Source organism: Priestia sp. D51, assembly GCF_053345675.1.
On record NZ_JBLTIR010000004.1, the window covers coordinates 1 to 115,343 of the forward strand.

114 protein-coding genes, 1 pseudogene, 1 riboswitch and 2 other annotated features (1 of these 118 running past the window's edge) are annotated in these 115,343 nt (G+C 38.1%); of the genes and pseudogenes, 23 read left to right on the plus strand and 92 right to left on the minus strand.

Going from position 1 to position 115,343, the window contains the following annotated elements:
- Positions 1-262: 262 nt before the first annotated feature.
- The 3 genes from ACNHOZ_RS16735 to ACNHOZ_RS16745 all read right to left on the minus strand — a co-directional run bounded on the left by ACNHOZ_RS16735 (position 263) and on the right by ACNHOZ_RS16745 (position 3,788).
- On the minus strand, positions 263-427 hold the full coding sequence (locus tag ACNHOZ_RS16735) for a hypothetical protein (protein WP_165573448.1): 165 nt from the start codon (positions 425-427) through the stop codon (positions 263-265).
- Positions 428-663: 236 nt separating this feature from the next.
- Complete coding sequence (locus tag ACNHOZ_RS16740; protein ID WP_255900930.1) at positions 664-3,330, minus strand: MMPL family transporter; 2,667 nt, start codon at positions 3,328-3,330, stop codon at positions 664-666.
- On the minus strand, positions 3,327-3,788 hold the full coding sequence (locus tag ACNHOZ_RS16745) for a MarR family winged helix-turn-helix transcriptional regulator (protein WP_033579007.1): 462 nt from the start codon (positions 3,786-3,788) through the stop codon (positions 3,327-3,329). Before ACNHOZ_RS16745 ends, ACNHOZ_RS16740 begins: the two co-directional genes overlap by 4 nt.
- A 255-nt stretch (positions 3,789-4,043) precedes the next feature.
- Here ACNHOZ_RS16745 and ACNHOZ_RS16750 point away from each other — a divergent pair, with 255 nt between their 5' ends.
- The gene (locus ACNHOZ_RS16750) at positions 4,044-5,252 is read left to right on the plus strand and encodes an MFS transporter (RefSeq protein WP_255900927.1); all 1,209 of its coding nucleotides are present in this window, start codon (positions 4,044-4,046) and stop codon (positions 5,250-5,252) included.
- A 63-nt stretch (positions 5,253-5,315) separates the two neighbouring features.
- On the opposite strand, the gene ACNHOZ_RS16755 is transcribed toward ACNHOZ_RS16750, so the two are convergent.
- Complete coding sequence (locus ACNHOZ_RS16755; RefSeq protein ID WP_255900925.1) at positions 5,316-6,716, minus strand: amino acid permease; 1,401 nt, start codon at positions 6,714-6,716, stop codon at positions 5,316-5,318.
- 389 nt (positions 6,717-7,105) lie between these two features.
- On the opposite strand from ACNHOZ_RS16755, the gene ACNHOZ_RS16760 reads away from it, so the two are divergent.
- On the plus strand, positions 7,106-7,309 hold the full coding sequence (locus tag ACNHOZ_RS16760) for a hypothetical protein (RefSeq protein ID WP_240962068.1): 204 nt from the start codon (positions 7,106-7,108) through the stop codon (positions 7,307-7,309).
- Between the two features lie 171 nt (positions 7,310-7,480).
- Here ACNHOZ_RS16760 and thrS read toward each other — a convergent pair whose 3' ends face one another.
- The 3 genes from thrS to ACNHOZ_RS16775 all read right to left on the minus strand — a co-directional run bounded on the left by thrS (position 7,481) and on the right by ACNHOZ_RS16775 (position 12,074).
- Entirely contained in the window at positions 7,481-8,698 is a 1,218-nt protein-coding gene (thrS, locus tag ACNHOZ_RS16765; protein WP_255900921.1) for a threonine--tRNA ligase, read from the minus strand.
- 53 nt (positions 8,699-8,751) lie between these two features.
- Positions 8,752-8,980 (minus strand) — a binding site (T-box leader).
- 39 nt (positions 8,981-9,019) lie between these two features.
- Positions 9,020-9,246, minus strand: a binding site (T-box leader).
- 399 nt (positions 9,247-9,645) lie between these two features.
- Positions 9,646-11,388: a sulfatase-like hydrolase/transferase gene (locus tag ACNHOZ_RS16770; RefSeq protein ID WP_255900919.1), complete on the minus strand. Its 1,743-nt coding sequence runs from the start codon at positions 11,386-11,388 to the stop codon at positions 9,646-9,648.
- Between the two features lie 227 nt (positions 11,389-11,615).
- Positions 11,616-12,074: a cell wall hydrolase gene (locus ACNHOZ_RS16775; protein ID WP_049164594.1), complete on the minus strand. Its 459-nt coding sequence runs from the start codon at positions 12,072-12,074 to the stop codon at positions 11,616-11,618.
- A 259-nt stretch (positions 12,075-12,333) separates the two neighbouring features.
- On the opposite strand from ACNHOZ_RS16775, the gene rpsN reads away from it, so the two are divergent.
- Both rpsN and ACNHOZ_RS16785 read left to right on the plus strand, forming a co-directional pair.
- Positions 12,334-12,603 (plus strand): 30S ribosomal protein S14, encoded by a 270-nt coding sequence (rpsN, locus tag ACNHOZ_RS16780; protein ID WP_063247988.1) that lies wholly within the window; start codon positions 12,334-12,336, stop codon positions 12,601-12,603.
- A gap of 91 nt (positions 12,604-12,694) precedes the next feature.
- The gene (locus ACNHOZ_RS16785) at positions 12,695-13,087 is read left to right on the plus strand and encodes a (2Fe-2S) ferredoxin domain-containing protein (RefSeq protein WP_014460065.1); all 393 of its coding nucleotides are present in this window, start codon (positions 12,695-12,697) and stop codon (positions 13,085-13,087) included.
- Between the two features lie 164 nt (positions 13,088-13,251).
- On the opposite strand, the gene ACNHOZ_RS16790 is transcribed toward ACNHOZ_RS16785, so the two are convergent.
- The 43 genes from ACNHOZ_RS16790 to ACNHOZ_RS17000 all read right to left on the minus strand — a co-directional run bounded on the left by ACNHOZ_RS16790 (position 13,252) and on the right by ACNHOZ_RS17000 (position 55,754).
- A complete protein-coding gene (locus tag ACNHOZ_RS16790; protein WP_447697250.1) occupies positions 13,252-14,553 on the minus strand; it encodes a valine--pyruvate transaminase in 1,302 nt (433 codons plus the stop codon).
- A gap of 15 nt (positions 14,554-14,568) precedes the next feature.
- Entirely contained in the window at positions 14,569-15,804 is a 1,236-nt protein-coding gene (locus ACNHOZ_RS16795; RefSeq protein ID WP_338705467.1) for a DUF6421 family protein, read from the minus strand.
- Between the two features lie 28 nt (positions 15,805-15,832).
- Positions 15,833-16,771 carry a DMT family transporter gene (locus ACNHOZ_RS16800; RefSeq protein WP_337050517.1) on the minus strand — a complete coding sequence of 313 codons (939 nt, stop codon included), beginning with the start codon at positions 16,769-16,771 and terminating at the stop codon, positions 15,833-15,835.
- A gap of 33 nt (positions 16,772-16,804) precedes the next feature.
- Complete coding sequence (locus ACNHOZ_RS16805) at positions 16,805-17,365, minus strand: hypothetical protein (RefSeq protein ID WP_047750954.1); 561 nt, start codon at positions 17,363-17,365, stop codon at positions 16,805-16,807.
- Between the two features lie 15 nt (positions 17,366-17,380).
- Positions 17,381-18,643, minus strand: a complete 1,263-nt coding sequence (locus tag ACNHOZ_RS16810; RefSeq protein WP_338705466.1) for an ATP-grasp domain-containing protein — start codon at positions 18,641-18,643, stop codon at positions 17,381-17,383.
- 312 nt (positions 18,644-18,955) lie between these two features.
- Positions 18,956-19,540 (minus strand): NAD(P)H-dependent oxidoreductase, encoded by a 585-nt coding sequence (locus tag ACNHOZ_RS16815; protein WP_255900911.1) that lies wholly within the window; start codon positions 19,538-19,540, stop codon positions 18,956-18,958.
- A gap of 129 nt (positions 19,541-19,669) precedes the next feature.
- Entirely contained in the window at positions 19,670-20,518 is an 849-nt protein-coding gene (locus ACNHOZ_RS16820) for a helix-turn-helix domain-containing protein (RefSeq protein WP_255900908.1), read from the minus strand.
- 142 nt (positions 20,519-20,660) lie between these two features.
- Complete coding sequence (locus ACNHOZ_RS16825; RefSeq protein ID WP_338705465.1) at positions 20,661-21,866, minus strand: MFS transporter; 1,206 nt, start codon at positions 21,864-21,866, stop codon at positions 20,661-20,663.
- A 178-nt stretch (positions 21,867-22,044) separates the two neighbouring features.
- A complete protein-coding gene (locus ACNHOZ_RS16830; RefSeq protein ID WP_048020889.1) occupies positions 22,045-23,217 on the minus strand; it encodes an iron-containing alcohol dehydrogenase in 1,173 nt (390 codons plus the stop codon).
- 190 nt (positions 23,218-23,407) lie between these two features.
- Complete coding sequence (locus ACNHOZ_RS16835) at positions 23,408-23,869, minus strand: GNAT family N-acetyltransferase (RefSeq protein WP_255900903.1); 462 nt, start codon at positions 23,867-23,869, stop codon at positions 23,408-23,410.
- Positions 23,870-23,908: 39 nt separating this feature from the next.
- Positions 23,909-24,166, minus strand: a complete 258-nt coding sequence (locus ACNHOZ_RS16840) for a SunI/YnzG family protein (RefSeq protein WP_255900900.1) — start codon at positions 24,164-24,166, stop codon at positions 23,909-23,911.
- Between the two features lie 30 nt (positions 24,167-24,196).
- Complete coding sequence (locus ACNHOZ_RS16845) at positions 24,197-24,943, minus strand: MBL fold metallo-hydrolase (protein WP_255900898.1); 747 nt, start codon at positions 24,941-24,943, stop codon at positions 24,197-24,199.
- A gap of 239 nt (positions 24,944-25,182) precedes the next feature.
- Positions 25,183-26,664, minus strand: a complete 1,482-nt coding sequence (locus tag ACNHOZ_RS16850; protein WP_338705463.1) for an amino acid permease — start codon at positions 26,662-26,664, stop codon at positions 25,183-25,185.
- A 101-nt stretch (positions 26,665-26,765) separates the two neighbouring features.
- Complete coding sequence (locus ACNHOZ_RS16855; protein ID WP_016764133.1) at positions 26,766-27,044, minus strand: YokU family protein; 279 nt, start codon at positions 27,042-27,044, stop codon at positions 26,766-26,768.
- Positions 27,045-27,046: 2 nt separating this feature from the next.
- On the minus strand, positions 27,047-28,456 hold the full coding sequence (gene kamA / locus ACNHOZ_RS16860) for a lysine 2,3-aminomutase (protein ID WP_033578990.1): 1,410 nt from the start codon (positions 28,454-28,456) through the stop codon (positions 27,047-27,049).
- A 42-nt stretch (positions 28,457-28,498) separates the two neighbouring features.
- On the minus strand, positions 28,499-28,978 hold the full coding sequence (locus ACNHOZ_RS16865; RefSeq protein ID WP_028413331.1) for a GNAT family N-acetyltransferase: 480 nt from the start codon (positions 28,976-28,978) through the stop codon (positions 28,499-28,501).
- On the minus strand, positions 28,966-30,486 hold the full coding sequence (locus tag ACNHOZ_RS16870; RefSeq protein ID WP_048020896.1) for a M81 family metallopeptidase: 1,521 nt from the start codon (positions 30,484-30,486) through the stop codon (positions 28,966-28,968). The genes ACNHOZ_RS16865 and ACNHOZ_RS16870 overlap by 13 nt, the downstream gene beginning before the upstream one ends.
- Before the next feature lie 29 nt (positions 30,487-30,515).
- Positions 30,516-31,973 carry an aldehyde dehydrogenase family protein gene (locus ACNHOZ_RS16875; RefSeq protein WP_447697251.1) on the minus strand — a complete coding sequence of 486 codons (1,458 nt, stop codon included), beginning with the start codon at positions 31,971-31,973 and terminating at the stop codon, positions 30,516-30,518.
- Positions 31,974-32,001: 28 nt separating this feature from the next.
- Positions 32,002-33,297: an aminotransferase class III-fold pyridoxal phosphate-dependent enzyme gene (locus ACNHOZ_RS16880; protein WP_447697252.1), complete on the minus strand. Its 1,296-nt coding sequence runs from the start codon at positions 33,295-33,297 to the stop codon at positions 32,002-32,004.
- Positions 33,281-34,666: an aminotransferase family protein gene (locus ACNHOZ_RS16885; protein WP_048020903.1), complete on the minus strand. Its 1,386-nt coding sequence runs from the start codon at positions 34,664-34,666 to the stop codon at positions 33,281-33,283. Before ACNHOZ_RS16885 ends, ACNHOZ_RS16880 begins: the two co-directional genes overlap by 17 nt.
- Positions 34,654-35,835, minus strand: a complete 1,182-nt coding sequence (locus tag ACNHOZ_RS16890; protein ID WP_447697253.1) for a thiolase family protein — start codon at positions 35,833-35,835, stop codon at positions 34,654-34,656. Before ACNHOZ_RS16890 ends, ACNHOZ_RS16885 begins: the two co-directional genes overlap by 13 nt.
- On the minus strand, positions 35,835-36,497 hold the full coding sequence (locus ACNHOZ_RS16895) for a 3-oxoacid CoA-transferase subunit B (protein WP_048020906.1): 663 nt from the start codon (positions 36,495-36,497) through the stop codon (positions 35,835-35,837). Before ACNHOZ_RS16895 ends, ACNHOZ_RS16890 begins: the two co-directional genes overlap by 1 nt.
- A 1-nt stretch (position 36,498) precedes the next feature.
- Positions 36,499-37,155, minus strand: coding sequence for a CoA transferase subunit A (locus ACNHOZ_RS16900; RefSeq protein WP_028413338.1), 657 nt, complete (start codon positions 37,153-37,155; stop codon positions 36,499-36,501).
- A 179-nt stretch (positions 37,156-37,334) separates the two neighbouring features.
- Positions 37,335-37,664, minus strand: coding sequence for a DUF3870 domain-containing protein (locus ACNHOZ_RS16905; RefSeq protein ID WP_013057066.1), 330 nt, complete (start codon positions 37,662-37,664; stop codon positions 37,335-37,337).
- A 214-nt stretch (positions 37,665-37,878) separates the two neighbouring features.
- Positions 37,879-38,127, minus strand: a complete 249-nt coding sequence (locus tag ACNHOZ_RS16910; protein WP_013057065.1) for a ferredoxin — start codon at positions 38,125-38,127, stop codon at positions 37,879-37,881.
- 37 nt (positions 38,128-38,164) lie between these two features.
- Positions 38,165-39,049, minus strand: coding sequence for a pyridoxal 5'-phosphate synthase lyase subunit PdxS (gene pdxS, locus ACNHOZ_RS16915; protein ID WP_014460089.1), 885 nt, complete (start codon positions 39,047-39,049; stop codon positions 38,165-38,167).
- A gap of 193 nt (positions 39,050-39,242) precedes the next feature.
- Positions 39,243-40,226 (minus strand): quinone oxidoreductase family protein, encoded by a 984-nt coding sequence (locus ACNHOZ_RS16920; protein ID WP_048020908.1) that lies wholly within the window; start codon positions 40,224-40,226, stop codon positions 39,243-39,245.
- Between the two features lie 16 nt (positions 40,227-40,242).
- Entirely contained in the window at positions 40,243-41,016 is a 774-nt protein-coding gene (locus ACNHOZ_RS16925; RefSeq protein ID WP_205826969.1) for an enoyl-CoA hydratase/isomerase family protein, read from the minus strand.
- Between the two features lie 29 nt (positions 41,017-41,045).
- Positions 41,046-41,807, minus strand: coding sequence for an SDR family NAD(P)-dependent oxidoreductase (locus tag ACNHOZ_RS16930; protein WP_033579541.1), 762 nt, complete (start codon positions 41,805-41,807; stop codon positions 41,046-41,048).
- Between the two features lie 14 nt (positions 41,808-41,821).
- Positions 41,822-43,600, minus strand: coding sequence for an acyl-CoA dehydrogenase family protein (locus ACNHOZ_RS16935; RefSeq protein WP_243494629.1), 1,779 nt, complete (start codon positions 43,598-43,600; stop codon positions 41,822-41,824).
- Entirely contained in the window at positions 43,588-44,331 is a 744-nt protein-coding gene (locus ACNHOZ_RS16940) for a 2-phosphosulfolactate phosphatase (protein ID WP_047750966.1), read from the minus strand. Before ACNHOZ_RS16940 ends, ACNHOZ_RS16935 begins: the two co-directional genes overlap by 13 nt.
- Positions 44,328-45,386, minus strand: coding sequence for a phosphotransferase family protein (locus tag ACNHOZ_RS16945; RefSeq protein WP_048020914.1), 1,059 nt, complete (start codon positions 45,384-45,386; stop codon positions 44,328-44,330). The genes ACNHOZ_RS16940 and ACNHOZ_RS16945 overlap by 4 nt, the downstream gene beginning before the upstream one ends.
- Positions 45,387-45,411: 25 nt before the next feature.
- Positions 45,412-45,813 (minus strand): acyl-CoA thioesterase, encoded by a 402-nt coding sequence (locus ACNHOZ_RS16950; protein ID WP_033578978.1) that lies wholly within the window; start codon positions 45,811-45,813, stop codon positions 45,412-45,414.
- A gap of 14 nt (positions 45,814-45,827) precedes the next feature.
- Positions 45,828-46,610, minus strand: coding sequence for an enoyl-CoA hydratase (locus ACNHOZ_RS16955; protein WP_048020918.1), 783 nt, complete (start codon positions 46,608-46,610; stop codon positions 45,828-45,830).
- Positions 46,607-47,491: a 3-hydroxyacyl-CoA dehydrogenase family protein gene (locus ACNHOZ_RS16960; protein ID WP_243494628.1), complete on the minus strand. Its 885-nt coding sequence runs from the start codon at positions 47,489-47,491 to the stop codon at positions 46,607-46,609. Before ACNHOZ_RS16960 ends, ACNHOZ_RS16955 begins: the two co-directional genes overlap by 4 nt.
- An 80-nt stretch (positions 47,492-47,571) precedes the next feature.
- Positions 47,572-48,138 (minus strand): TetR/AcrR family transcriptional regulator, encoded by a 567-nt coding sequence (locus ACNHOZ_RS16965; RefSeq protein ID WP_047750971.1) that lies wholly within the window; start codon positions 48,136-48,138, stop codon positions 47,572-47,574.
- 90 nt (positions 48,139-48,228) lie between these two features.
- Positions 48,229-49,845, minus strand: a complete 1,617-nt coding sequence (locus ACNHOZ_RS16970; RefSeq protein WP_447697254.1) for a long-chain-fatty-acid--CoA ligase — start codon at positions 49,843-49,845, stop codon at positions 48,229-48,231.
- A 19-nt stretch (positions 49,846-49,864) separates the two neighbouring features.
- On the minus strand, positions 49,865-50,638 hold the full coding sequence (locus ACNHOZ_RS16975; protein ID WP_033578975.1) for an SDR family oxidoreductase: 774 nt from the start codon (positions 50,636-50,638) through the stop codon (positions 49,865-49,867).
- Positions 50,616-51,860 carry an acyl-CoA dehydrogenase gene (locus tag ACNHOZ_RS16980; RefSeq protein ID WP_310884458.1) on the minus strand — a complete coding sequence of 415 codons (1,245 nt, stop codon included), beginning with the start codon at positions 51,858-51,860 and terminating at the stop codon, positions 50,616-50,618. Before ACNHOZ_RS16980 ends, ACNHOZ_RS16975 begins: the two co-directional genes overlap by 23 nt.
- A 152-nt stretch (positions 51,861-52,012) precedes the next feature.
- Positions 52,013-52,276 (minus strand): DUF1292 domain-containing protein, encoded by a 264-nt coding sequence (locus ACNHOZ_RS16985; RefSeq protein WP_013057050.1) that lies wholly within the window; start codon positions 52,274-52,276, stop codon positions 52,013-52,015.
- Between the two features lie 86 nt (positions 52,277-52,362).
- Positions 52,363-54,087 (minus strand): PAS domain-containing sensor histidine kinase, encoded by a 1,725-nt coding sequence (locus ACNHOZ_RS16990; protein WP_063248007.1) that lies wholly within the window; start codon positions 54,085-54,087, stop codon positions 52,363-52,365.
- Between the two features lie 160 nt (positions 54,088-54,247).
- Entirely contained in the window at positions 54,248-54,562 is a 315-nt protein-coding gene (locus ACNHOZ_RS16995) for a YckD family protein (protein ID WP_048020928.1), read from the minus strand.
- Positions 54,563-54,635: 73 nt separating this feature from the next.
- Positions 54,636-55,754: an NAD(P)/FAD-dependent oxidoreductase gene (locus ACNHOZ_RS17000; protein WP_048020930.1), complete on the minus strand. Its 1,119-nt coding sequence runs from the start codon at positions 55,752-55,754 to the stop codon at positions 54,636-54,638.
- A 338-nt stretch (positions 55,755-56,092) separates the two neighbouring features.
- Between ACNHOZ_RS17000 and ACNHOZ_RS17005 the strand changes: the two genes are divergently transcribed.
- The 6 genes from ACNHOZ_RS17005 (at position 56,093) to ACNHOZ_RS17030 (ending at position 61,290) form a co-directional block, all read left to right on the plus strand.
- Positions 56,093-56,605: a CBO0543 family protein gene (locus tag ACNHOZ_RS17005; RefSeq protein WP_025751926.1), complete on the plus strand. Its 513-nt coding sequence runs from the start codon at positions 56,093-56,095 to the stop codon at positions 56,603-56,605.
- 66 nt (positions 56,606-56,671) lie between these two features.
- A riboswitch (Lysine riboswitch) is annotated at positions 56,672-56,854 on the plus strand.
- Between the two features lie 138 nt (positions 56,855-56,992).
- Positions 56,993-58,321 carry a diaminopimelate decarboxylase gene (gene lysA, locus ACNHOZ_RS17010; RefSeq protein ID WP_014460106.1) on the plus strand — a complete coding sequence of 443 codons (1,329 nt, stop codon included), beginning with the start codon at positions 56,993-56,995 and terminating at the stop codon, positions 58,319-58,321.
- Between the two features lie 50 nt (positions 58,322-58,371).
- Positions 58,372-59,634 (plus strand): dicarboxylate/amino acid:cation symporter, encoded by a 1,263-nt coding sequence (locus ACNHOZ_RS17015; protein ID WP_033578970.1) that lies wholly within the window; start codon positions 58,372-58,374, stop codon positions 59,632-59,634.
- A gap of 138 nt (positions 59,635-59,772) precedes the next feature.
- Positions 59,773-59,907, plus strand: a complete 135-nt coding sequence (locus ACNHOZ_RS17020; RefSeq protein ID WP_013057043.1) for a hypothetical protein — start codon at positions 59,773-59,775, stop codon at positions 59,905-59,907.
- A gap of 155 nt (positions 59,908-60,062) precedes the next feature.
- Positions 60,063-60,248: a hypothetical protein gene (locus tag ACNHOZ_RS17025; protein ID WP_028413357.1), complete on the plus strand. Its 186-nt coding sequence runs from the start codon at positions 60,063-60,065 to the stop codon at positions 60,246-60,248.
- Positions 60,249-60,378: 130 nt separating this feature from the next.
- Complete coding sequence (locus tag ACNHOZ_RS17030; protein ID WP_028413358.1) at positions 60,379-61,290, plus strand: LysR family transcriptional regulator; 912 nt, start codon at positions 60,379-60,381, stop codon at positions 61,288-61,290.
- Positions 61,291-61,485: 195 nt separating this feature from the next.
- Here ACNHOZ_RS17030 and ACNHOZ_RS17035 read toward each other — a convergent pair whose 3' ends face one another.
- The 6 genes from ACNHOZ_RS17035 to ACNHOZ_RS17060 form a co-directional block, all read right to left on the minus strand.
- Positions 61,486-62,172, minus strand: coding sequence for an O-methyltransferase (locus ACNHOZ_RS17035; RefSeq protein ID WP_034266120.1), 687 nt, complete (start codon positions 62,170-62,172; stop codon positions 61,486-61,488).
- A 252-nt stretch (positions 62,173-62,424) separates the two neighbouring features.
- On the minus strand, positions 62,425-63,000 hold the full coding sequence (locus ACNHOZ_RS17040) for a GNAT family N-acetyltransferase (protein ID WP_168760767.1): 576 nt from the start codon (positions 62,998-63,000) through the stop codon (positions 62,425-62,427).
- 175 nt (positions 63,001-63,175) lie between these two features.
- Positions 63,176-63,649: a hypothetical protein gene (locus tag ACNHOZ_RS17045; protein WP_033578967.1), complete on the minus strand. Its 474-nt coding sequence runs from the start codon at positions 63,647-63,649 to the stop codon at positions 63,176-63,178.
- A 244-nt stretch (positions 63,650-63,893) separates the two neighbouring features.
- Positions 63,894-65,354, minus strand: coding sequence for an aminoacyl-histidine dipeptidase (locus tag ACNHOZ_RS17050; protein ID WP_255900873.1), 1,461 nt, complete (start codon positions 65,352-65,354; stop codon positions 63,894-63,896).
- 195 nt (positions 65,355-65,549) lie between these two features.
- On the minus strand, positions 65,550-66,326 hold the full coding sequence (locus ACNHOZ_RS17055; protein WP_028413363.1) for a 3-hydroxybutyrate dehydrogenase: 777 nt from the start codon (positions 66,324-66,326) through the stop codon (positions 65,550-65,552).
- 19 nt (positions 66,327-66,345) lie between these two features.
- Positions 66,346-67,626, minus strand: coding sequence for a GntP family permease (locus ACNHOZ_RS17060; RefSeq protein ID WP_014460118.1), 1,281 nt, complete (start codon positions 67,624-67,626; stop codon positions 66,346-66,348).
- A 337-nt stretch (positions 67,627-67,963) separates the two neighbouring features.
- Between ACNHOZ_RS17060 and ACNHOZ_RS17065 the strand changes: the two genes are divergently transcribed.
- Positions 67,964-68,563 (plus strand): DedA family protein, encoded by a 600-nt coding sequence (locus ACNHOZ_RS17065; protein ID WP_014460120.1) that lies wholly within the window; start codon positions 67,964-67,966, stop codon positions 68,561-68,563.
- A 41-nt stretch (positions 68,564-68,604) separates the two neighbouring features.
- On the opposite strand, the gene ACNHOZ_RS17070 is transcribed toward ACNHOZ_RS17065, so the two are convergent.
- From ACNHOZ_RS17070 to ACNHOZ_RS17080, 3 genes are all read right to left on the minus strand, one after another.
- Complete coding sequence (locus ACNHOZ_RS17070) at positions 68,605-69,912, minus strand: CitMHS family transporter (RefSeq protein WP_034266108.1); 1,308 nt, start codon at positions 69,910-69,912, stop codon at positions 68,605-68,607.
- Between the two features lie 198 nt (positions 69,913-70,110).
- Entirely contained in the window at positions 70,111-70,818 is a 708-nt protein-coding gene (locus tag ACNHOZ_RS17075; protein WP_255900869.1) for a response regulator, read from the minus strand.
- Entirely contained in the window at positions 70,815-72,317 is a 1,503-nt protein-coding gene (locus ACNHOZ_RS17080) for an ATP-binding protein (RefSeq protein WP_447697255.1), read from the minus strand. The genes ACNHOZ_RS17075 and ACNHOZ_RS17080 overlap by 4 nt, the downstream gene beginning before the upstream one ends.
- Positions 72,318-72,634: 317 nt before the next feature.
- On the opposite strand from ACNHOZ_RS17080, the gene ACNHOZ_RS17085 reads away from it, so the two are divergent.
- From ACNHOZ_RS17085 to ACNHOZ_RS17095, 3 genes are all read left to right on the plus strand, one after another.
- Complete coding sequence (locus tag ACNHOZ_RS17085) at positions 72,635-73,405, plus strand: SDR family NAD(P)-dependent oxidoreductase (protein ID WP_063248012.1); 771 nt, start codon at positions 72,635-72,637, stop codon at positions 73,403-73,405.
- Positions 73,406-73,576: 171 nt separating this feature from the next.
- A complete protein-coding gene (gene sspL, locus ACNHOZ_RS17090; RefSeq protein ID WP_013057030.1) occupies positions 73,577-73,717 on the plus strand; it encodes a small, acid-soluble spore protein L in 141 nt (46 codons plus the stop codon).
- Between the two features lie 300 nt (positions 73,718-74,017).
- On the plus strand, positions 74,018-74,689 hold the full coding sequence (locus tag ACNHOZ_RS17095) for an NAD(P)H-dependent oxidoreductase (RefSeq protein WP_047750986.1): 672 nt from the start codon (positions 74,018-74,020) through the stop codon (positions 74,687-74,689).
- Positions 74,690-74,718: 29 nt separating this feature from the next.
- On the opposite strand, the gene ACNHOZ_RS17100 is transcribed toward ACNHOZ_RS17095, so the two are convergent.
- The 14 genes and pseudogenes from ACNHOZ_RS17100 to ACNHOZ_RS17165 all read right to left on the minus strand — a co-directional run bounded on the left by ACNHOZ_RS17100 (position 74,719) and on the right by ACNHOZ_RS17165 (position 88,925).
- On the minus strand, positions 74,719-75,006 hold the full coding sequence (locus ACNHOZ_RS17100) for a hypothetical protein (RefSeq protein WP_048020944.1): 288 nt from the start codon (positions 75,004-75,006) through the stop codon (positions 74,719-74,721).
- Positions 75,007-75,121: 115 nt separating this feature from the next.
- On the minus strand, positions 75,122-75,340 hold the full coding sequence (locus tag ACNHOZ_RS17105) for a spore germination protein (protein WP_275211128.1): 219 nt from the start codon (positions 75,338-75,340) through the stop codon (positions 75,122-75,124).
- Between the two features lie 163 nt (positions 75,341-75,503).
- Positions 75,504-76,172 carry a fructose-6-phosphate aldolase gene (fsa, locus tag ACNHOZ_RS17110; protein ID WP_028413368.1) on the minus strand — a complete coding sequence of 223 codons (669 nt, stop codon included), beginning with the start codon at positions 76,170-76,172 and terminating at the stop codon, positions 75,504-75,506.
- A gap of 276 nt (positions 76,173-76,448) precedes the next feature.
- Positions 76,449-77,189, minus strand: coding sequence for a metallophosphoesterase family protein (locus ACNHOZ_RS17115; RefSeq protein ID WP_048020945.1), 741 nt, complete (start codon positions 77,187-77,189; stop codon positions 76,449-76,451).
- 307 nt (positions 77,190-77,496) lie between these two features.
- Positions 77,497-79,095 (minus strand): annotated as a pseudogene (locus tag ACNHOZ_RS17120) (M4 family metallopeptidase); the annotation flags it as partial.
- Positions 79,096-79,702: 607 nt separating this feature from the next.
- Positions 79,703-79,843, minus strand: coding sequence for a sporulation protein YjcZ (gene yjcZ / locus ACNHOZ_RS17125; RefSeq protein WP_048020947.1), 141 nt, complete (start codon positions 79,841-79,843; stop codon positions 79,703-79,705).
- A gap of 260 nt (positions 79,844-80,103) precedes the next feature.
- A complete protein-coding gene (locus tag ACNHOZ_RS17130) occupies positions 80,104-80,316 on the minus strand; it encodes a hypothetical protein (RefSeq protein ID WP_013083131.1) in 213 nt (70 codons plus the stop codon).
- 89 nt (positions 80,317-80,405) lie between these two features.
- Positions 80,406-82,493: a PAS domain S-box protein gene (locus ACNHOZ_RS17135; RefSeq protein ID WP_255900858.1), complete on the minus strand. Its 2,088-nt coding sequence runs from the start codon at positions 82,491-82,493 to the stop codon at positions 80,406-80,408.
- Between the two features lie 136 nt (positions 82,494-82,629).
- Positions 82,630-82,896, minus strand: a complete 267-nt coding sequence (locus ACNHOZ_RS17140) for a hypothetical protein (RefSeq protein WP_028413373.1) — start codon at positions 82,894-82,896, stop codon at positions 82,630-82,632.
- Positions 82,897-82,957: 61 nt separating this feature from the next.
- Positions 82,958-83,854, minus strand: a complete 897-nt coding sequence (locus tag ACNHOZ_RS17145; RefSeq protein ID WP_255900855.1) for a GH25 family lysozyme — start codon at positions 83,852-83,854, stop codon at positions 82,958-82,960.
- 46 nt (positions 83,855-83,900) lie between these two features.
- A complete protein-coding gene (locus ACNHOZ_RS17150; protein ID WP_102194846.1) occupies positions 83,901-84,119 on the minus strand; it encodes a hypothetical protein in 219 nt (72 codons plus the stop codon).
- 175 nt (positions 84,120-84,294) lie between these two features.
- Positions 84,295-85,674 (minus strand): class II fumarate hydratase, encoded by a 1,380-nt coding sequence (gene fumC, locus ACNHOZ_RS17155; RefSeq protein WP_048020951.1) that lies wholly within the window; start codon positions 85,672-85,674, stop codon positions 84,295-84,297.
- A 221-nt stretch (positions 85,675-85,895) separates the two neighbouring features.
- Complete coding sequence (locus ACNHOZ_RS17160) at positions 85,896-88,247, minus strand: immune inhibitor A domain-containing protein (RefSeq protein ID WP_028413376.1); 2,352 nt, start codon at positions 88,245-88,247, stop codon at positions 85,896-85,898.
- A 381-nt stretch (positions 88,248-88,628) separates the two neighbouring features.
- Positions 88,629-88,925 (minus strand): hypothetical protein, encoded by a 297-nt coding sequence (locus ACNHOZ_RS17165; protein WP_028413377.1) that lies wholly within the window; start codon positions 88,923-88,925, stop codon positions 88,629-88,631.
- 233 nt (positions 88,926-89,158) lie between these two features.
- Between ACNHOZ_RS17165 and ACNHOZ_RS17170 the strand changes: the two genes are divergently transcribed.
- Entirely contained in the window at positions 89,159-89,752 is a 594-nt protein-coding gene (locus ACNHOZ_RS17170) for an exonuclease domain-containing protein (RefSeq protein WP_028413378.1), read from the plus strand.
- Positions 89,753-89,987: 235 nt separating this feature from the next.
- Here the strand turns inward: ACNHOZ_RS17170 and ACNHOZ_RS17175 are convergent, their stop codons facing one another.
- The 4 genes from ACNHOZ_RS17175 to ACNHOZ_RS17190 form a co-directional block, all read right to left on the minus strand.
- A complete protein-coding gene (locus tag ACNHOZ_RS17175) occupies positions 89,988-90,155 on the minus strand; it encodes a Fur-regulated basic protein FbpA (protein ID WP_080754423.1) in 168 nt (55 codons plus the stop codon).
- 225 nt (positions 90,156-90,380) lie between these two features.
- Complete coding sequence (locus tag ACNHOZ_RS17180) at positions 90,381-91,874, minus strand: sodium:solute symporter family protein (RefSeq protein WP_255900847.1); 1,494 nt, start codon at positions 91,872-91,874, stop codon at positions 90,381-90,383.
- Complete coding sequence (locus ACNHOZ_RS17185; protein ID WP_013083119.1) at positions 91,874-92,071, minus strand: DUF3311 domain-containing protein; 198 nt, start codon at positions 92,069-92,071, stop codon at positions 91,874-91,876. The genes ACNHOZ_RS17180 and ACNHOZ_RS17185 overlap by 1 nt, the downstream gene beginning before the upstream one ends.
- Positions 92,072-92,363: 292 nt before the next feature.
- Positions 92,364-93,215, minus strand: coding sequence for an STAS domain-containing protein (locus ACNHOZ_RS17190; RefSeq protein ID WP_255900845.1), 852 nt, complete (start codon positions 93,213-93,215; stop codon positions 92,364-92,366).
- A 234-nt stretch (positions 93,216-93,449) separates the two neighbouring features.
- Here ACNHOZ_RS17190 and ACNHOZ_RS17195 point away from each other — a divergent pair, with 234 nt between their 5' ends.
- Positions 93,450-93,956, plus strand: coding sequence for a PCYCGC motif-containing (lipo)protein (locus ACNHOZ_RS17195; protein ID WP_028413382.1), 507 nt, complete (start codon positions 93,450-93,452; stop codon positions 93,954-93,956).
- Between the two features lie 98 nt (positions 93,957-94,054).
- Here the strand turns inward: ACNHOZ_RS17195 and ACNHOZ_RS17200 are convergent, their stop codons facing one another.
- Positions 94,055-95,032: a ring-cleaving dioxygenase gene (locus ACNHOZ_RS17200; protein WP_028413383.1), complete on the minus strand. Its 978-nt coding sequence runs from the start codon at positions 95,030-95,032 to the stop codon at positions 94,055-94,057.
- 430 nt (positions 95,033-95,462) lie between these two features.
- Here ACNHOZ_RS17200 and ACNHOZ_RS17205 point away from each other — a divergent pair, with 430 nt between their 5' ends.
- The 3 genes from ACNHOZ_RS17205 to ACNHOZ_RS17215 all read left to right on the plus strand — a co-directional run bounded on the left by ACNHOZ_RS17205 (position 95,463) and on the right by ACNHOZ_RS17215 (position 96,715).
- Entirely contained in the window at positions 95,463-95,819 is a 357-nt protein-coding gene (locus tag ACNHOZ_RS17205; protein WP_447697256.1) for a hypothetical protein, read from the plus strand.
- A 7-nt stretch (positions 95,820-95,826) separates the two neighbouring features.
- Positions 95,827-96,360 (plus strand): PIN domain-containing protein, encoded by a 534-nt coding sequence (locus ACNHOZ_RS17210; RefSeq protein ID WP_047750993.1) that lies wholly within the window; start codon positions 95,827-95,829, stop codon positions 96,358-96,360.
- A 127-nt stretch (positions 96,361-96,487) separates the two neighbouring features.
- Positions 96,488-96,715 carry a hypothetical protein gene (locus tag ACNHOZ_RS17215; protein WP_080754422.1) on the plus strand — a complete coding sequence of 76 codons (228 nt, stop codon included), beginning with the start codon at positions 96,488-96,490 and terminating at the stop codon, positions 96,713-96,715.
- A 13-nt stretch (positions 96,716-96,728) separates the two neighbouring features.
- On the opposite strand, the gene ACNHOZ_RS17220 is transcribed toward ACNHOZ_RS17215, so the two are convergent.
- Both ACNHOZ_RS17220 and ACNHOZ_RS17225 read right to left on the minus strand, forming a co-directional pair.
- A complete protein-coding gene (locus ACNHOZ_RS17220) occupies positions 96,729-97,622 on the minus strand; it encodes a helix-turn-helix domain-containing protein (protein ID WP_255900841.1) in 894 nt (297 codons plus the stop codon).
- 201 nt (positions 97,623-97,823) lie between these two features.
- Positions 97,824-98,756: an alpha/beta hydrolase gene (locus tag ACNHOZ_RS17225; protein ID WP_048020968.1), complete on the minus strand. Its 933-nt coding sequence runs from the start codon at positions 98,754-98,756 to the stop codon at positions 97,824-97,826.
- A 200-nt stretch (positions 98,757-98,956) separates the two neighbouring features.
- On the opposite strand from ACNHOZ_RS17225, the gene ACNHOZ_RS17230 reads away from it, so the two are divergent.
- A complete protein-coding gene (locus tag ACNHOZ_RS17230; protein ID WP_034266052.1) occupies positions 98,957-99,232 on the plus strand; it encodes a hypothetical protein in 276 nt (91 codons plus the stop codon).
- Between the two features lie 33 nt (positions 99,233-99,265).
- Here the strand turns inward: ACNHOZ_RS17230 and ACNHOZ_RS17235 are convergent, their stop codons facing one another.
- The 3 genes from ACNHOZ_RS17235 to ACNHOZ_RS17245 all read right to left on the minus strand — a co-directional run bounded on the left by ACNHOZ_RS17235 (position 99,266) and on the right by ACNHOZ_RS17245 (position 101,502).
- Positions 99,266-100,114: a YihY/virulence factor BrkB family protein gene (locus ACNHOZ_RS17235; protein WP_033578946.1), complete on the minus strand. Its 849-nt coding sequence runs from the start codon at positions 100,112-100,114 to the stop codon at positions 99,266-99,268.
- 189 nt (positions 100,115-100,303) lie between these two features.
- Positions 100,304-100,507, minus strand: coding sequence for an alpha/beta-type small acid-soluble spore protein (locus tag ACNHOZ_RS17240; RefSeq protein ID WP_013056997.1), 204 nt, complete (start codon positions 100,505-100,507; stop codon positions 100,304-100,306).
- Positions 100,508-100,641: 134 nt separating this feature from the next.
- Positions 100,642-101,502 carry a dimethylarginine dimethylaminohydrolase family protein gene (locus tag ACNHOZ_RS17245; protein ID WP_048020969.1) on the minus strand — a complete coding sequence of 287 codons (861 nt, stop codon included), beginning with the start codon at positions 101,500-101,502 and terminating at the stop codon, positions 100,642-100,644.
- A 207-nt stretch (positions 101,503-101,709) separates the two neighbouring features.
- On the opposite strand from ACNHOZ_RS17245, the gene ACNHOZ_RS17250 reads away from it, so the two are divergent.
- Positions 101,710-103,881, plus strand: coding sequence for an MMPL family transporter (locus ACNHOZ_RS17250; protein WP_048020971.1), 2,172 nt, complete (start codon positions 101,710-101,712; stop codon positions 103,879-103,881).
- 45 nt (positions 103,882-103,926) lie between these two features.
- Here the strand turns inward: ACNHOZ_RS17250 and ACNHOZ_RS17255 are convergent, their stop codons facing one another.
- From ACNHOZ_RS17255 to ACNHOZ_RS17265, 3 genes are all read right to left on the minus strand, one after another.
- Positions 103,927-104,226, minus strand: coding sequence for a YxcD family protein (locus tag ACNHOZ_RS17255; protein ID WP_014460159.1), 300 nt, complete (start codon positions 104,224-104,226; stop codon positions 103,927-103,929).
- Positions 104,214-104,669, minus strand: coding sequence for a hypothetical protein (locus ACNHOZ_RS17260; protein WP_028413394.1), 456 nt, complete (start codon positions 104,667-104,669; stop codon positions 104,214-104,216). The genes ACNHOZ_RS17255 and ACNHOZ_RS17260 overlap by 13 nt, the downstream gene beginning before the upstream one ends.
- Before the next feature lie 247 nt (positions 104,670-104,916).
- Positions 104,917-105,426 (minus strand): DUF3189 family protein, encoded by a 510-nt coding sequence (locus ACNHOZ_RS17265; protein ID WP_043982658.1) that lies wholly within the window; start codon positions 105,424-105,426, stop codon positions 104,917-104,919.
- A gap of 441 nt (positions 105,427-105,867) precedes the next feature.
- On the opposite strand from ACNHOZ_RS17265, the gene ACNHOZ_RS17270 reads away from it, so the two are divergent.
- Complete coding sequence (locus tag ACNHOZ_RS17270; protein ID WP_243494618.1) at positions 105,868-106,473, plus strand: RraA family protein; 606 nt, start codon at positions 105,868-105,870, stop codon at positions 106,471-106,473.
- Between the two features lie 22 nt (positions 106,474-106,495).
- Here ACNHOZ_RS17270 and ACNHOZ_RS17275 read toward each other — a convergent pair whose 3' ends face one another.
- The 5 genes from ACNHOZ_RS17275 to proC all read right to left on the minus strand — a co-directional run bounded on the left by ACNHOZ_RS17275 (position 106,496) and on the right by proC (position 110,866).
- The gene (locus ACNHOZ_RS17275; RefSeq protein ID WP_013056991.1) at positions 106,496-106,858 is read right to left on the minus strand and encodes a VOC family protein; all 363 of its coding nucleotides are present in this window, start codon (positions 106,856-106,858) and stop codon (positions 106,496-106,498) included.
- Positions 106,859-106,896: 38 nt separating this feature from the next.
- Entirely contained in the window at positions 106,897-107,094 is a 198-nt protein-coding gene (locus ACNHOZ_RS17280) for a cold-shock protein (protein ID WP_013056990.1), read from the minus strand.
- Positions 107,095-107,452: 358 nt separating this feature from the next.
- A complete protein-coding gene (locus tag ACNHOZ_RS17285) occupies positions 107,453-108,715 on the minus strand; it encodes a glutamate-5-semialdehyde dehydrogenase (protein ID WP_168760751.1) in 1,263 nt (420 codons plus the stop codon).
- Between the two features lie 114 nt (positions 108,716-108,829).
- Positions 108,830-109,936 (minus strand): glutamate 5-kinase, encoded by a 1,107-nt coding sequence (proB, locus tag ACNHOZ_RS17290; protein WP_028413398.1) that lies wholly within the window; start codon positions 109,934-109,936, stop codon positions 108,830-108,832.
- 87 nt (positions 109,937-110,023) lie between these two features.
- The gene (gene proC / locus ACNHOZ_RS17295; RefSeq protein ID WP_255900833.1) at positions 110,024-110,866 is read right to left on the minus strand and encodes a pyrroline-5-carboxylate reductase; all 843 of its coding nucleotides are present in this window, start codon (positions 110,864-110,866) and stop codon (positions 110,024-110,026) included.
- Positions 110,867-111,317: 451 nt separating this feature from the next.
- Here proC and ACNHOZ_RS17300 point away from each other — a divergent pair, with 451 nt between their 5' ends.
- Complete coding sequence (locus tag ACNHOZ_RS17300) at positions 111,318-114,878, plus strand: CheR family methyltransferase (RefSeq protein ID WP_255900831.1); 3,561 nt, start codon at positions 111,318-111,320, stop codon at positions 114,876-114,878.
- Here the strand turns inward: ACNHOZ_RS17300 and ACNHOZ_RS17305 are convergent.
- A protein-coding gene (locus ACNHOZ_RS17305) for a hypothetical protein (protein ID WP_255900830.1) crosses the window boundary here: on the minus strand, positions 114,875-115,343 show its 3' portion. It continues 152 nt past the right edge of the window; 469 of the gene's 621 nt are visible here — the last part of the coding sequence; the start codon falls outside the window, past its right edge; its stop codon occupies positions 114,875-114,877. The genes ACNHOZ_RS17300 and ACNHOZ_RS17305 overlap by 4 nt on opposite strands.

A 115,343-nucleotide genomic window follows, 5' to 3' on the forward strand; every position in this document is an offset into this window, starting at 1 on the left:
CTTTTCATATGCTAAGATTATCTCGTATTTTTCCTGTGAAGAATAAGTTTTTCTTCTCATAAAAAAGCCCCCAATTAAGTAAACAGATTTTTTATTTACTCTGTCTACTTAATTGGGAGCATATCATTACCTTGGATGCTGCTTTTTTTAATCTTATCATTATTAGCTCTAAAGGAACAATTCTTTTCAACCTACTGAGCTTGTAATAGTGGTGAAATAAAAAAAGCTTCTATTTTATGAAGAAGCTTTTCGGCTGAATTATTTAGTTTTCCTCATTCCCCTGACAGCTCGGACATTCATAAACGTGCACAAAATAAAGCCCAACATGGTGAAAACGTTTTCCTAAGCAGTCTGGACATGTGCCTGCTTCACGCATTTGTTCGCGTCGTTTTTCTCGCTGATTAGCTAAAAGATTTACAAATTTCATTAAAAAGACCTCCGCATGTTTTTGACTATAGGTTTTCCTAGTAGGAAGCCTTTTATTCGACCCGGTATATTTATCACAGCGCCTTCTTAAGTTTACTTTTAATCATGCTCAAGTTTTCTAATAGCACAAAAAAAGGATAGATAAAGCAGTCTCATGACGCTCATCTATCCTTCATTTTTACTCTATCTAATGCTTAACGTTATATCTGATTGGTGATAAAATCCAGCATATATAAGTTATTCTTCTACTTTGTATTTTTCTTTTTTTCGAAGAAACGGCCACCAGTTTCCTTCTCCAAGCGTCACGACAATCGCTGGCATAAGAAGCGGAAGAATAACAAGACCATAAAGTAAAAGACCGATGATAACAACTGTTGCTACATGAACAAGCGTTAATACACCTGATGGCATCATAGCCCCAAACGTTCCGGCTAGGATAATAGCGGCAGTAATAATAACCGAACCCATCTTACTCATAGACGTAACCATGCCTTCTGCTACGCCGCTTTTCACTTCTTCGTTAAAACGGTCTAACAAGAAAATAGAATAGTCAATTCCAAGAGCAACTAAAATAACAAAACTAAAGAATGGCACGGCCCAGCTGATTCCGTCATTCCCCATTATATCCACGAATAGAAGCTCTGAGATTCCCATTGCTGTATAATACGTAAGCAACAGTGAAGCAATCATGTATACAGGCATGATCATTGAACGGAATAAAATGGTCAAAACAATAAACAATCCAATCATCATAATAACCATTGTGCGTGAAAGATCCGTTGTAGATAAATCTTTTAAATCCGCATTTGAGCTCGATACCCCTCCATACACAATTTCTGTATGCTCAAACGGCGTATCAACGACTTCGCTTGCCACCGCTTTTTCAATATTTTTTACGGTTGAAATGGCTTCCTCAGAATATGGATTTTGATCGAGCACTACGCTGAGCTTAACTCCTTTTCCATCTGCAAAAGAATAGTTGTCGATGGATTGTTTAAACCCTTTATCTTTCATCACTTCTGTTGGAAGATAAATACCCGTATCTCTAACTGTTGAGCTGTCACTCATGTTATCAAGCATACCTGTTGCTTTTGTTAAGCCATCTGAGATTTTCGTTAGCCCATCATTTGCACTATCAACACCTTCTGCTAATTGATTGATACTGTCTGATAGGGTTCCGACTTGGCCTTGCTGAGCTGAAAGATTCTCATTTGCTTGTTGAAGACCGGTTTGAATGGTAGTAAGCTGTTTGCTGATTGCTGCAAGCTGAGGAACCGCTTGCTGCACATTTCCTGTTGTAGAGAGCTGAGTGCTGACAAGCTGCAGCTGTTGATTAACTTGAGCTAATCCGTCTGCGGCAGGTGCAAGTGACCCGCCAGATTCTTTAGAAGCAGAACCCGTTTGGTCGGCTATTTGATTTAGCCCTTTTTCAATATCACTTAATCCTTTTTGTACATCTCCGATTCCTTTAACAGCATCTTTGATTCCGTCTGATACAGAGCCCAGCTGTGAATTAACATATAAATCATCAATCTTTTCTCCCGTAGGCTGTGTGATCGTCATAACAGAATCCACGTGATCCACTTTTTCAATTGCTTTGCTTATATTTCCTAAATACGGAATAACATCCGCCTTTGTTAACTCTTTATCTCCTTTAATAATAACATTGACAGGAAATGCTTTTCCTTCTCCCAGTGCGTCACTGATAGCATTTAGTCCTTTTATAGATTTATAATCACTGCTTATTTCAGCAGTAGAATCAAACGATACTTTTGAGTCATACGTTACAATAAAAGGCACGGTAATAATCGCTGTAATGACTAAAAATACGAACGGTCGCGCTACTGCCTTTCTTCCTAAAAACCTCCACAGCTTATTATCGCTATGAGAAGCCACTTTTTTAGATGGCCAAAATAATTTTTCTCCAAGCGTAACCATAAAAAGTGGCAGCAAGGTAAATAAAATCACTAGCAGCACACCAACTCCCACTGCTACGCCAACGGCCGATTGGAAAATAGCAAACTTGGCAAATCCGATGGCTGCAAAACCAATAAATACGGCAATTCCGCTGATGAATAACGTTCTTCCTGCTGTACGGTAAGCCGTGATCGTGGCTTCTACTTTATCATGTCCGTTAGCCAATTCTTCACGGAAACGGTTAAGTAAAAGAATGCAATAATCCGTACCTATTCCAAACAAAATAGCTACTAAGAACGTTTGCGTGAACGTTGAGATTGGAAAATCGACATTTTCAACTAAAATACCTAGTAACGATTGACTGATTAAGTATGTGATTCCCACAATTAAAATAGGAATAAACGGCGTCACGACTGAACGGAAAACGAGTAGAAGCAAACCTAAAATCAAGAAGATAGTAATAAACTCGGTTTTCTTTAACCCTTCTTCTGAACTGTGTGCAAAATCCTGATTAATAAGAGATGCACCTGTTACATATGCCGTAACGTCTTTTGGCACGCTGTCATAAATCTGATTCGCTATTTTTTCAACTTTTTCATCCGATCCACTGACAGTAACCGGAACTAAAACGGTTTTTTTGTCTTTAGACATTAATTGGTTACGAACATCTTGATCATCTGTTAAAGGCGTTGTAACATCTTTTACACCTTTAATTTTCTCTGTCTTATCAATGATTTTCTGTATCTGTTTCTCACTATCTTTATCTAATGCGTTATCTAGCTTGATCACCATGCTGATGGTGTTACTGTCTTCCCCGGCATTTTTGAGAATTTGGCTGGCCCTAGATGAAACGGCATTATCAGGAAGCTGAGACTGTCCTTTTTCACTTGCGAGCTTTGTTAAATTGGGTGCCGTTAGCATCAATATGACCGTTAAAGCTAAAATAAAGGCCGCAATCACCCATTTAAATTTCACAATAAATTTCATTTTTTGCTTTCCCCTTTTATAGTTAACTTTTCTTTTGCCATTGTAAGAATTTCAATAAATGTATCTATTTTTTCTTCTTCTACATCATCAAACAAATTCTCAATGATACTAAAACACGCGGCATTTCCGTCATGTATTACCTTTTCTCCTTCAGCCGTAATCTTAATAAGCTTAGAACGTTTATCGCTCTCTAGTTCATTAGTGTCCCACTCCACAAGCCCTTTTTCGAGCAGTTTTTTAATTCGATTCGAAATGGCACTTTTATGAACACCTTGCAAGACAGCGAGACTGCCAGGTGAAGATGGACCTTTAATCATTAAACTATTTAACAAATCAAACTGCTGCCTTGAGACATGTTCGAAGAGGTTATGGCTCAGCTCTCTGTGAATGACTTCTGTTCCTACAAACAGCACTTCTTCAAAAAGTTCTACAGCTTGATATAACTTGCTTTTCGTCACTTCTTTCCCTCCTTTACTCATTTAGTTTATAGGTATAAACTATTCAACTTTAAAAATAGTTTATAGGACTAAACTTTATTCTGTCAATAAATTTATGTCTGACTGTCTTCATATATGATAAAGATAAAAGGAATCCTAAAAGATACCGCTTACATCAGCTTTTTTGGTTGTCAAAGCTCAATCACTTAAGTATTATTAGTAATTGACTTCTTTTCAAGGAGATATAAATTTTATACACAGAAAGGGTGATCACACATGAATACAATGCATACCAATGAGCAGGTCAGTAAGAAGGATTCCTTTCCAATTGCTCTTATCTCGTTGACTCTTGGAGCTTTTGCTATTGGAATGACGGAATTTGTTATTATGGGGATACTGCCTAACGTTGCGGAAGATCTTCATGTTAGCATTTCGACTGCTGGTCAGCTAATTACAAGCTATGCTTTAGGAGTAGCAATCGGCGCGCCAATTTTAACTATTTTTACTCATCGACTTCCTCAAAAGCTTCTGCTTTGTTTACTTATGCTTTTATTTATTCTCGGAAATGCGATTGCTATTATTGCACCCAGCTATGGGATTTTAATGGGAGCTCGTTTAGTTACGGCATTATGTCACGGTACTTTCTTTGGAGTAGGCGCTGTTATTGCTTCACGGCTCGTACAACCTCATAAACGTGCAAGTGCTGTCGCAACGATGATGGCAGGTTTAACCATTGCAAATATAATCGGCGTTCCTGTGGGAACATTCATTGGGCAACACTTAGGCTGGAGAGCTTCGTTTGGGGCTATTACGATCATGGGGATTATTGCATTTATTGGTATTATTCTGTTTATCCCAAAGCTTGGTCAAGACAAATTAACGGGTCTAAAACAGCAGTTTGCTGCTTTTACTCAACCAAAACTTCTTGTGATGCTTCTTTTAAGCGCGATAGGATGCGGCAGTTTATTTACTGTATTTACGTACATTACACCGCTTCTTGAAGACGTTACAGGAGTAAGTGAACATAGTGTTACGTGGATTCTTGTATTATATGGATGCGGCGTTACGCTCGGAAACGTTGTTGGAGGCAAGCTAGCAGACTGGAAGTTAATGCCTTCGGTTGTAGGTATATTTGCTTTTCTTTGTATTGTGCTGACTATTTTTACGTTCACTGTTAAAAGCCCAACAGCAGCTATTATCACGCTGTTTTTCTGGGGAGCAGCAGCGTTTGCTGTAATGCCTGGTATTCAAGTGAAAATTATGAACTTAGCACAGGAAGCACCTGCTTTAGCTTCTACTTCGAATCACTCATTTGCTAACTTAGGAAATGCTTTTGGCGCCTTTTTCGGAGGCGTAATTATTAACCATATGGGACTTCCTTCACTTCCTTGGGTTGGCGCCATTTTTGTAGGAACGGCTTTTGTTATTAGCACTTGTCTTTTTATTGTGGAAACACGCAAAAAACATAGTGAACAATCGTCCTGACTGTCTAACAACTGAACAAAAAGCAAAAAAAGAGCCTTCCTTGGATGAAAGGCTCTTTTTTTGCTAGCTCGCTTTTCTCATTTCTTTACTTGTTAATCGACTGTGTTTACGAGAATAACCTATATACACAAATATACCAAGCACAATCCATATGCTAAAATACAGCCATGTTGTTTTAGGAAGATTAATCATTAAAAATAAACAAGATAATACAGATAAAATTGGTAAAATCGGGACAAACGGCATTGTAAATCCGCGTTTTAAAGTTGGATGCGTTTTACGTAAGATGATAATGCTGACGCCCACCATGCCGAAAGTTAAAAGAGCACCGATATTTGCTAAATTCGCAAGTTCTTTTAGATCAATAAACCCTGAAATTAACGCTCCGATAATCCCTACTAGCCAAGTGGAAAGAGTCGGAACTCCTGTTTTCTCATTTGTTTTAGCAAATGCTTTTGGCAGCAAGCCGTCACGGCTCATTGAGAATAAAATGCGTGTTGCTGCATAAATGTAGGCGAAAATAACAGCCATGATTCCAATGACAGCTCCTGCAGCAATAATTCCTGCCACTGCATTTTGTCCTACTGAATGAAGAACATAGGCCATTGCTTCTGGAACGTTCAGTTCCTTATAAGAAACAACCCCTGTCATAACAAGGCATACTGCTACATAAATAATCGTGCAGATCACGAGTGAACTAATAATTCCAATGGGCAAATTACGCTGCGGATTCTTTACTTCTTCTGCTGATGTAGATAAGGCATCAAAACCTAAGAAAGCAAAAAATACGGCCGCACCTCCTGTCACAACACCTTCAATTCCATAAGGCATAAAAGGTGTCCAATTAGACGGTTTTACATAAAAAGCTCCTACAATAATAAAAAGAAGGATAATAAACAATTTAACAAGCACCATAAAGTTGTTCACTTTTTTACTTTCTTTTGTTCCTCTTGAAAGCAGCCATGTAATAAGAAGCGTAATACAAATAGCAGGAAGGTTTACTAGACCTCCATTTGCAGGGATTGTAATCAATTCTTTTGGCAGTGAAAAACCAAATCCTTCTAAAAAGTTGTTAAAATAAGAAGACCAGCCGTTTGCTACTGCTGACATCGTTAATAAATAGACGGAAAGCAATGTCCATCCCATTAAGTGTGCTACCACTTCGCCGATGGTTGCATATGTATAGGTGTAAACGCTCCCAGATACAGGTATAGTTGAAGCAAATTCCGCATAGCACAGCGCTGCAAAACCGCATACAATAGAAGCCAGTATAAAAGAAAAAATAACGGCTGGCCCCGCATCGTTAGCAGCTACTAAGCCTGTTAAAACTAAAACCCCCGTTCCTATTACGGCTCCAATACCAAGAAGAGTCAAATCGAATGCCCCTAATGTTTTGACTAGAGATTTGTTTTGACTTTGTTCTAATAATTGCTCGATTGACTTCTTTTTAAATAGTTTTCCCATTGCACTCTCTCCTCTCTGTTGCCACTCATCCATTAAAAAACTTAAAAATGACGTCTTTTCCTATTTGACTACGCGTTTTTACTTCAGATACAGAAGTAATTATATAGAAATAATTACTAACTTGTCTATTAGTATACTAATATCATTATATATATTTCAAGAGTTTTTGTAAGCGATTTCTTAATCTCTCTCTATTTTGTCTTTATCAACTAAATAAAGAAATCATCGTTGTGATTATGCATAATAAGTTTGAATAAAATTAATATTCTAAAAAATAAATAGATTCATTTCCAGATAGTTTTTTTCGCTACCTATCTTCAAATATAAATTCCTGACATAGGGATTATTTACAGAACGATGAATGTTTTACCTCAACGGGTGTTATAATGATGAAAACTGAAGCGTATGAAGGGCGGAGAGAGATGCTTAACTTACTTATTGGCTGTATTTTACTAGCATTAGGAGTGTACTTTATGTTTAAATTTCTTTTTTATTCTCCTTCTAAAAAGAAGCGAGGTCAGCAACCTATGAACAAATTGTCAAATGAAGATTCAGCTCCATCAAATGCAAACGATTCGAATGGGATAAGATAATTTTTTTCACAAAATACCGGCGTTTGTCTAAGGCAAAAGTTATACTGCCGATATATAATATCTTATACCCTTCTAGTTCAATATTCCCTTCATTTTGGTGTAAGACAAGATGAAGGGAATCACTATCCGACTTAAAAAATCGGATTTTTCTATTTAGCAAGGTAAATGGCTTCAATAAACTCTGTTTGAATTTTTTTCTTTATTCAAGTGTGCAGCTGCCTCTTCAACACTTACTGTTCCAATGTTTTTCTTCCCGTGCTTTCGCATAGCAAGCGATTTATTTTCTACTTCTTTATCTCCTATTACGGCCATATAAGGAACTTTGAGCATTTCGGCTTCTCTAATTTTCAGACCTATTTTTTCAATACGATCATCCACTTCAACACGATACCCTTGTGACTCCAGCTCGTGTTTCACCTTGTATGCATATTCCACATGCGGCGGTGCAATAGGCAAAAGCTTAAATTGAACAGGAGCCAGCCAAAGAGGAAATTGACCTTCATAATGTTCAATCAAGATGGCCATAAATCGTTCAACGGAACCGTATATAGCGCGGTGAATCATTACGGGACGGTGCGGTTTATTGTCCTCTCCAATATACATACAGTCAAACTTCTCTGGCATTAAGAAATCAAGCTGAACTGTTCCGCACTGCCAGCTGCGGCCTAGGGAATCTAAAATATGAAAATCGATTTTCGGCCCGTAAAAAGCTCCGTCTCCTTCATTTACCTGATAGTTTAAGCCTTTTTCATTTAGCACCGATTGAAGCGACTTTTCTGCTTGATTCCATGTTTCAATATCTCCCATAAATTTTTCAGGACGTGTGGATAGCTCCACTTTGTAATCAAAGCCAAAATGTGAATAAAAGTCATGGATAAACGCTAGAATGCGGCTAATCTCAACTTCAATCTGATTAAGTTCTACGAATAAATGCGCATCGTCCTGTGTGAATGACCGGACTCTTAGCAGTCCGTTTAAAGAGCCCGAAAGCTCGTGGCGGTGAACCAATCCAAGTTCTGCGTATCGAATGGGAAGTTCTCGATAGCTTCTTCGCTTGCTGTTAAACAATAAAATGGCTCCCGGACAATTCATCGGTTTAATCGCATAGTTTTGTTTGTCAACATTTGAAAAATACATATTTTCATGATAGTGCTCCCAATGCCCTGATTGTTCCCATAGCTCCTGTTTCATCATGATGGGAGTTTTTATCTCTTGATAGCCTGCTTTGTAATGCTTTTGTTTCCAGTAGTTTTCTAACTCATTTCGAACAATCATTCCGTTAGGTAAGAAAAACGGCATACCAGGAGCTTCTTCCATCGACATAAACAGCTCCAGTTCTTGACCTAATTTTTGATGATTTCGTTTTTCTGCTTCCATTTGTTTCGACATGTTCATTCCTCCAATATGTTTTTATTCAACAAAAAAACCGCACTCATCCCTAGTAAAGGGACGAATGCGGCCGTGGTACCACCCTAATTCCGTAAAATACCTATACGTATTTTACGCTTAAAAAGATAACGGTTTTACCGGTTGCAGTTTCAGTGTACACACATTCCCCGCCGCAGCTCCAAGGTGGTAAATTCATTTCGTTTTCTAAGGGTTCTCAGCCAGTGACCCTACTCTCTGTAAAGAAAATCCAAAAATGATTCATGTCCTTTTCAATGCTTGTATATTCATTTTTTCTACATAAAAAACCGCACTCATCCCTAGTGAAGGGACGAATGCGGTCGTGGTACCACCCTAATTCCGTAAAATACCTGTATGCATTTTACGCTCAAAAAAGATAACGGTTTTACCGATTGCAGTTTCAGTTATGCACATTCCCTGCAATAGCTCTAAGGTGGTAAATTAGATGATTTCTTAAGGGCTCCCAGCCGCTGACCCTATTCTCTGCGAAGAAAACGGCACCTAATTCATGTCCTTTTCATTGCCAAATAATGTTTGTTAGTTGTTAAAAGTGATTATAGTGTATAAATTTTACAGAAGTCAAGAAATAATTTTTATTTTTTAATGTTATAGAATTAATTTATGCTTAAATTTCCGAAAAGTTACTTAGGAATATATGGGCTTAAAAAGTTTTTTATTATAATATTAACACCTGCATTTTATTTTGTTTTTACCTTTATTGTGTAAAAATAAAGGCAAAAAAGAAAGATATTACAAGCACTTATTTGCTTTATCTAAGTATTATTAGCGAATTAAAATCCAGTATTGCTCAAATCAGAATAAGTAACATAGCACAAGTATCATCAGTTTTTTTATTTATATACTAGAATATTAAATATACCTTTTTCTACTTACACCAATATTAGGCTTGAACTCGTCGAAACTATTTTTTATCTATCTTTAGACGGAAGCTCCTGGTACATGCTTCCACTTTGCGGAAAAATCCGTTTTTTCCTGAGTTGTTCTTTAAGAATAACATCAAGCTGCCGCTGAATTTTCCTTGTTTCATTTGTTGAAAAATACGGGTAAGCCAAATTTACTGTTTCTAACGTATCCTTGGTCAAATTGTACATTTCAATTTGATCCGGAACCGATGTTTCTTTAAGGTTAGTAAGATCTACAGGGTAACTTTCATATTGCTCTCGGTGGATGACTTCATCTTTTTCGTTAGGTGCTGACCGAAATTGCGGATTATCATGGTATCGAGCGTATTTCCGGATTTCCTTTTCTGCGGCTGATTGAAACTCGACAATGACCGCTTGAATGTGATTAGGCTGAACGACTGACGGATAGCTTTCTCCTAAAAAATTTGTTTGGTGAAGTCCTTTTGTCGGGTCATCATCCGTCATAAAGAAAATCGGTGCTTTTTCTTGATAGAGCGATGTTTCTCCTCTCAACGTTCCTGAGAGGTCTCGCCCAACAAATGGATGTACTTCCGTATGACTTTTTTGCAATTGCTTTTGAACAGCGGAAGCATCGATATTAGCCAAGCTAAGCATTGTCGGGATCAAGTCAACGTGACTAGTCAGTACGTCTGTACGTTGATAACTAGGAAACAAATGCTTGTTATGAATGAGAAGCGGCACGTGAATCGACTCTTCATACATGTTGTACCATTTTTGATGTAGTCCTCCGTGAGCCCCCAGCAAATCACCGTGATCCGACGTGAAAATAATAATAGTATTGTCATAGAACGAAGATTGTTCTATAGTCTGAAGGACTTTCAAAATTTGTTTGTCAACATTTTTTTGAAGCTGATAATATAAGCGCCGGTAGAAACTAGAATTTGGCGTCGGCTGCAGCGCTTTTGGATAGATGTATTTATAGCTGCTTTGAGCGCTAGGCTTTGTGTGTAAGGATTCTCGAATGGTAGGTGGCGGCTCGATGTTCGGAATTGTTTCGTCAATAGAAAACTGAAACATGGGAAGGTGTTTGGTAATCGCTCCGAACAGCGCAATGTCATGCGGGTTCACAAACGAAGCTACCATGAGCCAAGGCTGCGAAGTCTTTTGATATTCTAATCGTTGAATATGCTCTATGATTTCCTCTGCATATATTTCGTCTCGTCCGCTCACTCCAATGGCCGCAGATGAACCAGAATTGTGCGGGTTTCTCCCCTCTGGCTCTGGACCAATCCAGCCTGAAAAACCAAACTTTTCAAGCTTATTAGCCCGTTGATAGAGGGACTCTTTTTCTGGATCGGGTATTCCTGTTTGCATCTGGTAGCTAGAAAAAACGTTATGTGTTCCTGGAATTAAGATGTTCTCATCAGAAATATGCCATTTTCCTTTATAAAAGGTTTGATACCCAGCCTGCTTAAAATAATCTCCCATCATTGGGACGGTATTAGGCTGCAGCCAAAACATATCAGGATCTTGTGACTTCTTTGCGATACCTTGCGTTTGCGTAACTCCGTGCAAGGAAGGGTACTGCCCTGTAAACAATGTAGCTCGACTCGGTGAACAGGCTGTAGAACCGACGTAGTGACGAGTGAATGACATCCCGTGCTGTTTTAAAAATTCATGTGCTTTTAAATAGTTTTTTCGCCACTTTTTTACTTCTTTACTTTCATATACGGGTGGAAATCGTTCTTCGTCCACCATAATTAACAAAAAATTAGGCTGCTCCTTCATCTTTACTCCTCCACGTGTTTATCAAATTTTCTGTATTGATAAACTATGTAAAAAGGACTTTTTTTAGACGAACGGAGTACGGTTCATGTCTTTTTATATCCAAACAAAAAAAAGACTTGGAGGATTTCTCTAAGCCTTTCATAACTCGTTTCAATACGATATTCCTTATTTTATGTACATATCTAAAAAAGCTAATGACAGCGCGTAGCTAGCCATTAGCTTTTTCATTATTTTGCAAATACATGATTTCCTATTTTAATTGTTTCTTGTTTTTGGCGCAGCCATTGATCTCCCGTTTTATCAGGATTAAAGAAGAATAATGAACCTTTTCCTTGACCTTGGAAATTAATTGCTTCTTCTACAGCTTTTTTTGAACCTTTGTCTGCAGGTTTATTAATTTGACCGTTGCTGACCGGGCTGTACTGACCTTTTTGATAAATAACGCCTTTTACAGTGTCCGGAAATTTGCTGCTGTCGACTCTATTTAATACAACTGTTGCCACGGCTACTTTGCCTGCGTACGGCTCTCCTTTGGCTTCAGCTGATACAAGACGAGCTAATAGTTCTTTATCATTTTTATTTACTTGAATGTGCTGTTCATGAGCGGGTGCTGCAGCAAATGCTGAGTAACCTGCACCAAAACTCGGGATAAGCATTGCGATAGCAATTACTAGTTTTTTCATCATAAAAATAAAAGCCTCCTTGCTATTTCTTGACGTGGTTCATATGCTAGCAGAAATATAAGAGTCTTTCATTGCAAAAAATTATCCAGTTCCAAAAGAAATTGTATATTCTCGTATTTTTTTAACTATTTTTCAGCATATAAAAATATAGCTTTCCTCATTAAATATGAGTTGCATTTCATTCTTCAGTGGTTTATGATATAAAAATATAAATAGTAATGATTACGAATTTCAAGAAGGACTTTAAGAAAGGAATGATTATTTGGCTAAAAAATCAAAAATAGCAAAAGAAAAGCACCGACAAGCACTTGTCGAAAAATATGCTGAGTTAAGAAAACAGTTAAAGGAACAAGGAAATTATAATGAACTACGAAAGCTTCCTAGAGACTCTTCTTCTACTCGCTTGCATAATCGCTGTGAAGTAACGGGAAGACCTCGTGGATATTTACGTAAATTTAAGCTTTCGCGAATTGCATTTAGAAAACTTGCTCACAAGGGACAGATTCCTGGGGTGAAAAAATCAAGCTGGTAAAATTCTAATGAGGTAAAGGACCCTCTTTGCTAAAAAAGGAATCATTATACGTCATAAATCGTAATCATTACTTTTAATAGGAGGGATCAACATGGCTACATGGAACTTAGGTACAACGAAACATCACGTTCTCATTTGCAATGGAAGCAGCTGCAATCGAGTTGGAGCCGAAGAAGTTACACAAGCGATTCGAACTGAGATAGCTAATCAAGAGATGGACGAATACATACATACGACTCGCACTCGATGTAATGGAAGATGTCATGATAAATGCGTCGTCATTTCCTACCCAGACGGTATTTGGTATAAAGATATGAAGCCTGATGATGCACGAGAGCTTATTAACTCTTTAAAGACAGATCAACCTTTTGTCCAAAAAACAAGTCATACTTTTTGCGGAGAAGGTTTCCAGCGAACAGAAGGTACTGTTAAAGGTATCTCAAAACAAAAAGAAACCGTCATCAAAGTATCTAAAAAACTTTAATTTACAACGGTGAAATCCTGGTCTTTAGAAAGTTAACCAACTAAAAGAGAAACATCATTAAAAATGTCTGTTTGTTTTCTCTAATGTGCCTATCGCTTAATCTAAACAAAAAAACCGGCCCTAGCAACCGGGTCGGCTTTTTTTACCTCTACACCTTTAAGAAATTAGATTTTTTCTGTTTCACATATAAAATCTGAACTGTATACTTTCTTGACTACTGACGAAAGAATATCAATTCCTTTCTTTAACTCCTCATCTGTAGCAGTAAGACTTATACGAATGCACTCCTGGTTGTGAGGACAAGACCGGTTGCCGTGAAAGAATGATCCGCCTGGTACTACAATCAAGTTTTCTGCTTTTAATTTATTGTATAGATCGTTATCACTGAAAGGCAAACCTTCTAACCAAAGCCAACCAAACAACGAACCTTCCGCTTTATGTAAATACCAAGGAATATCATCCGGCATACGTGTAGTTAAAAGATTTTTTAAATAGTTATGTTTTTGTTTATAATGAGTTCTTATATAGTTAGCTGAAATTCCAGGTAACTTTCCGTTCTTTAAGGTGTTAACCACCATCCGCTGACCTAACCTAGAAGAGTGAATCAAAATATTTGATTGAAATGCTTCCATTACTTTTATGAAGTCACTTTTTCCTATAGCAATTCCTATTCTCTCTCCAGGCAATCCGGCTTTAGAAAGACTCATGCAGTGAATGATGTTGTCATGTATAATTGGATTCATTTCAACAAAGTTCATAGCTGGAAAAGGAGGTGCGTACGCTGAATCAATTAGCAATGGAATGTTATAGTCCTTGCATACTTGGGATATAAAGTGTACGGCTTCTTTTGAAAGAATGTTGCCGCTTGGATTATTAGGTCTTGATAATACGACAGCTCCGATATCTGGGTCCTGTGCTATTTTATCTTTGAATGCCTGTTTGTTAAATTCATAACGAAATGTATGATGATCAAGCTTTGAGACGATAGGAGGAATTCCTTCTATTATAGCTTCCTCTAGTGCCACTCCGCTGTACCCAGCGTAATCCGGCAGCATAGGTATTAATGCTTTTTTAACTCTTCCTTCTTTACTTGTACCACAAAATGAATTTATAGCTAAAAAAAACAGATTTTGACTTCCTGAAGTGATTAAGACTTGTTCTCTGTCCAGCTCAATACGATAATTCCTAAAGAAGTATTCTCTTATGCAATCAATTAATTCATGCGTACCGTAACTAGAACCATATTGGCTAATCAAATTCTTTAGTTGTTTGTCGTTCACAATATCTCTTAAAGCTTCTTCCCACATTTCATAAACTTGAGGGAGTATGGCAGGATTGCCAGCGCTTAAATTCACATATTGATTGAGACCAGAATTGAGCACTTCTTGGATGTCATGCATAATAGCGCGAACGCCTACTTTATTAGTCATTTTGTTTCCGATTTTACTTAAATGCAAAGCATTCATTAGTGCATCTTCTCCTTAGAGATTATGGTCATCGAATAGTAAGTATGGAACTTCAATCTTTTTATTTTGCTGATTAATAAAGTACTTGTTCGGAATAGTAAATTTATCACCGTTCTCACTAGGCAATAAGTATTTTCGAACATAGCGTTCGGCTTCTTCTTTATAGCCAAGGTCACTTTGAATTGTTTCAAGTTGTTCAATTTCTTTTACTAAAAGGTCTAGTTCCTTCAAACACATGTCTAAATCTAAATAAGCATGGTCTTCTTTTCGGGATATTGAATGCCCATTTGCAACTAACCAGCTAAAAAGAAAAAATCCTGTGCCAGAATCAAAGTTTCGAGGTGCATTATGCTGACTAGGATACCTTAACAGACGTTCAAAGAGAACAAATTCTGTTATCTCTTCCCAAAAAGGGTATTTTCTTTTATGAAGAGTCAGCACCGTCTGACAGTCTACTTTAACTTCTTCCAGTATGCCTGCAAAAAAATTCATTTTTGCCTGTATATGTTGATCGAAAGGTTTATTTCCACAGTGATGATAATAGTCATGTAGATATCCCCAGATTACCCTTGCCTGATAGGTGTCTTCTCTATTCATAGTATGAGATTTAAAGTTAAAATCAGGAAAGATCGAATACGCTCTTTTTAATGTATCATCATTGTATATGCTGTGAAATTTATTAAAGAAAAATATCGCGAAGTTTTGACTTGTTACCTTTTCTTTTGTTTTTACATTCTCAGGGAAAAATACAATACACTTCCCTTCCATAAACCCTTGAGTACCAGCCAACAGCTTTAAAGATTCACATCCATTTTTAGGATGAGGAAGGTCTGCTTCAATGGAATTCATGATTTCAGGTTCATCACGAACGGCGATAAAGGCTTCTAAATAAAACCCTCTTTTTGTAGGGCCATTAGGCGTTACAATCGGTCCTAAAAAGAACGTCACCTCTCCGTTTGCAGGCGGGCTATAAGCAATTAACGTTTGATCAAAATAAGGAGATTGATCGAGTCCTCTTTCAATCCAATCACATACGTCATTTTTTAATGCATTCCACACTTCAGGTAAATTTAAAGAGTTATATATTGTTTCAGTTTCAGTAACTACTTTTAATAAGAGCTCTCTAGCTGTTTCGTAATTTCTTTTGACCTCTCCATTTGGGCCCTGATATTTTCTTATCTCATATAGAGCAGGTACTATTTTATCGTTTAATAACTCCACTAAACTTTGAGTATGATTTTTTGTTAACATGATTAAAACCCTCCTTTTTTTAGAACAGCTACTTAGCAGAAATATCTTTAGATGATTTAAGAGTAGAGTTATGTGTGTTTTTCTCTATTTGCTTTTTTAAGTTAATAAATATAACCCCCGCTATTACAAACGCTGTACCTATATAGACCTGTTTGTTTAATGTTTCACCTAAAAAGACAAATCCTACATATAAGGCGATAACCGGTGAAATAAATAGATGCGCCGTTGCTTTTGATATATGCCATTTTTTTAATAAATAAATATTAATAGAAAACCCTAAGACCGATCCTATAATAGCCAAGTATAATAATGAGATAAGACTAACCCCAGAGAAAGTGCGGTTTCCATTCTCTGTAAATAAACTAACAATCAGTAAACAAGCGCCTCCACTTAGCATCGAAAAAGAATTAAAGGTCATAATAGGCAAGGATTTTATGCGAGATTGAACTTGAACAGTTATAAAAGCAGAACCTAGCATAGCCATTAAAATGACGATCATGGCTACTATTTGGATAACATTTCCCTGTATAAACAGCTGATTTCCAAATACAACGCTCATACCAATTAAGCACATGACTACACCTATCTTTTGTCCTTTTGTAGCCGGTGTTCCTTTAAATAAGCGGTTAAATAAAAGAGCAAATACTGAAATGCTGGCAGCTAAAACGGAAACAAGCCCGCTTGGCAAATAGACGGATGCCCAATAAACAGAACCAAACGGTAGAGCAAAGTACAAAATTCCGTTTAATGCTGAAATGATTACTACTTCTTTTGAAACGGACATTTTTTTTGTGAATAAGAGGTAGAGGGTAATTATTAAACTAGCAATTAAAAACCTCATACCTGCTGACCATAGCGGCAAGCTATCTTTTAATCCCGTCTTTTGAAAAGCCCATGTGGTTCCTCCAATGACGGCTAATAGACAAAACAAAAGATGTACATGAATACGGGTTAATTTAGAAATCACTGTTTCACCTTATTTCTTTTTTTTAAGTTGAGCCTATTTTCTTCCGTGAAGTGTAAAACACATCGGCACTTCTCCAAAATCTTTTACAACTGTTAACCCCTGCTCGTTAGCGGCTTTACTTGTTGTAATACATGCGTCTACCTTTCCTTCTAAGCAATCAATCGCCGCTTGAGCATTACTATTTACTAACTGAACATTGGGACTGATGGAATGAGCTAAATCAACAGGGGCAGGATGTGAAGCGATTAATAGGTTATTGTTTGTTATCACCTCTTCTTTTGAGGCAAGAACCATGCTATATGTTGGCATAATAAAGCTATCTACTAGCTCTAAACTAGTTAAATTTTTGAACACAATATCATGTAAGTAAGGATATACCGCGCAGCCTAGAAGAGCAGAACTCTCTGTTTCCTTCACATGAACTAAAGCTTCTTCCAACGTTTGATGCAAAAAGACCTGACCTTGTATGCTTTGGCGTTCAAACCACAGATAGCCTGCTTTTTCACAATTTGTTCCTTCAGGCCCTAAGGTATGGATAATGTTAATCTTTTGAAGCTGCTGATTTTTCTTACTAGACGACTCTGCAACTATCATAGCTTTTGATACCCCCTATGCGTTTACTTTATTTTGATAAACGATTTTTACTTTGTTATCCAAATAGCTGTAATACTGTTCACAGTCGGAATAAGAGTCATGAGTGGTTAAAATAAATCCAGGGTAACCTGAAAAGTGCGGATATGGTAAAATGTCTGTCCCCTCAGTTATAAATTGAATAACCCTTTTTACTTCAGTGTCTCTACGCACGTCTTCTAAGCCTCGAATTTCTTTAAAAATCCCATGGCCTTGCACAGGGATAATGTAGTTGCCCACCACTTTCTTTCGTTTTCTTTCCTTTTTTAATACAGGAGGTTTTAATCCTAATACATAGTGAAAAACTAGCTCGATATAGTTAATACCTGTACTTTCTTTTACGATATAATGAGAAATCCCAGACCCTCCAATGCGCGCTCCTATTTCAATCACATAAGGTTTTCCCGCTGGGTCCAAGCGTAATTCAATATGGGCGGGGCCATTCTCAATCCCTAAAGCGGTTGCTGCCCTAGCTGCTTCTTGCGAAATAGATTCCAAAACGTTTTCTTCTAGGGGAGCTGGAGCTATATAAACACCTTCTTCAAAAAAAGGCCCTTTGGAATTTCCTTTGTAGCCTATAGAGAGTACACAAACCTCTCCTTCTACAGAAAACGTCTCAATAGCAAACTCTGGGCCGTCTATAAATTGTTCAATTACCATGCTCGTTTTATTTTTTGTGAATTTACTTAGGTCTTCTTCATTTACGCGTCTTACTTTTTCTATGCTGTAAATCAGTTCCTTTTTATTATTCGCTCGTGATACACCTTGACTGGAAAATCCGTTAGAAGGTTTTACTACGACAGGATAAGGCATTGAAAGATTCGTTAATTCCTCCGTATTTTCAACCTCTTTAAAATACGGAGTGTTAAGATCATTATCTTTTAAAACCTCTCTCATTTTCTGCTTGTTGCGACAGTTACTGATCACAAACGGTGATAAGCCCGGTAAGTTTAACTCTTCTGTCAACTGAGATACAAACTCTAATGCAGGCTCATATAATGTCATAATGCCGTCAAAAGGATTTTTGTGATGCTCTGCTCTAATAATCTCAAGGGCTTTGTCCGGAGTGTGAAATAAATCAATGGGTATGAATCTTTGTACGTTTTTAAGGTGCTTAGGTTCTACTTCTTCTTGGTTATAAAAAAACGTCACTTTAATTCCGAGAGCTTCTGCTTCTTCAAAAATAAACGGTAAATATGTATTTTGTAACACAACTGCTAGATGCTTATTTTGTAATGGCATGTACTTCCCCCCTACTTTTAAACAGCTCTTCACTGTTCGATGACTAAATTCTAATGACCGCTTCATATATTTGTCAATTTAATTTTATATAACATTAGGAATATATAGAATATTTAATATATTGGTAAAAGGTAAAGAAAAGAATGGTTTATAGGGTTAGTACTAAGGCGAAATTAAAAGCAGGAATTTTGCTATTTGATTATAAAGATATTGTTAGAAAAAAATTAATGAGAATTTTTATAACAAAAAGAAAGGTTAACCTAGGTTCAACCTTTCTTTTTTATGTTTTTTATTAAAATAGATAGTAACCATTTATAAAGTTACATCTTTTTCAGCCATCTCATTTAGTATTCTTTTTAAAGCGACGTCCGGGTTTAATCCGGGATCTGTTATATGCTGAACTAAGCATTCCGCACTTTCACTGATTTCTTTTTCCGTAGCAACAACTGAATTGTATTGAACAAAGTGAGTAAGAAACTTCATCCCCGTTAAGTTAGCCGTTTGTTGCAGTGGTTTTGTTAACTCACTAATCGTATAGTTGTTATAACCTCCTGCTCTATATGACTTTTGCGGACCTCCTACTGAAATTGCCAATACAAATTCTTTTCCATGCAGTTTGGTGCCATTCGTGCCGTATGCCCAGCCGAAAGTTAATACATCGTCCAACCATTTCTTCATTAGCGGAGGCGTACTATACCAGTAAAAAGGAAATTGAAAAACGATGCGGTCATGCTTTAATAAAAGCTCTTGCTCTTTTTCTACATCAATTTCCCAATTCGGATAGCGCTCATAGATATTATTAACCGTGACATCTTCCTTTTCTAATCGCTTCACCCACGCTTTATTAACATTAGATTCTGTTAGATTAGGGTGAAATATATTTACTAATACTTTCATTATGATCTCTCCTATACTGTGTATGAATTTTATAGTACGGAGATGATTTTCACTTAAACATCTCCTCTTAAATTCCTTTACACGTTTATTTTAGGAGATATTTAAGTCGTTTTCTTGTACAAAATTCGGTTATTTTTGTACAAAATTTTGTTTCCACTTAAGCGGGGAGATTCCGGTTATTTTCTTAAAGTGCCTTGAGAAGTGGCTTTGATCTGTAAAACCTAATTCATAAGCGATTTCACTAAGCGGCAAACTAGAGCTTTGTAATTTTTCTTTTGCTCTTTCAATTCGAATCTTAAGCAAGTATTGATGGGGCGTTACGCCTAGCGTTTGTTTAAAGCTGTTAATGAAATGAGAGGAACTTAAATTAGATAAACGAGTTAACTCATCTAATGTAATAGATTCAGCATAGTGATCTTGCATGTATTCCATCGCTATTTTTAAATGCTCAAGTCCCGGCGTCTTACTAAGAAAATTGGATTGACTATCGTTATGCTGTTTTAAAATGTGATAAATAATTAAATTTGTAACTGAGTCAATGTAAAGTTTTCCTTGAGGATTCCCATGTTCGACTTCTTCATTAAGCCACAAAAGAAGCTGCTGCATTTTATGATCTTGATTTCTAAGATAATAGCTTAGATCAAGGCTAGAAGATAAGCTTTCTTTATCAGCTATTTCTTTAACGATTTGAGGATTTAACTCAACACGTAAAAAAGATAACGGTTCTTTCCACTCGCAAGTGCTGTCAGCTCCCGCAGGAATAAAGTTGATATCATTTTTAAACGCTACTCCTCCATGAAAGCTGTCTGCTACTGTTTCTTGAATCGCAACAGGCTTAGCGGTATGGTGAAGAAGAAGCAAATGTTTATCCAACGTTTCACGTGCTTGTTGAGGCTGCACGTTTGCTGCTTTTATAATTTGAATATTTTCTTGTTTTTGACTCAAAACGTCATTTGAGTTAAACTTCACTTCTTTCATATAGCGCTCCTTTTTTATAGAGATATCCATCTTTTACTTTTTAGTTTGAATTTATGTGAACCCTTTTTGATTACTATAACGAAAGAGAGAATAAAAAGAAAAAGAAGTGAACCATAGATTCACTTCTTTTATGACGAACTCTTTATTTCATAGCCTGTAAATGGTTATTAGATTTCTGTTTTGCACCCCGCTGAACGAAAAAAATGATACAGAGCGCTAGAAGATATAAACATGCAAAAGCTGTTATGTACCAAAGCGCTGAGGTAATGCCGCTTGCGTCCATAGTAAAGCCAATAAGCGCAGGGAAAACAGCACCTCCAAGCCCTGAAAAACCAGTAATTAAACTGGTGACAATACGAGCAGATCCGGTAAACGTATGGTTAGCATATACCATCGTTATCGAATAGATACCTGACATTGCAAGCCCTAAAAACGCTAATAAAATATAGCCTGCTACTGCTTCTTTTAACAAGATAAACAGCACTAAATTCACAATTGTTCCTCCAATGCTGCCAAAAAGATAGCGTTCGTATGTAACGATTCGAATAACCCATCCAGTAGCTACTCGTCCTATTAGCATAGCCACCCAAAAAACGCTTATGCTTAAAGTAGCCTGTGATGGAATTACATCTAGATACACGATAAAAATAGACGAAAGAAAATTATTCATGCTGCTTTCCACTCCGGCGTACATAAAAATCATTACACTAAAAAGAGCGAGTATTTTCCATCTTTGATTTTTAGCAAGCACAGGCGCAGGTTCTGAGTTGGCGTCTGAAGCACCGCTTTCTGAAGTTGAAACAGTCTCTTTTTTAAAAGGAATCATTTTACAGACTACAACCATTAGTAAAGCTAGTATACTGGTTATAAAAAATGAATACCTCCAGCTGTTCTGTGAAATCAATAAGCTAGCTATTAACGGCATCAACAGCGCACCCAGGCCAAATGATACTTCTAAATAACTCATAACAATAGCTCTTCTACCGATAAATACTTCCATCATTAAAGTAGCTACAACTACTTCCAAGGCCGCTACACCAATACCATTTAAGAAATTGAATACGATAATCCACTCAAATGGAGGCAATAAAAGCATACCTATTTGTGATAGCGCTATCATTAATGCGGAAATTGTAAGTAAATTCATTTCGCTAAAGCGTCCTAATAGAAAAGAAGATAGTGGAACTCCTATCAAAAATCCTAAAGAACCTACTAATACAAGCTGCCCGCCAACTGTATAAGACACATGGTAATGTGTTAACAATTGCGGTAAGACGGATCCTACGGCTGTAATGACTAATCCGCCCAACAAATAAAGCGCATATGAAGCTAGCGCAAATTTTTTCATCTTCCCACTCCCTTAAATTCTCTAAAACTTTCTTTCTGTACTTAATTATAAAGGTTTTTCTTTGGTTGTTAACTGAAATCCTAGAAAAAAATTTCTCCATACGCTACTTAAGTTCCAATCATTTATAAGATAAAACAAAAAGAAGGAGATCTATGTCTCCTTCTTTTTGCTATTCACCTTATAGTGATGCTTTTAAAATAGCTAAAATATCATCTTTATTTAGTTTCTTAAAGTTACCGAAACCTCCGTGCTCCATTTCACGAGCAGCAATTCCAGCAATTTCATCTAGTCGCTCTTCTCCGATATCGTAATCTGCTAAGCGAGAAGGTGCACCAAGGCTTGACCAAAAAGCGCTTAGCTTATCGATTCCTTCTAACGCAATTTCTTTGTCACTTTTACCTGCAGTTTCAATATCAAACATGTTTGTCATGACGCGTTTCATACGAGTTACATCTTGATCTACAACGTGTCGCATCCAATTTGGGAATAGGATTGCTAAACCGCCCGCATGAGGAATGTCATATACTGCTGATACCGCGTGTTCAATTGTATGTGAAGCCCAATCTCCAAAGTATCCCATTTGAAGTGTTCCGTTTAATGCGATTGTTCCGGAATATAAAATCGTTTCGCGATGTTCGTAGCTTTGCAGATCTTCTAGCAATTTCGGTGCTGTTTCAATTACTGTTTGTAATACGGAATAGCACATACGATCTTGTAAAGGCGTGTTTTTCACGTTATGGAAATATTGTTCGAACACATGACTCATCATGTCTACCATGCCGTAGATAGTTTGATCTCTAGGAACAGACATCGTGTTCACAGGATCTAGGATAGAAAATACAGGGTGCGTAACGGCGCTTCCCCAAACGTATTTTTCATTTGTTTCCCAATTCGTAATAACAGAATCAGGATTCATTTCAGAACCTGTTGCTGCCAATGTTAATACCGTGCCAAACGGCAGTGCTTTTGTAGCCGTTACTTTTTTGTTAATAATATCCCAAACGTCGCCTTCATACTCAGCTCCGGCAGCGATTGCTTTTGTGCAGTCAATAACGCTTCCTCCGCCGACTGCTAACATGAAGTCAATGTTTTCATTTCGGCAAATTTCAATTCCTTTTCGTACCGTAGATAATCGAGGGTTAGGTTCTACTCCCGCTAACTCGTGTATGTTTACGTTTAGCTTTTTTAACAGCGTAAGAACTTGATCATATAAACCGTTTTTCTTAATGCTTCCTCCACCGTATACAAGCAAAATATTTTTTCCGTATTTCGGGAGTTCTTCTGATAATGCTTGAAGCTGATCTTTTCCGAAGATTAGTTTTGTGGGATTGTGATAAATGAAATTTTCCATACTATCTGTATACCTCCTAGTTGAATATAAAGTAAGTTGTCGCATTACGCGAACAAGAATGTAAGTATAAATGTAAAACAAAAATTTTTCAAGAGTTAAGTTCTCAAAGCGCGTACTTTGTTTTGTTGAGTGATTAAAATGAAGAAAATGGCTTCCTAGACATAAAAAAGAGAGCAAGTAAATGCTCTCTTTAAAGCTCTTTATAAACCATTTTTCTATACGTAACAAAGCCTTCTTTTTCGTAAAAGCTCTCCGCAACCGTATTGTCACTCCAGTAATCCAACTCAATTGTATTTATGTCTTGAGTACGGGCAATGCTATAAATTTCTTTCATCAAAATTGAACCAAACCCTTTGTTTTTGTGGAGTTCTGCGATACTTATTTGATGAACATAAATTGACTTGTAAGCTTTTTTAAACACTGTTTCTGAATACTGTTTTATTTCAACCCAAGCGAATCCTACATGCTGTCCTTCATCTTCTGCTAAAAGAAAGATAAACCTATCGTTTTCCATCACTTTCTTAAAAAATTCATGTATCTTCTGAAAATCATATATTTGAAAGCGCTCGGGGGATAATTCTACATGCAGTTGATGAACAGACTGATTAAGCTTGGCAATTGTATCAGCATCGAAAGTACGGCTAATCTTCAATTTTTTCTCTCCTATATATCTCGTATTTAGTAGTGGTCGTTATGAATTTATTTCGTTTAATATAGCCGGTGCGTTTGAGGTAAATAACAGATAGTTTTTATTGGTCGTTTTTATAAAGATGCGGTCAGCCGTTCCATACGGAGGGCCGATTCGAATGGCGTTTGCTTCTTTGCCTCCGTACGTGTCATCTTCCGTTACTTCAAGAATGTCTTCTAACGGAATCGTAAAGTGTGCAAGCTGCCATTTTATAATGAGATTATCATTTATTTTTTGAACGCTAATAGTTGGTGTAAACATTTTATCCATCCCCTTTGGTTTCTATTTATCTTAACTTTGTCTCTCTGCAACGTGTTCTTTTATCCTTAAAATCGCTTCTTTCGGACAGCCTTGAAAATAGCCTCCGTGATAGCAAATAACATGCTCGATCTCATAGTTTAAAAACTTTTCAAGTGATTGAACTGCTTGGTCCATATTTAAGGTCGTTTGTTTAACAGGTTCCATTAGCTGTCCATTTGCCAATACTAGAGCATCTCCGGCAACCAGCGTTTTTGATTTTTTCAAATAAAAACTAACGTGCCCAGGCGTGTGTCCGGGAGTGAAAATAGCTTCAATGCCTCCGCAATATGGAAGCAGTTGATCTTCTTTTAATACTGTATCTACCTCAACTTTTGGAGGATTTTTATATAAATATTTTATTTCATCAGGTATAGCTGCTAGTTCTTCTTTACTCATTTGACTAGCATTCGTTTTAATAAGCGGAAGTTTCCCTTCAATATACGGCTTATCAAATTCATGAGCATATACGATGATATTTTCATTTGATTTTTTTCGTATATCAGTCGCACACCCTATATGATCTAGATCTTGATGCGTTAGAAGAATTACTTTTAGCTGTTCAATAGATATATTCAATTCACCCAAGATCTCTTTCAGTTGATCGGTTTGCCCAGGCATTCCTGTATCAATTAGAATAGCTTCATCGTTATTCCAAACTAACGTAGGATTTAATATTATATCTTGGTCAAAAGCTCTGGCAGTCAACTGTAGCATCTCAACACCTGCAGAAATTCTCATTACGAACCCCTTTTCTTATTAAAGTACAAAGATTTCCAACCTCCACAATTGCTTAGCATGCAGTGGTATTCTTGAATTTTATCAATAAACAAAATAAAAACCAGACTGGAAAAAAATCACTTTTTATGATATGATATTTGTATAATAGAGTGTAAAATAATCGATTTTTATAAATGAAAAGGTGAACCCCACTGTCCGGGGTTCACCTTTTTTCTTTGTCGTTAGCCACTATGGCCTTTTTATTTCTTATCCTCTTTTTGAATGCACTCGTACAAAGGTACAACCTTGGTTTTCTTTGCTATTTTATATCCCCACCACGTCGCTAAAAAGAGAGGCAGGCCAATGTAGGAGAGCGTTAAGCCGTACCAATCAATTTTGTCGGAAAGTACCGCTTGATAGTTTTGTCCTAAAATAACAATGAGGCACATTCCAAATGCAAGAACAGGACCTAGAGGGAACCATTTTGCTTTATAGGCTAGATCATTTAGATCCTGTCCTGAAGCAACATATGCTTTTCGGAAACGATAGTGGCTGACGGCAATACCAATCCACGCAATAAATCCGCTCATACCTGAAGCGTTTAAAAGCCACATATACATTTGATCACCAAAAACGGATGTTAAAAAGGCAAGACCGCCAATAATAGTGGTTAAAACAAGCGCATTTACTGGAATTCCTCGACGATTAATTTTCCGAAGCGCTTTAGGCGCTTGCCCTTCATTGGCCATTGACCATAACATTCGCGTAGAAGCATATAAACCAGATGTTCCGGCTGATAAAACGGATGTAAGAATAACAGCATTCATCACCGAAGCAGCTGCAGCAATTCCTGCTTTTTCAAAAACAAGCGTAAATGGACTAACAGCAATGTTATCCACATCTCCTCCTAGAAGAGATGGACTTGTGTAAGGAATGATGAGCCCAATTACAGCAATGGCTGCAATATAAAATAGAAGGATGCGCCAAAAGACTTGGCGAATGGCTTTTGGTATATTTTTTTGAGGGTTTTCACTTTCCCCCGCCGCAATGCCGACTAGCTCTGTACCTTGAAAAGAAAATCCCGCGATAAAGAAAATGCTTAGTACGGACAGAAATCCGCCGTTGACCGGCGCTTCTTCTAATGTAAAGTTTTTAAAACCGATATATTCACCGCCGAAAATGCCAAATATGGTCAGAAGGCCCACTCCGATAAACACAATGATGGTTACTACTTTTACGAGAGCAAACCAATATTCAGATTCTCCATAGCTTTTTACAGATAGGAAATTAAGTAAAAAAATTAAGCCTAAAAACAAAGCGCTCCAGATAATACTTGGCACATCAGGGAACCAAAACTTCATAATAATAGCAGAAGCAGCTATTTCTACAGCGAGCGTAACAGCCCAGTTAAACCAGTAGTTCCAGCCGAGCGCAAAGCCGAGAGCTGGGTCTACATAATGACTGGCGTACGTTGAAAAAGAACCTGATACCGGCATAAACGTGGCCATTTCTCCAAGACTAGTCATGAGAAAGTAAACCATAATTCCAATGGCCCCGTAAGCAATCAGCGCTCCTCCAGGTCCAGCAGTTTGGATGGATGATCCGGTAGCTAGAAATAAGCCCGTTCCGATTGATCCTCCAATGGCAATCATGGTCATATGACGTGCTTTTAAATGGCGTTTTATATGCTTATCGTCCTGCTTTTTTTCTTCTTCATTACGATTTATATCGACCGCTTCCATACTTATCCCACCTTTATAAATGAACTATGCGCACATGTTTAACGTAAAGCGTATAAGAATATCCATCTCCCACAAAAAGCAGGAGATGGACCCTTCATTGCTTACTTTGAAAAATCAAAATAGTTTCGTTTTAATAGACGAGGCAGGCTCATAAGCTGTTCGTACGTTACACTTTTTTCTAAGGCAGAGGTGTTGATTAAAAACAGTTGATCTTCAATGTGTCCAACCGTTGCATCTGTTTGATACGTAATTCCGCATTCTGAACATGTAATGGAAGGCGTCTCTTTAATTTCTATGGCTTTTGTGCCGTCAGGAAGCTCCCAATAAACCGTTGCATCCGTCTCTTTCGCTTCATAGGATTCGCACCATTGACATTTCAATATTATTCCTCCTTCGCTCCCGCCGTTTCATATTTTTTCATTTGCGTTTCAAATTTTTTCTCTTTTAATTGATCGCGCTTTTCACGCTTGTCTTTTAAAGAGCTATGCTCTGGATTTTGGTCATACGTTTTCCGGCGGTCAAGACGGTTTAGACCTTCCGGTGTTAAGTTGAACTTTGTATCATCAATAATCGAAAGAACACCGTTGCTTTCAAATTTTTCAAATACTTCAGGATATACTTTTTTATAAAATTCTTCTGCGCTTCCACTTTGGTAATTTTGCGGCTCCGGATAAGATGTAATAACACCTTCAAAGTTTCGAAGCACCACTTTATTGGAGCTTTGAGAAATAATATAGTTTGGCTGCAGCGGAATTTTACCGCCTCCTCCAGGAGCATCCACGATAAACGTAGGAACTGCATAGCCGGACGTATGGCCGCGAAGTCCTTCCATAATTTCTAGCCCTTTGCTGATTGGCGCACGGAAATGGCCGATTCCTTCTGATAAATCACATTGATAAATGTAGTAAGGACGCACGCGGATCTTTACTAAATCATGCATAAGCTGCTTCATGATTGGCACGCTGTCGTTAATTCCGGCTAAAATAACCGCTTGGTTTCCAACTGGAACTCCTACGTTCGCAAGCATTTCACATGCACGCTTTGATTCTTCTGTAATTTCAATTGATGTGTTAAAGTGCGTATTTAGCCAAACCGGATGATATTTCTTTAAGATGTTGCACAGATTTTCTGTAATGCGCTGAGGGAACACGACCGGCGCTCTTGTACCGATACGAATAATTTCTACGTGCGGAATATCGCGCAAATTTTTCAAAATATATTCTAAAATATTGTCATTGATTAATAGGCCGTCTCCTCCGGAAATTAATACATCACGAATTTGAGGGTTGGCTGCAATGTAATTAATCGCTGTATCCAGCTGTTTTTTTGGAACGCCCATTCCGATTTGTCCTGAAAAACGTCTTCTTGTACAATAGCGGCAGTACATGGAGCACTGATTTGTAACTAAAAACAGCACGCGGTCGGGATAACGGTGCGTTAAGCCAGGAACCGGTGAATCTTCATCTTCATGAAGCGGATCTTCTAAATCATACCTTGTTTTATGCAGTTCTTCTGAAATAGGAACGGACTGCATTCTGATTGGACATTTCGGATCATTCTCATCCATTAACCATGCGTAATAAGGAGTGATGTTTAACGGAATCGTTTTAGTTGCAATTTTAACGCCTTCTTCTTCTTGAGGTGTTAAATTAATCACTTTCTTTAAATCTTCCAATGTTTTAATCGTGTTTGTCAGCTGCCATACCCAGTCGTTCCACTGCTCGTCCGTTACATCTTTCCAAAGCTCGATTTCTTTCCAATGTCTGCTTGCTTTATATAATGTATTTTTCATTTTATATTCCCTCCAAGGTTCATTTTTTGAATAGATGTTCTACTAAGAAATTGACCGCACCATATAATAGCGATCTTCTCCTTCGCCAAACTCTCCTGCTCGCGTTTCTTTAATCGTAAAGTCCATTTTTTTATACAGCTTAACAGCGCCTTCATTTTTTACATTCACAGTCAAACAAACGCTTTCAAAATTATCTTTTTGTAGAATCGAAAATATCTCTTCTAAGAACAGCTGTCCAATTCCGCTTCCTTGTTTATCAGAGCGGACGTAGAACCCAAAGATATAAGCTTTTGTGACATCTTTGTAATCTCTAAGCAGCTCGCAAATGGCAATTGGCCTTGCGTCATTTTCCTGGAAATATTGAATGAGCTTTCCGTAGCGCGCTAAAGGTACAAGCGTCTGTTCATCAACGGCTCCCATGCCCGGAAACGCATCTTTTTCAAGTTCAATCATCATTTTTTGCTGCGCGGGACTTAACGACTCTGGGACTTCGATATAATACTGCTCTTTTAATGCATCCATTTTTCTTTCCTCCTTTTTTCACTTTCATATTTTGCATCTTGCAGCGGCCATATTGGACTTGGAAGGTGCTGATAATTAAAGGTCGTTAAGCGATTTGACGCTACGCCTGGAGCATCCACATAGATGATAGACCCTACAAGCGGTTCAAAAGCGGCTCTGAAATGATTTTTAGCTTTTAAACCAATGATTTTTTTCCTTGCTGGCTCGATACCGATATGGCGAAAAAGTTCAGGATCGTTTGCTGATATCGGCCTTCCAATCAACAAAATATCCAATTCTCCTACTCGAATATGAGCTGCGCCTTTTACATTTACTTTTAAATGCTGATTAAACGGTCCCGAATTGTAAAACTCACCTTCTGATAAGCCAATGACCTTTGCTTCAACTTCAACGGGCTTTCCAAACTCAGGAGAAACTTTTCCTCCTAAGGAAAGAGAGACGTAGCTTCCAACTCCTGCTTGCACGCATTGTTTAATAGATTCAGGGTCATAAAGACCTCCAAACAGTGTCCCCGGCATATTTAGCTTCAGCATGTATTCTAAAAGCTCTGTTGTATCACCGCTTCCGCAGCTTAAAGGATTGTCCGCTATATCAGCGAGCACAATTGGCTGTTCGTTTGATCGTTTTAACGCTGTTTGCAGACCTTCTTCAACGGTAGGCAAATCTACCATAAATTCCTCTTTTATACTCCAAAATTGAGAAGCTAGTCTATTTGCTGTTTTTTCTGCTGTTTCCGGATTCAAAGCTGTTACGAGCACGCTTGCTCCCGCAATGGGAATATCAGAATACGGAAAGCCCCCAAAAATGGAAACATTGTATACGTCTTCTTCTTGCTCGGCTTGCTTAGCAAGATCAATCATTTTTTTCATCGGTCCTTCTGCTGTTCGCATATTAATCGACGGCAAAAGCATGGGCAGTTTTTTTAAAGACGCATAATAGATAGCGCTTTCTTTTACCTGTGTTAAAAGCGCTCGCGCTGCGTTCACTCCTTGTTCATACATATCAACGTGAGGATATGTTTTAAAACCGAAATGTAGCGGCGTGTACGTAAGCATATCTTCACTGATATTTGCGTGCATATCGAGCGTAGTAGCAATGGGAACGTCACTTCCTATACAGCTTCTTATTTGACCTAACAAATGAGCTTCCGGATCGAAAAGATGCTCTGCTACCATTGCGCCGTGCAAGGCGATTAATAAGCCATCTAGCGGGCCGGCGTGAGTAAGCATATGCAGCATTTGCTTTTCAATTGTGTAATAAGCTGCCGAAGATACAACCCCAGACGGAATTGCAGCTGCACAAACAAGGGGAACGATTTCTACTTGCTTCTCTTGCTTTAATACATCCAAAAATCCCCCTACTTCTGTTTTGGTTCCTGAGTATGCTTTATATATTTCCGTTCCAACAAAATATCCTTCTTGTACAAACTGTTCTATTTCTGTTTTTAATGGACTAAAGCTGTGAGATTCATGATAAAAAAAGGCAATGCCAATGCGATATGAAGACATGTGCTCCTCCTTTTCGCTAAGGTGCGAGATTAATAGTTGGTGTAGACAGACTTCCATTCTGTCATCACATCAAATGCATGATGAGAAACTTCCCTGTGGCCGTTGCCAGACATTTTCATTCCACCGAATGCTACCCCCATTTCAGCATTAGATGTTCCGTTATTGATATAGACTAATCCGCTAACAGCGTCTTTGGCAGCTCGGCTGGCATAGTGCAAGCTGCTTGTATAAATAGAAGTGGAAAGTCCGTACACCGTTCCATTATTGACGCTCATTGCTTCTTCGTAGCCATCTACTTCAATAAAAGCAAGCACGGGACCAAAAATCTCTTCTTGAGCAATTGTGTGATTTGAATGGACGTTATCGATGATTGTAGGCATGTAATAACAAGTTCCTAACTCTGATAAAGCACGACCTCCGAGCGCAATATTCCCGCCTTCTTCTACCGCTTTTTGTACGTAATCTTCTACTAAACGGCACTGCTGTTCATTAACAAGCGGTCCTATCACAACTCCTTGTTCAAGACCATTTCCAATCTTCATTTCTTCTGTAAGAGCTATTACTTTTTTCAACAGCTCTTCTTTTACTGAACGCTCCACGATGACTCTGCTAGCTGCGGTACAGCGCTGCCCCGTTGTCGTAAATGCTGATTTAACGATTCCCTCTGCTGCTTTATCCAGATTGGCATCTTTTAATACGATAACCGCGTTTTTTCCTCCTAGCTCTAAAGAAATACGCTTTAAGGTTTTGCTGCTCATTTCTGCTAATTTCTGACCAACTTCCGTAGAACCTGTAAATGAGATGATTTTCACTTCAGAGTGCGTAGCAAGCTTTTGTCCAACGATTCTGCCCGATCCTGTAAGCAAGTTAATCGTTCCTTTTGGAAGCCCCGCAGCGTGCAATACTTCCATAAAAATCTTCGCTGAGAGCGCCACTTCTGAAGCCGGCTTCCAGACAACGGTATTGCCAGCAATTAAAGCGGCAAACATTTTATAAGAAGCGAGAGAAACAGGAAAGTTCCAAGGTGTAATACATGCCACAACTCCAAGCGGTTCGCGAACCATTTTTATATCTCGGTCAGGAAAGCCAGCGGGCACTATTTCGCCAAACAAACGTCTTCCTTCTCCCGCCATATACTGAGCTGTTGCAATGACGACACCAACTTCCCCTATGGATTCTGATAGCGGTTTTCCCATCTCTTTTGTCATTACTTGGGCTAGCTCTTCTTTTCTGTTTTCAAAAAGCCCAGCTGCTTTTGTTAAAAATGCTGCACGTTCAGGAATAGATATATTTTTCCAGTGGCTGTAGGCTTTACTAGCCGCGTTTACGGCAGCATCGACTTGACTAGCCGTAGCGGCTGCGCACATTCCGACGAGCTCTTGTGTTGCAGGGTTTATACTTTTAAAATAGGTTTGCTCCTCTTCACTTACCCACTCGCCGTTAATATATAAATCTCCTTGTAACAGTTCGATTTTAGTTTGACTCATATCGTTACCCTCCTTTTCATTTAAAAAGCTAGTTAATTGAAACTGCTTCTGTGATGACTTCTTCTAATAAAGACAGCCCTTGATTCAGCACGTCTTTATCAATATTCAGCGGCAGCATTAAGCGAATGGTTTGCCCTTTGACTCCACAGTTCATGATAAGCAGTCTTCTTTCCAGCGCTTTTGATTTAATGGCAGGAACATAAGCAGCTGCTGTTTCAACATGAAATTCAATGCCAATCATCATCCCAATTCCTCTAACCTCTTTAATAGCCGGTAAATGTCCGATAGAATGCTGAAGACGTTTCACAATATCGGCACCTACTTTTTCACTGCGCTCTACAAGCTTTTCTTCTTCAATGATTGAAATGTTAGCTAAAGCAGCTGCGCACGATACTGGATTTCCACCAAAAGTAGAACCATGTCCGGCTGTTGGCCATTTCTCATGCAGTTCTCGGCTTGCTACAATCGCTCCTAAAGGCATACCACCGGAAAGAGCTTTTGCTAAAACTAAAATATCTGGTGTGACTCCAGCATGTTCTGCGGCAAACATTTTTCCAGTGCGCCCGAATCCCGTTTGCACTTCATCAAAGATAAGCAGAATGCCATAATCATTCGCTATGTCTCTCAGTGCGCGTAAAAAGCTAGAAGGAGCAGGGTAATAGCCTCCTTCGCCCATGACTGGCTCAATAACAATCGCCGCTACGCGTGAAGGATCCACTCGCAGTTCAAACAGCTTTTGCAGTTGATTTAAGCAATATGCTTCCGCTTCTTCCTCGTCAATATTAGGAAGCTGACTTGGATACGGATAAGGCGCGTGATACACTTCTCCCAAAATCGGCTCGTAGTAGCTTCGGTACTTGGAGCTTGAAGCCGTAATAGCTGTAGCTCCTAATGTACGGCCATGAAAAGAACCTTCGAAAGCAATAATCGCTGGTCTGCCAGTGGCCGCTTTTGCTAACTTAAGCGCTCCATCAATAGCTTCTGCGCCTGAGTTTGAAAAGAAAACCGTATCTAAGTTTCCTGGCGTAATTTGCGCAAGTTTTTCCGCCAAATTCACAGCTGTTTCATAGTATCCGTAATTTAAACCGAGGTGAAGCAGCTGATCTGCTTGTTTTTTAATCGCTTCTACCATCTTTTCATGTGTATGACCTACTGCATTGACAGCTACTCCTGATACAAAATCAATGTATTCCGTGCCATCAGCTGTCCAAAATTTCGCACCGTGCGCTTTTTCAATAACAAGCTCTGTTACTCTTGTCATCACGTGTGATAAATGTTTTTTGCCTTTGAGTTGAAGCTCTTCTGTTTTATTTTGCACTTTCATATGACTCATCCTTTCTTATGTGCTGATGAAAAATAGAAAACGCATGATCTAGCAATCTCACTACTTCATCAACTTCTGATTTCGTTATATTTAAAGGAGGACTAATAATGATATGTTCTCCTTTATGTCCATCTACAGATCCGGACCCTGGATAAAATACGCCTCCAAGCTCCATACAAATTTCATTGAGCTTTTCGCTGGCTGCTTCGCCTGGCTCGAAAAATATCTGTTGATTGGCGTCTTTCATTAGTTCTAATCCAATTAAAAGTCCGCGGCCGCGAATATCTGAAATATACGGATGCTTGCGCTGCAGCGCTACTAAACATTCCATTAAATACGCACCTTGAGTTTCTACATTTTGAAGGATATTTACTTCTTCATACATGTCCAAAGCAGCAAGTCCTGCCGCTATCGAAACAGGATGTCCACTGTACGTATAGCCGTGAAGGAATTTTCCGCCGCTATTTTCTAACAGTCCTTGAATCAGACGGTCATGAACAACCATTCCTCCTAAAGGAGCGTACCCTGCTGAAACTCCTTTACCAAACGTTAAAATATCCGGTTCGATTCCGAATTGTTCCACTGCAAAATCAGTTCCTGTTCTCCCAAAGCCTGTCATCACTTCATCAACAATCAAAAGAATGTCATAGCTGCTGCAAAGCTCACGTACTTTTTTGAAATAGTCAAGCGGAGGCACGACAGCTCCTTGCTGACTTCCTACAATCGGCTCTGCGATAAAAGCTGAAATATTTTCTGGACCAAGCTCTAAAATGGTGCGTTCAATATCGGTGATGCAGCTCCAGTTTTGATTTGCCACGCAGTCTTCTTGATTGCGATTATACGGACAGCGATGACAATAAGGAGAATAAACGTGCGCAAAATGTAAAAGATTAGGTGTGTAAGGATATCGTCTTTTTACATCTCCTCCAGCTGATAGTGCCCCTATCGTATTTCCGTGATAGGACTGCCACCTTCCGATTACGATGTGTTTTTGCGTCTTTCCGGCATCTCTGTGATATTGCCTTGCTAATTTTAATGCACTTTCATTGGCTTCTGATCCTCCTGATGTAAAATAGACTTTGTTTAAATGGAGTGGAGCCATTTTACCGATTTTTCCTGCAAGTTTATGCAAAACATCTGTTTCAAAACGTAATGTATGAACAAACGCAGCTTTTTTAGCCTGATCAGCCATCGCCTCGGCTATTTTTACAATGCCGTGCCCTAAGTTTGCCGCTACGGCCCCGGAGCAGCCGTCTAAATACTTTTTTCCTTGTTCATCTATTAAGTAGCTTCCTTGACCGTGCGTAATCATAGGGTACTTTTTTGTTAAATCTCTATGAAAAACATAATCTCTTTTTATTTCGTCCATCTTTCCACCACCATCGCCATTCCTAATCCTCCTGCAACGCAAATAGTAGCAAGGCCGTATCGTCTCTTTTGCTTGTGGAGCTCATGACACAGAGTTGTGATGATTCTTGCCCCGGAGCAGCCTAAAGGATGTCCAAGCGCAATTGCTCCTCCGTTTACATTCACTTTCTCTGATGTGATGTCCCATTCTCTTAAGCAAGCAATACTTTGGGCGGCAAATGCTTCGTTTAATTCAATTAAGTCCATATCATTTAAGCTTAAACCGGCTTTAGTTAAAGCAATTTGCGAAGCAGAAATGGGGCCAATTCCCATTTCCTTTGGAGAGACGCCGGCTGCGGCAAATGACACAATCTTTGCCATAGGTGTTAATCCGAGGTGCTCAGCTTTTTCTTCCGACATCATCAGCAGCATCGAAGCGCCATCGTTTCTTCCGGATGAATTTCCAGCTGTCACCGTTCCATTTCTTTGAAAAACGGGCTTAAGCGTACCAAGCTTTTCTTTGCTAGTAAGACGAGGAAATTCATCTGTTGCAAAATGCCTCATTCCTTCTTTTACAGGAACCGGTATAATTTCTTCTTCGAACAAATCAAGTTCTATAGCCCGCCTAGCTTTTTCCTGACTATAAAAAGCAAACTCGTCCTGCTCCGTACGGCTAATGCTATACTTTTCAGCAAGCCACTCCGCCGTCTGTCCCATTGTAAACGTTCCGTATAGCGTTTCAGGCTGTGATTTTGGCTGACTTTCTGTGTTAGAGTCATAGAGTGTTAAATCACCAACGTGAAAACCAAAACGAGTGCCTACCATATAGTGCGGTGCTTGAGACATGCTTTCCACTCCTCCAGCTAATACCGTTTCGGCTTGACCTGATAAAATGGACATAGCGCCATTCATCACAGCCTGCATGCCTGAGCCGCACTGGCGGTGCACGGTATAAGCAGGAATACGTTCAGAGAATTGAGCTTTAAGCCCGGCTACTCTCGCTATATTAGGAGCATGAGCGCTTTGTTTCGTTTGTCCGACAATAATTTCATCAACAATCTCTGATGTATATCCGGCTGAAGACAAATTGTTTTTCATCACAAGAGAGACTAGTTCTTCTGGAAGCGTATCTGCAAGCGAACCGCCAAACTTTCCAATAGGAGTTCGAAATGCATTTACAATCACTGCCATTATGCCGTCACCTCATTGTCTTTGCTAAACAATGTAGAAACATGAAAAGAAGCCTCTGTTTTTTGTTTTACTTCCTCTAAAGAAACACCCGGAGCTGTTTCAAGAAGTTCAAGACCAAGATCGGTTACCGAAAAGACAGCTAATTCCGTAATAATCATATCGACTCGTCGCTCTGAAGTAAGCGGATAGCTTAAATTCCTAACTAGCTTTGACTCTCCATGACTATTCGTATGAAGAGTCGTCACAATCACTTTTTTCGATCCTTCTAATAAATCCATTGCTCCTCCTACGCCAAGAACACTTTTCCCAGGGACAGCCCAGTTCGCAATTCGCCCTGCTTCATCTACTTGAAGCACTCCAAGAATGGATACATTCACATGACCTCCGCGTATCATCGCAAAAGAATCGGCGCTGTTAAAAAATGAGGCACCTTCCAAGACCGTGACGGGAAGCTTCCCAGCATTCACAAGCTCTGGATCTATATAGGTTTCTTCAGGAGTAGGGCCAACGCCGAGAATTCCGTTTTCTGAATGTAAAAACACGTGAACATCGGGTGAAATATAATTAGCAACCAAAGTAGGAATCCCTATCCCTAAGTTCACTACATCTCCGTGACAAAGCTCTTTTGCAGCGCGCCCAGCAATATATTGTTTGACGTTCATCTTATTTTTCTCCTTTCACTACGATATAAGTAACGTATAAATGAGGAGTGATAATTTCTTCAGGAGAAATTTGTCCAACTTCAACCACTTCTTCTACTTCAGCAATTACGATATCAGCGGCCGTTGCCATCATTGGATTAAAGTTTCTTGCTGATTTGCTGTAAATAAGATTTCCGAGTCGGTCTGCTTTTTTAGCTTTTATAAGCGCTACATCTGCGTGCAGCGATTCTTGCAAAACATATTTCTTTCCTTTTAATACTCGTTCTTCTTTTCCTTCAGCGAGCTGAGTCCCTACGCTCACAGGCGTGTAAAATCCTCCAATGCCCGCACCTCCTGCTCTAATAGCCTCGGACATTGTTCCTTGCGGGATAAGCTCCACTTGAAGTTCTTGTTGTTGATAGGCATGCACAACTTCAGGATTGGAAGTGAAATACGAACCTATAGCTTTTTTTACTTGTTTTCTTTGAACCAATATACCCAATCCTTTTCCAGGTTCACCGAGGTTATTACTAATAATCTCTAAATCTTTAAGGTTTGATTTGGCAATCGCCTCAATTAGACTAAGCGGGCTTCCTACAAGACCAAATCCACCTACCATAATGCGTGCGCCATCAGTTATTTTTCCTACTGCTTCTTCGCGCGTGATGATTTTGTTCATTTTGTTTCCTCCTTTTCTTTTTATATTTCACAGCGCTTTACACGAAAAAAACCAAGCAGGACACAATGACTCCCCAAAGAAACAGGGACGTCCCCCATTCTTTGTAAAGCGTGTGTGTCTGCTTGGTTTTAATAAGACCATGAAAAGAGGTTGTCTTCTCACTTTATTCTAACCAAACGCTATGTAATTTTTTGATTCACATTATCCCAGTAACGTTGGATTGCAGCCTGAAGCGCTACGATAATCGCCTGTTGAGATGGAGCAAAATAATAATTTTGAATACGTTCAATAAGAGGTTCAATTCCATCTGCAAGGCAGTAACCAATAAGCAGCTTCCGGAAAAAATTTTGCGTCAGCTCCGTAATAAACGTAAACTCAGCATTTACAATTTTATGCTCTGTCAGATCCACTTCTAGTACAATTCCCGCATGCTTATACATTTCATACATGGAAGTTCCCTGTGGAGCTTTTGCATATCCTGTCACAATGACTGTATTCAGTATTTGCATGCCCCTTAATCTCCTTTTAAAAACTATTTAATTACTCCGCACATTTACACTAATAATTCTGAAAGGTCAAATGAGACTAACTCATATGCTTTTAGTTATGTAAGTGCTTTCATTTTTAAAAAGATATGTTCTTACACAACTAATATTTCGCCTTTTCTAGACAAAATCCTTCTTTTCTTTTAAAAAAACTTTCTATTTTTTTATTTATTCGGCTTTATTGAAATTTATTCGAATCGCCATCAAACTTTTCATCTGCTATACGGATGGACTCTGTTGGACAGCCTTCAAACGCATCTATTAAATCGTCTTCTAACTCTTGGGGCACTTCAACAGTGCCTTGATTATCATCAAGGATAACGAACGCAATTCCTTCATCATCATAATCATAAATATCAGGTGCCGCAGCTCCGCATGCGCCGCACGCAATACACGTTTCTTTATCGACTATTGTATATTTCCCCATGATCATTCTCCTAACTAAGTTTAAAAGTTATTACTTATTACCAGCCGCGTTCTTGCATACGATTTTCTGGTAATAATGATGAAATTTCAATTCCTTTCATTGCACTTCCTAGCCCTTTTGACAAGCTTGCAATGAGTTCATAATCTTGATAATGGGTTGTTGCCTCAACGATTGCTCGCGCAAATTTTTCAGGGTTGTCTGATTTAAAGATTCCTGAACCCACGAACACGCCGTCTGCTCCAAGCTGCATCATTAACGCTGCGTCCGCGGGTGTTGCTACGCCGCCTGCTGCAAAGTTTACAACCGGTAAGCGGCCTTCACGTTTAATTTGCAGTAATAGCTCATAAGGGGCACCTAATAGTTTGGCTTCTGTCATTAACTCGTCTTCATCCATGCCTACCACTTTACGTACTTGAGCGTTGACTTGGCGCATATGACGCACTGCTTCCACGATATTTCCTGTTCCTGGTTCGCCTTTTGTACGAAGCATCGAAGCACCTTCACCAATTCGTCTTGCTGCTTCCCCTAAATCACGGCATCCGCATACAAATGGAACCGTAAATGTACTTTTGTTAAGGTGATATTCCTCATCAGCTGGAGTTAGCACTTCACTTTCATCAATGTAGTCTACACCCATTGCTTCTAGCACGCGTGCTTCAACAATATGGCCGATTCGGGCTTTTGCCATAACTGGAATGGATACAGCGTTCATCACTTCTTCAACAATTGTTGGGTCTGCCATACGAGACACGCCGCCTGCTGCACGAATATCAGCTGGAACACGCTCCAATGCCATAACAGCAACAGCGCCTGCTGCCTCTGCAATTTTTGCCTGTTCTGCATTGATCACGTCCATGATAACGCCGCCTTTTTGCATTTCTGCCATTCCCCGCTTCACGCGGTCCGTTCCATTTCTCACCATATTCAATTCCTCCTTTATATGTTCAAACACTTATTATGCAACTTCCATGCCAGTGTTAAAATATAGAAGAAATTAGTAAAAAGTACTGATTTTTATGCCAAATTATTAAGCAGTTTTTAAAAATTTGGCAGGCGAAAGCCAATTTTTTAAACTAAAACAGCTTCCATCCCTATTAGAGACGGAAGCTGTTTTGTTAAGGAACTAACACTAATTTTCCGGTCGTTTTTCTTCCTTGAAGCAGACGATGTACATGTGCTGCTTCTTCAAGTGAAAATGTACCGCCCAGCATTAATTTTAACTGACCGGAATTCACGTAGTTTAATAGCTCATGCAGGCTTTGCTGATAAAGTGCTGGTTTTGCCATCATTTGAGGTAAGAAAAAGCCGAGAACCGACTGATTTTTTTCCATCAGGCGAGCAGGGTTAAACTTTACAGGTTTTCCGCTAGCCATGCCGTAAAAAACGAGGCGCCCAAATGGTGCAAGACATTGAAGAGATTCATAGAATATATGCCCTCCTACCATTTCTAAAATAATATCGGCTCCTTTTCCTTCTGTTACTTCTAAAATCCGTTTTTCCCAGCCTGTTTCTGTATAGTTAATCACTTCGTCGGCTCCAAGATTTTTTGCAAGCTCAAGCTTTTCTTTAGAGCTCGCTGTAGCAATAACTTTTCCAGCTCCAAAAATTTCCGCAAGCTGAACAGCTAAGGTTCCGACGCCGCCTGCTGCTGCATGAACGATGACGGTTTCTCCTTTTTCAAGGCGACCCATTGTTTTTAAAATATGATAAGCCGTTAGTCCTTGAAGAGGCAAAGCAACGGCCTGTGTTAAATCCACATTCTCCGGCAACGGAATAAGGCCTCTTGAATCTGCCAGCGTGTACTCAGCGTATCCTGTTGCTCGATTAGATCCCAGCAGTGTCACGACTTTTGTACCTACTTTTATCCCTTGTACATCCTCGCCTACTTCAACCACTTCGCCTGCTACTTCAGAGCCTGGAATAAAAGGCAGCGGCGTTTCGACTACATATGCTCCTTCGCGCCGCGCAGCGTCGGCATAATTAACGCCAATTGCCGCAACTTTAATGAGCACATCTTTCTTTTTAGGTACAGGGCGTGCAATATCGATAACTTGCAGAACATCAGGCCCTCCATACTGCGTGAATTGAATAGCTTTCATCTTTTATATCCCCCTCTTATTTCCCTTGAAATAGTGGCTTTCTTTTTTCTTTAAATGCAGATATTCCTTCTTGATGATCACTCGTTTCTACCATAAGAACTTGCGTTAGCCTTTCTTGTTCAAGCACTTGTTCTAGCGTTAAATGGAATGAATCGTTGACGATTTTTTTCATTTTTCCGTACGCTTTCGTTGGCCCTTGTGATAAACGGCTTGCAAAAGACGTAACCTCATCTTTCAACTGATCTAACGGCACTACACGGTTCAAAAAACCGGCTTTGTAAGCCGTATCGGCATCCAGAGGCTCTGCTAAAAATAGCAGTTCTTTAGCTTTGTGGGGCCCAACGACCTTTGTGAGAAAGTAAAGACCTCCTCCATCTGAAATCAATCCCACTTGAGAAAAGCTTAATACAAATCGGCTTTCTTGTGATGCGATGATAAAGTCAGAAGCGAGAGCTAAATTAAAAGCAGCTCCTGCTGCAAACCCATGAACTGCTGAAATAATTGGCTTCTCTAGATTTTGCATCGCTAAAATACATTCATTTAAACGGCCGATATGTTCATAAACATCAGCTCCCGATGCTTGACCCATCGTTTTTACATCGCCTCCGGCAGAAAACGAGCGCCCCGCTCCATTTAATATAACCACTTTAATAGACTCATCGCTTTGTGCCTGTTTTATTTCAGCTGTTAACTTTTCAATCATTTCCTCACTGAATGCATTTAAACGATCCGGTCGATTTAACGTTAAAGATAAAATAGTCCCTTGCTTTTCTACTACTAAATCACTCATAATTTCGACTTCCTCCTCTTTGCTTTGCATTAAACGATAAGCCACCCGCCGTCTACTAATAAATCACTTCCCGTCATATACGATGCCTCTTTAGACGCTGCAAAAGCAATAACATTTGCAATTTCATCTGGTTTACCTACACGTTTTAAAGCCGTATTTTTTTCGATTGCCTTAGTGAAGCGCTCATTTTCAAGTCCAGGCTGTGTTAAAGGTGTTTCTACGAATCCAGGAGACACAGAGTTTACTCTGATTCCGTGAGGTGCTAATTCAAATGCCATTGCTTTTGTAAAGTTGATTAAAGCAGCTTTAGCAGCGCTATAGTGGGGGATTTGCGCACCTGCTTTATGTCCTGAAAGAGAAGCGATGTTAACAATAGAGCGATTTTCTGCTATTTCTTCAGTTAAAAAAGGAATCAAATGTTTTGTTACAAGAAATACGCTTGTTAAATTGACGTCCTGCACCTGTTTCCACTGTTCAAGCGTTGTTTCTTTGATTGTGGAATTAACAGATCCGCCTGCGTTATTAATTAATAAATGAATTTGTCCGTACTTTTCTTTTATAAACTCAGCAAGCTCTTTGACGTCTTCTTCTTTCGTTACGTCAGCTGGGAAAATATCTGTACATTTTCGTTCACACCGTGTGTCAATAGCGGATGCAGCCTGTATTAGTTTTTCTTTCGTTCGCCCCACAAGAATGACGCGAGCGCCTTCTTTCGCCATTCTTTGAGCGGTCGCTTCTCCAATGCCGCTTCCAGCTCCTGTAATAACAGCTATTTGCCCTTCAAAACGCATCATAATACCCCTCCTTATACAACATATCGTCCGCTGTCGATAAATTCACGGGCAATGTCTCGATTGCGCATGAACTCTCCTTCACTTTGCAAATCATTCATCCATTTTCCAAGAATTGTGCGGTACTGTCGGTGTTTTTCACCCGTTAACATCCCGTTTATTAATTGTCGAGCCTGCTTTTCAATTTCAAAGAGCGTTTCACTAACAACTGTTGCTGTGAGCTTGCTTTTTAACGTTTCTTTTTCTTCTCCATTTCTGGTTACAGCTTTTTCCACGCGCAGCACAGATGACTCCATAGCGAATAGCCCAATAGCAATTTCTGCTAGTTTCATCAGCGTTTCTTGTTCTTGCGCTAGATTTGTCTGAAACGTTTGGAATGCTGTTCCTAGCAATGCAAGAAATAAATGCCTTGTTGTAATAACAGCCTGCTTTTCTCGTGCTAGAAGTTCATTTGAAGATATTTCCCACTGACCGCTCATCAATTCACTAACGGCATGTTCTACTCGTTTGTTCAGCTCTATTTCTCCTTTGCCTGCTTTTTTTAGAAGCTGAGTTGGAAGCAAAAGGCGGTTGATTTCATTTGTACCTTCAAAAATACGATTGATGCGTGAGTCACGGTATACTTGTTCGATTTTATATTCTTGAATAAATCCTGCTCCGCCATGAAGCTGCAGCGATTCATCGGCAATTAAATCAAGAGTTTCCGATCCATACACTTTACACACTGAACATTCCATTGCAAATTCAGCCAGCTGTTTAGCTACTAACTTATGATTTTCACTTTCATATAGTCCACCAAGCGCCTCTTCTAGTAAACCAGCTGTACGGTACTGGATAGATTCAGATGCAAAAATACGAGCCGCCATTTTTGCTATTTTTTCTTTTGAAGCGTTAAATTCCGCAATAGCTGTTTTAAACTGCTTGCGTTCTTTTGTATAACCTAAAGCAAGTTCAAACGCATATTTTGCTGCGCCCATACATGCAGAACCTAAGTTAAAACGTCCAAGGTTTAAGACGTTCAACGCAATTAAGTGACCTCTTCCTACTTGTCCAAGTACGTTTTCTACGGGTACTAAACAATCTTCATAAATAACCGGGCGAGTAGACGACCCTTTAATCCCCATTTTCTTTTCTTCTGGCCCGAGAGACAGTCCTTCAAAATCTTTTTCTACAATAAAAGCGGTAAAATGTTCTCCGTCTACTTTTGCATATGTGATGAACGTATCTGAAAAGGCAGCATTGGTAATGTACTGCTTCGTTCCATTTAATACATAATGCGTTTTTTCAGGATTTAATACGGCTTTTGTTTGGGCTGCAAGAGCATCAGAACCAGCTTCTGGCTCTGTCAAACAGTAGGCGCCAATATATTCACCGCTTGCCAATTTGGGCAAGTATTTTTCTTTTTGCTTTTTGGTACCAAAATACGTAATAGGAAGTGTCGCAATGCATGTATGATTAGAATGAGCGACTCCATATCCGCTTGTCCGGCCGATGATTTCACCGACGAGTCCTTTGCTTACTTTATCAAGACCTAGTCCTCCATATGCTTCTGGAATACTGTGAGCAAGAAGTCCGAGTTCGCCTGCTTTGTGCATCAATTCTACTACTTTATCAAAATCTTGCTGCTCAATGTCACTGTGGTAAGGGTCGACTTCTTTTTCAATAAACTGCTTTGCTGTCTGAGCGATCATACGATGCTCATCCGTTAAGTCTTCAGGTGTATAGACGTGCTGCGCAGATGTTTTTTTTAGTAAAAATGATCCGCCTTTTGCTTCGGTTTTCATTTCAGACATATCATTTCCTCCCCGTTTACTAGCTTTTTCTTCACTACCTTAGGAACTACAGAATAGACGTTTTTCCGGCTTACAAAGCCAATTTCGTCTAGAAAGCCATACTGAGTGAGCATTTCTCCTACGGCTGAGTGTTTCAATATTTCAACAGATGAATGCTCATAAGCCTTATACAAAAGCAGTGCGGCTTTTGCAGCATCCGTTAAATAAAATGTTTTTAGTTGCAGAAGACAGCTTATAAAGTACCCCGCTCCATATAAATCTTCTAGACAGAAGCGATCGGATGAACCTGAACAAACCAATAAAACAGTTTCATCTTGACTTGGTTGACAAACAGCACTGGCAACCGCTTCTCCGTTTAACAGTGAAGCTGCATAGACATGTTTTGCTTTTTCAGCGTTATGAATGGCCACCGTTCCATTAGTGGTGGACAAAATAACCGTTTTATCTTGAACATGCTGCTTTATCGTGCTGGGGCTTGGATCAAAAAAGCCTTCAATCGTTTTCCCTCTATATTCGCCTACAAGCGCAATTTCGTCAGGCTTATACGTTTTTGCTTTATTGCGCGCTTCTTCTTCGTTTTTTACGGGAATAACCTCTATTGCTCCTTGTTGTAAAGCAGCCGCAATTGTTGAAGTAGCCAATAAGACGTCAAATATAACGACCGTTTTTCCTTCTAGCTTTTTGGCAAGAAGCTCTTCTTTTTTGAGTATTACGTGAACTTTTCTTTTCATATATGCCCGCGTTCTGTATGCAGAGCATGAATAATCAGCGTTTTTACATACTCTCCAAATTGTGAAAACCGTTTGTCATTTGTTTGGCCTTTTTTATAACGGTAATAAATTTGCTGACAAATGACAGCAAGTTTGAAGTACGCAAACTTCAGGTAAAAGTCAATGTGTGACACATCTCGTCCGCTTTTTTTAGCATACGCTTCCACAAAATCTCGACGGGAATAAAAGCTTTTTTGCACAGTAACAGGTGGGTTCCCCAATCCTCTTTTTAAAAGTTCAGGGTCGCTGTCTTCCATCCAATAGCTCATCGCCACTCCCAAATCAGCAAGCGGGTCTCCAACGGTTGTCATTTCCCAGTCAAATAATCCTACAATTTTATTTCCATCCGGTGAAAATAACGTATTGTTAAGCTTATAATCATAGTGAATAATGGTTGAATGCTGTGAAGTGGGGATGTGTGTGGTCAACCATTTCTTTAGTGCTTCTACTTCCGGTATGTCACTTGTTTTTGATTTTTCATAACGATGAATCCAGCCGTGTACTTGACGTTCTAAAAAACCTTCAGGCTTGCTGATTTCTTCAAGGAGCGTACCTTTATAAGGAACGTCATGAAGCTGAACAAGGACATCTACCATTTGTTCTGAAATACGACGGCAAAGTTCGCTAGTTCCTTTCACGTCTTCTGGAAACGCTGTGTCGATGAGAACACCGTGCTTTCGCTCCATTAAAAAAAAGGGTTTCCCGACCACCGTTTCATCTTCACAAAACACATACGGCCTAGGAGCGAGAGGGAAAGATTTCGATAAAACAGATAAAATCTTGTATTCTCTTTCCATGTCATGCGCTTTTGGCGCAACTGGCCCAAATGGCGGGCGTCTCAACACCGCCTCCCATTCTCCGACTGAAAGAGCGTAGGTTAAATTGGACGCACCCGATCCAAATTGCTTGATTAAAAGAGGCTCTTTAGGTAAATCAGGAATCGAAACACGGAGAAACTGATGCAGTTTTTCCGTGTTTAATTCCTCTCCTTTTCGTACAGGAATGATTTGTGACATTCTTTTACCACCTGCTTTTTTATAGTTAAACAGCTACTTTATAATTCATCAAAAACTGCTTAATGTCCGCTGGAATAGAAACGCTTTTTTGTGCATCAAAATCAAAGTACACGATGACAGCTTCTCCTTTAGCAATCAGCGATCCCGTCTTGCTGTCGGTAATTTCATGGCCAATTGTAAAGCTTTTATTGCCGACATTAGATACAAAGGTTTTAATCGTTAACACTTGATTAAAATATCCTTGCGCAACAAAATCACATTTAGTAGACGCTAAAATATACTCCCACTTTTTTGTATGCATGGATGCTCCCATTTCTTCAAAAAAAGCAATGCGTGCCTCTTCTAAATAAATGAAATAGCTCGTATTGTTAATGTGACCGAGTGCGTCTGTTTCGCAAAAACGCACTTTGACCTGTGTTTCATACATGGTTTTCTCCTCCTTTACTTATGTGAAAAAACAGCGGGACGCTTTTCAATAAATGCTGATACTCCTTCTTTAATATCTTCTGTTTGAAAGACTTCTTCAAACAGCTCTGCCTCAAGTTCAAGACCTTCAGATAGTGTACGATTCATTCCTTCGTTTACCGCTGCCTTAATTCGAGAAAGTGACGGAAGAGAGTGACGGTTAAATTTCTTAGCCAGCTCTTTTGCTTTTTCGAGCCCTTTTCCTTTAGGCGTTACATGATTGGCAAAGCCTGCATGAAGTGCTTCTTCCGCCGAAACAGGACTGCCGGCAAACATCCATTCTTTAGCTTTAGATGCGCCGATTACGCGCGGAAGACGCTGAGTTCCGCCGCCTCCGGGAAACAATCCGAGCTTCACTTCCGGAAGACCGATTTGAGCATGTTCTTCAGCAATGCGTATATCAGCGGTTAGTGAAAGTTCGCACCCTCCCCCAAACGTTAAACCGTTTAACACGACAATTGTTGGTTTTTCAATGTTTTCAAGTTTTTGCAAAACACGATGGGTTTTCATAAACTCTTTTTTAATACCGCTTTGTCCCATTAGCTGTGGAAATTCTTTAATATCAGCTCCAGCCATAAACGCCCGGTCGCCCGCTCCCGTTAAAATGATTGTAATGACATCAGGATCTTTACTAAGCTCTTCATACGTTTCTTCAAGCTGCTGCACAACAGCCTGGCTCATTACATTTAAAGGCGGATTATCAATGGTTACAATAGCTGTTTTCTCTTCTTTTTCAATACGTACAAATTTTTTCATCATTGCTTCACTCCCTGTGTGTGGTATGTGTAAAAACCTTTTCCTGTTTTGCGTCCAAGCTCGCCTTTTTGAACTTTTTCTTCTATGCACGCAGCTGGCTTGTCCTCAGGGTCCCCTGTTTCGCTATAGCGCTGCTGCATCACAAAATATCCGACGTCAATTCCTGAGAGATCCATCAATTCAAAAGGACCGATCGGGTGATTGAGCGCTTTTTTGCAAATCATATCAATGTCTTCAAAATCTGCGTATCCATTTTCGTAAAGGAAAACGGCTTCTTTTTGCAGCGCTCCTAAAATTCGATTGGCAATAAAACCTGAGATTTCTTTTTTCAGAAGGACTGCTGTGCGATTAATTTGCTTGCAAACTTCCATTGTCGTTTGAGCTGTTTGTTCACTTGTCTTTTCACTCATCACAACTTCTACGCAGTCCATTACAAGAGGAGGAAAAAAGAAATGCATGTTAACGATTTGCTCTGGACGGTTTGTTGCACTTGCAATAAGCGAGTTAACAATTGTTGAACTATTCGATGCTAAAATGGCGTGACTTGGTGCGTACTCATCTATTTCTTTAAAGACGCTTTGTTTTACATCTAACTTTTCTACAACAGCTTCAATCACAAAATCAGCACTTGAAACCGCTTCCTTTAATGTGCTTGTAAAAGACAACCTTTGAAATGCGACTTCTTTAGCATCAGAGGAGATTTTGCCTTTGTGAACCCACTTGTCTATAATTGCTTCCAGCTTATTTTTCGCCTCAATGAGTGATTGTTCATTCATATCTTGAATAATTGTTTCATATCCTCCAAGTGCACAAAGCATACCAATTTGATGTCCCATTTGTCCTGCGCCAATGACAGCAATACGCTGTATATCTTTACTATTCATGTTATAGCCTCCTTTTAATATAAAAGGAGAGAAAGAGCTTATACTTTCCCACCTTTTACGAGCACTGTCCAGCCTAGCAGCTACTGTGACTGAATACCTTTCATTAACATCTTATAAAAAATAGCCGCAACTTCTCGATCTGACTTCTCACCATCCGGCTGAAACCAAAAATAGCTCCAATTTGTCATTCCTAATATGCCTAGCGTTACGATATCTGAAGGCAAATCTGAACGGAACTGCCCTGCTTCCATTCCTTTTTCAATAATTTCCTGTACGTTTTCTTTAAAACAATCGCGCTTTGGAATGATTTGCTGTAAGTGTTCTTCACTCAAATGACGCATCTCTCGAAAAAACACTTTAGCTCGAAGACCTTCTTTCTCAATATCATGAACAAGTTTAAAAATAATGCTGTGCAGCTTTTCAGGATAAGATATTGTCTTATCTGCAAGAATCGTCTCTTGGTTTTCTATTAATCTTTCAATATATTGAAGGTGAATATCCATTAAAAGCTCTTGCTTGCTTTTAAAATAATAATAAAACGTTCCTTTTGTGACGTTTAATTCATTTACAATATCTTGAATAGATGTTTCTTTGAAACCTTTTTGAGCAAAAAGCTGAATGCTTCGTTCCATCATCAAATCTTTCATCGTCAAACCCTCTCTGTCTTTTCTCATTTTCACAAATTATACCATGGCTTAGAGGGAGCTTTTGAAAAAGTTTGTTTATGTTCAGCTTCTTTACATCGTTTTTTTCACCACTTCTTCTCGCAGTGCTCTTCGTAAAATTTTCCCTACATTGGTCTTAGGAAGCTCAGCGCGAAACTCAAAGATTCGCGGAATTTTGTAAGCTGCAAGATGATGTCGACAATAAGAAGTAAGCTCTTCTTCAGAAAGAGATTTTCCTTCTTTCACTACCAAAATCGCTTTAATTGTTTCTCCTCTGTAAGGATGCGGAACGCCAATGACAACGGCTTCTTTAATGTGGCTGTGCTCATATAAAACTTCTTCAATATCTCGAGGATATACATTAAAACCACTCGCAATAATCATATCTTTTTTGCGATCAACAATGGATAAATAACCATCTTCGTCTATCTGTCCAATATCTCCTGTGTACAGCCAGCCGTTTCTAAGCGCGTGAGCTGTTTCTTCAGGCTGATTCCAATAGCCCTTCATAACTTGAGGGCCTTTAATCACTATTTCTCCAAGCTCTCCTCTTGGCAGTTCTTTTGTTCCTGTAGCCACGTCTACAATTTTATAAGCAGTTTGCGGAACGCCAAGTCCGACTGTGCCTGGCTTTCGTTCACAAAACGGCAGGTTGCAATGGGTAACGGGGGACGCTTCTGATAAGCCGTACCCTTCTAACACTTTAGCACCCGTTTTTCGTTCGAACTCTTTCATCAGCTCAACAGGCATTGGCGCACTGCCGCTGTTGCAGATGCGAATACTTTCGATATTGTATTCTTCTGCCTGCGGATGATTGGTAATCGCGACATACATAGTTGGCACTCCAGGAAAAATACTAGGCTGCTCTTTTTTGATTGTATTTAGTACTTCTTCTAAATCAAAACGCGGCAATAGCAATATTTCATTTCCGCAAAGAATTGATAAATGCATACAGGAAGTCATGCCAAATACGTGAAACAATGGAATAACGGTTAAGCATTTTTCTTTTCCTAATTCAATATCATGTTTAAATATTTCGTATGATTGAACTGCGTTTGTGTAAATGTTTGTATGTGTAAGCATCGCACCTTTAGATGGTCCGGTCGTTCCTCCCGTATATTGAAGAACAGCAATATCGTGTGCTGGATGGATGACCGGCTGATTAAATTCATGCTTAATGGTTAGAAAATCTAAGAAGGAAAGGTCTGGTGCTGTAGGAACAAAAGGTTTTTGCAAGCTGACGGTTATCGCTTCTTCTATCTCAACACGATTCCTTATCTCTTGAAGTCTCGTATAAAAATCATCGAGTAGAATTATTTTTTTTGCGCCGGAATCGTGTAAAATATGCTCTAGTTCTTGTTCGACAAGCATGGGGTTGACCTGAGTGACAATGCCGCCCGCTGCTACAATGCCAAAATAGCTTATTATATATTGCGGACAATTTGGCAGCATAATTGCTACACGATCTCCTTTTTTAATCCCTTTTTTCTGCAGTGCTCCTGCAAATACGCGAACTGAGTGGTACAGCTCCTGGTACGTTAACGTATGCTGATACATGCGCGTGGCTGTGTGAGCAGGATAACGTTCGGCTGTTTCTTTCAGCATATCAAATAGTGAAATATCTTCGATGTGAATGTCATGAGTGTAGGCTTCTGGATAAGGTGTAAACCATTTTTTAACGTCTTCCATTGAGTAACTCCTTTCTTATTCACATAGCATGAACTCCACCGTCTACTGTCAGAATATCGCCCGTAATATAATTAGACGCTGCAGAAGCAAGAAAAACAGCCGCTCCTTTTAAATCAGCTTCGGAGCCAAAGCGTTTTAAAGGGGTTTGACTTAGAAAATAATCTTTTCCTTGTTCCATAATCGCACCTGACATTTTAGTAGGAAAAAATCCCGGCGCAATTGCATTAACTTGAATATTATGCTGTCCCCATTTGACAGCTAAATCTTTCGTGAACGTAATGACCGCTCCTTTACTCGTGTTGTACCCGATTGTATCCATATACTGAGGGTCCGTTCCTCCAAGACCCGCAATTGAAGCAATGTTAATAATCTTACCAGCTTTTTGTTTAATCATTTCTTTTCCAGCTTCTTGTGACATTAAAAACGTGCCCGTCACATTAATATTCATCACTTTTTGCCATGCTTCAAGAGGCATTTCTTCAGCCGAAGCTCCCCACGTAGCTCCGCTGTTGTTAATTAAAATATCGATGCGTCCAAATGTTTCAATCGTTTGATGCACGACATTTTTAATATCTTCAGGCTGACTGATGTCGCATGCTAAAGCGAGGGTTTTTACGCCCATGGTGGCCAATCGATCAGCCACTTGCTGACATGCTTCTTTTTTTCTTGAGCATAGAACAATATTTGCCCCTGCCTCTGCAAGCCCTTCTGCCATTTGCTCTCCTAATCCTCTGCCTCCTCCGGTAATAATAGCTGTTTTTCCAGTTAAATCAAACAGATCCTTTATGTGCATAGGTTGCCTCCTGTTCTTGATAGGATTTTAGCTCAAGTCTTGCAAGCTGTGCTTTGTGCACTTCGTCTGGACCATCGGCAAGGCGCAAAGTGCGGGCATTTGCCCAAAGTGCCGCAAGCGGCGTGTCTTCTGAAACACCTGCTGCTCCAAATACTTGAATGGCACGATCAATGACTTTTAAAGCCATAGCAGGAGCTATTACTTTAATCATGGCAATTTCTTTCCGCGCTTTTTTATTTCCAACTGTGTCCATCATATAAGCAGCTTTTAATGTTAATAAGCGAGCTTGCTCAATTTCAATACGCGATTCTGCCACCCATTCTTGAATAACCCCTTGCTGAGAAAGTAACTTATTAAATGTAGAACGACTTTGAATACGCTTACATAATTCTTCGAGCGCTCTTTCAGCTGCTCCTATTAGACGCATGCAGTGATGAATACGTCCAGGCCCTAATCTACCTTGAGCAATAGCAAACCCTTTTCCTTCTCCTAAAAGCATATTGGATGCTGGCACACGCACATTGTCGTAATGAATTTCAGCATGTCCATGAGGAGCGTGATCGTATCCAAAGACTGGCAGCATTCGTTCAATTTTAACTCCCGGAGTATTTAATGGAACTAGAATCATAGACTGCTGTTCATATTTAGATGCGTTAAAATCACTTTTCCCCATGACAATAGCAATTTTGCAGCGAGGATCTCCCGCACCTGAAGACCACCATTTTCTTCCATTGATTACATATTCATCGCCTTCTCTTACAATACTGCACTGAATGTTTGTGGCATCAGAAGAACCTACATCCGGTTCTGTCATAGAAAAGCAGGAGCGAATGTCTCCATTTAACAGAGGCTTTAGCCATTTTTCTTTCTGTTCAGGCGTTCCGTATCGAACCAGCACTTCCATATTGCCAGTGTCAGGAGCTCCGCAGTTAAAAGCTTCTGGCCCAATAATAGAACGGCCCATAATTTCGCAAAGAGGAGCGTATTCTACATTTGTTAGACCTGCTCCGTATTCGCTTTCTGGCAAAAATAAGTTCCATAGCCCAGCTCGCTTTGCTTTTTCTTTTAACTCTTCCATGATTGGAGGAACAGCTGACCATCTAGATGGCTGTTCATTCAGCTGTTGTTCGTATAGCCGTTCATTTGGATAAATATGCTCTTCCATAAAAGAGCTCAATTCTTTTTGCAGCTTCACTACTTTGTCAGAGTAAGAAAAATACACGGTAGTCCCTCGCTTTCATTTACTTACTAACCGGTTGGTATGTTACATATTTATCATAAATGAAGGGAAATAATTCAGCAAGATATTTTTAGAAAAATTCTAAATATTATATTATTTAGAAATAAAAAAAAGAGAGGTTGTAACCTCTCTTTTTACGCGGATGTCATTTCCTCAAATACGGCTGATACTTTTTCAAACTCATCATCATCTTCAATTGAAGACCATTCACCATCATCTTCAATTTTTAAAAAGAAAACATCAATTTCTTCTTCTGTTTCAATTAAAACTTCTTCCACAAACGCAACGGCAATATAATCGTGGCCTTCAATCGTCATTTTTCCAAGCACTTCAATATCTTGCTCTTGATCATTTTCATCTAAAATTGTAAAAATCTCTCCCGTTTCAATACGTTCCATCGTATTCCCTCCTATTTTAACCTCATTATTCGTTCACTAACATGTATTCCCCTTTAGAAAAGGTTTCATGCTTATAAAAGTAGAATCTACTTTTTAAAAGGCAAAAGAATGTCTACGGTAGTTCCTTTTCCAAGTTCACTTACAAAATTAATTTCTCCTCTATGTTCTCGAATGATCTTATAGCACACCATCAGTCCAAGCCCCGTTCCTTTCTCTTTCGTACTATAAAAAGGTTTTCCTAAATGCTGCATTCGTTCCTGCGTGATGCCTGGCCCCTCGTCGCTAAACCGGACAACAAGGTTCTCCTGATTAAATCTTTTTAGTTGAATCGTTACAGTTCCTCCACTTGGCATGGATTCGACGGCATTTTTAAATATATTGCTAAAGACCTGTTTTAACTGGTTTTCTTCGCATAATACGAGAGGAAGATGAAGATCAATCTCTTTTTTTACGTGAATTTTCTCTGTAATCCCCTGCACCTCAGCTAGCTTTAACGTGTTCTCTAAGATATCTTGGACGTGTTTGTCTTTGTAGGTTTTCGCCTGAGGCTTTGCAAGACTCAAGAACTCGTCGGCAATCAATTCGATTCTATCTAACTCATGATTTATCATTTCTACATAGTAAGGCTGACCGCTCGTTTCTTCTAATAACTGCATAAATCCTTTTACCGCTGTTAGAGGGTTTCTGATTTCGTGAGCGATACCCGCTGCTAACTGTCCGACTAAGGAAAGCTGAGCGGATTCACGCAGCAATTTTTCAGTTTTTTTACGTTCTGTAATATCACGAAACAAAACTTGAATGGCCTGCTTTCCCATATAGGGAATAGGAAAGGCAATGGTTTCGGCATCAATCGTATGACCGTCTTTATGAATAAACTTTTCTTCCTGCAGATCCACAGATTTATTTTCTGTTTTCATTCGATAAATTCGCTGTTTTACAACATCATAGTAATCAGGGTGAACAAACTGATAAACACAAGCTCCTAATACATCTTGAGGATTCTTGTATCCTAATGCTTTAGCTCCTGCAGGGTTGATATAATCAATTTTACCTTCACTATGAACGATAATTGCTTCCGGGGATAACTCAATCAAACTTCGGTAGCGCTGTTCGCTTTCTTTTAAAGCCGTCTCATCCTGCTTGCGCGATGTTATATCTCGATAGACAAACGCAATGCATAACGGCCAATCATTCATATTTTCAACGCGAAATAGTGTGACGCTTACATTAATTAAATGCCCGTCTTTATGCTGTCTGACCGTCTCAAATTCTGTTTTCGATTCCCCTGATTGAATAGTCTTATGAAGTTCGCACACGGGCTCCTTTAAAAACGAAGGTATAATCGGAAGAGGCTTTTGATGAATTTCTTCAAACGTCCAGCCAAATGTATTCTCAAACGCAGGGTTCACTTGAAGCGTTTTACCCTCTAAGTCAACGATAGCAACAGCATCTGCGTTATGATAAATAAAAGGCTGAATCTGTTCTTTTTTCTCCTGATAACTAGTTATATTCACGCAATGTCCCATAACTTCAGGTTTTTCTGTGTAAGATAAAGGGGTTAAGTTTACTACATAGCGTTTATCATTTATTTGAAGCTCGTACATAAGCTTTTTCTTTTTATTTAGCGCTTCAAAAAAATGCTCATACGAGACCCATTCTTCTAGAGGTATTTTTTGCTCAGAAACGCTTTCTCCTTGATACATACTGTAAACAAGATGGTCACCTTTTTGTTTGTAAGCAAATATGATTCCTAGAGCCTCAGCTGAATGATTTTCTGCATGTAATCGGACTATTTTTTTATTTTCGTTCATCGTTCATATTTACCTACCCCTCACTAGCATCTTTCCTACTCGTTCTCATTCTCTTAATTTTACATGAGGTGTTTAAAATTTACTAGATAAAGAAGCGGATATTTTCCATTCATTCACATAAAAAAGCGCCTGTATAGGCGCTTTTTTATGTGAATAGGAATTACTTTGAATGATGCATTTTATGACAGTGACGCTTCGGGACAAAACCATTTTGCTCCATATGCTGATAGCGATTTTCCATATGTGAAGAAATGTTTTGACTCTCCGTTTTGCTTAGCACGCCGTACTCCACATATTTTGAAAGTATTTCTTTCTTTTTTTCGAACATTTCTTTGTACAGAACGGATAATTCCTGCTTTTGCTGAGACGTCAGCTGCACGTCTTTTGTTTCTGGCTGAGGATTGTTTTCCGCTAATACAGGTGTCGCGCTCATAAATAAAAAAGCTGCTGCTGCACTTATCATAATCTTTCGCAAACAATCTACTTCCTTTCATCATATAGTAGTTATAGTTTGCGAACTTCTATTTGTTTTCATTCATTCTATTTGCTTAGGACTCAATAGCTCCTCTTACATCATAATCGCTAAGATCAATTTCCATTTCCATTTCAAGTGCTAATTTAGCCAGCTCTGAACCAAGATAAGGGCCCGACGTTAAGCCTGAAGCTCCGAGACCATTCGCTACTAGTATTCCTTCGTAAGCTGGAAGAGCCCCAATGACTGGCAAGAAGCCTGGAGTAAATGGTCGAAACCCTACCCTTGTTTCTAAGACTGTGCTTTCTGTTAAGCCAGGAGCAATTGATAAGGCCTTTGAAAAAATTTCATGAAGCCCCCCAGCCGTTACTCTCAAGTCATAACCCGTGTCGTTTTCATGTGTTGCTCCTATGACAATTTGACCTTGTTCAAACGAAAGAATATATTGGTCGCTTGGAGGCATTACAACGGGCCAGTCTTTTGTATCTAAATCAGGAAGATGCAAGTGGACAATTTGCGCTTTTTGAAAGCTTGCTAAAAATTTCACTCCAAGAGGCTCTAGTAATTGATTTGCCCACGCTCCTGCTGTCACGATTGTTGTACTTGCTAGAAGGGTTTGTCCATTTACGGCAACGCCCGTTACTTGATTATTTTCATAAAGTAGTTCTGCGTTTCCTTCTATTATTTTTGCACCGTTTTTCTTCGCTGCATTCACAAGTGCGTTTCGAAGAGCTCTTCCGTTAACGCGAGCGGCTCCACTAATATGAACTGAACTGTATTCTTCCGAAAGAGCCGGAAACAAAGCCTGTGTTTCTTTAGCGGATAAACGTGTAATCTCGCCTATTTCGGGGGCTTCTTCCCGACGCTTATATGCTCGTTCCTCCATTTTTTTAAGCTTTTGTTCATCAGTGTGTAAACTAATTGCTCCTACTCGCTTATATCCCGTATCCGTTTCTCCATCTTCTTCTAATTGCTGAATTAATGTTTGATAGTACTTGGCGCCGCCTTTTGCTAATCGGTACCATGCTTTATTTCGACGCTGCGAAAGCCACGGACAAACAATTCCTGCTGCTGCATCAGTAGCTTGACCAGCATCCTTGCGATCTATCAATGTCACATCTGCTCCTGCTTTTGCTAAATGATATGCCGTAGAAGCTCCAAGTACCCCAGCTCCAACTACGATGTATGTTTTCATACCAAAACACCCTTTTCTTTCTTCTAGTATTCTCATGCTATATGTATGCAATTTTAGCATAGCAAAAAAAGAAGTCACATACTAGGCGAAGCTATTTTAAGCTTATTTTTAAGCCTTGCTGACTTTGACATATAGCTCCTTTCGTCTCGTAAACAAAAGCGGTAGAAGTTCTTTTACCAAGATTATAACAGGGTGAAGAAAGCCGTAAATAGTGGTAATACGTCTTTAACGCTGTGGCTTACGGCTTTTCTATTATAGGTGCTGAATAAAAAAATGAAAGAATAAAACCACTATAATATGTAAATAAAAAGAAATAACCATTATTTTAAGGAGAGCGTATGCAATCTTCATTTGTATTATTTTTTATCATTCTTGGTTTACTATTTGGCAAGTGGCGAAGGTATCAAGAATACTACCCTACTTTGCTGTTTTGGGTCACGGGGAATTTGCTTTATGAAGTGCTGCTGTTTCATCACCGCGTATGGGTATTTCACCCTGTTGGTATTGATCATCTTTTTCTACCCGATCACCTAATGGTTTCTCTTGGAATAACCTTAATTATTTATCCGTTTGTTATACCGGTTTTTTTAGGAAGGCTGCCGCTGCATGTAAGCGGCCGGCTGTGGTGGATTCTTTTGTGGGCGCTTTTATTTACTGTGATTGAGTTCATTGCTTATGTTAATCACAGTATCACTCATCATTATGGATGGTCGCTGCTATGTTCTTTTCTCTTCAATATTGTCACGTTCTCACTTTTAGTCATTCATCAGAAGACAGCGCTGGCTGCTTGGATTCTATCTGGAAGCTTCATAGCTTTTTTATTTATCTTCTTTGATATTCCTATGCCTTAACTTTTCATTGACTAGACGGAGGAAAAGGAAATATAATAGGAGTTACATTTAAATATAATTTTCCTCTCTGAGAATAGAGGTGCATGAAATCAAGAGTCACTTATTGGAGACTAATGGAGTCTGTGAAGATAAGTAAAAGGGATTTCGTGCCGAAGTATATAAACATCCATTGTGTTCATATACTGGTTCAGTATTGAATAAATGCTGAGCTGTCACAAACCACTTGGTTTGTGGAGAGCTATTGAAGAGATGTTGATGCCTAGAATGTAATAATACTTTATTATTATGAAACCAAGACGCGTGAACATCACTTCACGGGTCTTTTTTGTGTTTTTCTACTGACCATCAAAGTTATAGTTGAATGATTTAAATGGAGGGATACGGATTATGTACTTACATGGAACGAGTAAAATTAACAGCAGCAATCATTTAGAAATTGGGCAGTGCGATACGGTCGAACTGAAAAAACAATACGGCACTCCCCTATACATCTACGATCAAGAATTAATTGAGACGAAATGCAAGGCCTTCCATTCAGCCTTTCAAAGAAGCGGATTTTCATATCAAATCGCATATGCAGGGAAAGCGTTTCTTTGTATGGAAATGGCTAGCCTTTTAACGAAGCTTGATATGTCATTAGATGTGGTCTCAGGAGGCGAATTATTTACAGCTCTTGAAGCGGGATATCCAGCTGAACGCATTCATTTTCATGGAAATAACAAAACGATTGAAGAAATTGAAATGGCTCTTGATGCGAATATTGGCTGTTTTGTTGTGGATAACTTTACCGAACTTGAAGTTTTACATGCCTTAGCAGCTGAGCGCAAACAGAAAGCATCTATTCTTCTGCGTGTTACTCCAGGGATTGAAGCCCACACACATGAGTATATTATGACCGGACAGGAAGACTCCAAGTTTGGATTTGGTCTTTCCAATGACCAGGCTATGAAAGCGGTAAGTTCTGCATTAGAAAAGCCTTACTACGATCTTTTAGGCATTCATTGTCATATTGGTTCGCAAATTTTTGAAGTAGATGGTTTTTCTCGCGCCATTGATATTTTAACTGATTTCTTATTCAGTATTCGTGATAAAATGGAATTTGAAGTAAAAGTTTTAAACGTAGGTGGTGGTTTTGGTATTCGTTATACCGAAAGCGACTCTCCACTTCCAGTTGAGTATTATGTAGATGCACTGACAGAAAAGCTAAGCCGCACGTTAACTGAACAGAATTATACCCTTCCGGAAGTCTGGATTGAGCCTGGAAGAAGCATCGTAGGAGAAGCAGGTACAACGCTTTATACAATCGGCTCAACGAAGGAGATTCCAGGTGTACGCAAATACGTAGGAATTGATGGCGGTATGACCGATAATATCCGTCCTGCTCTTTACGATGCAAAACATGAAGCTGTCTTGGCTAATAGAGTGACGGATAAAAAAGATGAAACAGTATCAATTGCGGGGAAATGCTGTGAATCAGGAGATATGCTTATTTGGGATATCGATTTACCGCGCGTTAATCAAGGAGATTTACTAGCAGTATCCTCTACAGGTGCCTACAACTATTCAATGGCTAGCAATTACAACCGTATTCCGCGCCCTGCTGTTGTATTTGTGAAAAATGGAGAAGCTCGTCTTGCTGTAGAGCGAGAAACATACGAAGATTTGGTGCGTAAAGATGTAAAGCCAGTCGTTACTACGTATGCAATGAGCAAATGATAGCTGTTCTTGCGTAGTAAAGAAGCTATTGTTGTTTGGAGGAAATCTATATGGTTTTAAGTGTATTTAAAACGTACAGATCATCGCTTATTCTGCTTCTCGCTATTTTAATTGGCGGGATAGCAGGATATGCTATCGGGCCCGATGTGGCAGTCGTAAAGCCCTTTGGTGATTTGTTTCTTAATTTAATGTTCATGATTATCGTTCCCCTTGTCTTTTTTAGTGTGGCTTCGGCGATCGCAAACATGAACGAAATGAAACGTCTTGGTAAAATTATGCTAGGTATCGCCGTTGTGTTTGTCGCCACTGCTGCTGTTTCAGCCGTTCTAGGCTTTTTAGGCGCATCACTTTACAATCCGCTGCACAACGTAGATACTTCTGCCATTAAAGAATTAATGGGTGACAGTGAAAATACAGCTGAAAAAATGACGCTTTTAAATCAGCTTGTTAGTACATTTACTGTACCTGATTTTGTTCAGTTATTTTCGAAAGAGCATATTTTACAATTAATTGTCTTTGCCGTTATCTTCGGTATTGCTACCACGATGGCTGGTGAAAAAGGACAGCCTATGGCGAAATTTCTGACTTCGGGTCAAGAAGTATCGATGAAAGTCGTTAAAATTGTCATGTACTATGCTCCAATTGGTTTAGGGTGCTATTTTGCTACTGTAGTAGGAGAACTTGGACCAAAGATCTTGCAAGGGTATGCTAGAGCATTTATTCTTTATTTATTAATTGCAATCGTTTACTATTTTGGCTTCTTTACGCTATACGCATGGATTGCTGGCGGTAAAGCAGGAATTAAGCTGTTTTGGAAAAATGCAGCTGCTCCTTCTATCACTGCTATTGCTACCTGTTCTTCCGCGGCATCTATTCCAGTCAATTTAGACGCAACAAAGAAAATGGGTGTGCCGCTGGATATTGCTGAAACAGTGATTCCATTAGGAGCAAACACCCATAAAGATGGTTCTGTTATCGGTGGTATTCTAAAAATTGTTTTCTTATTCAGTTTGTTCGGCAAAGATATGACGTCTGCTACGAGTATTTTGAGCATATTAGGCGTAGCCTTTTTAGTTGGAGCCGTAATGGGAGCAATTCCTGGAGGCGGTATGATTGGCGAAATGTTAATCATTACAATTTACGGATTTTCGCCAGAAGTTCTGCCCATCATTGCGGTCATTTCCACAATTATTGACGCCCCTGCTACGCTCTTAAACAGTACGGGAAATACAGTAACAGCGATGCTTGTTACAAGGTTTACAGAAGGAAAAGACTGGATTAACAAAATTATCACCACCGATAAAGTTGCCTAGTAAAAAAGCAAAGGGAACAGTCTTAGTGACTCTCCCTTTGCTTTTTTAGTGTGCAGTAATATCGATAGCCGTGTATAAAGTTTGTAAATACGCACATTCTATAGGTATGTTTCATAACCGGACTGGAGGTGTCGTCTAATGAGTAACGCTGCAGGAGGTTCAAAGAAGAATCAACCGAATGATGCGAATCACGTAAGTGCAGAAACAAAAGCTCATCAAAAACGTCTCACTGAGCAAAACAAACAAGAGCATCAAGCTGAAGAGCGAAAATAAAATGACGTCAAAGAACGTTTGGCACAGGCCCTGCGTTCTTTGACTTCATTTTATTTTGAGAGAGCTTAATGACGACGCTCTTTATAGGTCTATCGTACAACCTCCTTTCAAACTTTTACATATTCTATTAATAGGTTTGTAAAAGGAGGAATGATATGGTGTTTTCTTGGATAGAGATTACAGCTGCAGCCTTTGGGCTTTCAGTTATTTTGATAAGTTTTGCATTTTTGCCCGAACGTACAGGCAAAAATCTTTATATTCCTCATCAGCTAGTAGCAAAATCTATGTTTCTCTATAAAAAGATTATTGGTTTTATAAATCAATTTCGACAGAAACTTTAGTTCATTTCCTTTCCTCGTTTTTATTCATTGGATAGCTCCCTTTTTTAATCAGCGCATTTACAGTAAATAATTTAATGGTTAAAATAAAGAGTATAAAAAGGATAAGCAGTTTGCAGAAATGGAGTTTCACATGGAAATCAGAGACTTAGAATACTTTATAGAGGTAGCGAATCATAAAAATTTTACAAAGGCAGCGCTGCAAGTTCATTTGTCACAAACGGCTTTAAGTAAAGCCGTCAAAAAAGTAGAAAATGAACTAGGATTTGAGCTTCTTGACCGTTCAACAAGAGAATTAAAGCTAACCGATGCAGGAGAAGTCGTGTATCATCAGGCAACTAAAGCGCTGTCGGTGTTAAAAGACATGCCTCACTTGTTGGGCGATTTAATGAACTTGCAAACAGGGCAAATCAAGATGGGAATCCCTCCGCTCATCGGGACCTTGTTTTTCCCGAAGATTGCAAAAGCATTTAATGAACAATACCCTAAAGTATCTCTAGAGCTTATTGAATTTGGAGCAAAAAAAATTGAAGCCCTTGTGGAAGAGGCTGGTGTAGATATGGGGATTGTTATGCTTCCTCTCACAAGCGGTCATGATGAGCATTTTCACGTATACCCGTTCGTTAAGGAGAGATTCCTTTTATACGCCCATAAAAACCATCCTTTAGCGAAACGTTCTTCCGTCTGGATGAAAGAATTGGAGCATGAAAAATTCATTATGTTCAGTGAAGAATTTACGCTGCACGACCGGTTAATTCAAGATGCTCTAAAATCAGGATTTGTGCCTTCTATCGCATATAAAAGTTCTCAATGGGATTTAATTATTGAATTAACAGCAGCAGAACTAGGTATTGCTATTTTACCCGAATCGCTTTATGCCAAAGTGAAAGATTCCAATATTATTACGGTACCTATTGCAGATCCTGAAATGATGTGGGAACTTGGAATTATTCTGTTAAAAGAACGCTACAGTTCATTCGCTGTAAGAGAGTTGATTAATTTTCTGACAGCAAAGCAAATAACAAATAAGTTGGACGCAAATTAAATAGAGGCTGGGAGATAACGAAATCAATCCACAGCTAGAAGCACCTACCACACATGAAATTTACGTTCACTATCACCATGAAAAAATCCGACCGAGGAATCGAGATTCTCCATCAAGAATTTGAATTCATCGGTCGGATTTCCCTTCAACAAAACTACTTTTGTCCCAGCCTCTTTATATGTAACACGAGTTCTATCATTCAACAATCCCTACAATGAATCCATCATAGCCTTTGCTTCCAACGGTTTGTATAGCCGTGGCGCTGATTCGTTTTTCTTGAGCCAGAGCATCCATAAATTGTCGAATTCCCTTTACATTTTCATCTTCACTTTCTGAGTTCACCACATGCCCTTGACGAACAACATTATCACAAATAATCGTACTTCCTCGTTTCGATAATTCTAGAGCCCACTTTAAGTAATTTGGGTTATTCGGCTTGTCAGCATCAATAAAGATAAGATCAAACGGCTCTGTTCCCTTATCCTTTAATACAGCTAATGTATCAAGCCCGGGGCCGACAATGACTTCTACTAAGTGGCTTACTCCCGCTCTTTTTAAATTAGCTCGTGCTACTTCTGCATGCTGAGCGCTTAATTCGAGCGTAATCAGCTGTCCATCTTTCGGAAGAGCTCTGGCTAGCCAAATCGTGCTGTACCCTCCAAGAGTACCAATTTCCAAAATGCGTTTAGCCCCTTTTAATGAAGCTAACAAATGCAGAAACTTTCCTTGACTAGGCGATACGTCAATGGCAGGTAATCCAGCCTCTTGATTTGCCTTCAATACCTCATCAAGAATAGGGTCAGGTTGTATGAGCTTGTCATTCATATAAAGATCCACTTCATTCCAAATTTCATATATAGACATTTCCATACTCCTCCACATAAGTGATAAAAGCTTTATTATTCAAAGATACGAATATGTTTTTCTCATATTCAGCTTGTTGCCGTAATCGTTCGTATTATGAATGTATTCTAGCTCTCTAATAAACTATCCTGCTCGCTCTTAAAAAGAATTGTTATATGTCCATAAAAAAAAGACCTTCAGAGAGGTCTTTTTTATCTTTAAATAATCGTAGCTCAATCAGTAGAAAATAGCCGGTACCTTTCTACCGGCTATTTTCTAGAAGACATCTTATTATCCGTTATGACTGAACTTAAATACCATCGGTGTACGTTCTGTTTCTATTTTCCAAATCATGTGATGATATCCTTTGCTCCAGTAATCTTTTACTAAGTAATCGGGAATTCCAAATATGTTTTTCCATACTTTCTGAGCATTCTTGTATCCGCTATCCAAACAAATTTTTTTAATTTCTCTGCTTTGAAGCGTAAGCAGCATAATATGTATAAGCAGTGTTCCTACCCCTTTTCTTTGGTACTTTGGATGAACAAAAACTGTGCCGATTTCAATCCATCCTTGCAGCTCCCCTTTTGTACACGCCATAATTAATTCACTAACAGGGCCATATTCAATGCAGCCAATAATCTTATTGGTGCACGTATCTATTCCGAGCCAAAAGAATCGACATTTCCCATCGCTATCAAGGTCACTTTTTAAATATTGTTCTTTACTTTCAATTTCTATTTGTATATCGTTCACCATGTCAGATAGACCCTCTCTATGAAAGGTATCTGTGATCACTTCATTAAAAAGCTCGTGGAGTTCTGCGCTGTCCTCTATTTTTGGTCTTCTTATTTCAATATGATTCAATGTTCATCCCTCCTGATTATTTCACTGCCAAATATGAAGCTTTACTTTTATTATTTATCAATATATGTTGATAATCCTTTTCTTTTTCTACAGTTTTCCCAACAAAAAAAGCACGAGAAGCTTTAAGTTCTCGTACTTTTTTATAATATGGATTCTGCTTTTCTATTGGGAACTGTTAATACTGATTCACAAAGCTCTGGATTTTACATACGAATTCAGAAAGATTCTCCTTTATCTCTTTATCCTCTGTTTTCGCTACTTGCTCTTGTATGGCATCAATCATTAAACGTGCTCTTTTAGGATCTATAGAGGCCGGCTGGCTGCTATTGTTTGATAGACTTTTTAAAATTTGATTGGTCATTTTGTTTTTATCATGAATATAAAATAACATTTGAGGAACTTGATTAATTAACAAATTTACATACCTGCGAAACTCCTCTATCTCATATAATTCTCTTGAAGTACCTTTAAAGCCATCAACGGAAAGCATAAGACTCTGGTAGCCTTTATCACTGCGTTGATTAAGTGCTTTAATGACTTTTAAAAATCGATCGAACTTTAGATAACGTATTTCGTCTTTCTTTAATTCTAAAAATTCAATTTCTCCTTTTTCTAAAAAAGGATCTTTGATAAGACTATTATCATTCATATACATTCTCTCCCTACTAATTTATTAGTTGCAGAGCTTGTTTTGAATTCATTTGTCTATCGTTTTAATAATTGTTTACCTCTTTTAGGACCGTTTTAAAACCTTTATTTGTAAAACGCTTACATAAATGTTCTCAATTGCCTGACGCGTTGATGGAACCCTATTTATTATCTGATAAATGACGAATGAAAAAGAGCTCCTTTACAGAAGCTCTCTTTTTAAGATTATAGGGATGCTGATAACTTTATATCTTATTTGCCTCTTTTAATACTGCTAATAAGTATTCCCATGTCTTAAGAGTAGACGGAATGCTCAGGTGTTCATCAGGTGTATGAACGTCGTACATATCGGGTCCGAGCGAAATGGCATCTAATCCAGGGATTTTTTCTAAGAAAATACCGCATTCAATTCCAGCATGGATGGCGATGATCTCCGCCTCTTCACCATACTTTTCTTTGTAAACCTTTTTACATAATTCGCGAATTTTTGAATCTCCATTGTACGCCCATTCAGGATAATTACCTTTTGTTTCAACTCTTCCCCCGACTACCTGAGCAAGTATGCGCACTTGACTTACTATTTTTTTTTTTAAGCTTTTTACTGAGCTGCGAATTTCATTTTGAAAAACAACCTCAGATTCTGTCGTCGTGATCACACCTAAGTTGGTAGAAGATTCTACTAATCCTTCAATATTCATACTCATGCTTTGAACGCCGTTTGGTGTTAGCATAATAGCTTGTACAATTCGTTCTGTCGTTTCTCTTGTAAAACATTTCTCAACGGAAGAAAATTTGTTTATTTTTACATATACGCTCGGATCAGCCGCTTGTAATTCATTTTTTACTATTTCGTTCCACTCACGAATCTTATTTTCTAGCTTTCCTACCTCAGAAGGCTCAACTGATAGAATTGCTTCTGATTCACGGGGAATTGCATTTGATTTTAATCCTCCGCTAATGCTGCTTAAAGAATAGGGAAGTTCTTGTTGTAAATCATATAAAACTCTCCCTAGCAGTTTATTCGCATTTCCTCTTTCTTTGTCAATTTCCATTCCGGAATGTCCGCCGCGCAGTCCTCCGATGCTTAAGCTATATGTTTCTGAGTTATTGGAAGACGACTCCCAGTTTATAGGAATACGAAGCACGCCTTTTACCCCGCCTGCGCTGCTGACAAGGAGCTTTCCGTCCTCTTCTGTATCAAGGTTAATAAAGATTTTCCCTTCAAAATAAGCTGGATTTACAGCAATGGCTCCGCCCATAGTCGTTTCTTCTTCAGTGGTAATGACTACTTCAAGAGAGGGGTGCGCTATATTTTGAGCATCTAGTAAAGCCAGTGCATATGCAACGGCAATCCCGTTATCAGCTCCTAGCGTAGTACCATTTGCATAAAGCATATCTTCAACAATTCGCAGTTGAAGAGGATCTTTTTCAAAGTCATGGACAGTTCCTTTATTTAACTCGCATACCATGTCCATATGTCCTTGCAAAATGATAGCTGGAGCATGTTCATATCCTTTAGTTGCCGGCTTTTTAATGATTACATTTAAAGCTTCGTCTTGGATAACCTCAAGGCTTCTTTCTTTTGCAAAAGAAACTAAATAGTTACTAATTTCTTTTTCATTTCCAGATTCTCTAGGAATAGCTGAGATTTCGTTAAAGAAATAGAAAACCGGATGTTTAATTAATTCATTTACTGTTTGCACCATATGTATCATCCTTTCTAATCTGTACGCTTTTTTATCCTACTATTTATCTTGACAGTAGAAATAGCATATGAGGCTTTTTTTATGTATCGCCTAGTTATATTTTAACGTTGATTAACTCAATAGAATAGATATAACCTAAAAAAGCATAAATGAGCCCGTTGGACTCATTTATGCTTTTAATGATTTGTTCTATTTTTATTGAGCTGTATATCCGCCGTCCATTACTACCGCTTGACCAGTTACACCTTTTGCTTTATCACTCGCTAAGAAGATAGCGTAGTCAGCAATTTCGCTCACGTCTAGTAATCTTTTTTGAGGGACTAAAGGATAAATAACTTCTTCAAGAACGCTTTCTAATGGTACGTTTCTTGTTTTAGCTAAACCATCTAACTGACCTCTCACTAGTGGTGTATCCACATAACCAGGACAAAGTGCATTAACCGTAATACCGTGTGCTGCACCTTCAAGAGCAGCTACTTTTGTTAGCCCAATTACACCGTGTTTGGCACTGTTATAAGCTGCTTTGCCTGCAAAACCGATTAAACCGTTGATAGAAGAAACGTTAATAATACGTCCGAACCCTTGTTTTTTCATAATCGGAAACGCGTGCTTAATCGCCATAAATGGAGCTGTTAGCATAATTTTAATCATTAACTCATACTTTTCAGTTGGAAACTCTTCGATTGGAGAAACATGCTGCAAACCAGCGTTGTTAATGAACGTATGAACCGCTCCAAAATGTGCGTTTGCTGTTTCAATTAAATGTTTGATTTCTTCTTCTTTTGTTACATCCGCTTTGACACCAAGTGCTTCGAATCCAGCTTCACGAAGATTTTGTGCTGCAGCTTCTACGGCAGTTTGATCAATATCAGATAACACAATTTTCCCGCCGTTTTCAGCGAATCGTTTACCTATTTCAAATCCAATTCCTCTTGCTGCTCCTGTGATTACAATTACTTGATTTTCAACCATGTGTATTCTCCTCCTGTTTTTAAATAATACCGGCTGCCGCTAATGCGACTCCTGCAAATAAAGCGATTGTCGGGATGATAAATGCAACAACAAATACGTCTTTATACGTTTCTTTATGCCGAAGACCAGTTACAGCTAATAGCGTTAACAACGCACCGTTATGCGGTAAAATAGATGCACCTGACGCAACGCTTGCAATACGGTGAAGCGCATCGGCGCTTAAATTCGTCGTTTGAGACAAGTGATACCACGTATCTCCTAATGCTTGAAGCGCAATACCCATACCACCGGATGCTGAACCCGTGATCATCGCTAGCACTTGAACGCTTAACGCTTCTGAAACGAGCGGATTACTCGAAATGTTTAGTAGTACGTGCGTGACATCTTTAAACTCTGGAACTGCTGTAATAACCGAGCCAAAGCCTACTGCTGCACTCGTGTTAATAACAGCCATTACGGATCCTTTTGCTCCTTCATTTATAGAAGAAATAAACGTCTTATAGTGTTTGAAATTAATAAGTAAAATAGAAAAAATACCAATTAATAATGATACGATAGGCTCCCATTTTAAAACGTTTAATGTCACGACAACGATAATCAGCGGTAAAATAGCTAACATTACATTCATCGAGTCCTGCTCTTCACTTGCGGCAACCGATGATTCATTAGGCTCAGTAAACCCTTGATTTTTAGCTTTTAATTTTTTATCGCGATAAGCTAACCATAAATAGCCTCCCACTGCCATAATAAGACCTGAGACAATTCCAATAATCGAACCGGACATTGCATTGGTTTTAAATGTAGCAGTCGGAATCAGATTTTGAATTTGAGGCGTACCTGGAATCGCTGTCATTGTAAATGTAAATGCTCCGAGTGCAATGGTTGCTGGCAGTAAATTTCGCGATACGTTAGCTTCTCGAAATAATGCGATTGCTAAAGGATAAATCGCAAAGACAACAACGAATAAACTGACTCCGCCGTATGTCAAAATGGCTGAAGCAATCAGCACCCCTAAAATGGCTCTTTTACTTCCAAACAATTTAGCAATACGCTGCGCTAGCGACTTAGCTGCGCCTGTATCTTCCATTAGCTTTCCGAAGACGGCTCCTAATAAAAAGATGGGGAACCATTTTGCAGCGAAATCTACAAACCCTCCCATATACACATCTGTATAAGTAGGCAGTACTTTTAAACCGCTAAAATAAGCAACAAACGTAGCGACAACAGGTGCCACCCAGATAATAGACCATCCTAGATAAGCAAAAAACATCAACAATAACAATCCTACAATAATAACCACACGGTAACCTCCTTTCCTTTTAATACATATACATAATGGATTATTTCACAACACAACAAGTTTACACCCGTTAGTTTTATAAGTAAAATGAATAAAAGGAATCAAAACTATGAATAAAAGTCGTAGTTTATTTAAAAATCCACACTCAATTATTTTTTTTCTATAATTTCACTTTGAGTAGAAGCTATAAAATATACTTCCTTCTTTTTTCCTTGTACAAGCTAAGTTTTTTTCTGTTATATCCCGCGCTCTTCCTTTATTTTCTTTTCTCTTATAAGTTTTTCCGAACATATAGATGGGTATTTGAATGTTATGACACAGAAAAAGAGGCGATCTTATGCTACACTTCATAACAGACTTACTGAAACAATTTGGAATTTGGGGACTTTTAAGCGGACTGGCCATTGAGGCTTCCTCCCTGCCGTTTCCTGGTTCTCTTCTCACCCTTACCTACGGATACTTATTAAACATGCACATAGTGAAATTATTATTAATCGCTCTTGCAGGAAGCGCCGTTTATACAGCTTTTAGCTTTATACCGTATGGGATAGGCTATAAATTAGAAGATAAGGTAAAGAAAAAATTATCAAAAAAGAAAAAAGCATTTGAGAAATCGCAAAAATGGTTTAAAAAATGCGGATTATGGAGTATTGCGATTGCTCGTCCTTTAGGGCTCGGCAACTACATTTCTTACCTTTCAGGGCTATCTAAAGTAAAACCTATGCCGTTTGCTCTGCTCACATTTCTTGGTATCTTTCCTTTGAATATTGCCATGCTTTGGCTAGGACAAATCGGAAACTTTAAGTCCATTCAGTCTTTTATCTCAGATGCACAAACTTATATTCTAATTGCAGCGGTAGTGGCTGTATGCGGATTTTTAATTTATAAGTTCTATTTTAAAAAGAGCAGCTGCAGCGAACAGTCTAGTTCAACTTAAGATTAAGAATATAAAAAAAGACCCCGAGGGGTCTTTTTTTATTAAATAGAAATAACACCTAAGATTAATGCAGCTAGTGTCATCACCGCCGTAGTTCCTAGCGCCCACTTAATTAAAAATCGTTGCAAATCACTAAATTCAATTCCTACCATTCCAATTAATAAGTGAGCTGCTGCTACCAAGGGACTTATCACGTGAACAGGTTGTCCTAAGATAGCAGCTCTTCCAATTTCAGCTGCGCTAATGCCATAACTTTCGGCAGCTTGAGCAATAATCGGCAATACGCCAAAATAAAAAGCATTATTAGACATAAAAAATGTAAAAGGAGCACTTAAAAATGCTACTACAACTGGCAAAAAAGGGCCCATTGCATCTGGAATTATTCCTACAAGTGTATTTGCCATAGCATCAATCATCTTTGTTCCAGACATAATTCCTGTAAAAATACCTGCTGCAATAACAATTGAAACGACGGCTACCGCATTATTTGCATGAGATGAAATTCGCTGCTGTTGATCTTTGATGTTTGGATAATTTATTAGTAATGCAATAGCGAATGCTACCATGAACAAAAGCATCAGCGACATGAAGTCCATAATTAAGCACACCATAAGACTAACGGTAAGCAGAAAATTAAACCATACTAACTTAGGACGTCGATAGTCTGAATATTGCACTGTTCCCTCTACTTCATGTGCGTGTGCAATTTCATTTGCAGAATGTTTAATATTGATAACTCCTAACCTTTTTCTTTCCCTTCTTCCAAGTACAACAGAAACAAATAGAACCCATAGAAGCCCAAAACCCATTACAGGTATCAAAGGCAAAAACAACTGAGATGAATCCAAATTTAATGAACTCATAGCCATAGCAGAAGCACCTCCCCACGGAGTCATATTCATAACTCCCATAGATAGCATCGCTACTCCTGCAAGGATAAGTGGATTCATTTCTAAGCGTTTATATAGCGGAAGCAAAGAAGAAACCGTTATCATATATGTAGTAGTTCCATCCCCATCTAAAGCAACCATCATTGAAAGCACAGCAGTTCCTACAACGATTTTTAGTGGATCTCCTTTTACAACCTTTAAAATGAATGAAACAAGAGGGTCAAACAATCCTGAATCAATCATCAACCCAAAATATAAAATAGCAAATAAAATCATAATAGCTGTAGGCGCAATGTCTTTTACACCCTCGAGCATCATAGGTCCCATTCCACTAGCAAAACCGCCTATTAGACCAAATATGATGGGGATAATGATAAGAGCAACCATTGGGGTAAGTCGTTTTGACATAATTAAATACATGAAGACTGCAACCATTAAAAATCCTAATAAAGAAAGCACAGATATTTTTCCTCCTTTTTTGATAACGTTTTCATTTTTATTTGCTACACGTTACTAAAAAGGTATCACTTGTTGAAGCTGGTTCATAGATAACCAACATAAGTTTAATATCTTTTATAAAAGTAATTTTTTTCATTTTTTTCATGCATCATTTCTACATAAAAACGAGATAGCGGATAAAAACCCACTATCTCGTTTTTATGTAAGATTAGTTACTCGATATTTCCGTTCGGGCCTCCCTACACTTCCATACACTATTTCAACCTGCATTTCCTTACACGATACTAGATACTCTAAATACCTTCTCATTGTTGAATAACTGATACCGACTAATTGAGCAAACTCATCTACATTCAAGCTTTCCTGAACTTTGCAAACTTTATCTCTTACCAAACGAAGAGTATGTTTATCAATACCTTTAGGAAATGCTGTTACTGCAGCCGCTGATTGATTGCGGCGACTATGATGTGTTCTAAATAAATCGTCTATTTTTTCTTGATTAATCATTTTATTTTCAGTTAATTCTATTCTCGTAGACTGATAATGTTTTAAAGTAGATAAAAATTTATCAATAATTACAGGTTTCACCAAATAACCAAACGCTCCGCCTCTTATTGCTTCTCCTACTGTTTCAACATCATTGGCTGCCGTTATTAAAATAATGTCGATTCCTCGATACTTCTTTCTAATTTCCCATAGCAGTTCTACTCCATTGATATCTGGCAAAAAGACATCTAATAAAATTAATTGCGGTGTAAATATTGTCAGTAATTCTAAAGCCTGTTCTCCAGATCCTGCTGTCGCAACAACAGTGAAATGCTCTAGTTTCTTAGTAAATTGTTCATAAATTTGTGCAGCTGTAGAATCATCTTCTATAATCATGACATTAATTTGATTTTCAGTCATATCGATTCTTCCTTTTCATTATTTAATAGCTTTGGGATAACTAATGTGAATCTTGCTCCCTGTAACATACTTTTGCTTATGTATAGTTCACCTTTAAGCAACTCTACAGATCTTTTAACAATGGTCAATCCAATCCCGTGATTTTCACCTTTTTTCGTTGTGTAACCATCTATAAAAATCATATTTTCTACTTCTTTTGATATCCCTTGTCCATTGTCTTCAACTTCAAAAATCAGGTCGTTTCCTACATCTGTAAAAGATACTAGCACGTTCCCTTTATGTTCTCGCACAGCCTCGAGCGCATTATCAATTAAATTCCCCAAGATGGAAACAACGTTTTTTGCCTCTTCGATATCTAAAGTACTTGTTAAGTTACTATCTTGATCAATTTCTAAAGTGACGTCTAATTCTTTCGAACGATTGATTTTCCCAAGTAAGCAGGCAGCAATCAAAGGATCCTTCACAGAAGACATTAAAAAAGAAAGAATATCTTGGCGTTCCTTTACCTCTGATGAAATCATTTGCATGACATGCTCATATTTCTTTAACCTTAATAACCCGTAAATCACGTTCAGCTTATTTAAAAATTCGTGATTTTGAGCGCGTAAATTATCAGAGAACATTTTAATTTTAGAAATCTCTTCAGTCAATTCTTCAATTTGTGATAAAGTTCTTATGGTAAGAACGATACCTTGCACTTCTTTTTTTCTTACAATAGGAGATAAATCTAAAATATACTGCTGACCATCTAGTAGAAGGGATTGGTTAGAATACACGCATTTCTCTTCTATTGCTTGATCAATTAGCTGTCCTAAACGGGTGTTCTTTATCTCTCCTCCTATTGCTAAATGAAGGTTATCAAAGAGCTCTCTAGCCCTTCTATTCATCGACGTTACATATTTTTCGACATTTACAGTAACAGTAGCATCTCGAATAGATTCAAGGGTAGCCTCTTTTTCTTTAAAAAGAAAGGAAATTTCCTCTGGTTCCAGTCCAAATATTAGTCTTTTTACCCGCCTTGCAATAAAGAAAGCTCCAAATGCTCCAATAAGAAAAGGAATACAGGACAATTTAATAATTTTTATTCTATAATCATTAATCTGTTTTTCTATATTGCTTACAAGAAATCCTACCGAAGAAACACCTATAACGTTTCCTTGGTTATCCCATATGGGGGTTTTGGCTTTAATTGCAAAGCCTGAAATTCCTTTTCCTTTATAAATAATGGATTGATGCTTCTTTAAAGAAGCTTCATTGCTTGTTTTGGTATGTTTTCCAATGTAACTACTATTGGGATGAGAATAGCGTATTCCTTTATCATTGGCGATGGTGACATAATCTGCCCCTGTGGTTTTTCTTATTTTTTCAGCAACAGGTTGGATGTGCTCAGAAGGATTTTTCTGCTTAAAAGCTTTTACAATCATTTTATCTTCAGAAGCTAATTTTGCTACTGTCATAGCTTGATTACCTACATATTTTTCGACAATTTCATCTACCATTGCAGAAAATAAGATGCATACAAGGACGGTACTAACAAGAATAACTACAGTGATGAGTAATGTAATTTGGGCAAGTAAACTAAGTCTTCTATTCACGTAAAGAGAACGCATACATTCCTCCTTTTAAGGAATTAATAATGAAATAAAATACCGTCTTTTGTTTTAAGTTTAGCATAAAAAAAAGGAAGTTTAGCACCAAACTTCAAATGTTTACAATCAGACTGATAAAGGGAAAAATAAATCGAATAAACGCTTGACTTAAAGTATACTTTAACAATTATAATCAATTCGAAAACATCGCAAATGGAGGAATTAACATGAAATATACAGTAATCACTGGCGCAAGTTCGGGAATTGGATATGAAACAGCTTTAGCTTTCGCAGCGCGCGGAAAAAACCTTATATTAGCTGCACGTAGAGAAGACAAGCTGGATGAGTTAAAAGGAAAGATTGAAAAACTGAACCAAGATGTAAATGTTATTATCCAGTCGGTTGATTTATCCGTGGCAGAAAATGCTCACACGTTTTATGAGTCGCTTAAAGAATATGAGTTAGAAACATGGATTAACAATGCTGGATTTGGAAACTTTGCTTCTGTCGGTGAACAAAAATTAACTAAAATTGAAACAATGCTTCACTTAAATATCGAAGCCTTAACCATTCTTTCTTCTCTATTTGTAAGAGATTATGAAAATGTTGAAGGTACACAGCTTATTAATGTCTCTTCTGGAGGCGGCTACACCATTGTTGCTGATGCAGTCACTTATTGCGCAACAAAATTCTATGTAAGTGCATTTACAGAAGGTCTTTCTCAAGAATTGAAAGGAAGAGGATCAAAAATGCAGGCTAAAGTTCTAGCTCCAGCGGCTACGGAAACAGAATTTGCACAGCGTTCGATGGATATGAGTGATTTTGAATACGAAGGACGAGTACCTAAGTTTCATACGTCAAAAGAAATGGCTGCTTTTATGCTGGACCTTTATGATAGCAATAAAACGGTAGGACTTGTAGATGGCGTGACTTACGAATTTCAATTAAAAGATCCTATCTATCCATACGCAGACAGAGCGACAAGCTCAGATTCTTAAACAAAAAACACCCTTCCAAGGGTGTTTTTTTATGTCCGTTTAAATGAGTAACTATCTTGTTTATGTAATGAAGATGCTTAAAGATAATCTTTTCCTATTTATCTTTCCACGCTTCACTTCCTAATTTTTGTTTTGCTTTTTGTACATACTAACCGAACGGAGGTGACGAAAATGGGTACAAAAAAATCTGCTAACCGCGGTCAAGTAGCTCCTGGAGTTAACCCTCAAGGACACGGAAAAGATGTTGAATTTTCAACAGAACCGAAAAGTGAACTTGAAAACAAAGCGAAAAAGTCAAATACAAAAATTTAATTAACAAGGAGAAGATCACTCTTCTCCTCTCTTCCTCTTAGTTACTTTTTCGAAAACGAAACTCCCCAGATTGTTGACTCCTTTCTGCTTCTTATGAAACTGTATCAATAGTATAAAAAAGTATACTATACAACAAAAATGTGCGTACTTGTTAGGATGAATTATATGATTTATGATAAATCTGCAAACGGATTTTACGACAAATTGTATGTTAACTGACTGTTAGTTGTAAGCTATACAGGGTATAGATTACTCTGAACAGTTCATCATTAAATATTTTTACAGAAAGGTTGTTTACACATGAACAATACAGATAAGAAACAAGAAATTTTAGACGCATTTAACTTTCGTCATGCTACAAAAGAGTTTGATCCAGCGAAGAAAATTTCCGATGAAGATTTCCAATTCATTTTAGAAACGGGGCGCTTATCTCCAAGCTCAGTAGGTTACGAGCCGTGGAAATTTTTAGTCGTTGAAAATGAAGATTTAAAAGAAAAATTAAAAGCTGTTTCTTGGGGAGCACAAGGCCAAATTCCTACAGCAAGTCATTTTGTTATTATTCTTTCTCGTACAGACGCAAGATATGACTCTGAATATGTGTTAAATCTTCAGAAAAACGTAAAAGAAATGCCGGAGGATGTATTAGAGACATTAATGCCTCGTTACAAAGATTTCCAAGAAAATGATTTTCACTTGTTCGAAAGCAAGCGAGCACTATTTGATTGGGCCAGCAAACAATCTTATATTGCACTAGCTAATATGATGACATCAGCTGCTCAAATTGGCATTGATTCTTGCCCAATTGAAGGGTTTAACTATGACCAAGTACATGAAATTCTAAAAGAAGAAGGATTACTAGAAGACGGCAAGTTTGATGTTTCTGTTATGGTTGCATTCGGCTACCGTATTCACGAACCTAAACGCGAAAAAACAAGAAGAAGTATGGATCAAGTTGTACAGTGGATCAAATAATAAACCAAAAAAAGAAGAGGTGAGCAACGTCACCTCTTCTTTTTTATATCTTTATATGCTGCTATAAAATCACCAGGATCGGTGTGTATGGTATAAGCGAACATTCCTTGATTTGTATGTAAGTACAAAAAGCCGCTTTCTTTTGAAACGCATTTGTAAGAGATGTCAAATACGCTGTTAATGTGAAAGGACTCATTCTCTGTTTCAATATTATCAGTATATAAGCACATGTCTTTTGAATGCTGAATCGTCACTTTTTTTGTTCGTTTTATTTTTCTTTCAACGTATGTATAAGAAATCATAGAAATAATGCTCATAGTACAGCTCCCCTTCTTTATGAATATTTTCCTTTTGGAGCATAAAATATCTCGTTAACAAAACTCTATCACTTACCAAAAAACAATTCCAGAAATACTCTTTCTGGAATTGTTTTTAAGATTGTTGCTCTTTATTTTCTTCATCTTTGCAAAAATCGATATTACTGTTTGTCATAGAGGCAATAGCAGGAGAGCCATTTCCAAACGAAAAACAAGCTCCTACCAATTTTGTATTGGCCGTGTGACTATTTTGTACAACACAACCTACGCTTACATTTGAATTGTCTTTTAACCCGTTAGTCACGATATTCTCAATGTTAATAATACATCCCATTTTACCACCTCTTTCGTTTCTATTAACGTATGTCATCTCTGTATATATGTATAGGATGTTCGCCTATTGATGATAAGTTGTTTGCTGCAAAATAGAAAAAAGAATCTTCGTATACCCTTTAAACAGAGAAGACACTCAAATGATGTCTTCTCCTTAAGTGAATTTAACTTTTCACAGCTTTTTCCCAGTCTGATGCAAACTTTTCAATTCCTTGTTCTGTTAACGGGTGTTTTACTAATTGTTCAATTACAGCATACGGAATGGTCGCAATATGAGCCCCAGCAAGAGCTACTCGTGTGACGTGATCTGGGTGTCTGACTGACGCTGCTATAATTTGTGAGTCAATGTGTTGAATTCGAAATAGCTCGGCAATTCGAGATACCAGATACACACCGTCTTCTGAAATATCATCTAAGCGTCCTAAAAATGGCGATACGTATGTCGCACCAGCACGGGCTGCTAGAAGCGCTTGATTCACTGTGAAAATTAACGTTACGTTTGTTTTCACGCCTTTTTTAGCTAGATAACGGGTTGCTTCCAATCCAGCAATGGTCATAGGAAGTTTAATTGTTATATTTTTGTCTCCTCCGTTAATTTTTATAAGCTTTTCTGCTTGCGCAATCATGTCTTCTGCTGTTACTGTGTCGGGGGTGACTTCTGCTGAAACGGATTCTACTTCCGGGACGGTTTTTAAAATTTCTTCGATGCGATCTTCAAACTTTACGCCTTCTTTAGCTACTAGCGAAGGGTTTGTGGTAACACCTGATAATACCCCAATTTTATATGCTTTTTTAATATCTTCCAGGTTAGCTGTATCAATAAAAAATTTCATCATGTATTCCTCCACTCGTTATGTTAAAAACAGCTTTTCAGGGGCATTTTTGCATAACTTTATGTTCAAATGGAATTGCCCTCTTCATATTGTCTTCATAAAATAAAATTTATTTCCTTTCAAATGCTGTATGTTTTTCTCCAAGTTTTCCCTTCTTTAAACTCATCTGAATAACTTCTATTTGTATGTATCATACTAATGATGTTGAAAAACCTATCATCTACTCAACTAAAAAACCTCCAGCATTTATGCTGAAGGTTAAGATACATTCTACTCTTAATTTTTTAGTCCTCTATAGCGAGCTGTTTTTAATTCTTGAACGTAGGGTTCAAAGTCCGGCATCTCTACAGCTCTCGCCAATTCGATTGCTTTTTCAATATCGTATGGAATACGCACAAATTGAATAGAAAATGCTGAAGGACTTTCGTCTTGATCCCTTCCTTCCAAGATAAGATAGGAAGCTTGTGGTAAATCAAGCGGGTTTCCTACACTTCCTACATTACACAGCGTTTTCCCTTTAATATGTTGAATAAATGCATTATGTACATCTCCGTAACAGATGACATCCGGTTCTCTTGATCCTTTTATATTTTCCGTATATTCCGTATTAGCAAATAGACTAAGGCGCTTTTCAAGTGAATCCCAGGGTTGAATTCGGTCATAAAGACTTCTAGGTGAAGCGTGAAACATTCTAATTAATTTCCCGCTCATCATAAACTCAACAGAAAAAGGAAGTTCCTTTAAGTATGCTTCTTGGTTTGAACTTAACTTCTCTTGATGCCATTTTAACGCTTCAAATTCCGCAGGCTTTGTAATGAAGTCATCCCAGTTCCCCATTACTGTTACTTCGCACTTTTCTTTTATGATATCAATTGCTTTACTTGAATCCGGTCCTTTTCCTACTAAATCACCTAGACAAATGATGCGATGGATATCTCGTTGTTGTATGTCAGCTAAAACTGCTTCTAATGCAGGGAGATTTCCGTGGATATCTGAAATAACAGCAATTTTGTCCATTGATTCCTCCACTCCTTTTTCATATGTATGTATTCAAGCCTTTTCTTTATTATAACATTTTATGATAAGACCGTTTACTAAAACGGGTCCTCTTCATTTAACAAGCAACGGTATAATTCGAATGGATATAAAAGGGAGGAATAAGAAGTGGATTTTTATGGATTGGGAAGAAATCTATCTTCCTTATTTATTAACATAAAATAAAGGAGTACTGTAATATATTTATACGAGTACTCCTTTATTGGTAGTTAGGTAGTATAGAGAGTCGCCAGATACCTCATTTATCTTGCGACTTTTGGTTTATAGCTTATTGAACACCAACTGCGTCAAATGACTTGCCTACTGAAATTACTTCTTGAGAGCCTGAACCGTATAGATCAGCAGCAGCTTGTACTAAACCTGCACGCGCTTGGCTGAACGTTGTAGACTGAGTGAAGTATAGCGTATTGGCACGGTAATAAATTTTTCCTAGCTTATCGCCGCCGATGCCTGTTACAGTAACTCCGTAATGAGTTCCTCCGTTAGCTAGCAAGTAGGCAGCTTTGTTGATAATACCGCTATTTGTATGAACCCCGCCGTTGTCACTAGAACCTGTATAGCGCTTTGAATAATGATCCGGATCTCCATATTTCGCTGGGTTGCTCATTGAACGAAGTGCATCGCCGCTTGTTCCAGGCGTATAAATATCCTCTCCAATTTCCCAATCTGGATTTCGGTTGTCATAGTATTCTACCAACGTTCCGAAAATATCGGAAATCGCTTCGTTTAATGCACCTGATTCATATTGATAGATTAAATTAGAACTTCTTTCTGTCACCGCATGCGTCAATTCATGTCCGATAACATCTAATCCTCCTGATAGCGGAACAAAAGTAGTTCCATCTCCATCTCCATATACCATTTGAGAGCCATTCCAAAACGCATTGTTGTAGCCGCTGCTATAATGAACAGTCGATTTTAGCGGAGCTCCTGCATTGTCATAGGAGTTGCGGTTAAATTTGTTTTTATAATAATCATATGTCACGCCTGCATAATAGTGAGCATCTACTGCAGCTGCATCGCGAGTTGCATTGTACGTATTATCGGTATCGGCCCATAGCGTACCCGGAAGAGATGTGCGATTTTTTGCATCGTACGTATAGATTGTAGCGCCTCTTGTATTATCTTGTAAGTAGTAAGTAGAACTAGATAACGTTGTCTTTAAGGATTTAGTATCTCCAAGAACTCCTTTACCTGAGCCAATAGCATTTGTGCCTGTTACAGGTTTCGCTGCCGGCTTTGCCACTTGCTTCACGTCGGCTTTTGGACCAGCTACGGAATCAATTGTATTGTACTTATCCAGTACTTTACCGCTAGTAGCATCAACAAAGTAATAATAGTTGCCTGGTTCAGGATTTAAGAAATTTAAATTTACTACATAAGCGTATGTAGTGTCTGAACCATTTTGATAAATATACAGTTCAGATGAAGGAGATTTTTCATACGTCGGCTTAAAGCCTAAGTCTTTTTCAGCTACTTGAATCGCCTTTTTGCTGTCAAGTTGCTTTTGGCCTTTTAATTTTTCCTTTTTATCTAAATCAGGAGCTACTGTACCTGATACAACTTTTAAGGTTCCATCTTTCGCTACGTGTGCTAATTGAGTAGATCCCCAAACGGGAATATTATTATATACTTGCTGCAAGCGTACCACGGTTGCTTGTTCAATAGGATCTTTCACCACTTCTGTCACTTTAAATGAGTTTTGAGCATTTTCGTTTCCTAATTTATATTTGTCTTTATTTGTATTCATATAGTGAAATACGACGTCTTGAGCCTTCTGCGATGACGGGCCCGAGAGCTTTCCGGAAATAAACTCAGGAGATTTAATTTCTTTGTTATACTTTTCAGTTGAAAGTACATTGTTTGGCGCAGCACTGCTCGTATGTGCAAAAGCAAATGATGAAGAAAGAATACCAACTGATAATAATACCTTTAAAGCCTGTTTTTTCTTTTTCATAGTTTTTTTCTCCCTATCCCTAGTAAATTTAATTACCCCAATTTTTCTGTTAATTGCGATAATTAGCAACATTATAGCAACTAAAAATTACTACGTCTATATATTATTTCAATATTCCTATTATTATGAAAATTAAAAATAAGTCCTCTGCAATAAGTCTTTTTTACCTATTTAAACTATATGAAAATCATTTATGTTGATTTTCATACAAGTAAAATAATTCTTCTAGCCAGCTAATAAAAACTAGTAGGATAGGTAGCGTTATTCGTTCTTACTGTCAGTTCTATGAAGCATTTTACAAAAATTACTTATAAGGAAAATTATAAATTTCAGACCATTTTTTCGGCTTAAATATACTCTTCCTCTTCATTTTTTTTATTTTTTTAATCTATTAATTAAATTTTTTATATGTTTTTTATGTACGTGCACAACATTATTTTATTATAGTACTGTACTTCTTATGAACGTAAAAAAGCACGAATCTACTAAAATCTTTGTAAATCCGTGCTTTTTCTGTTTATTTCAAGCATACACAACCAACGATAACTAATAAAACAAATAGTACAACGATTAATGCAAAACCGCCACCGTAACTACCGTAGCCGCCGTAACCGCCGTAGCCATAACCACCGCCGTAACCCCAGTTACAAAATCCCATTTCACTTCACCTCCGTAGCCTGTTTACTCTATAGCATATGTACAGGCTAGAAAAAATGCTCGCCCATTTATCGCCCTTTTATAACGATAAAAAAGAAATTGAGACATAACGAAATCACTCCAATCAATAGCTAGAAGCAACTAAATAGATGAAACCTACGTTCACCCTACCAATGAAAAAATCCGAACGATTCATCGTTCGGATTTTCCTTCAACTAAACTGCTTTTGTCACAGCCTCTTTTAAGATAACAAATATTAACTTATTTACTTTTAGAAGCTTGTTCTTTAAAGCGAAGTATGTAATACGGAACAATACAAATAACCGCCAAAACGAGAGCCGTTAAACTGACTATGCGGGGATTATTAAGCCCGAAAGAATAGTCTCCAAAAGATGCTCCAATTGCAATAATAGCAAAAATAATATACAGAATACGAAATATGTTAATCCACTTTTTCTGTTTAATCGTAACCACTCCTTTGCTTATTTTACTCCAACATAGAATATTATAACTTTACTAAACAACTTGTTGCAAAATTTCTTCTGCCTTTAACTGATTACCTTTTATTTTAACGGTAAACAAATTTCCACATTCGTCCCTTTGTTTACTTCACTTTCAATACTAAGAGTTCCTTTATGCTGCTGGATAATATTAAAGCAGATCATTAACCCTAACCCAATACCGTCTTCTTTAATACTGTAAAATGGTTCACCTAAATGTTTAATGCGATCTTTTGAAATTCCTACACCTTCATCAATAATTTGAATATGAAGGTGATTGTTGTCTTTTTGTCTCAGCTCAACTTTAATTTCGCCTCCGGAAGGCATTGCTTCAATCGCATTTTTAAGAATATTTATAAACACCTGTTTCATTTGATTGCTTTCACAATATACAAGAGGCAATTCTCCATATGAGTGAAGTTCAATAAAAATGTTTTTCATGGTTGCTTGAGGCTGCAGCAATAAAATCACTTGTTGAATTAACAGCTGCAAATCAATCGACTGAAATGTTACGGCCTGTGGTTTTGCCACAGACATGAATTCATCTGTAATCATTTCAATACGCTCAATTTCAGAGGATATAATGTTCATATAGGTTAACTCTTCTTTACTCGCTTTTTCAGTTAATAGCTGCATAAACCCTTTGATGGCCGTTAAAGGATTTCTAATTTCATGAGCAATAGCTGTAGCAAGCTGACCGACCGCTACTAATTTCTCAGATTTCTGCAACAGCTCTTCTGTTTCTAGGTATTCTGTCCTGTCTCTTGAAACAATAAGAAGCACTTTTTTGTTTTCTATATTGAACAATTTCCCACTATATTCTAGTTTTTTTACTTCTCCAGACTTAAATGTAAACTGTGATTGCAGCGTGAAAGAAAGATTTCCTTGGCGAATTTCTTCAACCGTTTTTCGAACAATGTCAGAATCTCTAGGTATAATATCTTGGCATGGCATGGATAAAAGCTCTTCTCTCGTATATCCAAAGCGCTTACATCCAGCTTCATTTACTTCGATAAAACGAGAAGGAAAATGATTAGAACCTATTTCAAGTAAATAAATTGCGTCGTTTGCATATTCAAATAACGTTCGATATTTCAACTCACTTTCCTTAAGCTTACGATGCAGCAAGTCAAGCTCTTTTCTCGCTTTTTTAGCCTCAGATATATCCACACATACTCCAGACAAACCTATTAACTCATCTTTCCCATTAAAAATTGGCGAAATAGTGATGCGAAGATCTACTAAACTTCCGTCTTTACGAGCTCTTACAACTTCTACTCGATTGATTGCCTCTTTTTCAGCAACCGTCTTTTTTATATTCTCATGTACGTCCTCACTAAAAGCCCCTGCTATTTCGTAATATGTTTTCCCAACTACTTCGTGGGCTTTCCAGCCATATACTTTTTCGTAGGCTTCATTAACTCGCAAAATCCGCCCTTCTAAATCAGTTATGATCACCGCATCCATGTGATGATTAATAAAAGACTCCAGCTGTTCTTTCGTATATTCCAGTTCTTTTTTCATTATTCTGACAAAAAAAGAATCTTCTTCATCCTTACATGAATCTGATCCAGCATAAGCAGCTTCTTCTGCTACAGCGTAAAATTTACGATAAAATTCTATCGTCGCTACAGCTACTCCCAGTCCGAGAATTCCGAACACTAAATATTCTATTTCGCTATAAAACGGCGACTGAATAGGTGTATTCCAGAAGTAATTCGTCAGTAAGACATGAACGATAAAATGAATAAAAAAACAAAGAAGAGATTGTTTTAATAAAGAAAACTGCTTTCTATATCGAATAAGAGGGAGGGAAAATAAAAAGGTAAAGATTAAAATTAAGATAGTCAGTAACCAATGACTTTCTAAATAGATACTGCACACAGCCATAGTGATACCTGCAACTGCACCGGCTCTATAACCAAAGTATAGAACGGTCAAAATAAGAGGAAGAAAACGTAAATCATATGTAATCTGTTGATACGTAACGCTATATATCATAAGAATAGCAGAAACAATACTTGCATAAACACCACTCATCCATTTGTATTTATGGGCTAGACGCTGCAGCAAAAATATTCGTATCGCAATCATAATACTGACAAAAAACGAAAAAATACATAAGTTAACAAATAATCCGCTACTAATCACTCCTTCTATTCCTCCTTTACTTGTAAATATGCGTGAAATAATTCCCTTATATAGAGAGTGTAACATGAATAAGCGCTGCTATTTATAAAATTGATAAAAAAAACTAGTCTCGCCCGAGGCAAGACTAGTTTTTTTATTATCTATGCTGATCTTGATACATAGGTCCTTCTGAAATCATATTGCTTTCAGAAACGTACGTAGGATCTGAATGCGCATCTTTATTTAGGCTAGCATTTACCTGCTGTTTTTTAGATAAACTTGAAAGTTTTACTTTGGCACTTCGAACAAGTCCTTTTACTTTTCGGCGTTTCGCAGCATCGCTTAATAGATAAGACGTAATGCCGACTCCTACCGTTGATAGCGTAATACCTGATATCAATGCTTTTTGTTTTCGTTTTCTCATAATAACTCCTTCCTTGTACCTTTTTGAATCTTACAATAACTTTTCCCTCTCAGGTACTCTTTCAAACCCGATTATTCAGATTATTCACTTCTTTAATAAGACGCTGCAGCGTGTCCGCTCCTGCTATTCCATCTGAAAAAAGGCCATATTGATTCTGGAATTTTTTCACTGCAGCGATTAATTCATCTCCATAGAAACCGTCTGTTCCAAACTTCGGAAGAGAAAAACCTAGCGTAAGTAAGTTTTGCTGAATTTGTTTGACTCCTAACCCTCTATCACCTTTGGAATAGACAAATGGTCCTTTTGTATTATTCGTCATAGAGAGATTTGTTGTGACTTCTTTAAAAAATGAGCAGTCCATTTCATTTATATCCACATTTGTAGAAATTCCTTTTACTCTGCCAGAATCCGTATACTGAAACATTGCCCATCGCTGCCATTGACTTAGCTCACCAGGGTGCTGCATACCGCCTTGTCTGTTGTTTGCACTATATCTTGCTACCCACAAAGGATACTTACTTATTTCAGTTGTAAAAAAAGTTTTAGCAAAATGATAATTCGTATATACGATAGGCTTAATCCCTGTTGTTTTGTGAACATGCTCGAGCCAGCTTACGGCAAAGCGAGAAACAAATTCTTTGGATTTTTTCTTATCTTCTTCTAGATCCAAACACGGCGGAAGGTCTAGTTTCATTTGTCCAAGCTGAGCAATAAAAAAAGCAGCTTCTTTCTCCGGGCTATTTGTACAGTGAGCATAATGATAAAATCCTACTCTCAAGCCCGCATTTTTAGCACCTATATAATTTTCATAAGATCTAGGGTCTACAAAAGTTCCGCCTTCTGTTAACTTTATATACACCCCTTTCACTGAGGTGTTTTTTATTTCTTTCCAATTAATGATTCCTTGATGATGAGAAACATCGAGAATAATAGGATTATTTGAATGTCGACTTTGCATAGTTTTCACCTCTTTTGCTAGCTTCCTTATGTATACGACGAATATTTTAAAACCCCTGTTTTTCCGGATCTTGATATTCTTTTATAACGATGTGTAAAACGTTGCTCATTTGAATAGCTAAATAAGCTTCGTGTTTTTTGTCATAATAACGATACCATCCTTGCGTATGAATAATAGATTCCTCAAGCTTTTTTACATTTTCTGATTCAACCAATGTACTGATTGATTTTTCATTTCCAAAATAAAACTTCACTTCGTACGTCACTTGAATCCCTCCTTTATAAAGATGTAAATACCCTAATCGTATGTACTTGAATCTAGTATAAGGTAGTGTAAAATTTCTTTTAATCCGCTTTCTTTTTTTATATGTTTATTTAGAACAATGTTCATTTTATTATAAAACAAGAAGCCAAGCATTTTGAGCTGCTTGGCTTCTTGTTTTATTTTGATGGATGAATCATATTAGCTGGATTTACCCATTGCTCAAATTGTTCTTCTGTCAGAAGGCCTGTTTTTACCGCTGCTTCTTTTAATGTCGTTCCTTCTTGATGAGCCAGCTTGGCGATTTTAGCCGCATTTTCATACCCTATGTGCGGATTTAACGCTGTTACAAGCATAAGAGAATTTTCTAGATTATGCTGAATTTTCTCTTTGTTGGGTTCAATTCCTACTGCGCATTTATCGTTAAAAGCCTGCATGGAATCTGTCAGCAGTCTGACTGATTGTAAAAAATTATAAATAATAACCGGCTTAAATACATTTAATTCAAAGTTTCCTTGACTAGCCGCAATGCCAATCGTCACGTCATTCCCTAACACTTGTGCAGAAACCATTGTTAGAGCTTCACTTTGAGTTGGATTTACTTTTCCAGGCATAATAGAACTTCCTGGTTCGTTAGCAGGAATCGTGATTTCACCTAATCCGCTCCGAGGACCGCTTGCCAGCCAGCGTACGTCATTGGCGATTTTCATTAAGTCAGCTGCTAAGGCTTTGAGTGCACCATGGGCATAAACCACTTGATCGTGACTTGTTAATGCATGAAATTTATTAGGTGCTGAGATAAATGTTTTTCCAAGCGTGCTGCTGATTTCTTTCGCTACTTCATCGCCGAAGTCAGGATGTGCATTTATCCCCGTCCCAACAGCTGTACCGCCAATAGCTAGCTCCTTCATATACTCTACGCTTTGTTTAATCATTTCTTCATTTTTTTCGAGCATATGATGCCATCCGCTAATTTCTTGTCCTAGTGTTAGCGGTGTAGCATCTTGTAAATGGGTTCTTCCTATTTTAATAATATCTTTAAACTGCTCTTGCTTCGCAGCAAACGTTTCTTTTAATGTTTTTAGAGTAGGTAATAATTGGTCTTCGACTTCTAGTACAGCTGCAATATGAAGAGCTGTAGGGAAAGTATCGTTAGAGCTTTGTGACATATTAACATCATCATTTGGATGGAGCGTTTCGTCGCCGTTTATTAGCTGGTTTCCCCGGTGGGAAATCACTTCATTTACATTCATGTTTGATTGCGTTCCGCTTCCTGTCTGCCATACTACTAAAGGAAAATGTTCATTCCATTTCCCTTCAATAATTTCGTTAGCAGCTTGCACGATGGCTTCCGATTTCCCTGCTGATAGTTTGCCTAGTTTATGATTGCTAATAGCCGCACTTTTCTTCAGAACCGCAAAAGCGCGTATTACTTCAATCGGCATTTTTTCAATCCCTATTGGAAAGTTTTCTTTACTTCTTTGCGTTTGCGCTCCCCATAGTTTATCTTCTGCCACTTTAATTTCTCCAATTGAATCTCTTTCGATACGATAGCTCATAGTTAGAACTCCTTTTCAATATTTTCTTTACCTATTAGTATTGATTATATGGATGAATTTCATGACATAATAACAATTATTCACTGTTGAAAATTCCCTTTTTTCTATTTTTTAAACGGGCTTAACTTATTTGATTATTTAGCTCATAGTTTATTTTGATTTTATGATACAAAAAAAGATCCGAAGAATACGCTCTTCAGATCTTTTTAATACGTCCAATTTTACTTATGAATCCATACAGCACCAGCTGAATTGTCTTTTGCTTCACCAATTACGTCTAATTTTAATCCGTTTTGAGGAAGCAAGCGGCCTGCATCTTTAATTCTTTCATCTAAATACGATTTTTTATCGTTAAAGCTTGTAACACCATTTGATTCTTTAGATGAAATCGTTCCCCACGTTTTATGAGAATATGACCAAGCAGGTGATTTATCAAATGAGAACGCCGCGTCTGCAATTTGATATCGGCTTGAATTTGCTGTAGTGCTAATACCATTCACATTAAAGTAAAGAACTTTATGAGCATGTGAATCAACTACACCAAGGAATCCTTCACCCGGATGTTGTCCTACCCAGTTATCAAGATAGCTTTCATCTGCGTACCAAAGCAGCATGCCTGTATTATATTTTGCACCGCGCGCGAATTGAAGTGCTTTATCACTGCCTGCATAGTTTCTCCACTCAAGGTAATAATAGTTATCTTTATAGCTGATGCCGTTTGTCTTTTCAAATCCATCTAACGTTACCTTTGGAGCTCCTTCAGCATCGTCCGTGAATACCGTTTTTCCATCTACTACTAAACTAGCATTATCAAGAGCGAATCCTTGAAGAGCAAGTCCGCCGTCCGTGACGTATTCAAATTGAAGCTTGATTTTTTTACCTTTAAACTGCGTTAAGTCATAACTTTTATCTTCCCATTTTCCGTTAGATGTTTCAGCAGAACCATCTGCATTATTCGCTTTATCACCAATTGTATCTAACAGAACTTTTGAACCGTCAGGAAGAATCGCATTTACATATAAGTAATCGTATTCTGCCTCTACTTCATAGAACGCTTTGTAATTGAATTTAGCTGTGTTGGCCGTTGTTAAATCAAATTCTGGCGTTGTCATCGTCGTATGCAGATCGTCTCCGCGTTTACTGTAATAATAGTTGCTTCCAAACTCAGGCTTAATCCCTTGAACAGCCTTTTTAGGTAAATTAATCTTTACAATACCCGGTCGTTTAGATTTTGTTACACTTTGATCAACCACGCTCACAGAGCCCGATTTTGTAATGTTTTTGCTGTCAATTTGTTGAATATTTGCCCAGTTTCCACCCATATTTGCTTGGAAAAACTCTTTATTTTGCGGGGAGAAACTTGTCGGTTCTGTTCCAGCTACTTCACCAGCCCAGCTCCCTCCGCTCATAATTGACCAAACGCCTACCGGCTCACCTTGACCCGTATACTGTGTATCATACTCATCCGGCAAACCTAAATCATGGCCAAATTCATGAGCAAAAACCCCAACTGCTCCGTCTTCCGGTTCGATTGTATAATCATAAGCAGCCATGTTTGTTCCAGGAACTTTATATACTTGTCCCAAAGTAGAGCGGTGAGACCAGATAGCATCGTTTCCTAGTTTACCTCCACCTGCTTCTTGCCCAGTTCCAGCATGAATGACCATTAAGTGATCCACTATGCCGTCAGGCTCATTGCGGTTGCCATCTCCATCGATATCATATTGATCGAACTGATCATAATCTGAAAGGTTAATGCCGCTTTTTGCTGCTGCAGCAAGCGCTTCTTTTACAAGGTTACGAGGCCCTTTAGATCCAGGCGCATTATCGTTTCCTCCCGCTGGATTGTCTGCTCCGTATTCTTTTGCGTTTCCAGGTACGGTTAACCAGTCAGAAACCGTTCCATCTACTGTGTAACTACCTCCAGACTGTTCTTCATAATATTGTTTAAACGTTTTAATTTTCTTTCCGTTGAATAGCGTAAAGTCTTTCTTTCCAAACATTAATTGCTGATAGTGATTTCGGTTAAAGTCTTTTGCATACATGTAACCAGGTTCTTGAACGACATTATTGTGCTTAAAGTCTGCGTATTCGACTAAAAGTACAAGAACTTTATCTTTTCTCACTTGTCCGTTATATTTTGCCTGAGCTGCAGGTTTAACGTTTACCCCGTTCCCCGAATTGTTTCCTTGAGACTTAATGTTAGCAAATTCGCCTCGTTGAAACTTTTCTTTTTGTTTTGTTTGCATTTCTTTCGCTTTCAAATCAATTTTGCTAGCTTTATGTCCTTTCATGCTCTCTTTATGTGCATCTTTTTTGTTTATGTAAGAAGTAACGGCTTTCTTCACTTCTTGCGGTGTTGCACTTTGAGAAATAACTCCTTGGTTTTTCAGTGCGTTAGCCAATCTTTCTTCCGGTACTGTATTCATATCAATTGGTGAACTCGGAAGTTCTTCCGATTGTGCGGTTTTAGCTGAAGCAGTACTTCCATTCATAAGTACTGGTCCCACTCCGCTTAATGTAACAGTTGTGGCAAGAAAAGATGTCCCCAAAATCTTTTTCCAGCTTTTCAAGTAAACCCCTCCATTTTAGAATTTTCAAACTATTAGCAAGATTTATTTTATATTCTAAAACTAGGAAGGTCAACTACATTTTACTATATTATTAAAATTTTTTGATTCTAGTAGATAATGTAAAATAGTTTTATAGTATGTAACTAGTTTTCTTTGCCTGACAATTAAAATGTCTGATAAACCCTTCTTGCGTATGCAAATTCCATGCCAAATCGATAACCACAACTAAAACTGTATGAAGCGTATTTTTTTAGGGAATTAGAACCACCTTTTCCATATTACTATTATATAAAAACAAAAAATTCCCCATTATGGATACAGAAAGATAAAAAAATCACTTCTCGATAGACGAGAAGTGATAACCTTTGTATGCAAGTAAATTTAAGAATGTTCTTTTTGACGATGCAGCAAGATATGATAGAGCGACGTGCTCCAAATAGACATATTGCGCGCTGCGATTTCATAAGGTTTTTCATCAATTTTAAACAAGAAATCCCCTTCATAACTCACGGATTTCCCTTGCTTTTCCAGCTCTTGTTTAACAGCTTCAATCCATTCTACTGCATTCGTATAATGTTTGTTCAAACGAACTTTAATAGTTTGATTCCTGTAATGAATAAAAGATGTAATTCCCCAAAAAATTAAGACAAGAAAAAGTACCATATACAGCAATTGCATGATAACGATCCCCTTCTTCCTTCATTTCATTATTTTCAATGAAGACTTAATTTAGATGAGTAAATATTACTATTCTCCTTTGCTATCGTCATCTCCTTTAAAAAAGTGAATTCCTTTTCCACGTGGGCGTATAAAATAAACCCGTGTACATGCTTGCTCATCTTTTTTACTAACGTTTTCTGTTAAAAAATGATAAGCTAATAGAATGATAAATAGAAAGGGAGGGCGACGAGTTGTCAACTGAACAAGTGAAATTAGCAGCCGTTTTAGATGTTGAAACAACGGGCTTAAGTGCTCAAACATGCGATATTATCGAACTGGCAATTGCTGTTGTTTCTTATGATTCTTCTACCGGAGAAATAATCGACATTGTAGAAGAATATGAAGAATTTAATATGCCTTCAACTCCCATTTTCCCGTATATTACAAACTTAACGGGAATTACAAATGAGATGGTCAAAAATAAAACATTAGACGATAAAAAAGTGGAATCGCTGTTAACTAGCGTTTCGGCTATCATCGCTCATAATGCTTCTTTCGATCGCAGTTTTCTTTTAAAACGGTATCCATCTTTATTTAACCAAAAATGGCACTGCTCTATGCGTGCTGTCAAATGGAAAGAGTACGGCTTTCCTAATAAAAAACTAACAACACTTCTTGACCATCATAAGATTGAGAGAGAGAACGCTCACAGAGCTATGGATGACGTGAAAGGAACCATTGACTTACTAAGACAGCAAAATCCTAGCGGAGAGCCCTATTTTTCTGAAGTATTAAAAAAAGCAATGAGCAAACCTAAAAAAACAGCGGCTTCCACTCGTTTTTAACTCAACAAAAAAAGCGCAGCTTCTGCGCTTTTTTTATTTTTATTTGCCTATTTCTTAAGTGTTGAGTTATATGTTTGAGGAATATGGTTGTAAACAGCGAGGTTGTAAACGCACCGGAAGAAAAAGAAAAGTGCCTGCTTTCAAACCAAAAAATCGCGGAGGAACAAACTGAACAGCTGGTGTTTACAGACATATACGAAATCAGCTGAATTGCTAATAATCTAGAAGATTCAAATTATACTTCTCTTACCTTTTGGCTTTGAAGGTCGTGATGCGTTTGTTCTAGTTCACTTAAATTCAATTCGTACAAATGTCTCCCGTCTTCTGCTTTAAAGTAACCCGATTCAATAATTTGATTCATTAAAAGATCTTTCTTTTGCTCAAATGCTTTTTCAGATGTCATGTTATCATCTCCTTTTTAGGTGAATATCTTTCATAGAAAAGACGTACACCGCTTGTGGCATACGTCTTGTTGTTTTTCACACTCGTTACCTATGTTTAAAAACAACGCAATCGTTACATTTTATCGAGAAGGCTGCTTACGTCTTGCAGCCATATTGAACATTTTGGTGATGCACTACTTTTATACCCTTCATGATGTTCTTAAAACGCAATTGGAAAAAGATTTTCATAAAATCTGTTTGCCATCTACTGCCCCGCTTTCAAAATGCGGCTGTGCGGCGATTTTTTTTGTTGCTAAACTAACCACCATTAATACAACTAAATTAATAAATAAAGAAATGACGCCGACATTTGTATCTTTAATGATTTGTGGCAACGCAGGAAACAACGTGCCAAGCGTTGTTTCAGTAATCGTTATATACATCACAGACGCAATGCCGGCAACAATACCTGCACACGCCCCGTATTTAGTCACGATATTGTTTTTCATTAAACTAAAAATAAAAGCAGGAAACAGCTGCGTCACAATGCTGTAGCCCATTAGTAAAAGCGTTACAATTGTATTCCCTCCATGAAGTGTAAAATAGACTGAAACAAGCGCAATGACTGGTACGAAGCATTTAGCCAGTATCGAAATTTGTTTGCCCGTCGCTGAGGGAACAAGCACGCCGTAAACGTTTTTAGATAGTGACGTAGAAGCTGCCATCAAGAGCATCGATCCAGGTACAAGTGCTGTTAATAAACCGGCTGCGCCAATAAAGCCGACAATCCACGGGTCAAATGTTTGAATGGAAAGACGAAGCAGTGACAAGTCCGCTTCTGCACCTTGTAGTCCAGGTACCTGCATAAGAGCAGTGAACCCTACAAAAAAGACAAAAAGCAGCATTAACGTATAAATAGGACTTATAATAGAATTCTTTCGAAATACATTCTCGTTTTCAGCTGAATACGTTGCATTAAACGTATGCGGCCACATGTAAAATCCTAATACGGTCAGCATGACTGTAGAAATAAACCACGAAATACTTAGACCTGTCTTGGGAAGAGTAAGAAACGTTGGATTTGCTTGATGCACAGCCTCAAACATCGGCTGTAAGCCTCCGTAGTAATGAATTGGCATATATATTCCTAAAAATAAGACAACAATAAAAATCATAATATCTTTCACAATAGCCGTCCACGCGGAGCCATGTATGCCTGATATCATTAAGTAAACCGTTAATGATATGGCTCCAATCCAAATGGCTGCAGTTGAAGAGATAGACCCATAAGAAGCTTCAGATACAATAATGCCTAGGCCTTTGAATTGTAAAATAATATAAGGAACAATTGCCAGCACCCCTGCGCATGAAACAACGATGCCGAGAAACGGGCTGTTGTATTTTGAAACAAAAAAATCCGGCTGAGACATAAGCTTATGCTGCTTCGCATATCGCCATATTTGCGGGCCAATCCAATACCCTAACACGTACGCTAAAGAAATATAGGCTAAAATATAAAACGCTGGTCCTCCTTTTCCATATGCCCAAGCGCTTCCTCCTAGAAACGTAAAAGTAGTATAGATTTCACCCGCCATCAAAAAGAAGACAAAAACAGTTCCAAAACCTCTGCCGCCTACGCTCCACTGTTCTAAATCCATTTTTTTGCCCCGCGTAGCTCGAATTCCAAGATAAATAGCTAAAAGTAAAAAGCCAAAAATAATAATCAGAGCAGTATTCATTATTTATCTCCTCCTTTAACAGCAGGATCGAGCTTGTACACAATGCCCATAATAAAAGACGTAAGGATTACCCACATAACAATCCAAAAAAGAAAAAAAGGCATCCCTAAAATAAACGGCGTCACTTTGTTAACAAAAGGCAATAAACCTAATATTCCTACAAACGGAAGCAGGCAAAGAAGATAAATTATTTTCATAGAACTCCTCCTTAATCACACGGCTTATCAGTACTTATCTAACACTTTAACTATCTCATTATGTACTTCTCTTATTCTTCTCTTTACACCTCCATTCTTGAGCTAAACGAGACGTTTGGCATAGAAAACCGCCGTTTATTTGTTCCTTAGTATCTTCCATTTGTCCCCATGTGAAAAGGAGTTTGTAAGGCATGCTTACAAGATTTTGAATGCAGCAGAATATAGACAAACAAAAAGAAACGGAACTCAGAGTAAAGGTCTCAGTTCCGTTTCGATTTAGCATTTCTATACTTTATTCTTCTTTTTTCTTTACACCAAGCGAAGAGAGAGCTTGTTTTAAATGTCCAAACGTTTCAATTTTATTAAAACTGATTCCTACATTAACAGCCGTCTGAGCCATGTCAGGATTCACTCCTGACATAATCGCATGGATGCCTAGCAGCTGCAAAATGTTAATCAAATCAAAAAATTTGTGAGCAACATACGTGTCTACATAATTTACACCCGATAAGTCAATGACTAGATGCCTTATATGTTTTTCTGCACACTTTTTTGGAACAACCTCGATAATAGAATCACCTTTGATTTCATCAATAAGCCCTACTAAAGGCAAGACCGCGATGTGATTTACAATTGGAATGACAGGAAAACTCGTTTCGTCGATTAGCTCTTGCTGAAGACTTATTTTTTGCCTTGTGATTTTATAATACTGTTCGGAGAATTCATTAAGGAGTTTATCAAATGTTGTATGATAAACTTCGCTCCAAGACAGTATATCTTCTTTTGTAATAGATGAATGTATCAGGCTATATGTTTTGACATACGTCCAAATAATTTTTCTTGTTTTGCTTAGCGCTTCTACTACCTCGTAAATCGGCGTATCAAATTTAATTCTGCTGTTTACTACTTCCGTCGTCCATTTCACCATACGTTGTTTAAAAATCTTTTGATCGTCAAGAAAGCCGCTCGCAATTGTTTCGATCGTATAAAGATGCTGCTCACGCAGCTTTTTCTCAACTGAAGCATCTGCGTCCTTTGAGTAAATCGATCCTTTAATATTACTTCTTTGGCGCAGCCATTCTTCACTGATAGAGGCTGAATTCTCTAAAATATATTCAAAAAGACGTTGATTTTGTTCGCTCACTACTGTTTAACCTCCGTTCACTTTCTCCTTCTGTACAATCACTTACAAAACGCACCTTATGAGAAATTCATGCTTCATGTTTTTTCCTCGTCCATCTCTATCATACACGATAACCGCTCTGCATACTTATAGAGAATTAGATATAAACAAGCAGGTATTTGATTATCTACATAGATAAACTGCCGTGTATGATGAAACTATCATTTATTTTGACATGAAAGGATGTTAATTGTATTGAAAAAATCAATTATTTTGTTGGGGCTTCTCGCTACAAGTATTGGATTATCAGCTTGCTCAAACAATACAACAACTTCTTCTGCTACAAACTCTTCTGCACATTCAGGTCATGAACATCATAAAGCTGCAGTTGCTGATATTCGCGAAGAGACTCCAGGAGCAGATGTTTTACCACAGTTTTTGAAGAACCAGCCTAAAGACATGAAGCTAGTTTATCTATCCGTTGCTAAAAATCGTGAACTACTTGAAAAAATCCCTTGCTACTGTGGATGTGGCATGGAAGCGAATCACAAAAATAGCTATGACTGCTTTATTTTTAAAAACAAAAGAAATGGAGCAGTTGTCTGGGATGATCATGGAACAAAATGCGGATTGTGTATAGAAATTGCAGCTAAAGCTATGCTCGACTATAACCGAGGCAAATCAATAAAAGATATTCGCAAAGACATCGATGAAAAATATAAGGAAGGCTATGCACAACCCACTCCTACTCCTTCCTTGTAGAACATTGGCATTGTTCAAGTAAACATTCGCGACAGATATATGTAAAAGTAGAAAACATCAAAAAACACTCAAATAGCTATTTGAGCGTTTTTTGTGTACTATTCTTTCACAAACTCTTTTGTACTTCTTACTGTATCAATCGGACGCACGAGCTTCTCAATTTCTGCACGTTTTGGCTCTAAAAATGGAGGAAGTGATAATTTTTCTCCGAGCGTTTCGTAAGGTTCATCTCCCATAAATCCTGGTCCATCTGTCGCAAATTCAAATAAAATTTGCGGAGCCACTCTTGCATACAACGATTCAAAGAAGTGACGATTCACATAACCAGACGTATGGAAACCGAAGCTTGGCATTCGGTTAATCCATTCTTCAAGAGCCTGTCGATTTTCTACGCGAAAAGCAACGTGATGAACCGTTCCAAAACCTTGCTGAGCCTGCGGAAGTTTTTCGTTGTGTTCGACTACTACTTGCGCACCGTTTCCCCCTTCTCCTACTTCAAATAGGTGGAGATTTCCTTCTTGAGCAATCTCTTTAAATAAAAGGACTTTTTCCATCATTTCTTTAAAGTAATTAAACTCGGCGATACGAATAAAGATAGGACCGAGTCCCGTAATAGCGTATTGAAGAGGTACAGGACCTTTTTGCCAAGGAGTGCCTGATTCAACTCCTTGATTTCCTTCATCGGAAATTAACTGATACTGCTGATCATCAAAATCAACAAACGAAAGCGTCTTTTTCCCAAATAGCTCTTGAATCCCCGTATGCTTCACTTCTAAGCGATCAAAGCGCTTTACCCAATAGTCTAAAGCCTCATCATTTGGAACGCGGAAAGATGTTTTTGAAATTTCATTTGTTCCGTGAGAACCTTTTGGAATTCCTGGAAAATCAAAAAAAGTCATGTCCGTTCCGGCACTGCCTTTATCATCTGCGAAAAACAAATGATACGTTTGAATATCATCTTGATTGACCGTTTTTTTTACTAAGCGCATGCCTAACACATATGTGAAAAATTCATAATTCTTTTCTGCGCTGCTCGTAATAGCCGTTACGTGGTGTATTCCTTTTAAGTGGTTCATTCTACATTCCTCCGGATAAATCGTCTAGTTTATCATTCGTTATTTATCTTTAATTTAAATATCTTTAATTAAAGATAATATACCATGATTAATTTTCCTTTGTCAATAAAGTATGGATGATCTCGGAAGGAAATATGTAGGTTTTTACATTTTAGCAAAATCTCATAAATGAGGACGGACCAAATCGGTAATAAAACACCGTATTGTTGCCTAGTTCCTTCTCTAACCTATACTAATTTATTTCTCTTACACGATATCATGTTTTTAAACCTTTGTCCGGTATTGGCTGAGATCATCACCCAACAGGCAAACATCAATTAATTCAATAACTCCCGGCAGCTAACTTTTTTAATCTTTTTATATAAAAGGAATAGTAAGAAAAAACTTCATCACATATACTATATAAATTTATATAAAAGGCAGGGATATCATGAAAGCACAGCGCTTGGTAGATGACAAAAAAGGAACGTACAGCAAGGAAGTTCAGAAGCACTTCAAAATAAAAATAAATGGAAAAATTTACACAAAACCCTCACCGCAACCACCTTCCTCATCCCCTATACAGAAGAAAAATCTTAAATACAAACCTCAACATAAAGTTCTACGCACGTATGATAAAAAAGATCAAGTGGTAAACGGCACACAAGAAAGGCTCATAAAATCTGCCAAAACTAGATTAACTAAATACGAAAAGCTTCTATTAAGCAATCAGCTTTCAGAATCCGCGGCTCTTTACTCACCTTTTGGGTTAGAAGAGCTCGTGCGAATGGCTAGTAGAGAGGAGTGAACGATTTGTGTTGGGTGAAAAAGTAATCATTGATACAAACATTTGGGCTTCACATGCGCTTAATTATCCAGAAGTTGTGGAATATATTAATGAACTTATTTCAAATAATACGGAATTTTTAATGCCTACTGTTGTACAAATGGAACTTCTGTCGCATTGGGAAGTAGAAACAAATCCTCAAGTCAAAGCAGTAAAAAATCATTATATTTACGATATGACCGATAAGATTGTGGACGTTACAAGTGAAATTGCACAGCTAGCAGCTCAAATTCGCAGAAAAGCCAAAATAGAATCAAATAAAAAAATTAAAGGCCCGGATGCGATGATTGCCGCATCTGCTTTTATACATAATGCAAAACTAATTTCCAACAATAATAAAGATTTTGCTTGGATTACATTTAATTTCAGCTACCGAGGTCAACCATTATCTTATGTAAATCCTATTAAAGACACGATTGCTTACGCTTCTTTTATTAAAAGCTTTGAACCTCCCAACCTTCCCGGTGCTGATAACTTACAAGAAAACGAGAAGGAAAGTTAATTTGTTTTTGCTTTTAAAATACTCCTTGTCTCCCGCCTTTTTCAAATTAAAAGTTTGATGGGTACATACTCCAATTCTTTCTATATTGAATACAGTAAAAAGCATAAAAATTTAGGCGGTGAAAAGAGTGAATTACCCATATTACCCGGAACAACCTTTAGAAGAGTATCAATATGGCTATGATTATTATTCCAATCCCCAGGAAACTGAAGAAAGATTCCCTTATGGTTATTATCCATATCCTCGCCCACGTCCATTTTATCCTTACCCTTACCCACGTCCTATTTATTACCACCCCCCTTACTTTTACCCTCGTCCTCGTCCGTTTTACCCACACCCAGTGTATTGGAGATAAAAAAAAAGAGCTGTCAGCTCTTCTTTTTTGTTTCTTGATATTTAGACATCTCTTCTTTAATAATGGCCACAAACGCTTCATTTTGCTCAATTTCAAAAACAGTAATAGCTTTTTCTAGGTAAGCTATTCCTTCTTTAAGCTCACCAAGCTGACAGAGTGCTTCTCCAATTTGATAGTGCAGTTCTCCTAATAAATAAAGCGTCTCATGCTGAATACACAGCTCTAGTCCTGCTTGTGCATATTTAACCGACTTTTCATAACGTTCCATTTGCAAAAGCGCATGTGATAATCCATATAAAATTCGAATTTTGACAAGAGGATCTTTTAACTTAGGAAGCAAAGCAATATGCTGCAATCCTTCCATAAACGTACTGAACGCTTTTTTTAAATGACCTTCTTCTTCGTAAATAATGGCAATACTATTTAAAATAGCAATCTCTTTCTCTGAATAAAACTGTTCGCTCGTACGCGTGAACGCAATGGCTTTTTCCAATTTACGAAGCGCTTGTTCAAATTTATTTCCAATATAATAATCACATATGGCTTCGTGCCATAGGAAAAATTGTGCGTGAAAAGGATCTTGAAACATAGGATTATCTTTTTCTTTATCCACCATATGTAACACGGTTTCATAATCGCGTTTTCGTATATAATGCCTAATGGTCGATTTAATTTCTTTTGAATAATCGTTGGGCGTTAGTTCTCCTGCTTCAAAGAAATAATTCATCGGAACCCCTAAGCGTTTCGATAAATGATAGAGAACTTCACTGCTTGCATGAATTTCACCTTGCTCAAATCGATGTAGCTCTTCTTCTGTACAAATTCCTTCTGATAACTCGACAGTTGTCATTTCCGCAATCTTTCGCAGATCTTGAATCAGCTGACCTACTTGTTTTTTATCATTCAAAAAATCACCTTACTTAATGTAAATAAATGTTTTTATCCTACTTTTCTACTATACTCCAAATAAAATGACTTTAAAAGAGATAATGGGCTATTTTTTGAAATTCTTGTCAATCTTTTCTACCTATCAATAAAGAAAAACAGCACATCCATGTGCTGTTTCCCTCAAGTTCATATGATTTGTGACACTGTACATCTTTTCAACTTAAATAGAATCAAATACTTGACGCAGTTGAGCTGCGCTTTTATTGATCGCCTGCTGAGCAAGTGGGACAAATTCATGAAACCCTAAAAATCCGTGAATCATCGTTTCATAATTTTCGTAGGTGACGGGAACACCATGATTTTTTAATGCGTCCGCGTAGTCTTTTCCGCTATCTCTTAGAGGGTCGTACTGTGCTGTAATAATGGTAGCGCTTGGTAGACTCGATAAATCTTCTAGTAATACCGGAGCATTATAGGGATGCTGCTCTTCTTCTTTATTATTTAAGTACTGAAGGCGAAACCAATCCATAAGATCTTTTGAAAGAAGGTATCCTTCGGCATTTTCTTTCATAGAGGCAGGATGCTGATTTTTAAATCCTACAGACGGATAAATAAGCAGCTGATGAACAATGGATGGACCTTGTCCTTGTTTTGCTAAAATGCTTACAACCGCAGCAAGGTTGGCACCGGCACTATCTCCTCCAACGGCAATTTTGTTTGAATCGATATTTAATTGAGACGCGTGAGCTGAAATCCACTCCAAGGCGTCATAGGCATCGTTCACCGCAGCGGGAAATTTACTCTCAGGAGCAAGGCGGTAATCAACAGACACTACAATACAGTTTGTTTCATTTGCATACGACCTGCATATGGAGTCATGAGTATCCAGGCTTCCTAATACCCAGCCTCCTCCGTGATAATAAACAAGAGCGGGAAATGGCCCTGTTCCTTCAGGCTCATACACTCGTATAGTGAGGGTACGTTCATTTAATTGGATTTCTTCATTATATACTTTTTTAACTGCTTCTTTGGAAGGAGTTAAAGACATCTTTTCCATTTCCCTAAGCTGCAGGGGTGTAACGTCCTCTAAAGAAGGACGGGGCATTTCGTTATATTGATTTAGAAATATTTGAATATGCGGATCTAACGGCATTCTTCTTCTCTCTCCTTTCAAGGTAACTCTATATGTAATGATGAATGAAATTTCAGAAAAAATCCAATATATTGTCTTCTCGGCAGGCTTTTGTTTGTTTTAATTAAAAATGGGTATAACAATTAAATAAAGAGGATGATATTCGTATATATTTTATTCTCACCTATATAAATATAAATACGTACAAAGGAGGCACAATGATGATTATTGTTTATATAAGCTTAGCTGTTGTTTTGGCATCACTTGCGTATCTTATTTACGCAGGCGTATCATTTAATAAAAAAATCAAGCCAACTGTGAATTCTGTAAATGCCACTTCTCAACATCTTCAAAACGAAACTGATCATATTAAAGAAAAAACAAACCATTTAAAAGTAACACAAGCAGCGATTAAAACGGATATACAGTACAAAAAAGATTCGGTCAAATATACAGCCAACTCATTTAAACAGCTTGTGAATAGCTTTAAACGTTAAAAAAGGAAACCTTTATAAAGGTTTCCTTTTTTATTACATCGCCTGAGACGTATCTTTAGGAGGTGCAGCCGTTTTGTTTCGGTGATAAATAGCATTAATCTCTCCTCCAATGACGAGAATTAACCCCGTTAAAAATAGCCAAAGCATCAGAACAATTACGCCTCCTAAGCTTCCATAAGTAGCAGAATAATTGCCAAAGTTGCTTACGTAAAATGAGAACCCTAAAGATGTCAGCTGCCATAGCAGCGTAGCAGCGAGTGCTCCGGGCCATACGTGAGCAAAAGGAAATGTTTTATTTGGCGCTAATCTGTATAATACGGATAAAACAAGTACCATAATGCCGACACCAACAATCCAGCGCAGAATATTTAAAACCACTGTTGTACCTGAAGGAAGAGAAAACCACTCGCTTATCCAATTTAACAAAACCCCTCCGAACACTGGTAAAAGAAGCGATACAACAATTGTTACAATTAATCCAATTGTTAAAAGAATGGACAAGCCTCTTACTTTAATAAACGAGCGCTGTTCTTTCACGTCGTAGGCTTGGTTCATTGCACGAATAAAGGCGTTCATACCGTTTGAAGCGGACCAAATGGTTCCTAAAATCCCTACAGTCAGTAACCCGCCGTTTGGTTGGCTTACAAATTGAGCTACGTTATCCTTAAAGATTGCAGCCGTTTCTCCCGGCATAACGCTTTGAAGAAGATCGATTGCCTCTGCCGGTTTAATAGATAGATACGGAACAATCGATATCAGTAAAATAAGCATAGGGAATAATGATAGCATATAATAATAGGCTTGCTCAGCCGCTAGTCCCGTTGCTTGATCTTCTTGAATTTCTTTACCAAGACTTTTTCCGAATGATAATAGCTTTTTCATGATAAACCTCTACTTTCTCTTTTTTTGTTCTTTTCCCATTTTATGCACTTTTCAACCTTGAAAGTGGAGAATTTCGAGCAAAATCTCAAATCAAGCGACCATGAGAAAGTAGAATGATGTTTCCTACACAAAAAAAGTTCCGGCTCAAAAGAGCCAGAACTTTTCATCAAAGTATTTATGTAGAGCAGACTAGCGAATGTGTCCTTGTGCACCGCTTAATTGCTGCTGCGCCATTGCAACAAGATGCTTCGTCATTTCTCCACCAACAGAACCATTTGCACGAGCCGTTTGCTCAGCGCCAAGCTGAACGTTAAGTCTTCCCGCGATTTCCGTTTTTAACTGATCAAGAAGCTGTTCAGCACCTTGAACTAAAATAGGATTACGATTTGCCATGTTTATCACTCCTTTCCTTCAACAGCTTATATAGGTTAATGTTCCTTTCACTTGAAATTTTATACAACATCCCTCAAAAAAAGATCCCTGGCTATCGCCGAGATCTTTTTTTCTTTTTAAGCTTTTTACACTTTTTACACTCGTTCAAGAGGCATAGTGCAGCAGCGGAAAGAACCGCCGGACTTAATAATTTCAGATATATCAACTTCAATCACTTTATAGCCTCGTTTCCTTAACTCTTCATTCACTTCTGTATTCATTGGCAAGCTGATCACCCGTTGATTACCGATGGATAATACATTGGTTCCCATCGTAAACTGCTCTTCTTTTGTTACTTCAATTAAGTCATATTTCATGCGAAGTAAATTTAATTCTTTCTCATGTAAAGCAGGTGAAAATACAAGCGCTTCTGTAGGTGATAAAATATTTAACACACAATCAAGATGAAGATAAGACCGATCAATAGGAATCGGAACAACCTCATACGCTGGAAGCAGCTCTTGGATATGCTCCACGCCTTCTTTACTTGTACGGTCGCTGAGTGCAATAAAAATAGCTTGTCCATCAATCAGCACATCTCCACCTTCAATGGAGTGGTCCGGTACCTGATGGAAAGGAATACCTTGCTGCTGCAGCCAATCGGCTAGCACTTGTTCTTCTCCGCTTCGAATTTCGCTGCCCATTTTCGTGACAATAACGGTATCTCCGAGCGTATAGCCAATATCCCGTGTAAATACTTGTTCTGGAAATGGCTCTTGTGCAGATAGTCCGATGACTTCAATCCCTTCTTTTTGAAGACATTCGACAAATTGACGGTGCTGCTTTGAAGCTAAGCTCTCATCAATGTTTTCGTCCGCATAATGCTTTTGTGTTTCATTAATAATTTCTTCAATTTTCATATATGTAGGTGGACAAACGACCACACGTTTTAATGTATCATACTCATTTTTACACCCATAACTATTCGTCATTTTAGCTGGCTGTTTCATTTGCATCTTTCTAAATCCCCCTTCGTGCATTTATGTACAGTGTTCCCTAAATCGCGTGAAACATAAACACGATTTTGCTAAGGAAACACCCCTGCGCATCTATCTGAAAAGCTTTTTCAAGCAAAAAAAACAAAAAAACACAATACTTCTTCTAATTACAATAACTGTTAGTATAAAATAGTCTAGTAACTGTACAAAAAATTGGAGGTTAATATGAATAAAATAGCGAACGCATTATATGCGGGCAGAAAAATTTTATTACTACTGTGGGTCATCCTAATTGTCGGATTTGGCTTTTATGCGGCTAAGCTTCCTTCTGTGCTAGGAGGAAACGGATTTGAAATGAAAGGAATGTATAAGGATACCGAGCAGCTTTTAGTTAATAAATTTGATGTTAGCGAAGCTCAGATCATCGTTTTGTTTGAAAAAAAAGACGGAGTTTCTGACTCGAAATTCCAGCAAACCATCGCTCAGTATATGCAAAAAGCAAAAGACAAATCAGACGCGTCGAAAGTTGATATACCAACGGCTTCTAACAAGATGATAAAAGGAAGCACAGCGTATGGAATTATCCACTTTAATCACGATGATGGAACGATGGATAAACGAGTGGAAAAGATCAGAACTCTTTCATCTGAAGAAAAAGAAATGAGTGTAAAATTAACCGGTGGTCCTATTATTGAAAAAGATATGAATACAGCAAGCCAAGCTGATTTAGCAAAAGCGGAAGCAATCGGCATTCCTGTTGCTTTAGTTGTACTTCTTCTAGCTTTTGGTGGCGTGGTAGCCGCTGCAATCCCTCTTATGATAGGAATTGTAACCGTCGTTACCACCATGGGCGTTGTCTATTTCTTTCATCCGTACACAGAGCTGTCCATCTTCATTTTAAACGTGATTCCAATGATTGGATTAGCTCTTAGTATTGACTTTGCCCTTTTATTTATTAATCGCTTTAAAGAAGAAATTCAAACAAAATCGGTAGAGCAAGCAATCAAAATCACCATTCAAACAGCGGGACGCTCAGTCATCTTCTCCGGATTATGCGTATTTATTGGATTAGCGGGAATGCTGTTTATTCAAGTTGATATTTTTCAAAACGTCGCTCTTGGAGGAATGGCTGTTGTTTTTATTGCTGTGTTTTCAGCTCTTACGCTGCTTCCTTCCATACTGGCTATACTAGGTACACGCATCAATCGTTTACGCATCTTAAAAATCAGTGAACAAGGCGGTCAATCTAGGTGGCGTTCATTCGCTACATTTGTCATGAAAAAGCCTGTAGCTATGACGATTGTTTCTCTTATTATTCTGTTAGTAGCACTTATTCCCGTTCGAGACATGCATCTAGAAATACCGTCTTCAGAAGCACTGCCAACAAAATACGAGTCTCGTCAAGCTTTTGACACGTATAACGATACGTTTATAAATAAAAACGCGGCAGACGTTTATTTTGTGTTAGAAGCTAAGCAAGATATGCTGAAGGAAAAGTCTTTAACAAATGCCTTTACTTTTATAAAACAATTAAAAGAAGATTCGTTAGTTAAGCAAGTTGATTCTATTTCTACCGCTTTAAACGTAAAATCCAGTGATCAGCTTCAAGCTATGCTGAACAACCCGCAGATAAGCGCGCAGACAAAGCCAGCTGTAGATTCGTTTATTAACGAACATTATATGCTCATAAAAGCTACGCTAGATACAGACCAAAATTCAGATCAAGCAAAAGATTTTGTTCGAAAATGGAAAGAGAAACGTTCACCTTTCACCGTTCATATTGGCGGCTATCCAAAATTCGAACAAGAAATATTTGATGAAATTTATAAAAAGGCGCCTTATGGCCTGGCTCTTGTTTTATTTTCAACGTATGTCATTTTAATGATTGCTTTTCGTTCCGTCCTGATTCCTTTAAAAGCTATCATTATGAATATTTTAAGCTTAACAGCTACGTTTGGTTTACTTGTATGGCTGTTTCAAAATGGACATTTAGGTCTTACCCAATCCAATATCGCTTTAGTGCTGCCGGTCTTTGTTTTCGGCCTTGTATTTGGGCTTAGCATGGACTACGAAGTCTTTTTGATTTCACGCATTCACGAAGTGTATCATCAAACGAAGGATAACAATGTAGCAACGGTAGAAGGCCTAGCTTCCACTAGTAAAATCATTACGAGCGCTGCTTTAATCATGATTGTCATTACAGGAGCCTTTGCTTTTACAGACGTAACGCCTGTTAAACAAATGGGTGTAGGAATTGCTTTAGCTATATTTATCGATGCAACGATTGTCAGAATGCTTCTTGTCCCTTCTCTTATGAAATTGCTTGGAGATGCCAACTGGTGGTTTTTCACTAAAAAAAGCGATAAGTCCAGTTCCAACGAACAGGTAAAATCATAATAAAAAAACCCGCTCACTTGAGCGGGTTTTTCATTGAAGATTTCTTTATCGACTTAATTTAGCAAAAGCGATAATGCCTTCTTCATCGTCTAATTCCAGTTCTAGTCCTGCTGCGTATGGGTCTACGTTCATTTCCGTATCCAGCCAATAGCGCAGGGCTTCGATAATGTTCAAAGTAATATGAACCTGTTTACGATCATGCACGTATGACTCTGCTGAAAAACCGTAGTCATCATCATACATTAGCTCAATCTCTACTTCTTGAGGCTGAACTTGTTTTTTTTCTGCGATATACAAACACATCGCATTGATAATATCTTGTTCAGAAATTTTTATTGTCTCCAAGATTTCACTTCCTCATTTTTACGCTTGTTGCTACGTACGCTTTGGAATAACTTTACTACAAGAAGAATTAAAGCTACAATCACAAGCATATTTACCATAAAGCCTAAAATTGGGCCTAATGGTCCTAAGCTAGATAATAAGCTTCCAAATAATAAGCCCGCAATTCCTCCCATTAAAAGACCTTTCATTAAGCCGCCGCGCTTTGAACCAGCCGCTGTACTTTTAGATGATGAGTTTTTAGACGTATTGTTTTGCTTAACCGAATTACTGTTATTGTTTTTAAATAAGCTTGATTGGTTATTGCTTCCGCTGTCAAAAGAGCGCTTTCCTGATTTATACCCTTTTGCACTTGCTACGTTTGAACCGTCATGAATAAGTGATCCACCGATTGGTGAAAACACAACCGCTAATGCGATAAATGCGGCCAATAATTTTTTTACCATTGCTTTCCCTCCACTAAATGACTAACGTCACATATGTTTTTTCATATATGATTTCCATATATGTTCCTACGTTTCATCATACCAAAAGGTTTCACTTTTTTATATAAAAATGCATAAAGCTCCATTAAATGTTCACAGGATTAAACATTTGCACGTATTTCGTGCTTATATAACATCAGTTAAGTATAAATCAAAGGCATTCATAAAACTAACAAAGGTCCTTCATCTTTATTATATATAGCTTATTTTACACTTCGCCGAAAACATTATCTAAAATTTCTATTTTTGAGGTAGTGACTTTTGCAGAATTCTTTGTTTGCTCCACTAATTTAATAATGTCTTTATGGGCCTGCTTAGCACCTATTATTAATAAAGGAACACCTATTACATTAATCTTTAACCTTCTTGAAAACAAACCTCCTAGTGTCATAGATAAAGGTACGGTGGGAGATGTATTGGAAAAAAGTATTTTCGTTTGTAATTCTCCTTTTTTATTTAGCAAATTGGCTAACTCATACATAGCAGGAACTACTACTTTTGAAGACCCTCTCCCTAATGTATATACTTCATTTTTTTCTTCATCATATCCATGAAAAATTAACTTCCCCATATCCTTAGAAGTCAATTTATTAAAAACATCAATATTTAATATTTCTTTATCAGTTGGTTCTCTATTAGCAGGGAGCTTTTTCAGATGGTAAGCAGCTGCCAATGCTGATGAATGTGTGCCTCCGTAGCAGTTATAAATATAAATCATCTTGTCATCTCCTAAATAACTAACTCTCCTTTCATTATAATCAAAATTTCTCTGCTCCATTCTTAGATTTCCAGAAGAAATTCTGTTCTTTCCCTATTAAAACCTGTACAAAAAACATCCTGGAATACAATTGTTACACTCCATTCTTTGCTTCCCACAACTACTTCCCTCTTGGTTGAAGTTTAAAAAGATTCAAGAAATTCTTGGAAATAGAGACATTCAAACAGTAACATTAAAGGATCTATATACTTATATAACGAATAACATATAGGAAAAAGATTTAATGAATGGATGAAATTTGTCTCTGAAAGCTTCTAACATTGCACGTTTGTAGTTAATTCGTCTTCAATACTTTATATTATATACTCCCCCTTTCATAAATAAGAGCTTTCTCTTATATGAATATGTATAGATAAACTAAAGTTACAAAGGAGAGATATGATGTTGAATGAACAGCTCCCATTATCAACAGCAAATTTATCAGATGCAATGGAAGGTGCCAACCACTTAGACTTTTCTATTAAGCCCTTGCAGCGTCATTACAAACTATTTGGGCCGGCTCTTACCGTAGATACGCCTGCTGGCAATAATTACTCAGTGCTTGAAGCGATTCGACTAGCGGAGCCGGGAAGTGTGCTCGTTATTGATGGTAAAAGCTACTGTAACCGTGCCTTAGCAGGAGATTTCGTAGTAGCCATGGCGAAGCTTGTTGGAATAAGCGGTATTGTACTAGATGGGGTTATACGAGATCAAGAAGACATCGAAAAGCTCGATTTCCCCGTATTTTGTAAGGGATCTACCATTGCAGCAAGCAGTAAAAAAGAAAAAGGAAAGGTAAACGAGATCATTTCCTGCGGAGGCGTGAAGGTTCGTCCTGGCGATTTTATTGCAGGTGACGACGGTGGAGTCATTGTCATTCCTAAGGAGGAAGCCGAAGAAGTATTAGCAAAAGCACGGGAAAAATGGCAAAAAGATAAAGACAGAGAAAATGAAGTCTTAATTAGCAAAGAAACGGTATATACGTATTTAGATAACGCCCTAAAATAAAAGACCTCCGCTTGGAGGTCTTTTATTTGTCATATTGTAAAAATTCTAATCGATTTCCAAACGGGTCATGGACAAAAAAACGCTCTCTCCCTGCAATAGGCTCTTCTTCAGAAAGAACGCAGCCCGAATGTGCCAATTTACGTCTAAGCGTCTTGATATCTTCCACGACAAAAGCTGGATGCGCTTTTTTAGCAGGTATGTAGTCATCTTGAATACTGATATGCACTTCTTGAGTCCCACATTGAAACCATATGCCGCCTCTGTGCCTTAAATTTTCCGGCTTAAGAACAGTTTTCATTCCTAAAAGATTTTCATAAAAATTTCTTGCTTCTTGCTCGCATCCTTCTGGACCAAGAAGCTGAACATGATCAATTCCCAGAAACATCCACAAACCCCTTTCAAAAAACGTCTTCCTAAAAGTTATTAATCAATGACTCTAGGATTATGAATAACCTGCAGCTCTTTTACAGCTTGCTTCATTTCGCTTTTGCAAATTGGACAAGTTGGCTGATCTCCGCTTTTAAAGTTATCTCGAACCCAACAATTACACGTATCTGATGTACATTCCCAAACTTTTGTTTCTTCAATAACAGCCGGCTCTAAATTTTTACGATTATACATACACATCGTCTCCTTTAAACAGTACTTTTTAAGTGGATAATAAATGAAGATTAACTTAGCGTGTAAATGCGGTAAATGGTGCAAGATAAAGTGATACTATACATCCGTAAATCAATCTTTGAGGAATAATACGGCGTCTTGAAAGACTAAAATAAAAATGAAGTTATAACAAAGCAGATAGCAGTTGCTTTTCTTAAAACAACGGGATAGTCTGAAAAGAACAAAAATGAAGATCACAAAAATTATATATTTTACTATTATAACAGAGTTTATAATTTTTTACAAATCAGCTTCCATTTACTTGTTTTGCTTTTCATAAAAAAAAAGCGAGCAAATGATTAGGCTCGCTTTTGATTTCTTATCGAGTTTGTCCGTTTCCACTCATAATATATTTAATTGTCGTAAGTGCAGGAAGTCCCATTGGACCACGTGCATGAAGCTTTTGAGTTGAAATCCCAATTTCAGCTCCAAATCCTAAAGCTCCTCCGTCAGTAAAGCGCGTAGATGCATTATGATACAGTGCGGCTGCATCAACTAATGACATAAAGCGTGAAACGGCTTGTTCATCTTCTGAAATGATGGCTTCGGAGTGTTTTGTTCCATATGTTTCAATATGGTCAATCGCTTCATCCACACTTTCTACTACTTTCATCGCAATCGCTAAGCGCAAATACTCTTCAGCCCAGTCTTTTTCAGCCGCTGGTTTTGCTCCAGGAATTTCACCTACTGTCGCTTTGTCACCATATACTTCAATACTATGATCGTTGAATGTTTGAATCAATTCATCTTTATGAGAATCGAGCCAGTTTTTGTGCACAAGAACCGTTTCTGCTGCGTTACACACTGCTGGTCGATCTGTTTTTGCGTTAATCAAAATCGGAATGGCCTTCTTAACGTCAGCTTTTTCATCGATGTAAATATGACAGTTTCCGACTCCCGTTTCTAACACGGGAACGGTTGCGTTATTGACGACCGCTTGAATCAATGAAGCCCCTCCGCGTGGAATCAGCACGTCAATATGCTCTTTCATTGTAAATAATTCTTGCGTAGCCGCACGATCTGTACTTGAAATAAACTGTACCGCTTCTTTAGGAATTGGCGTTTCATCAAGAGCTTTATGAATAATGTCCACGATAGCTTGGTTAGATGAAATAGCTGAAGAGCCGCCTTTTAACACAATAGCATTTCCAGATTTCAACGCTAGCCCTGTTGCATCTACCGTTACGTTTGGACGTGCTTCATAAATCATTCCGATCACGCCAAGAGGCACCCGTACTTGCTTTACATCTAGACCGTTATCCAATGTCCAGCTTGATAAAATATCGCCTGTTGGATCATCTAGCTCAGCAACTTCACGAAGGCCGTTTGCAAATTCTTTTACACGTTCCGCTGAAAGAGCAAGGCGGTCCATAAGCGCTTCGTCAAAACCTTTTTCTTTCCCGTTTTTCAAGTCTACTTCATTTGCTTTTAAAATATACTCCGTGTTGCTTTCAAGTGTAGAAGCAATCGTTAACAGAGCATCGTTCTTTTGCTTTGTTGTTAGTAAACTTAATTGCTTAGCTGCTTTTTTTGCTAAAATAGCTTGTTCTTCTACTGAATACGTTTCGTTTGTTTGTAACACCAAATCACTCCTGGATTCGTTTTAGTTTTGTTTGATTTTAAAGTGTGAGGCATAAGAGGTAAATGCAATCATGCAAAGAAAAGGAAGGGCTCCTTTTCTTTACAGCATGTTTGCTTACAAACCGACCGGTACTGGAATTTCTAAGTGACACACTAGACCTTCGCTGTCAACAATCGGTTGATCAATTGGCTCATTCAGTGCAAGTTCATCAGATGAATAATTTGTCACGCCAAGAGCCAGCTCATTGTCATCTTTATCTAGAATACGTACAACTGCTCGTTCACTAAAGTGGCCTTTAATATATTTAACATGCTCGCGAAGTAAAGGCTCTTTATCTTCAATAATTGCACGTTTCGCGGCATCTTCGACTACTATTTCCCCTTCAGGACCAGAGTTAAACGCAATCCACTGCTTTTTCTGATTAAGGTTCGCAGAATCATCTTCAGATTCAAAATACGTTCCTGTTGCATCCCCGTCAACCGCTTGTGTTAAAATGTTTGGCACGCCAGCTCTTCCTAAAAATGCTGGAATTCCTGACGCCATAGCGATTTTGAACGCGTCAATTTTCGAGCGCATGCCGCCTGTTCCAACTGAACTTCCTGAATCTCCTGCAGATTCTTCGATGTCTTGCGTGATTTCCCCTACGTGAGGAACTAATTTTGCATTTGGATCCTGACGAGGGTCTGCGCTGTATAAGCCATCGATATCCGATAAAATAATAAGCAGGTCGGAATCCACTAGTCCAGCAACTTTAGCTGAAAGTGTATCATTGTCGCCAAATTTTAATCGATTGATGGTTACCGTGTCGTTTTCATTGACAATTGGTACGATACCACGTTCTAACAGCACATTAATTGTATTTCGTGCATTGTTGTAACGATTTTCGTCTGAAAAATCGTCTCTCGTAATTAAGATTTGAGAAGCAACGTATCCATGTGATAGAAACAGTTCTGAATAAGCCTCCATTAACAGTCCTTGACCAATTGAGGCAGCTGCTTGTTTTTCAGGTAAAGAGCTAGGTCGCTCTAAGCAGCCAAGCTTGCGGTATCCTGCAGCTACAGCTCCTGATGAAACCAATAGCACTTCATGACCGCTATCTTTTAAGTCTACGACTTGATCCACAAGGCGCTCGAGCTTCCGTCTGCTGATTTCACCGTGTGAACTTGTTAATGAACTACTTCCAATTTTAATTACAACCCGCTTCTTATTGTCGGGACTCATCAAATCACTCCTAGTGTGTTCTGTATGTTTTCTTGTTTATGATTATTTTTTTGTGGTGAGGAATTCACGAAGAAGGTAAGTGACGAATTAATTAGTACTTGCCACTTTTTGTAGTTGAGCACTCATTTCTTTTGAACGCTTTGATGCTCCTTTGACTGCTTGCATCATTGCTTCTCCGCCGCCGTGTTTAGCTAAGGCGTCTAAACCAGCTGCTGTTGTACCGTTTGGAGACGTCACATTTTCACGAAGCTCCGTTGGCGTTTCATCTCTTTCCATCATCATTCTTGCTGCACCGTAAATGGTTTGGGCGCCAATTTCACGTGCTAGCTCAGGATCAAGACCTTCTTCTTTAGCTGCTTTTTCGATATGCTCCATAAGGAAATAAAAATAAGCGGGTCCACTTCCGGCAATTCCTGTGAAAATGTCCATTTGAGGCTCATCAATCACGTACACTTTTCCGATTGCAGAAAGCAGCTCTTTTGCTGTTAGCACAGCATCCATTGCAACATATTGACCTGGAGATATAGCCGTTGCTGATTGCTGAATCATACTTGATGTATTCGGCATCACTCGAATGACCTGCTGTTCATCATGCAATAACTCTTCCATGTAAGAAGATGAAATCCCTGCAAGAACAGATAGGACAAGCTGGTCTTTGTTGATTTGAGGCTTTAATTCGTTTAATGCCTCTTCAGCGCCTTTTGGCTTCATCGCTAGAATAAAAACGTCAATGTCATCTGTTTTCAGCTCGCTGCGCTTTACTGCTTTGATACCATATCTATTTTCAAGTTCGTGCAGTCGCGCATCATTGCTGCGATTTGTTACGATAATATTTTCAGCAGGTAATTTCTTTGCATTGACCATACCAGAAATCATCGCTTCTGCCATTGATCCAGCACCTAAAAAAGCAACTTTTTGTTTTTTATCCATCAAATCTCCCCTGTCATTTGTTCGTATTTTTGTTCTCGTTTCTTTCAACGGTTCCTATAGTAACATGCTGAAAAAGAGTGTCAAGTTGAATTTAACCGTTTTTTTCCTCCTTGAGCGTATAACCTCATGCGTATGTAAGCGTAAACAAAACTTTTTCAAATATTTTTTTCTGCAAAAAAAAACGATTTTTTTTATAAAAATACGTTTATATAAGGAAAATCGGGGCATACTATATAGTTTGGACTTTAAAATTTTTTTGCGAAAAATAGAGGAATTTTGAAAACGTTATTTGAACAATATAATAGGTTTGCTAAAATGAACCTATGTACCAGCATCTTGGTTTTTTTTGAAAAATTTACTTTTGATGTAAACCACGCTGTGCTGTCGACATTAAAATAAACAAAACGACATACAATCTAGGAAGTGTCGAAACATTATTGGAGGTTCTATTATGAAGAACAACTCGTTTTCTACAGTTCCATCGTCTTCAGAAGGAATAGAAAAACAGGATTTACACGTTGTGGGAATTGGCGCTTCTGCCGGAGGGTTAGAAGCTATTGAGCAGTTTTTCGCTAATATGCCTTCACCAAATGGAATGGCGTTTATTATTGTACAGCACCTTTCCTCTAAATATAAAAGTTTTATGCCAGAACTTTTAGCAAAAAAAACAGGAATGAATATCAAACTGACACAAGACGGGATGACTTTACAAGAAGACACAATTTATTTAAATCCTCCCCATCATTATGTGACCGTTGTGGATCATACTCTTCGCCTTCGTCCTTATGAAGAAAATGATCAGGTAAAGTATCCGATTGACGCCTTTTTTCATTCTCTGGCCGCTGCAAAAAAACACCGGTGCACAGCCATTATTTTATCGGGAAAAGGAAATGATGGAACAGGAGGAGCAAAAACGATAAGAGAGTATGGCGGAACTGTACTTGTACAAGATGAAAGCACAGCAAAGTACAGAGATATGCCCCTAAGCGCTATTGATGCACACCTTGCTGATTATATTCTTTCTCCTGCTGATATGCCTGACCTTGTGCAAACGCATGTCAGCCAAACTGAATTTACATATAATGAAGAAACGCTGCAATACATTTATTCATTAATAAAGAAGAAAACAGGCATCGACTTCTCTATGTACAAAAAAAACACGGTGCTGCGACGACTTGAAAAAAGAATGGCTTTACTCGATCCGCCCTCTCAAACGATGGAAGAGTACCGGGACTATTTATGTAAGGAAGCCGAAGAAATCGTCGAACTGCAGCGAGACCTGCTGATTGGAGTGACGCAATTTCTTAGAGATAAAGAAGCATTCTCTATTATTGAAGAACAAGTCATCCCTCAATTAGTTGAAAGAAAGATTCATAGCCAAGAAGATGAAATCCGCATCTGGGTAGCAGGTTGTTCTACTGGTCAAGAAGCATATACATTAGCTATTTTGCTTCATGACTATTTATCAACAATCAACCGTTATTTCGATGTCCGAATCTTTGCTACGGACATCGATCGTCATGCAATCAAAAGAGCGAGTCAAGGCATTTATGAAGAAGCGGAAGTTCATTCCTTCTCAGTAGCTCAAATTAATGAATATTTTGAGCAAACAAAACACGGTGGTTATCAAGTTAAAAAAACAATCCGTAAAATGATTGTTTTTGCCCCGCATAATATAGGAAAAGACTCGCCTTTTGTAAACGTTGATTTAATCAGCTGTCGAAATATGATGATTTACTTCCAAGCTGAACTGCAGCAGCGCATTCTGTCTCTTTTTCATTTTTCTTTGACAGAAGAAGGCGTACTTTTTTTAGGCCCTAGTGAAACAACGGGAAATTTGTCTGATTTGTTCCGCCCTATCAACAGTAAGTGGAAAATATTTAAACGTTCGGGGCAGCCCAGCCGACAAATTACAGGAGCTTTTAATCTTTCAAAATCCAGCTTGCATGAAGGTGATTTTTCTAGCGTACCGCTGCCAAGTCAACTTTATAAGCCTCTTCCTTCGCTTAAATTGGATGAGATGTATCAGTCAATGATTGATCATTTTATGAGCCCTTGTCTTGTATTAAATGAATACAACGAAGTGATATTTTGTTCAAAAGAAGCGACTCAGCTTATTAACGTTCCTGTGGGGAAGATTAATTATACCATTTTCAAAATGGTTCCCGTTCACGTCTCTTTAGCCATTGGAGCAGCTATTAAACGCGTAAAAGAGCAAGGTATGAGCGTATGCTGTCAGCACATTGAATTTGTCATAAACAACGTGCAGCGCCGTTTTAATATTACTATATCTGCCCTTCCAACAAATCACTCTCTTTACTTACTTATGTTTGATGAACAGACAGATAGTGCCATTATTGATAAGGAAGAGCCCATGTTTCTTAATCAAACAAGCTCTATTAGTGAGCTTGTAGTAGATTTAGAGCAAGAGCTTCATTACACACAGCAGCATTTGCAAACGACGATTGAAGAGCTAGAAACAGCAAATGAGGAGCTAAAGTCCACGAACGAAGAACTGATTGCTTCCAACGAAGAGCTGCAGTCCACAAATGAGGAATTGCAGTCTGTTAATGAAGAGTTAATTAGTGTTAACAACCAGTACGAGCGAAAGATTGAAGAATTAACGGACTTAAACAACGATATTGATAATTTATTAATCAGTACAACTATTGCTACCATCTTTTTAGACGAGCAGCTGAATATTAAATTATTTACGCCGGAAACGAAAACAGTGATCAACGTTCTTCATCAAGATATCGGAAGACCTTTCTTTCATATTTCGCATAACTTTAGATATGACCATCTAATCGAGGACGCAATGCACGTTTTAAGAACAAATAACACCCTTCAAAAAGAAATTCAAAGCTACGATAACCAATGGTATAGCATGAAAATGATGCCTTATCGTACGAACGAAAATTTAATTAACGGTGTAGTTATTACGTTTATTAATATTACAGAAATTAAACGTTCAAATGAAGAATTGGCTATTACATCATTTGCAGTAGCTCACAGTCCTACGGGCATTTTTATTACCGATCATCAAGGTAAAATTAAGTACATTAATCAAAAATTCATGGAGCAAAAGCATGCGCCGCAAGAAGTATTTGGGCTGCACCTCTACGACTTGTATACAAAAAAGCTAGGCGTTAAAAGATTCCCTAAAATTTGGAATGAAGTATACAGAGGAGAAAAATGGAACGGAGAAATTTCCTACGTTCAAGAAGACGGGGAAACCGTTTGGGAACAGTTAGCCTTAATGCCTGTTAAAAATGATCAGGATGAAATCATCCATTACATTGGTTTAAGTGAAGACATTTCCCAGCGCAAACAGTCGGAAATGATGCTCAAAAATTCAGAGATGCTGTCAGCACTTGGACAGCTGGCTGCCGGCATTGCTCATGAAATACGAAATCCTCTTACATCATTAAAGGGCTTTTTACAGCTTATGATGCAAGAAGAAACGTATAAAAAAGAATATATGGACGTCATGATGTCCGAGTTTAACCGCTTAGAGCTGATTATTAGCGAACTGCTCATTCTAGCCAAACCCGAAGTCGTAAAATATGAAAATAAGCAGATAAATTTAATTCTTCAAGACGTATGTACACTGCTGCATACACAGGCCATTCTTAAAAACATTACTATTTCAACAGATTTTGAAGAAAAATTACCTGTTGTTCATTGTATTGAAAAAGATATGAAACAAGTATTTATCAACATGGTGAAAAATTCTATTGAAGCGATGGATGACCCCGGGTCTATTCTAGTGGTATCTAAATTTGATCCAGATACAAATCAAGTAGTCGTCCAAGTGATAGATGAAGGAAAAGGCATGCCGAAAGATCGATTAACACGAATTGGCGAGCCTTTCTATACAACAAAAGAAAAAGGAACAGGATTAGGATTGATGGTGAGTCATAAAATCATTAGTAATCATAAAGGAAGCATTTCGTATGATAGTGAAGAAGGCAAAGGAACAACGGTAGAAATCCGATTGCCGCTTTCTTAATGTACTTTGTTCTTCTGTCTTAAGCAGTCAAGCTCCTGATTAATTAAATCTTGAATGTCAAACAAATGTGTAGAGACCAATTCAATATACTCTCCTTTTCCTGCTTCAATTACGTCGGAGCGGATAATACTTAGGAGGTCTTGAATGGTTAGCACATTTGTTTTCATTTCTCGAAAATGACGCTGAAGATCAACTAGCTGCATTTTTTTCGCCGTTTCTACATCTGTTTCTCTGACCGAAAAACCTTGGTTCACTTGTGGTGAGTCTTGCATAAGTATAGAGCGAAACTGTTGAAGGGTTGATTGAACACTCATCATATGCTCATGAATAGGATAGCAGAAAACAGCATGCAGCGAATGGTACGCTTCAGGCTTAAAATAAAAATCAAAAAGAGCAACCGGGTTGGAAAACGTGCGCATATTTACTTCGATTTGCACTTCTTCCTTTCCCTGGAGTGCTCTTTTT

Coding starts and splice junctions, on each gene's coding strand:
- ACNHOZ_RS17050 (WP_255900873.1), bottom strand. CDS start 65,354: ATGGTGCAAACAGTAAATGAATTAATTAAACATCCGGTTTTCTATTTC.
- ACNHOZ_RS16830 (WP_048020889.1), bottom strand. CDS start 23,217: ATGGAAAATTTCATTTATCACAATCCCACAAAACTAATCTTCGGAAAA.
- ACNHOZ_RS16960 (WP_243494628.1), bottom strand. CDS start 47,491: ATGAATAGTAAAGATATACAGCGTATTGCTGTCATTGGCGCAGGACAA.
- ACNHOZ_RS17080 (WP_447697255.1), bottom strand. CDS start 72,317: ATGGTAGATGAAATTGTCGAAAAATATGTAGGTAATCAAGCTATGACA.
- ACNHOZ_RS17085 (WP_063248012.1), top strand. CDS start 72,635: ATGAAATATACAGTAATCACTGGCGCAAGTTCGGGAATTGGATATGAA.
- ACNHOZ_RS17020 (WP_013057043.1), top strand. CDS start 59,773: ATGAGTAACGCTGCAGGAGGTTCAAAGAAGAATCAACCGAATGATGCG.
- ACNHOZ_RS17100 (WP_048020944.1), bottom strand. CDS start 75,006: ATGAGCATTATTTCTATGATTTCTTATACATACGTTGAAAGAAAAATA.
- ACNHOZ_RS16770 (WP_255900919.1), bottom strand. CDS start 11,388: ATGAAGGAGCAGCCTAATTTTTTGTTAATTATGGTGGACGAAGAACGA.
- ACNHOZ_RS16795 (WP_338705467.1), bottom strand. CDS start 15,804: ATGTTAACAAAAAATCATACTCAAAGTTTAGTGGAGTTATTAAACGAT.
- proC (WP_255900833.1), bottom strand. CDS start 110,866: ATGGATAAAAAACAAAAAGTTGCTTTTTTAGGTGCTGGATCAATGGCA.
- ACNHOZ_RS17140 (WP_028413373.1), bottom strand. CDS start 82,896: ATGAGAAAACGAAAACAAAAAGCATTGATATCAGGTATTACGCTATCA.
- ACNHOZ_RS16875 (WP_447697251.1), bottom strand. CDS start 31,973: ATGAGTCAAACTAAAATCGAACTGTTACAAGGAGATTTATATATTAAC.
- ACNHOZ_RS16825 (WP_338705465.1), bottom strand. CDS start 21,866: ATGAAAAAATTTGCGCTAGCTTCATATGCGCTTTATTTGTTGGGCGGA.
- ACNHOZ_RS17265 (WP_043982658.1), bottom strand. CDS start 105,426: ATGATTTATATTTATAACTGCTACGGAGGCACACATTCATCAGCATTG.
- ACNHOZ_RS16975 (WP_033578975.1), bottom strand. CDS start 50,638: ATGCACATAAAGGATCTGTTTGATTTAACTGGAAAAACAGCTATTATT.
- ACNHOZ_RS16870 (WP_048020896.1), bottom strand. CDS start 30,486: ATGTCTTCATATCGCATTGGCATTGCCTTTTTTTATCATGAATCTCAC.
- ACNHOZ_RS17045 (WP_033578967.1), bottom strand. CDS start 63,649: ATGAATGATAATAGTCTTATCAAAGATCCTTTTTTAGAAAAAGGAGAA.
- ACNHOZ_RS16925 (WP_205826969.1), bottom strand. CDS start 41,016: ATGAGTGATTTAGTAGTAGAAAAGCAAGGGACTATTTTATCTTTAACG.
- ACNHOZ_RS16760 (WP_240962068.1), top strand. CDS start 7,106: ATGAAAACTGAAGCGTATGAAGGGCGGAGAGAGATGCTTAACTTACTT.
- ACNHOZ_RS16750 (WP_255900927.1), top strand. CDS start 4,044: ATGAATACAATGCATACCAATGAGCAGGTCAGTAAGAAGGATTCCTTT.
- ACNHOZ_RS16950 (WP_033578978.1), bottom strand. CDS start 45,813: ATGTATGAAACACAGGTCAAAGTGCGTTTTTGCGAAACAGACGCACTC.
- ACNHOZ_RS17300 (WP_255900831.1), top strand. CDS start 111,318: ATGAAGAACAACTCGTTTTCTACAGTTCCATCGTCTTCAGAAGGAATA.
- ACNHOZ_RS16845 (WP_255900898.1), bottom strand. CDS start 24,943: ATGAGAATTTCTGCAGGTGTTGAGATGCTACAGTTGACTGCCAGAGCT.
- ACNHOZ_RS16805 (WP_047750954.1), bottom strand. CDS start 17,365: ATGATAGTTGCAGAGTCGTCTAGTAAGAAAAATCAGCAGCTTCAAAAG.
- ACNHOZ_RS16880 (WP_447697252.1), bottom strand. CDS start 33,297: ATGAAAGTGCAAAATAAAACAGAAGAGCTTCAACTCAAAGGCAAAAAA.
- ACNHOZ_RS17180 (WP_255900847.1), bottom strand. CDS start 91,874: ATGAATACTGCTCTGATTATTATTTTTGGCTTTTTACTTTTAGCTATT.
- ACNHOZ_RS16985 (WP_013057050.1), bottom strand. CDS start 52,276: ATGGAACGTATTGAAACGGGAGAGATTTTTACAATTTTAGATGAAAAT.
- ACNHOZ_RS16790 (WP_447697250.1), bottom strand. CDS start 14,553: ATGAATGCTTTGCATTTAAGTAAAATCGGAAACAAAATGACTAATAAA.
- ACNHOZ_RS16905 (WP_013057066.1), bottom strand. CDS start 37,664: ATGCAAATACTGAATACAGTCATTGTGACAGGATATGCAAAAGCTCCA.
- ACNHOZ_RS16940 (WP_047750966.1), bottom strand. CDS start 44,331: ATGAAAAGAAAAGTTCACGTAATACTCAAAAAAGAAGAGCTTCTTGCC.
- ACNHOZ_RS17185 (WP_013083119.1), bottom strand. CDS start 92,071: ATGAAAATAATTTATCTTCTTTGCCTGCTTCCGTTTGTAGGAATATTA.
- ACNHOZ_RS17235 (WP_033578946.1), bottom strand. CDS start 100,114: ATGAAAAAGCTATTATCATTCGGAAAAAGTCTTGGTAAAGAAATTCAA.
- proB (WP_028413398.1), bottom strand. CDS start 109,936: ATGAGTCCCGACAATAAGAAGCGGGTTGTAATTAAAATTGGAAGTAGT.
- fsa (WP_028413368.1), bottom strand. CDS start 76,172: ATGAAATTTTTTATTGATACAGCTAACCTGGAAGATATTAAAAAAGCA.
- ACNHOZ_RS16945 (WP_048020914.1), bottom strand. CDS start 45,386: ATGTCACAAATCATTCCTGTACGAAAAGGAGAGGAATTAAACACGGAA.
- ACNHOZ_RS17115 (WP_048020945.1), bottom strand. CDS start 77,189: ATGGACAAAATTGCTGTTATTTCAGATATCCACGGAAATCTCCCTGCA.
- ACNHOZ_RS17225 (WP_048020968.1), bottom strand. CDS start 98,756: ATGCCGTTAGATCCGCATATTCAAATATTTCTAAATCAATATAACGAA.
- ACNHOZ_RS16735 (WP_165573448.1), bottom strand. CDS start 427: ATGAAATTTGTAAATCTTTTAGCTAATCAGCGAGAAAAACGACGCGAA.
- ACNHOZ_RS17165 (WP_028413377.1), bottom strand. CDS start 88,925: ATGCAATTGCTGTATATGGTACTTTTTCTTGTCTTAATTTTTTGGGGA.
- ACNHOZ_RS16965 (WP_047750971.1), bottom strand. CDS start 48,138: ATGAAAGATTTGATGATGGAACGAAGCATTCAGCTTTTTGCTCAAAAA.
- ACNHOZ_RS16970 (WP_447697254.1), bottom strand. CDS start 49,845: ATGGAAGACGTTAAAAAATGGTTTACACCTTATCCAGAAGCCTACACT.
- ACNHOZ_RS17025 (WP_028413357.1), top strand. CDS start 60,063: ATGGTGTTTTCTTGGATAGAGATTACAGCTGCAGCCTTTGGGCTTTCA.
- ACNHOZ_RS16910 (WP_013057065.1), bottom strand. CDS start 38,127: ATGGGGAAATATACAATAGTCGATAAAGAAACGTGTATTGCGTGCGGC.
- ACNHOZ_RS17250 (WP_048020971.1), top strand. CDS start 101,710: ATGAATAAAATAGCGAACGCATTATATGCGGGCAGAAAAATTTTATTA.
- ACNHOZ_RS17260 (WP_028413394.1), bottom strand. CDS start 104,669: ATGGTAAAAAAATTATTGGCCGCATTTATCGCATTAGCGGTTGTGTTT.
- ACNHOZ_RS16865 (WP_028413331.1), bottom strand. CDS start 28,978: ATGGATGCATTAAAAGAGCAGTATTATATCGAAGTCCCAGAGTCGTTA.
- ACNHOZ_RS16820 (WP_255900908.1), bottom strand. CDS start 20,518: ATGAAAGAAGTGAAGTTTAACTCAAATGACGTTTTGAGTCAAAAACAA.
- ACNHOZ_RS16885 (WP_048020903.1), bottom strand. CDS start 34,666: ATGGACGAAATAAAAAGAGATTATGTTTTTCATAGAGATTTAACAAAA.
- ACNHOZ_RS17095 (WP_047750986.1), top strand. CDS start 74,018: ATGAACAATACAGATAAGAAACAAGAAATTTTAGACGCATTTAACTTT.
- ACNHOZ_RS17105 (WP_275211128.1), bottom strand. CDS start 75,340: ATGGGATGTATTATTAACATTGAGAATATCGTGACTAACGGGTTAAAA.
- ACNHOZ_RS16935 (WP_243494629.1), bottom strand. CDS start 43,600: ATGTCTGAAATGAAAACCGAAGCAAAAGGCGGATCATTTTTACTAAAA.
- kamA (WP_033578990.1), bottom strand. CDS start 28,456: ATGAAAAATACATTATATAAAGCAAGCAGACATTGGAAAGAAATCGAG.
- ACNHOZ_RS17145 (WP_255900855.1), bottom strand. CDS start 83,854: ATGCAAAGTCGACATTCAAATAATCCTATTATTCTCGATGTTTCTCAT.
- fumC (WP_048020951.1), bottom strand. CDS start 85,674: ATGAGCTATCGTATCGAAAGAGATTCAATTGGAGAAATTAAAGTGGCA.
- ACNHOZ_RS16850 (WP_338705463.1), bottom strand. CDS start 26,664: ATGGAAGCGGTCGATATAAATCGTAATGAAGAAGAAAAAAAGCAGGAC.
- ACNHOZ_RS16755 (WP_255900925.1), bottom strand. CDS start 6,716: ATGGGAAAACTATTTAAAAAGAAGTCAATCGAGCAATTATTAGAACAA.
- ACNHOZ_RS17055 (WP_028413363.1), bottom strand. CDS start 66,326: ATGGTTGAAAATCAAGTAATTGTAATCACAGGAGCAGCAAGAGGAATT.
- ACNHOZ_RS16815 (WP_255900911.1), bottom strand. CDS start 19,540: ATGAAAGTATTAGTAAATATATTTCACCCTAATCTAACAGAATCTAAT.
- ACNHOZ_RS16955 (WP_048020918.1), bottom strand. CDS start 46,610: ATGATGAAAAAATTTGTACGTATTGAAAAAGAAGAGAAAACAGCTATT.
- ACNHOZ_RS17200 (WP_028413383.1), bottom strand. CDS start 95,032: ATGAACCACTTAAAAGGAATACACCACGTAACGGCTATTACGAGCAGC.
- ACNHOZ_RS17275 (WP_013056991.1), bottom strand. CDS start 106,858: ATGTTTCTGGGAATTGATCATGTTCAGCTTCTTGGTCCAGAAGGATGC.
- ACNHOZ_RS17000 (WP_048020930.1), bottom strand. CDS start 55,754: ATGAAAACATACATCGTAGTTGGAGCTGGGGTACTTGGAGCTTCTACG.
- ACNHOZ_RS17230 (WP_034266052.1), top strand. CDS start 98,957: ATGATTATTGTTTATATAAGCTTAGCTGTTGTTTTGGCATCACTTGCG.
- thrS (WP_255900921.1), bottom strand. CDS start 8,698: ATGTCGAAACAAATGGAAGCAGAAAAACGAAATCATCAAAAATTAGGT.
- ACNHOZ_RS17015 (WP_033578970.1), top strand. CDS start 58,372: ATGGTTTTAAGTGTATTTAAAACGTACAGATCATCGCTTATTCTGCTT.
- ACNHOZ_RS17205 (WP_447697256.1), top strand. CDS start 95,463: ATGAAAGCACAGCGCTTGGTAGATGACAAAAAAGGAACGTACAGCAAG.
- ACNHOZ_RS16810 (WP_338705466.1), bottom strand. CDS start 18,643: ATGCCATTACAAAATAAGCATCTAGCAGTTGTGTTACAAAATACATAT.
- ACNHOZ_RS17065 (WP_014460120.1), top strand. CDS start 67,964: ATGCTACACTTCATAACAGACTTACTGAAACAATTTGGAATTTGGGGA.
- ACNHOZ_RS16740 (WP_255900930.1), bottom strand. CDS start 3,330: ATGAAATTTATTGTGAAATTTAAATGGGTGATTGCGGCCTTTATTTTA.
- lysA (WP_014460106.1), top strand. CDS start 56,993: ATGTACTTACATGGAACGAGTAAAATTAACAGCAGCAATCATTTAGAA.
- ACNHOZ_RS17005 (WP_025751926.1), top strand. CDS start 56,093: ATGCAATCTTCATTTGTATTATTTTTTATCATTCTTGGTTTACTATTT.
- ACNHOZ_RS16930 (WP_033579541.1), bottom strand. CDS start 41,807: ATGCGTTTTGAAGGGCAAATAGCTGTTATTACAGGAGCTGGAAGCGGC.
- ACNHOZ_RS16990 (WP_063248007.1), bottom strand. CDS start 54,087: ATGAACGAAAATAAAAAAATAGTCCGATTACATGCAGAAAATCATTCA.
- ACNHOZ_RS17245 (WP_048020969.1), bottom strand. CDS start 101,502: ATGCAAATGAAACAGCCAGCTAAAATGACGAATAGTTATGGGTGTAAA.
- ACNHOZ_RS16840 (WP_255900900.1), bottom strand. CDS start 24,166: ATGTTTACACCAACTATTAGCGTTCAAAAAATAAATGATAATCTCATT.
- ACNHOZ_RS17240 (WP_013056997.1), bottom strand. CDS start 100,507: ATGGCAAATCGTAATCCTATTTTAGTTCAAGGTGCTGAACAGCTTCTT.
- ACNHOZ_RS16900 (WP_028413338.1), bottom strand. CDS start 37,155: ATGAACAAAATCATCACGCGCGAAGAAGCAGTAGGAAAAATAACTGAT.
- pdxS (WP_014460089.1), bottom strand. CDS start 39,049: ATGGTGAGAAATGGAACGGACCGCGTGAAGCGGGGAATGGCAGAAATG.
- ACNHOZ_RS16920 (WP_048020908.1), bottom strand. CDS start 40,226: ATGAAAGCTATTCAATTCACGCAGTATGGAGGGCCTGATGTTCTGCAA.
- ACNHOZ_RS17030 (WP_028413358.1), top strand. CDS start 60,379: ATGGAAATCAGAGACTTAGAATACTTTATAGAGGTAGCGAATCATAAA.
- ACNHOZ_RS16890 (WP_447697253.1), bottom strand. CDS start 35,835: ATGGCAGTGATTGTAAATGCATTTCGAACTCCTATTGGAAAGTTTGGC.
- yjcZ (WP_048020947.1), bottom strand. CDS start 79,843: ATGGGATTTTGTAACTGGGGTTACGGCGGTGGTTATGGCTACGGCGGT.
- ACNHOZ_RS17270 (WP_243494618.1), top strand. CDS start 105,868: ATGTTGAATGAACAGCTCCCATTATCAACAGCAAATTTATCAGATGCA.
- ACNHOZ_RS16895 (WP_048020906.1), bottom strand. CDS start 36,497: ATGAACGTCAAACAATATATTGCTGGGCGCGCTGCAAAAGAGCTTTGT.
- ACNHOZ_RS17075 (WP_255900869.1), bottom strand. CDS start 70,818: ATGACTGAAAATCAAATTAATGTCATGATTATAGAAGATGATTCTACA.
- ACNHOZ_RS17175 (WP_080754423.1), bottom strand. CDS start 90,155: ATGACATCTGAAAAAGCATTTGAGCAAAAGAAAGATCTTTTAATGAAT.
- ACNHOZ_RS16785 (WP_014460065.1), top strand. CDS start 12,695: ATGGCTACATGGAACTTAGGTACAACGAAACATCACGTTCTCATTTGC.
- sspL (WP_013057030.1), top strand. CDS start 73,577: ATGGGTACAAAAAAATCTGCTAACCGCGGTCAAGTAGCTCCTGGAGTT.
- ACNHOZ_RS17280 (WP_013056990.1), bottom strand. CDS start 107,094: ATGTATAATCGTAAAAATTTAGAGCCGGCTGTTATTGAAGAAACAAAA.
- ACNHOZ_RS17035 (WP_034266120.1), bottom strand. CDS start 62,172: ATGTGGAGGAGTATGGAAATGTCTATATATGAAATTTGGAATGAAGTG.
- ACNHOZ_RS16775 (WP_049164594.1), bottom strand. CDS start 12,074: ATGATGAAAAAACTAGTAATTGCTATCGCAATGCTTATCCCGAGTTTT.